General features: G+C 56.6%; 91 protein-coding genes, 1 tRNA gene and 2 pseudogenes (2 of these 94 only partly in view). 48 read left to right on the plus strand and 46 right to left on the minus strand.

Annotated elements, in window-relative coordinates; genetic code table 11:
- The 3 genes in view from mrdA to GFH31_RS07190 are tightly spaced (at most 19 nt apart) and all read left to right on the plus strand, a layout consistent with a single transcriptional unit that may run on beyond the window.
- On the plus strand, window positions 1-277 hold the end of the coding sequence (mrdA, locus tag GFH31_RS07180; protein ID WP_055203058.1) for a penicillin-binding protein 2. It extends 1547 nt beyond the left edge of the window; only the last 277 of its 1824 coding nucleotides appear in the window; its start codon lies beyond the left edge, outside the window; the stop codon is at window positions 275-277.
- A complete protein-coding gene (rodA, locus tag GFH31_RS07185; protein ID WP_118655623.1) occupies window positions 255-1688 on the plus strand; it encodes a rod shape-determining protein RodA in 1434 nt (477 codons plus the stop codon). Before mrdA ends, rodA begins: the two co-directional genes overlap by 23 nt.
- A gap of 19 nt (window positions 1689-1707) precedes the next feature.
- Complete coding sequence (locus tag GFH31_RS07190; protein ID WP_153497710.1) at window positions 1708-4281, plus strand: calcium-translocating P-type ATPase, PMCA-type; 2574 nt, start codon at window positions 1708-1710, stop codon at window positions 4279-4281.
- Between the two features lie 21 nt (window positions 4282-4302).
- Here the strand turns inward: GFH31_RS07190 and GFH31_RS07195 are convergent, their stop codons facing one another.
- Window positions 4303-4464, minus strand: a complete 162-nt coding sequence (locus GFH31_RS07195) for a hypothetical protein (RefSeq protein WP_153497711.1) — start codon at window positions 4462-4464, stop codon at window positions 4303-4305.
- A gap of 229 nt (window positions 4465-4693) precedes the next feature.
- Between GFH31_RS07195 and GFH31_RS07200 the strand changes: the two genes are divergently transcribed.
- From GFH31_RS07200 to GFH31_RS07215, 4 genes are all read left to right on the plus strand, one after another.
- The gene (locus GFH31_RS07200; protein WP_153497712.1) at window positions 4694-5941 is read left to right on the plus strand and encodes a BT_3928 family protein; all 1248 of its coding nucleotides are present in this window, start codon (window positions 4694-4696) and stop codon (window positions 5939-5941) included.
- Window positions 5942-6067: 126 nt separating this feature from the next.
- Complete coding sequence (locus GFH31_RS07205) at window positions 6068-7108, plus strand: efflux RND transporter periplasmic adaptor subunit (RefSeq protein ID WP_153497713.1); 1041 nt, start codon at window positions 6068-6070, stop codon at window positions 7106-7108.
- A 7-nt stretch (window positions 7109-7115) separates the two neighbouring features.
- On the plus strand, window positions 7116-10169 hold the full coding sequence (locus tag GFH31_RS07210) for an efflux RND transporter permease subunit (protein ID WP_118655618.1): 3054 nt from the start codon (window positions 7116-7118) through the stop codon (window positions 10167-10169).
- 13 nt (window positions 10170-10182) lie between these two features.
- Window positions 10183-11460, plus strand: coding sequence for a TolC family protein (locus tag GFH31_RS07215; protein ID WP_101573575.1), 1278 nt, complete (start codon window positions 10183-10185; stop codon window positions 11458-11460).
- 81 nt (window positions 11461-11541) lie between these two features.
- Here GFH31_RS07215 and GFH31_RS13055 read toward each other — a convergent pair whose 3' ends face one another.
- The 4 genes and pseudogenes from GFH31_RS13055 to GFH31_RS07230 all read right to left on the minus strand — a co-directional run bounded on the left by GFH31_RS13055 (window position 11542) and on the right by GFH31_RS07230 (window position 15583).
- Complete coding sequence (locus GFH31_RS13055) at window positions 11542-11853, minus strand: ABC transporter C-terminal domain-containing protein (RefSeq protein ID WP_410488884.1); 312 nt, start codon at window positions 11851-11853, stop codon at window positions 11542-11544.
- Window positions 11847-13428 (minus strand): annotated as a pseudogene (locus GFH31_RS07220) (ABC-F family ATP-binding cassette domain-containing protein); the annotation flags it as partial. The pseudogene GFH31_RS07220 and the gene GFH31_RS13055, both read right to left, overlap by 7 nt.
- Before the next feature lie 163 nt (window positions 13429-13591).
- Complete coding sequence (locus tag GFH31_RS07225; protein WP_101573577.1) at window positions 13592-14293, minus strand: OmpA family protein; 702 nt, start codon at window positions 14291-14293, stop codon at window positions 13592-13594.
- 24 nt (window positions 14294-14317) lie between these two features.
- On the minus strand, window positions 14318-15583 hold the full coding sequence (locus GFH31_RS07230; RefSeq protein ID WP_055203044.1) for an adenylosuccinate synthase: 1266 nt from the start codon (window positions 15581-15583) through the stop codon (window positions 14318-14320).
- A gap of 315 nt (window positions 15584-15898) precedes the next feature.
- Between GFH31_RS07230 and GFH31_RS07235 the strand changes: the two genes are divergently transcribed.
- The 3 genes from GFH31_RS07235 to GFH31_RS07245 all read left to right on the plus strand — a co-directional run bounded on the left by GFH31_RS07235 (window position 15899) and on the right by GFH31_RS07245 (window position 20298).
- Entirely contained in the window at window positions 15899-17899 is a 2001-nt protein-coding gene (locus tag GFH31_RS07235; RefSeq protein ID WP_101573672.1) for a tetratricopeptide repeat protein, read from the plus strand.
- 75 nt (window positions 17900-17974) lie between these two features.
- Entirely contained in the window at window positions 17975-19405 is a 1431-nt protein-coding gene (locus GFH31_RS07240; protein WP_118655616.1) for an MFS transporter, read from the plus strand.
- Complete coding sequence (locus GFH31_RS07245) at window positions 19402-20298, plus strand: ComEC/Rec2 family competence protein (RefSeq protein ID WP_153497715.1); 897 nt, start codon at window positions 19402-19404, stop codon at window positions 20296-20298. The genes GFH31_RS07240 and GFH31_RS07245 overlap by 4 nt, the downstream gene beginning before the upstream one ends.
- A gap of 160 nt (window positions 20299-20458) precedes the next feature.
- On the opposite strand, the gene GFH31_RS07250 is transcribed toward GFH31_RS07245, so the two are convergent.
- Both GFH31_RS07250 and GFH31_RS07255 read right to left on the minus strand, forming a co-directional pair.
- Window positions 20459-22813: an SLBB domain-containing protein gene (locus tag GFH31_RS07250; protein ID WP_228385733.1), complete on the minus strand. Its 2355-nt coding sequence runs from the start codon at window positions 22811-22813 to the stop codon at window positions 20459-20461.
- Between the two features lie 73 nt (window positions 22814-22886).
- A complete protein-coding gene (locus GFH31_RS07255; protein WP_153497716.1) occupies window positions 22887-23990 on the minus strand; it encodes an MraY family glycosyltransferase in 1104 nt (367 codons plus the stop codon).
- 208 nt (window positions 23991-24198) lie between these two features.
- On the opposite strand from GFH31_RS07255, the gene GFH31_RS07260 reads away from it, so the two are divergent.
- The gene (locus tag GFH31_RS07260; protein WP_118457933.1) at window positions 24199-25512 is read left to right on the plus strand and encodes a UDP-glucose dehydrogenase family protein; all 1314 of its coding nucleotides are present in this window, start codon (window positions 24199-24201) and stop codon (window positions 25510-25512) included.
- Between the two features lie 92 nt (window positions 25513-25604).
- On the opposite strand, the gene GFH31_RS07265 is transcribed toward GFH31_RS07260, so the two are convergent.
- Together GFH31_RS07265 and GFH31_RS07270 are read right to left on the minus strand one after the other, a co-directional pair.
- Window positions 25605-26237, minus strand: coding sequence for an outer membrane beta-barrel protein (locus tag GFH31_RS07265; protein WP_101573587.1), 633 nt, complete (start codon window positions 26235-26237; stop codon window positions 25605-25607).
- Window positions 26238-26280: 43 nt separating this feature from the next.
- Window positions 26281-26928 (minus strand): DUF4136 domain-containing protein, encoded by a 648-nt coding sequence (locus GFH31_RS07270; protein WP_101573589.1) that lies wholly within the window; start codon window positions 26926-26928, stop codon window positions 26281-26283.
- A 306-nt stretch (window positions 26929-27234) separates the two neighbouring features.
- Between GFH31_RS07270 and GFH31_RS07275 the strand changes: the two genes are divergently transcribed.
- Window positions 27235-28734, plus strand: a complete 1500-nt coding sequence (locus GFH31_RS07275; protein WP_101573591.1) for a potassium/proton antiporter — start codon at window positions 27235-27237, stop codon at window positions 28732-28734.
- A gap of 11 nt (window positions 28735-28745) precedes the next feature.
- Here GFH31_RS07275 and GFH31_RS07280 read toward each other — a convergent pair whose 3' ends face one another.
- The 9 genes from GFH31_RS07280 to hemW all read right to left on the minus strand — a co-directional run bounded on the left by GFH31_RS07280 (window position 28746) and on the right by hemW (window position 42410).
- Window positions 28746-29228: a dihydrofolate reductase gene (locus GFH31_RS07280; RefSeq protein ID WP_055203025.1), complete on the minus strand. Its 483-nt coding sequence runs from the start codon at window positions 29226-29228 to the stop codon at window positions 28746-28748.
- A complete protein-coding gene (locus GFH31_RS07285; RefSeq protein ID WP_153497717.1) occupies window positions 29225-30019 on the minus strand; it encodes a thymidylate synthase in 795 nt (264 codons plus the stop codon). Before GFH31_RS07285 ends, GFH31_RS07280 begins: the two co-directional genes overlap by 4 nt.
- A 4-nt stretch (window positions 30020-30023) precedes the next feature.
- Window positions 30024-30770: a UDP-2,3-diacylglucosamine diphosphatase gene (locus tag GFH31_RS07290; protein WP_101573593.1), complete on the minus strand. Its 747-nt coding sequence runs from the start codon at window positions 30768-30770 to the stop codon at window positions 30024-30026.
- The gene (locus GFH31_RS07295; protein ID WP_101573595.1) at window positions 30770-31927 is read right to left on the minus strand and encodes a TlpA disulfide reductase family protein; all 1158 of its coding nucleotides are present in this window, start codon (window positions 31925-31927) and stop codon (window positions 30770-30772) included. The genes GFH31_RS07290 and GFH31_RS07295 overlap by 1 nt, the downstream gene beginning before the upstream one ends.
- A gap of 196 nt (window positions 31928-32123) precedes the next feature.
- Complete coding sequence (locus tag GFH31_RS07300; protein ID WP_153497718.1) at window positions 32124-33341, minus strand: glycoside hydrolase family 57 protein; 1218 nt, start codon at window positions 33339-33341, stop codon at window positions 32124-32126.
- Window positions 33342-33366: 25 nt separating this feature from the next.
- Window positions 33367-34656: a glycosyltransferase family 4 protein gene (locus GFH31_RS07305; RefSeq protein WP_316616097.1), complete on the minus strand. Its 1290-nt coding sequence runs from the start codon at window positions 34654-34656 to the stop codon at window positions 33367-33369.
- 190 nt (window positions 34657-34846) lie between these two features.
- Window positions 34847-36781, minus strand: coding sequence for an amylo-alpha-1,6-glucosidase (locus GFH31_RS07310; protein ID WP_055203574.1), 1935 nt, complete (start codon window positions 36779-36781; stop codon window positions 34847-34849).
- A gap of 159 nt (window positions 36782-36940) precedes the next feature.
- A complete protein-coding gene (gene glgP / locus GFH31_RS07315) occupies window positions 36941-41203 on the minus strand; it encodes an alpha-glucan family phosphorylase (RefSeq protein ID WP_118457949.1) in 4263 nt (1420 codons plus the stop codon).
- Between the two features lie 79 nt (window positions 41204-41282).
- Window positions 41283-42410, minus strand: coding sequence for a radical SAM family heme chaperone HemW (gene hemW, locus GFH31_RS07320; RefSeq protein WP_118457951.1), 1128 nt, complete (start codon window positions 42408-42410; stop codon window positions 41283-41285).
- Window positions 42411-42497: 87 nt separating this feature from the next.
- Between hemW and GFH31_RS07325 the strand changes: the two genes are divergently transcribed.
- From GFH31_RS07325 to GFH31_RS07335, 3 genes are all read left to right on the plus strand, one after another.
- Complete coding sequence (locus GFH31_RS07325) at window positions 42498-42914, plus strand: VanZ family protein (protein WP_172970720.1); 417 nt, start codon at window positions 42498-42500, stop codon at window positions 42912-42914.
- Between the two features lie 159 nt (window positions 42915-43073).
- Window positions 43074-44681 (plus strand): phosphoenolpyruvate carboxykinase (ATP), encoded by a 1608-nt coding sequence (gene pckA / locus GFH31_RS07330; protein ID WP_101573597.1) that lies wholly within the window; start codon window positions 43074-43076, stop codon window positions 44679-44681.
- Between the two features lie 159 nt (window positions 44682-44840).
- Window positions 44841-45530, plus strand: coding sequence for a hypothetical protein (locus GFH31_RS07335; protein WP_153497719.1), 690 nt, complete (start codon window positions 44841-44843; stop codon window positions 45528-45530).
- A 91-nt stretch (window positions 45531-45621) separates the two neighbouring features.
- On the opposite strand, the gene GFH31_RS07340 is transcribed toward GFH31_RS07335, so the two are convergent.
- Together GFH31_RS07340 and GFH31_RS07345 are read right to left on the minus strand one after the other, a co-directional pair.
- Complete coding sequence (locus tag GFH31_RS07340) at window positions 45622-46311, minus strand: zinc metallopeptidase (RefSeq protein ID WP_101573601.1); 690 nt, start codon at window positions 46309-46311, stop codon at window positions 45622-45624.
- Window positions 46312-46402: 91 nt separating this feature from the next.
- The gene (locus tag GFH31_RS07345; protein ID WP_118458070.1) at window positions 46403-47182 is read right to left on the minus strand and encodes an SDR family NAD(P)-dependent oxidoreductase; all 780 of its coding nucleotides are present in this window, start codon (window positions 47180-47182) and stop codon (window positions 46403-46405) included.
- Window positions 47183-47314: 132 nt separating this feature from the next.
- Here GFH31_RS07345 and GFH31_RS07350 point away from each other — a divergent pair, with 132 nt between their 5' ends.
- The 5 genes from GFH31_RS07350 to GFH31_RS07370 all read left to right on the plus strand — a co-directional run bounded on the left by GFH31_RS07350 (window position 47315) and on the right by GFH31_RS07370 (window position 50717).
- Window positions 47315-48565, plus strand: coding sequence for an ABC transporter permease (locus GFH31_RS07350; protein WP_153497720.1), 1251 nt, complete (start codon window positions 47315-47317; stop codon window positions 48563-48565).
- A 9-nt stretch (window positions 48566-48574) separates the two neighbouring features.
- Window positions 48575-49306 (plus strand): bifunctional demethylmenaquinone methyltransferase/2-methoxy-6-polyprenyl-1,4-benzoquinol methylase UbiE, encoded by a 732-nt coding sequence (ubiE, locus tag GFH31_RS07355; RefSeq protein WP_101573607.1) that lies wholly within the window; start codon window positions 48575-48577, stop codon window positions 49304-49306.
- Window positions 49307-49320: 14 nt separating this feature from the next.
- Entirely contained in the window at window positions 49321-49815 is a 495-nt protein-coding gene (locus GFH31_RS07360) for a hypothetical protein (protein ID WP_118458072.1), read from the plus strand.
- On the plus strand, window positions 49812-50315 hold the full coding sequence (locus GFH31_RS07365; protein ID WP_101573611.1) for a hypothetical protein: 504 nt from the start codon (window positions 49812-49814) through the stop codon (window positions 50313-50315). Before GFH31_RS07360 ends, GFH31_RS07365 begins: the two co-directional genes overlap by 4 nt.
- A 177-nt stretch (window positions 50316-50492) precedes the next feature.
- Complete coding sequence (locus tag GFH31_RS07370; protein ID WP_172970721.1) at window positions 50493-50717, plus strand: hypothetical protein; 225 nt, start codon at window positions 50493-50495, stop codon at window positions 50715-50717.
- 166 nt (window positions 50718-50883) lie between these two features.
- Here GFH31_RS07370 and GFH31_RS07375 read toward each other — a convergent pair whose 3' ends face one another.
- Window positions 50884-52065, minus strand: coding sequence for an AIR synthase related protein (locus GFH31_RS07375; protein WP_055202994.1), 1182 nt, complete (start codon window positions 52063-52065; stop codon window positions 50884-50886).
- Window positions 52066-52159: 94 nt separating this feature from the next.
- Between GFH31_RS07375 and GFH31_RS07380 the strand changes: the two genes are divergently transcribed.
- The 5 genes from GFH31_RS07380 to recJ all read left to right on the plus strand — a co-directional run bounded on the left by GFH31_RS07380 (window position 52160) and on the right by recJ (window position 59018).
- Window positions 52160-53716, plus strand: a complete 1557-nt coding sequence (locus GFH31_RS07380; protein ID WP_118655608.1) for a hypothetical protein — start codon at window positions 52160-52162, stop codon at window positions 53714-53716.
- 312 nt (window positions 53717-54028) lie between these two features.
- The gene (gene gdhA / locus GFH31_RS07385; protein ID WP_055202990.1) at window positions 54029-55384 is read left to right on the plus strand and encodes an NADP-specific glutamate dehydrogenase; all 1356 of its coding nucleotides are present in this window, start codon (window positions 54029-54031) and stop codon (window positions 55382-55384) included.
- Between the two features lie 208 nt (window positions 55385-55592).
- Window positions 55593-56477 carry a lipoyl synthase gene (gene lipA, locus GFH31_RS07390; protein WP_055202988.1) on the plus strand — a complete coding sequence of 295 codons (885 nt, stop codon included), beginning with the start codon at window positions 55593-55595 and terminating at the stop codon, window positions 56475-56477.
- Window positions 56478-56484: 7 nt separating this feature from the next.
- Window positions 56485-57162, plus strand: a complete 678-nt coding sequence (gene lipB, locus GFH31_RS07395; RefSeq protein ID WP_101573615.1) for a lipoyl(octanoyl) transferase LipB — start codon at window positions 56485-56487, stop codon at window positions 57160-57162.
- Window positions 57163-57251: 89 nt separating this feature from the next.
- Window positions 57252-59018 carry a single-stranded-DNA-specific exonuclease RecJ gene (recJ, locus tag GFH31_RS07400; protein WP_055202984.1) on the plus strand — a complete coding sequence of 589 codons (1767 nt, stop codon included), beginning with the start codon at window positions 57252-57254 and terminating at the stop codon, window positions 59016-59018.
- 80 nt (window positions 59019-59098) lie between these two features.
- Here the strand turns inward: recJ and GFH31_RS07405 are convergent, their stop codons facing one another.
- The 3 genes and pseudogenes from GFH31_RS07405 to GFH31_RS12885 all read right to left on the minus strand — a co-directional run.
- Window positions 59099-59338, minus strand: a complete 240-nt coding sequence (locus GFH31_RS07405; protein WP_153497721.1) for a hypothetical protein — start codon at window positions 59336-59338, stop codon at window positions 59099-59101.
- A 71-nt stretch (window positions 59339-59409) separates the two neighbouring features.
- Window positions 59410-60822 (minus strand): adenosylhomocysteinase, encoded by a 1413-nt coding sequence (ahcY, locus tag GFH31_RS07410; protein WP_055203570.1) that lies wholly within the window; start codon window positions 60820-60822, stop codon window positions 59410-59412.
- 63 nt (window positions 60823-60885) lie between these two features.
- Window positions 60886-61230: pseudogene (locus tag GFH31_RS12885) on the minus strand (riboflavin kinase); the annotation flags it as partial.
- Between the two features lie 248 nt (window positions 61231-61478).
- On the opposite strand from GFH31_RS12885, the gene GFH31_RS12890 reads away from it, so the two are divergent.
- The 5 genes from GFH31_RS12890 (at window position 61479) to GFH31_RS07435 (ending at window position 64760) form a co-directional block, all read left to right on the plus strand.
- A complete protein-coding gene (locus tag GFH31_RS12890) occupies window positions 61479-62096 on the plus strand; it encodes a MerR family transcriptional regulator (RefSeq protein WP_216645964.1) in 618 nt (205 codons plus the stop codon).
- Window positions 62097-62117: 21 nt separating this feature from the next.
- On the plus strand, window positions 62118-62909 hold the full coding sequence (locus tag GFH31_RS07420) for a Nif3-like dinuclear metal center hexameric protein (protein ID WP_118655602.1): 792 nt from the start codon (window positions 62118-62120) through the stop codon (window positions 62907-62909).
- A 16-nt stretch (window positions 62910-62925) separates the two neighbouring features.
- Complete coding sequence (locus tag GFH31_RS07425) at window positions 62926-63702, plus strand: zinc ribbon domain-containing protein (RefSeq protein ID WP_055202976.1); 777 nt, start codon at window positions 62926-62928, stop codon at window positions 63700-63702.
- Between the two features lie 270 nt (window positions 63703-63972).
- The gene (locus tag GFH31_RS07430) at window positions 63973-64557 is read left to right on the plus strand and encodes an RNA polymerase sigma factor (protein ID WP_055202974.1); all 585 of its coding nucleotides are present in this window, start codon (window positions 63973-63975) and stop codon (window positions 64555-64557) included.
- Window positions 64558-64619: 62 nt separating this feature from the next.
- Entirely contained in the window at window positions 64620-64760 is a 141-nt protein-coding gene (locus tag GFH31_RS07435; RefSeq protein ID WP_153497722.1) for a hypothetical protein, read from the plus strand.
- A gap of 71 nt (window positions 64761-64831) precedes the next feature.
- Here the strand turns inward: GFH31_RS07435 and GFH31_RS07440 are convergent, their stop codons facing one another.
- The 4 genes from GFH31_RS07440 to GFH31_RS07455 all read right to left on the minus strand — a co-directional run bounded on the left by GFH31_RS07440 (window position 64832) and on the right by GFH31_RS07455 (window position 69613).
- The gene (locus GFH31_RS07440) at window positions 64832-65962 is read right to left on the minus strand and encodes an enolase C-terminal domain-like protein (RefSeq protein WP_101573623.1); all 1131 of its coding nucleotides are present in this window, start codon (window positions 65960-65962) and stop codon (window positions 64832-64834) included.
- A gap of 19 nt (window positions 65963-65981) precedes the next feature.
- Window positions 65982-67154, minus strand: coding sequence for a C40 family peptidase (locus GFH31_RS07445; protein ID WP_101573625.1), 1173 nt, complete (start codon window positions 67152-67154; stop codon window positions 65982-65984).
- A 1-nt stretch (window position 67155) separates the two neighbouring features.
- Window positions 67156-68571: a transglutaminase domain-containing protein gene (locus GFH31_RS07450; protein ID WP_153497723.1), complete on the minus strand. Its 1416-nt coding sequence runs from the start codon at window positions 68569-68571 to the stop codon at window positions 67156-67158.
- A gap of 118 nt (window positions 68572-68689) precedes the next feature.
- Window positions 68690-69613 carry a ketopantoate reductase family protein gene (locus GFH31_RS07455; RefSeq protein WP_172970722.1) on the minus strand — a complete coding sequence of 308 codons (924 nt, stop codon included), beginning with the start codon at window positions 69611-69613 and terminating at the stop codon, window positions 68690-68692.
- A 145-nt stretch (window positions 69614-69758) separates the two neighbouring features.
- Between GFH31_RS07455 and fabD the strand changes: the two genes are divergently transcribed.
- The 3 genes from fabD to GFH31_RS07470 all read left to right on the plus strand — a co-directional run bounded on the left by fabD (window position 69759) and on the right by GFH31_RS07470 (window position 72735).
- On the plus strand, window positions 69759-70643 hold the full coding sequence (fabD, locus tag GFH31_RS07460) for an ACP S-malonyltransferase (RefSeq protein WP_101573631.1): 885 nt from the start codon (window positions 69759-69761) through the stop codon (window positions 70641-70643).
- A gap of 310 nt (window positions 70644-70953) precedes the next feature.
- Complete coding sequence (locus GFH31_RS07465; RefSeq protein WP_055202962.1) at window positions 70954-72183, plus strand: ROK family transcriptional regulator; 1230 nt, start codon at window positions 70954-70956, stop codon at window positions 72181-72183.
- A 12-nt stretch (window positions 72184-72195) separates the two neighbouring features.
- Window positions 72196-72735: a GNAT family N-acetyltransferase gene (locus tag GFH31_RS07470; RefSeq protein WP_228385734.1), complete on the plus strand. Its 540-nt coding sequence runs from the start codon at window positions 72196-72198 to the stop codon at window positions 72733-72735.
- Here the strand turns inward: GFH31_RS07470 and GFH31_RS07475 are convergent.
- Window positions 72715-73182, minus strand: a complete 468-nt coding sequence (locus GFH31_RS07475; protein WP_153497724.1) for a type I restriction enzyme HsdR N-terminal domain-containing protein — start codon at window positions 73180-73182, stop codon at window positions 72715-72717. The genes GFH31_RS07470 and GFH31_RS07475 overlap by 21 nt on opposite strands.
- A 129-nt stretch (window positions 73183-73311) precedes the next feature.
- Between GFH31_RS07475 and GFH31_RS07480 the strand changes: the two genes are divergently transcribed.
- The 3 genes from GFH31_RS07480 (at window position 73312) to GFH31_RS07490 (ending at window position 79528) form a co-directional block, all read left to right on the plus strand.
- The gene (locus GFH31_RS07480) at window positions 73312-75591 is read left to right on the plus strand and encodes an NADP-dependent malic enzyme (protein WP_101573633.1); all 2280 of its coding nucleotides are present in this window, start codon (window positions 73312-73314) and stop codon (window positions 75589-75591) included.
- 115 nt (window positions 75592-75706) lie between these two features.
- Window positions 75707-77563, plus strand: coding sequence for a glycoside hydrolase family 2 protein (locus GFH31_RS07485; protein WP_153497725.1), 1857 nt, complete (start codon window positions 75707-75709; stop codon window positions 77561-77563).
- A 102-nt stretch (window positions 77564-77665) separates the two neighbouring features.
- On the plus strand, window positions 77666-79528 hold the full coding sequence (locus GFH31_RS07490; RefSeq protein ID WP_055202955.1) for an SLC13 family permease: 1863 nt from the start codon (window positions 77666-77668) through the stop codon (window positions 79526-79528).
- 322 nt (window positions 79529-79850) lie between these two features.
- Here the strand turns inward: GFH31_RS07490 and GFH31_RS07495 are convergent, their stop codons facing one another.
- Window positions 79851-80093, minus strand: a complete 243-nt coding sequence (locus GFH31_RS07495) for a hypothetical protein (RefSeq protein WP_118655592.1) — start codon at window positions 80091-80093, stop codon at window positions 79851-79853.
- 359 nt (window positions 80094-80452) lie between these two features.
- On the opposite strand from GFH31_RS07495, the gene GFH31_RS07500 reads away from it, so the two are divergent.
- Genes GFH31_RS07500 through GFH31_RS07525 form a run of 6 tightly spaced genes read left to right on the plus strand, consistent with a single transcriptional unit; the run spans window position 80453 to window position 87409 of the window.
- Window positions 80453-81127, plus strand: coding sequence for a MarC family protein (locus tag GFH31_RS07500; protein WP_055202951.1), 675 nt, complete (start codon window positions 80453-80455; stop codon window positions 81125-81127).
- Window positions 81128-81165: 38 nt separating this feature from the next.
- Window positions 81166-82455 carry a metal-dependent hydrolase family protein gene (locus GFH31_RS07505; RefSeq protein ID WP_101573639.1) on the plus strand — a complete coding sequence of 430 codons (1290 nt, stop codon included), beginning with the start codon at window positions 81166-81168 and terminating at the stop codon, window positions 82453-82455.
- A 10-nt stretch (window positions 82456-82465) separates the two neighbouring features.
- The gene (locus GFH31_RS07510) at window positions 82466-83941 is read left to right on the plus strand and encodes a TolC family protein (protein ID WP_101573641.1); all 1476 of its coding nucleotides are present in this window, start codon (window positions 82466-82468) and stop codon (window positions 83939-83941) included.
- 10 nt (window positions 83942-83951) lie between these two features.
- Complete coding sequence (locus tag GFH31_RS07515; RefSeq protein WP_101573687.1) at window positions 83952-84944, plus strand: HlyD family secretion protein; 993 nt, start codon at window positions 83952-83954, stop codon at window positions 84942-84944.
- A 7-nt stretch (window positions 84945-84951) separates the two neighbouring features.
- Complete coding sequence (locus GFH31_RS07520; protein ID WP_118655590.1) at window positions 84952-86130, plus strand: ABC transporter permease; 1179 nt, start codon at window positions 84952-84954, stop codon at window positions 86128-86130.
- Entirely contained in the window at window positions 86114-87409 is a 1296-nt protein-coding gene (locus GFH31_RS07525) for an ABC transporter permease (protein ID WP_153497726.1), read from the plus strand. Before GFH31_RS07520 ends, GFH31_RS07525 begins: the two co-directional genes overlap by 17 nt.
- 12 nt (window positions 87410-87421) lie before the next feature.
- Here the strand turns inward: GFH31_RS07525 and GFH31_RS07530 are convergent, their stop codons facing one another.
- From GFH31_RS07530 to yihA, 4 genes are all read right to left on the minus strand, one after another.
- A complete protein-coding gene (locus GFH31_RS07530) occupies window positions 87422-88561 on the minus strand; it encodes an acyltransferase family protein (RefSeq protein ID WP_101573689.1) in 1140 nt (379 codons plus the stop codon).
- Between the two features lie 357 nt (window positions 88562-88918).
- Window positions 88919-89007, minus strand: a tRNA-Ser gene (locus tag GFH31_RS07535).
- 184 nt (window positions 89008-89191) lie between these two features.
- A complete protein-coding gene (locus GFH31_RS07540) occupies window positions 89192-90133 on the minus strand; it encodes a ribose-phosphate diphosphokinase (RefSeq protein WP_055202944.1) in 942 nt (313 codons plus the stop codon).
- A 129-nt stretch (window positions 90134-90262) separates the two neighbouring features.
- Entirely contained in the window at window positions 90263-90871 is a 609-nt protein-coding gene (gene yihA, locus GFH31_RS07545; RefSeq protein WP_101572039.1) for a ribosome biogenesis GTP-binding protein YihA/YsxC, read from the minus strand.
- A gap of 200 nt (window positions 90872-91071) precedes the next feature.
- Between yihA and GFH31_RS07550 the strand changes: the two genes are divergently transcribed.
- Both GFH31_RS07550 and GFH31_RS07555 read left to right on the plus strand, forming a co-directional pair.
- On the plus strand, window positions 91072-91482 hold the full coding sequence (locus GFH31_RS07550) for an OsmC family protein (protein ID WP_055202940.1): 411 nt from the start codon (window positions 91072-91074) through the stop codon (window positions 91480-91482).
- A 64-nt stretch (window positions 91483-91546) separates the two neighbouring features.
- A complete protein-coding gene (locus GFH31_RS07555) occupies window positions 91547-92980 on the plus strand; it encodes a carbon starvation protein A (protein WP_055202937.1) in 1434 nt (477 codons plus the stop codon).
- 106 nt (window positions 92981-93086) lie between these two features.
- Here GFH31_RS07555 and tmk read toward each other — a convergent pair whose 3' ends face one another.
- The 9 genes from tmk to gyrA form a co-directional block, all read right to left on the minus strand.
- The gene (gene tmk, locus GFH31_RS07560; protein WP_055202935.1) at window positions 93087-93773 is read right to left on the minus strand and encodes a dTMP kinase; all 687 of its coding nucleotides are present in this window, start codon (window positions 93771-93773) and stop codon (window positions 93087-93089) included.
- A 36-nt stretch (window positions 93774-93809) separates the two neighbouring features.
- Window positions 93810-95033: an aminotransferase class V-fold PLP-dependent enzyme gene (locus tag GFH31_RS07565; RefSeq protein WP_153497727.1), complete on the minus strand. Its 1224-nt coding sequence runs from the start codon at window positions 95031-95033 to the stop codon at window positions 93810-93812.
- Complete coding sequence (gene sufD / locus GFH31_RS07570) at window positions 95033-96340, minus strand: Fe-S cluster assembly protein SufD (protein WP_153497728.1); 1308 nt, start codon at window positions 96338-96340, stop codon at window positions 95033-95035. Before sufD ends, GFH31_RS07565 begins: the two co-directional genes overlap by 1 nt.
- A 3-nt stretch (window positions 96341-96343) precedes the next feature.
- A complete protein-coding gene (gene sufC, locus GFH31_RS07575; RefSeq protein ID WP_055202929.1) occupies window positions 96344-97093 on the minus strand; it encodes a Fe-S cluster assembly ATPase SufC in 750 nt (249 codons plus the stop codon).
- Window positions 97094-97155: 62 nt separating this feature from the next.
- Window positions 97156-97356 carry an Arc family DNA-binding protein gene (locus GFH31_RS07580; protein ID WP_153497729.1) on the minus strand — a complete coding sequence of 67 codons (201 nt, stop codon included), beginning with the start codon at window positions 97354-97356 and terminating at the stop codon, window positions 97156-97158.
- A gap of 18 nt (window positions 97357-97374) precedes the next feature.
- Window positions 97375-98325 carry an SPFH domain-containing protein gene (locus GFH31_RS07585; protein ID WP_055202925.1) on the minus strand — a complete coding sequence of 317 codons (951 nt, stop codon included), beginning with the start codon at window positions 98323-98325 and terminating at the stop codon, window positions 97375-97377.
- 85 nt (window positions 98326-98410) lie between these two features.
- Complete coding sequence (gene sufB, locus GFH31_RS07590) at window positions 98411-99856, minus strand: Fe-S cluster assembly protein SufB (protein WP_055202923.1); 1446 nt, start codon at window positions 99854-99856, stop codon at window positions 98411-98413.
- A 417-nt stretch (window positions 99857-100273) separates the two neighbouring features.
- Window positions 100274-101587 carry a tetratricopeptide repeat protein gene (locus tag GFH31_RS07595; RefSeq protein ID WP_101572031.1) on the minus strand — a complete coding sequence of 438 codons (1314 nt, stop codon included), beginning with the start codon at window positions 101585-101587 and terminating at the stop codon, window positions 100274-100276.
- Window positions 101588-101605: 18 nt separating this feature from the next.
- Window positions 101606-104152, minus strand: a complete 2547-nt coding sequence (gene gyrA, locus GFH31_RS07600; RefSeq protein WP_153497730.1) for a DNA gyrase subunit A — start codon at window positions 104150-104152, stop codon at window positions 101606-101608.
- 235 nt (window positions 104153-104387) lie between these two features.
- On the opposite strand from gyrA, the gene GFH31_RS07605 reads away from it, so the two are divergent.
- On the plus strand, window positions 104388-105395 hold the full coding sequence (locus tag GFH31_RS07605) for an endonuclease/exonuclease/phosphatase family protein (protein ID WP_118458109.1): 1008 nt from the start codon (window positions 104388-104390) through the stop codon (window positions 105393-105395).
- 141 nt (window positions 105396-105536) lie between these two features.
- On the plus strand, window positions 105537-108272 hold the full coding sequence (gene ppdK / locus GFH31_RS07610) for a pyruvate, phosphate dikinase (RefSeq protein WP_055202913.1): 2736 nt from the start codon (window positions 105537-105539) through the stop codon (window positions 108270-108272).
- A 715-nt stretch (window positions 108273-108987) separates the two neighbouring features.
- Here ppdK and murA read toward each other — a convergent pair.
- The 3 genes from murA to GFH31_RS07625 all read right to left on the minus strand — a co-directional run bounded on the left by murA (window position 108988) and on the right by GFH31_RS07625 (window position 111503).
- A complete protein-coding gene (murA, locus tag GFH31_RS07615) occupies window positions 108988-110295 on the minus strand; it encodes a UDP-N-acetylglucosamine 1-carboxyvinyltransferase (protein WP_101572084.1) in 1308 nt (435 codons plus the stop codon).
- 110 nt (window positions 110296-110405) lie between these two features.
- Window positions 110406-111164 (minus strand): glycosyltransferase family 2 protein, encoded by a 759-nt coding sequence (locus GFH31_RS07620; RefSeq protein WP_118655563.1) that lies wholly within the window; start codon window positions 111162-111164, stop codon window positions 110406-110408.
- A gap of 51 nt (window positions 111165-111215) precedes the next feature.
- A complete protein-coding gene (locus GFH31_RS07625) occupies window positions 111216-111503 on the minus strand; it encodes a hypothetical protein (protein WP_101572023.1) in 288 nt (95 codons plus the stop codon).
- Window positions 111504-111665: 162 nt separating this feature from the next.
- Here GFH31_RS07625 and GFH31_RS07630 point away from each other — a divergent pair, with 162 nt between their 5' ends.
- Both GFH31_RS07630 and trkA read left to right on the plus strand, forming a co-directional pair.
- Window positions 111666-114479 carry a sugar-binding domain-containing protein gene (locus GFH31_RS07630; RefSeq protein WP_153497731.1) on the plus strand — a complete coding sequence of 938 codons (2814 nt, stop codon included), beginning with the start codon at window positions 111666-111668 and terminating at the stop codon, window positions 114477-114479.
- A 12-nt stretch (window positions 114480-114491) separates the two neighbouring features.
- On the plus strand, window positions 114492-115343 hold the 5' portion of the coding sequence (gene trkA / locus GFH31_RS07635) for a Trk system potassium transporter TrkA (protein WP_101572019.1). The gene runs 489 nt beyond the window's last position; only the first 852 of its 1341 coding nucleotides appear in the window; its start codon is at window positions 114492-114494; the stop codon falls past the right edge of the window.

Here is a 115343-nt window from a genome sequence, read left to right on the forward strand (position 1 = left end):
GCCGGGCCTGGATATCTGCGGCAAGACCGGTACGGCTCAGAATCCGCACGGGGCCGACAACAGCACATTCTTTTGCTTCGCCCCGCGAAACAACCCGAAGATAGCCGTCTCGGTCTACATCGAAAACGGGGGATTCGGCGCCACCGTCGCAGCCCCGATCGCCAGCCTGCTGACCGAGCTTTACCTCACCGATACGATCCAGCGCGCGCCGCTGGTGGAATACGTCAAAAACAAACAGATCGCCTACCCGTATTATGAGAGACAACAGCGAAAATAGACTCGCCGTGGGCGGCGTGGACTGGGTGGCGGTGCTGGCATACGTTCTGCTGGTGCTGATGGGCTGGCTGAATATTTACGCCGCCGTCTACGACGACGCGCATGCCAGCATCTTCGACGTCGGCCAGCGTTACGGGATGCAACTGGTCTGGATCGGGGCGTCGGCATTCATCGCGGTGTCGATCTTGCTGATCGACGACAAGTATTACCACGTGCTGGCCTACCCGCTGTATTGGATCATGATCCTGGTACTGGTCGGCGTGCTGCTATTCGGCAAGGAGGTCAACGGCGCGAAAGCGTGGATCATGCTGGGCCCGGTGGCGATCCAGCCGACCGAGTTCGCGAAATTCACCACCGCGCTGGCGCTGGCCCGTTACATGAGTTCCTACACGTTCGACATCCGCAAGCCGGGCGATCTACTGCGCGCGGGCATGATCGTCGGACTGCCGGTGCTGATCGTAATCCTGCAGAACGACACCGGTTCGGCCCTCGTATACGGCTCGTTCCTGTTCATGTTTTACCGCGAAGGGTTCAACGGCTGGGTCTACGTGGCGCTGATCATGATTATCTCGCTGTTCGTCTTTTCGTTCCTGCTCGAACCGGTCACGCTGCTGATCGTGCTGATCCTCGTCTGCGCGATCGGCGAAGGGGTGTCGAACGGCAACTGGAAAAGCAAAGTCACCTACCTGGCCGGACTGGCGCTCGGCTCGATCCTGCTCTACCTGCTGTTCAACGCCGTCCTGCGGATCGGCATGAGCTGGCACACGGCCATTTTGATCGCCGCCGTGCTGTCGGTCGGAGCCGTGGTCGCCTACGCTTACCGGTACAAAATACACAATATACTGACGTTCATCTTGCTCTTCTTCGGATCGCTCGGATTCACCTACACGATCGATTACGCTTTCCAGCACCTACAGATACACCAACAAAAGCGAATCCTCGATCTGCTGGGCCTGGAATCCGACCTGAAAGGCTGGGGCTACAACGTAAACCAGTCGAAAATCGCGATCGGATCGGGCGGTTTCAGCGGCAAAGGCTTTCTCGAAGGGACGCAAACGAAATTCAATTTCGTCCCCGAACAAAGTACCGACTTCATCTTCTGCACGGTCGGCGAAGAGTGGGGATTCCTGGGCAGCGCCGTCATCGTCGTCCTGTTCACCGTCCTGATCCTGCGGATCATTCGGATGGGCGAGCGTCAGATGGAACCCTTCGGCCGGATCTATTGCTACTGCGTGGCGTCGATCTTTCTGTTCCACGTAGCGGTCAATATCGGCATGACGATTGGTATCATGCCGGTAATCGGCATTCCGTTGCCGTTTTTCAGCTATGGCGGCTCGTCGCTGATCGCCTTCACGATCCTGCTCTTCGTAGCGATCAAGCTGGACGCATCCAAACACGAACTGTTAACATAACCCTAATCAGCCATACACCATGTCGAATTCCCTGAAAGGACTCACGCAGGACGAAGTAATCCGAAGCCGCGAACAATACGGCGCCAACCTGCTCACCCCGCCGAAACGCAAATCGCTGTGGCGCCTGTTCATCGAAAAATTCAACGATCCGGTCATCCGCATCCTGCTGGTGGCGGCCGTGCTGTCGCTCGGGATCGGTTTCATACATAATGAATTCGCCGAAGCGATCGGCATTTTCTGCGCGATCTTCCTGGCTACCGGCGTCGCATTCTGGTTCGAATACGACGCGATGAAGAAATTCGACGTGCTGAACAGCACCAACGACGACACGCCAGTGAAAGCCGTCCGCGACGGAGCCGTCGCCGAGATCCCGAAAAAAGAGGTCGTGGTCGGCGACATCGTCCTGCTCGAAAGCGGCGAAGAGGTGCCTGCCGACGGAATTCTGCAGGAAGCCGTGTCGCTGAAGATCAACGAATCGACGCTGACCGGGGAACCGCAGATCGGCAAAACGACCGACCCGGCCCATTTCGACAAAGAATCGACTTATCCGTCCGACCACGTCATGCGCGGAACGACCGTGGTCGAAGGCCATGGCGTCATGCAAGTGACCGCCGTAGGGGACGCCACCGAATTCGGCAAAGTCGCCGAACAAGCCACCGTCGAGAGCAATGAAGAGACCCCGCTGAACCTGCAACTGCAACGCCTGTCGAAGCTGATCGGACGCGTCGGCATCTCGCTGGCGATCGTCACGTTCGCAGCGCTGATCGTCAAAGGTATGCTGACGGGCGACTTGTTGACGGCCGACTGGCTGACCGTCGCAACCGAAGTGTTGCAATACTTCATGGTAGCCGTCACGCTGATCGTCGTGGCCGTGCCGGAAGGATTGCCGATGAGCGTCACGCTGTCGCTCGCGGTCAACATGCGGCGGATGCTCCGTACGAATAACCTCGTCCGGAAAATGCACGCCAGCGAAACGATGGGAGCGATCACGGTGATCTGCACCGACAAGACCGGCACGCTGACCCGCAATGAAATGCGCGTTTACGAAACCAAATTCTCCGAGGACGGGATCGACCCGCTGATCCGCGAAGGAATCGCCGCGAACTCGACCGCCTTCCTGGACGCGAACGGCAAAGTGATCGGCAACCCGACCGAAGGGGCATTGCTGCTGTGGCTCAAAGACCGGGGCGCCGACTACGCCGCGCTGCGCGACGCCGCGGAGACGGTCGATCAAATGACCTTCACCACCGAACGCAAATTCATGGCGACACTGGTCGACTCGGCTTCCGGCAAACGCATTCTCTACATAAAAGGCGCTCCCGAAATCATCCTGGCCAAGTGCGCCGGTTTCGGGGCGAAAGCCGAAGTGGAAAAGCAACTGTCCGCCTACCAGAACATGGCGATGCGGACGCTCGGATTCGCTTACGCCGTATGCGACGGCGTGGATACCTGCGACGAAGCGCTCGAACGCTGCCCGCTGCATTTCATCGGGATCGCCGCCATCTCCGACCCGGTACGCGACGACGTGCCGGCTGCCGTGGCAGAGTGCTTGTCCGCAGGTATCGACGTGAAAATCGTTACCGGCGACACCCCGGCGACGGCCAAAGAGATCGGTCGACAGATCGGCCTGTGGACGGCGGAAGACACCGACCGCAACCACATCACCGGCTCCGAATTCGCCGCGCTGAGCGACGAGGAACTGCTCGAACGGGTACAGTCGTTGAAGATCATGTCGCGCGCGCGGCCGCTGGACAAACAGCGGCTCGTAAGACTGTTGCAACAAAAAGGGGAAGTGGTGGCCGTCACCGGCGATGGCACGAACGACGCGCCGGCGCTGAATTTCGCGCAGGTCGGACTGTCGATGGGTACCGGAACCTCCGTAGCCAAAGAAGCCAGCGACATCACGCTGCTCGACGACTCGTTCAGCAGCATCGCCACGGCCGTGATGTGGGGCCGCTCGCTGTACCGCAACATCCAGCGGTTCGTACTGTTCCAACTGACGATCAACTTCGTGGCGATCATCATCGTACTGTTCGGCTCGATTTTCGGCAGCGAATTGCCGCTGACCGTCACGCAAATGCTGTGGGTCAACCTGATCATGGACACTTTCGCGGCGCTGGCGCTCGCTTCGCTGCCGCCGAGCCGCAGCGTGATGCGCGAAAAACCGCGCAAAAACAGCGACTTCATCATTTCGCGCCCGATGATGCGCTCGATCGTCGGCGTCGGACTGCTTTTCGTCGCCGTACTGCTCGGCATACTGTACTACTTCGGATCGGCAATCACGATCTACGAGCTCTCCGCATTCTTCACGGTATTCGTCATGCTGCAATTCTGGAACATGTTCAACGCGAAGGGATTCGGCACAACCACCCCGATCTGGAAAGCGGTCGGGGGCTGCGCCCCGTTTTTCGGCGTGCTGCTGCTAATCTTGGCCGGTCAATTCATCATCGTAACCTGGGGCGGAAACGTCTTCCGCACGGTTCCGCTCTCCGGCTGCGACTGGCTGACTATCATCGGAGCCACTTCGCTGGTGATGTGGGGCGGCGAGTTGACCCGCGCGCTGAGTTCCCGCCGCAGGCACACAACGAAATAGACCGGGACGCAGAAGGGCAAGCTATCCGACCCCGGCGCACCCGGGAAACAGGCGTGCGAACCACGATTTTCCGGAAGCGATCCGCACCCCATTGCGGTAACAGGCGCCCGCTTCTTCTGCCGGATAATATCCTTCGAACAGGTCGACGATCAGATCGGCTTCGAACAACGTTTCGAAGCCCAATTCAATGGTTTTTTGCACATTGTGGTGCGAACCGACCACGTCGACGATCCACTGCGCGTCGGCAGAAGCGAACGACCCTTTTCAATATCCGATCCACCCTGTTTTCCATACGCTTCCGTTTAGTCCGGCCGGCAATTCCGGCCCTTTCCGCAAAATTAGGAAAAAGGGTATAAAATTGCATATCACCGTTAAAAAACATACATTTGTCAACTAACCAATCACAAACGCCATGAAAAAACATACTTTCCTGACCGGACTGCTGCGATGGATCGTTGCAGGAATATTTATTTTTTCGGGGTTTGTCAAAGCCGTCGATCCGTGGGGCACGGCCATCAAATTCGGAGAATATTTCAACACCTTCGGAATGGGTTGGCTGTCCGGAGCCGAATACACCTTTTCGATCCTGCTGTCCGCCTCGGAAATGCTGCTGGGATTCTGCCTGCTGTTCCGTATCCGGGAAAAGAGCGTCACGACACTGTTGACGATCCTGCTCGGATTCTTCACGCTGCTGACTTTCGTGCTCGCCCTGTGGAACCCGGTGGCCGACTGCGGCTGTTTCGGCGACTTCGTCAAACTGACCAACTGGCAGACCTTTTTCAAAAACGTAATCCTGCTGCTGTTTACCGTCGTCCTGTGGCGCACGGCTTGGAAACAGCCTTTCAGACAGCACAACCGTTACGCCTCGACAGTCGAATGGAGCATGATCTTTTTCTTCGGGCTGCTGTCGTCTGGGATCGGATTGTACAGCCTGCGCCACCTGCCTCCGATCGACTTTTTGCCGTTCCGCATCGGCGTGAACATCCCGTCGCAGCTGGAAGGTTACGGCAACGATACGCAGACAACGCTGATCTACAAGGACCGCACGACCGGACAGCAACGCGAATTCGACCTTGCCGATACGACCTGGTACGACACGCTGCGCTGGGAATACGTCGACACCCGGATCGTAGAAAACAACCGCAAGCGGCGAAGCGAAATCCAGGACTTTTCCGTTTTCAACGCCGACGAGAATTATGCGCCGACGCTGCTGGCTTCGACCCGCGAAGTTTTCCTGATCGCGCTGAACCCGATCGACCGGCCGTTGTCTTCGATATGCAGCCGGCAAATCGAACAAACCGTGCGCTATGCCGTGAAATACAACTACCCGGTCGTATGCGTCACCGCCTCGGCGTTACCCGAAGACGGGAAAATAACTTTCGGCGACAGTCGTATCCCGGTTTACAACATGGACGGCACGACGCTGAAAATGCTGATCCGCGCCCGGGCGGGACTCGTACTACTGAAAGAGGGGACGATCCTCGGCAAATGGAACTGCCGCGACATCCCGAATTTCGAACGGGATTACGACGGCCGGACGCCGCTCGAAACGGTCACCGAACGGCGCGACCGCAACAACCGCATCTGGCCGCTGGGCCTCCTTGCAGCCGCCTTGGCGTTCATTTACGTCGCCTATACGTCACGACGCGTCAAAGAATAATTTTTTTCGAAAGTCGATCCGGAATGTCCGCGGCCCGAAAACCGCGGACATTCTTTTCATAACCGTCCGCCGCCGGACGGCATGGCATGATTTTAGCTGAAGGTCAGCCATATCAGACTATCGCTTATGAATGCCAAACTCATTTTCACCGCCGGCATCCTGGTGTCGCTGCAAAACTGCGGCCATTCCGGGACACAACCCGCGCAACAAGAGATCCGCCCGGTAAAAGTATACGCCACCCAACCGCTCGGCTCGGTCGACAAGGACTTCGCCGGCATGTCCGTAGCCGACGATATTTCGAACCTGGCTTTCCGGATCTCGGGACAAATCCTAAAGATGAACGTCATCACCGGCCAGAGCGTCAAAAAAGGGGATGTAATCGCCGAGATCAACCCGCGCGAGTATTCGCTGCAAATGGAGGCCGACAAAGCCACCTACCTGACCGCCCGGTCGCAAATGGAGCGAAACAAACGGCTGCTCGAGAAGCAGGCGATCTCCCGCCAGGACTACGAAATGGCCGACGCCGCCTACGTCCGTGCGAAATCCGCTTACGAGAATTCTCAAACGACCCTCGCGGATACCCGACTGCGCGCGCCGTTCGCAGGGGCCGTCGAAAAGAAGTACGTAGACAACTACCAGCAGGTGATGGCCGGCGAACCGGTCGTGCGGCTGGTAAACCCGATCACCGAGAGCGTCATGTTCACGATGCCGGAGAGCGGATTGCAGACATTGAAGATCCCCGGCATCCGGTTCTCGGTAAAATTTGACAACTACCCGGGCGTCACGTTCGGCGCGCGGCTGAAAGAATACGTGCAGACCTCGACGCAGGCGACCGGCATCTCCGTCACGTTGACGCTCGAGGGAGAGAACCTGAAAAAATACGACATCGCTCCCGGCATGTCGTGCATGATCAACCTGCGGGTGAACAATCCCGACCGCCCCGGTCTGACGGCCGTACCGCTGACCGCCGTATTCGAACGCAACGACAGCAACTACGTCTGGACGATAGACCGCGAACGCCGCACCCGGCTGAACCGGGTCGAACTCGGCGAGCCGATCGGCAGCGACATGATCGCCGTCGAGAGCGGGTTGCTGCCCGGCGACACGGTCGTCACGGCGGGCATCTACCGGATCAATCCGAACGAAACGGTAAAAATCATCAAATAACCGGACCATGAATCTACCCCGCTACTCGCTCGACAACCGCAAGGTTATCTTTTTTTTCCTGGCCATACTGCTCGTCGGCGGCATTGTCGCTTTCACGCAACTGGGCAAAAAGGAAGACTCGCCATTCGTCATTAAAAGCGCGGCGATCGTCACCCGCTATCCCGGAGCGACGCCCGAAGAGGTCGAACAATTGATCACCGAACCGATCGAACGCGAAATCCAGTCGATGCGCCGCGTCTACAAGATCACGTCCGAGTCGTGGTACGGCATGTCGAAAATCATGATCGAACTGCAACCCTCGACGCCGGCCGGCGAGATGCCGCAGATGTGGGACGAACTGCGCCGCAAAATCATGAACGTGCAGCCCGCGCTGCCCGACGGGGCGTCGAACATCTCGGTCAGCGACGATTTCGGCGACGTCTTCGGCATCTATTACGGACTCTCGGCCGACGAAGGATTTACCTACGAAGAGATGCGCGACTGGGCGCAGCGAATCAAGACCGAACTGGTGACGGTGCCCGGCGTGCAGAAAGTCACGCTGTTCGGCGAACAGAACGGGGTGGTGAACGTCTACCTCAGCATGTCGGCCCTCGGCAACCTGTTCATCACGCCCGACGAAGTAATCCGCATCCTCAGCGGGCAGAACACGCTGGTCGGCAGCGGCGAAAAAATGGCCGGCCAGATGCAGATCAAGATCATCGAAACGGGAACTTATAAGAACCTCGACGACATCCGCAACCAGATTCTGACCTCGACCCAGGGTCTTCAGGTGCGCCTGGGCGACATCGCCCGGATCGAAGCGGGCTATGCCGAACCGCCAGGCACACTGATGCGCGTCAACGGCCGGCGGGCCATCGGGATCGGCGTTTCGACCGACCCGGAAAAAGACGTCGTCAAAACCGGCGCGCTGATCGAACGGAAACTGGCCGAGCTGAACCCGCAGATACCGATCGGCATCACGCTACAGACGCTCTATCCGGAAAACCAGATCGCTCGGGAAGCCAACAATACCTTCATCGTCAACCTGATCGAATCGATTTCGATCGTAATCGTACTGATCATGCTGATCATGGGTCTGCGCGCCGGCATATTGATCGGCAGTTCGCTGATCTTCGCCATCGGCGGCACGCTGCTGATCATGCAGTTTCTCGGCGTCGGCCTGAACCGTACTTCGCTGGCCGGATTCATCATCGCGATGGGAATGCTGGTCGATAACGCGATCGTCGTAACCGACAACGCGCAAAACGCGATCCTGCGCGGCGCGCGACGACGGCAGGCGCTGATCGACGGAGCTACCGGACCGCAATGGGGCCTGCTCGGAGCCACGTTCATTGCGATCTGCTCGTTCCTGCCGCTGTACCTGGCCCCGTCGGCGGTCGCCGAGATCGTCAAACCGCTGTTCGTCGTCGTAGCCATTTCGCTGTTGCTGAGCTGGATGCTCGCGCTGAGCCAAACCCCGCTATTCGGCAGCTACATTCTGAAAGAACAAACGCAGGCGGCTCCGCGAGACCCTTACGACCGGAAATTCTACCGCCTGTTCGACCAGTTGCTCGAACGGCTGATCCGCCGGCGCTGGTGGGTCGCGGGGATCATGGTCGCGCTGTTCGCCGGGTCGCTGCTGGTCATGGGAGCCATGCCGCAAAATTTTTTTCCGAACCTCGACAAGCCCTATTTTCGGGCCGACTGTTTCCTGCCCGACGGCTACAATATCCGGGATATGGAACGGAACATAATGCGGCTCGAAGAGTGGTTGTTACGGCAACCGTCCGTTAAGAACGTCTCGGCGACGATGGGCAGTTCTCCTCCGCGGTACTACCTGGCCAGCACTTCGTTCGGCCCGAAACCCAATTTCGGCAACCTGCTGGTGGAATTGACCGCGAAAGACTCGACGGCGGCGGTGGAGGAGCGTTTCAACGCCTATGCCCGCGCCAATTTCCCCGACCTGCTGGTACGCTCGTCGCTGTTCAAACTGTCGCCTGCGGTCGAAGCGGCCATCGAAATCGGATTCATCGGTCCCGACATCGACACGCTCGCCGCGCTGACCGAACAGACCGAAAGGTTGATGCGCGAGATCCCGGAAGTCACCGACATCCGCAGCAGTTGGGGCAACCCGATCCCGGTCTGGGAACCCGTTTATTCGCAGGAAAAAGGGCCCCGGCTCGGCATCACGCGACTCGCGGCAGCCCAGCAGATGACCATCGCCACCTCGGGCTACCAACTCGGCGAGTACCGTCATAAGGATCAGTTCATGCCGATTCTGCTGGTCGACGACGACCGGGCCGATTTCAACCTGAATAACCTGCGATCGGTGCCGATCTACTCGCCGAAAGGCAATGTCTATCCGCTCGAGCAGGTCGTCGACCGTTTTGATTTCGGATTCCGTTACGGCACGATCAAGCGCTACAACCGCGAACGGGTGATGATGGCCCAGTGCGACCCGGTACGCGGAGCCAATACGAAAGCGGCTTTCGGCAAGGTGCTCGAACAAGTGCGGTCGCGGATCGCGCTGCCCGAAGGCTACGACCTGAAGATCTTCGGCGAAGAACAGGGACAACAGGAGTCGAACGCTGCGCTGGCCGCCAACATGCCGCTCACGTTCATACTGATATTCATCACGCTGCTGCTGCTGTTCCGTACCTACAAAAAACCGGTCGTCATCGTGCTGATGGTGCCGATGATTTTCATTGGCGTCGTCGTCGGCCTGTTGGCTACCGGCAAACAGTTCGACTTTTTCGCGATGCTCGGCCTGTTGGGACTCGTCGGCATGAACATCAAGAACGCCATCGTACTGGTCGACCAGATCGGCGCCGAAACGGCAGTCGGCAAAAGCCCCTACGACGCCGTTCTGTCGGCGACCCGATCGAGAATCGTCCCGGTCATGATGGCCTCCGGCACCACGATCCTCGGTATGCTGCCGCTGCTGTTCGATTCGATGTTCGGCGGCATGGCCGCCACGATCATGGGCGGACTGCTGGTCGCTTCGCTGCTGACTATTCTGGTACTGCCCGTCGCTTACTGCCTGTTTTTCGGAATCCGTAAACCGGCGCCTGCAAACCCTTAAAACAAACCCCGCAATGCGTACGAAATTCATATACCTATTACTGATCGCAGCCGTATCCGGCTCCGCCGCCGCCCAGGACACGCTCTCGCTCGACGACTACCGACTCCGCGTCCTGCAATACAGCTACACGCTGAAACAGGCCGCCGAGCAGACCCGCGCCGCAGAGGCCGCCGTCCGGGGCAGCTACACCGGTTTCCTGCCTCAACTCAGCGCCGACGGCGACTTTTCGATCAACTTCCGAAAACGTTTTCAGAGCGACCGGCTGCTGAAACCCTATTCGTTTTCGTTGCAGCCGGCTCTGGTACAGCAAATTTACGTCGGAGGAAGCGTCCGCGATAGTTACCGACAGGCGCAGGTGAATCAAGATCTGTTCCGGTTGCAGGAACAGCAATCGGAGCTGGACGTCGCCTACCTGGCCGAATACAACTACTGGAATCTGGCTTCGAACAAAGCGCTGCTGGACATCACGACCCGCTACGAAGCGATCGTCCGCGAAATGTTCAACGTAGTGCAGACGCGTTTCGACGACGGCTACGTAGCCCGCAACGACCTGCTGATGATTCAGACCCGATTGCAGGAAGCTGAATTCAGCCGTATACAGATCGAAAACGCCTACCGTATTTCGCTGCACAATTTCAACATCCTGATGGGAGAAAAACCCGACGCGCCCCGCCATGCGGCCGACTCGATCACGCAATCCGTTCCGCCGTTGCAGGAGATAGCCCCGGAAGAGGCCGTCCCGTCGCACCCGTCCTACCTGATCGCCGGCAAACAAATCGACCTACAACGGTACAACGTCAGACTGGCGGCTTCGCGGTTCAACCCGCAGCTCTCGGCCGGCGTGCAGGGCATTTGGAACACCCCGTCGCCGAACTATCACGGACAGACCCGGATCGACGGGCTGGCATTCCTACGGCTGAACATCCCGATTTTCCACTGGAACGAACGGCGTCACACGGTCCATGCGGCCGAAGCGACGCTCCGCTCGTCGCAGTATGCGCAGGCCGCCGTCGCGGACAACCTTTCGGTAGCGATCTCGAACGCATGGACAAACATCACCGAAGCGAATTTGCAGATCGCGACCGCCCGCTCAAACCTCGACGTCGCACGCGAGAACCTGTCGCTGAACACGTTCAGCTACAACGAGGGGGTACTGACCATCCTCGACGTCATATCCGCGCAACTTTCGTGGTTACAAGCTTATACGAACGCCGTAACGGCCCATTTCAACGAAAAGGTCGCCATTTCGGCCTATAAGAAAGCGATCGGCCGCTACGATTTTTCCAGATAATCCGCACGACCGTCGCCACCGCACGACCGCGGCTTACAGTGCGATTTCCAGAAACAAAGCGGCCATCCGTTTACGCCTTCTCTACCCCGCGATCTCGCTCAATTCGAGCCACCGCATACTTTTTTCGTCGATCAGGGCGATCACCTCGCCGATCCGCACCGATTTGGCGGTAAGCTCCCCGACAGATAGGCTGCCGCTGCCGAGCAGTCGCTCCAGCTCGGCCTTTTCTTGCTCCAACTGCGGAATCTCCTGTTCGAGCCGTTCCATCTCTCGGTTTTCCTGATACGTCCGCTTGCGTTTGCCGGACGGCGCGGACGACTGTTTCGGCATTTGCTTTTCCTGTATCTTCTTGTTCTCCTGCGATCCGGCCGCCCGTTCTTCGGACTCTTTCAGCCGTTTCCACTCAAGGTAATCGCTGTAATTCCCCGGAAAATCCTTGATCTGCCCGCCGCCCTGGAAAACCAGCAGGTGATCGGCTACTTTGTCCATGAAATAACGGTCGTGCGAAATTACGATCAAACAACCGCCGTAACCCTGCAAGAACTCTTCGAGCACTTGCAGCGTCATAATATCCAGGTCGTTGGTCGGCTCGTCAAGCACCAGAAAATTCGGATTGCGCATCAGCACCGTGCAGAGGTACAGCCGTCGCCGTTCGCCGCCGCTGAGTTTTTCGACATAATCGTACTGCGTCTGCGCCGTGAACAGGAAATACTGCAAAAATTGCGACGCGCTCAACCGGCGCCCTTCGCCCAGCTCGATATGTTCAGCGATTTCGGTCACCACGTCGATCACCTTCGCGCCATCGTCGAACGACAGCCCGTCCTGCGAATAGTAGCCGAAACGGACCGTCTCGCCGATATCGATCGTCCCGGCATCCGGCTGCACCAGCCCCATCAGCATCTTGATAAAGGTCGATTTTCCGGTGCCGTTGTCGCCGACGATACCCATTTTTTCGTAACGGGCGAAACGGTAGTCGAATCCGTCGAGAATCACCTTGTCGCCGAAACGTTTGGAAAGCCCCCGCACCTCGAAGATCTTTTTCCCGATGTAAGCCGCTTTGACGTCCAGCCGCACATTTCCGCTCTCGCGGCGCTTGCGCAGCCGTTCCTCGAGTTCGCCGAACGACTCGACCCGCGAACGCGCTTTCGTCCCGCGCGCTTGCGGCTGCCGGCGAATCCACTCCAACTCGGTACGGTACAGATTGTTATCGCGCTCGCGTTGCGCATCGGCCGCATCGAGCCGCTGCTGCCGCTTTTCGAGATAAAGGCTGTAATTGCCGTGATACACGTACGCCTGCCGGTCGTCGATCTCAACGATGTCCGAGCAGACCCGGTCGAGGAAATAACGGTCGTGAGTCACCATCAGCAAGCTCAGTCGGGTATGAGCCAGATATTCTTCGAGCCATTCGGTCATCTCAAGGTCGAGGTGGTTCGTCGGTTCGTCGAGGATCAGCAGGTCGGGTTCGGCGATCAGCGCATTGGCCAGAGCGACCCGCTTGACCTGACCGCCGGACAACTGTCCGGTCGGCTGATCAAAATCCTTAATTTTCAACTGCGTGAGGATCTGCTTGACCCGCGATTCGTAGTTCCAGGCATCCTGCGCGTCCATTTCGGCCATCGCCCGGTGCAAAACGTCTTCGTCTGCCGACGCCACCGCCTGTTCGTAGGCGGCAACGGCGCGCAACGCGGGCGAATCGGCCAGGAAACAGGCGTCCAGCACGGTCGTTCCTTCGGGAAACGCGGGATTTTGTTCCAGATAAGCTACTTTCAGATCCCGGCGGAACGTGATCCGCCCCGCCTCGTAATCCTCGCGCCCGGCAATGATGTTGAGCAGAGTCGTTTTGCCCGTCCCGTTCTTCGCAATCAGTCCGATACGCTGCCCTTCGCCGACTCCCAGCGACAAATTTTCGAAAAGCACCCGGTCGCCGAACGATTTGACGAGTCCCTCCACCTGAAGATAACTGACCATAAATTCCCGTTTTTCGTACAAAGATAAAAAGTTACGGCCGATTCGTCCGGTTTTTCATAGTCAGGTCCGGAAAAATGCAACGGAAAAGAAAACCGGAGAGAAACCGTCGCAAAAAAATCCACCCGTTTCGGAGTGGATTTTAAATCGAACGTTTCCGGCAGAACTACTTCGCAACTTCCTGCTGAGCCTGCTGGATCATGTTATCGTTGGCCGTAATCAGGATCTCCACGCGGCGGTTCTGCGCACGCCCTTCCTCGGTCGAGTTGTCGGCGATCGGCGCATCGTAAGCCAGTCCGCGCGTAGTAATCCGGTTCGGATCGATCTTCTGACCTATCAAATAGTTAGATACGGCCTGCGCACGTTCCTCGGACAATTTCTGATTGATCTCGCGGCTGCCCGTATTGTCCGTATGACCGTAGATCGCCACGTCCGTCTCGGGAGATTGGGCCAGCGAAGAAGCGAATTTCTTCAGCGCCGAACGCGAAGCGTCGCCCAGTTCGCTCTTTCCGGTGGCAAACAGGATCTTGTCGTCGAATGTCACCTTGATGGCGGGCACGTTGTTTTCGTCGGTCACGGTTTCGACCTTCGCGCCCTCGATTTTTTCGAGTTCGGCTTTCTGCTTGTCCATCCGCTTACCGATCAACGCGCCGACTCCCGCGCCGACTCCCGCGCCGACCAGCGTACCGATCGCGGCGCCCTTACCGCCTCCGGCCAACGCGCCGATCCCGGCGCCGGCAACGGCTCCGCCGCCGCCGCCGATCGTAGCGCCTTTACCCGTAGAACTCATGTTCTGAAAAGCCGCGCAACCGGTCATCAGCAATGCCGCCGACAACATGGCGGCCATCGAAAATTTTCCTGTTCTCATATCCGTCGCAATTTACTCCGATACTTATCGGATAATAGTCTCCTCACGGTCGGGTCCCACCGATACGATCTTCACCGGCACGCCCGTCTCTTTTTCGATAAATTCGATATATTCCTTCAGTCGGGTGGGGAACTGATCGTAGTTCCGTATCCCGTTGATGTTGCAGTTCCATCCTTCGAACTCCTTGTATACCGGAACGATCTCCCCGTTGACCTCATACGGGAATTCGGTCGTCTCCTTCCCGTCCACCTTATAGGCTACGGCGACTTTCAGTTTTTCGAAATCGTTCAGCACGTCCGACTTCATCATGATCAGCGCGGTCACCCCGTTCATCATCACCGAATAACGCAGCGCCACCATGTCGAGCCATCCGCAGCGGCGCGGACGCCCGGTGGTAGCACCAAATTCCATGCCGATCCGGCGCATCTTCTCGCCGTCCTCGTCGAACAGCTCGGTCGGGAACGGACCGCTGCCGACCCGCGTGCAGTATGCCTTGAAAATCCCGTACACATTGCCGATCCGCGACGGAGCCACCCCGAGACCGGTGCAAACCCCAGCGCAAAGCGTATTGGAAGAGGTCACGAAAGGATAAGTGCCGAAATCGATATCCAGCATCGATCCCTGAGCCCCTTCGGCCAGGATCGCCTTGCCCTCGTCGAGCAACCCGTTGATTACGTGCTCGCCCTCGATAAAACGGAAACGCTTCAGGTTTTCGATCCCTTCGAGCCACTCCTTCTCGTAATCGGTGATATCGAACTGGAAATCGTATTGCCGCAGCAATTCCAGATGTTTCGCTTTCAGTCGCTGGTAACGCTCTTCGAACGCGGGAGAGAGAATATCCCCTACGCGCAACCCGTTGCGTCCGGTTTTGTCCATGTAGGTCGGGCCGATTCCTTTCAGCGTCGAACCGATCTTGGTCTTGCCTTTGGAAGCTTCGGAAGCCGCGTCGATGATCCTGTGGGTCGGTAGGATCAGGTGCGCCTTTTTGGCGATCAGCAGCTTGCTCTGTACGTCGACGCCGTCGGCCTCCAACGTGGCGATCTCGTCGGACAGGATCACCGGGTCGATCACGACGCCGTTGCCGATGATATTGATCGATCCGTCGCGGAAAATCCCGGAAGGAATCGTGTGGAGCACGTATTTTTTGCCTTCGAAATGAAGGGAATGTCCGGCGTTCGGCCCACCCTGGAAACGGGCGATCACCTGATAGTCGGGGGTCAGTACGTCCACCACCTTTCCTTTACCTTCGTCACCCCATTGCAAACCTAAAACAACATCTATTTTTTTCATTGGTACGGTTAGAATAATTTCACAACGCAAAATTGCTTTCAAAGGTACGTAACTTTTTCATAACATAAAAGACGTCCGCAAAATTTAAGCGCTATTTTCGCGCCCGGCAAGAACGCTGGAACGAAGGGCGGTACCGCCCCGGAAACAAAAGCGCGTCAAAAGCGAAATCGGCGAACGCCCGTCCCGCAGCACGGAGCCGCGACGGTTCGATTGCGGACGATACTACTTTCGCCCGTCCGTCCGTTAATTTAACCGGAAAACACTCGGGGGTTTTCGGTAAAATAATTAACTTAGCACCTTAAAACGGGAATGCGAATGCGAAAAATACTGCTGATTCTGTTGTTGCTGGCAGCCGTCGGGCCGCACCGGGAAACAAAAGCGCAACTCAACAAGGCCTACTTTTTCTACGTGGGACAGAACTTCCTGATCGACAGCAAGTATCAGGATGCGATCGAGGTGCTCAATATCCTGTTGCGGGTCGACTCGACCGCCACCGAGGGTTATTTCCTGCGCGGCATCGCCAAATACAACCTCGACGACCTGCTGGGCGCCGAACAGGATTTCACGCTCGCCATCCGCCAGAATCCGGTTTTTACGACCGCCTACCAGTACCGCGCCATCACCCGTTCGCGGCTGGGCAATTACGACGACGCCCTGAAAGATTTCCAGGAAGCCATCGACCTGCGCCCCGACCGTCCCGGCCCCTATTACAGCCGCGGAGTCACCTTCCTGCTGAGCCAACAGTTCGAAAAAGCCATCGCGGATTTCACGACTTTCATCCGCTACGACAACAAGGTCTCGGACGCCTACCTGAACCGCGGCACCAGCTACCTGTACATGAAGGACACCACGCGCGCCCTGGAAGACTACAACCAGGGCATCCGCACCAACTACTACGACCCGAACGGTTACAACCGTCGCGGCTCGCTGTACCTGAGTCAGAAAAAATACGACCTTGCGAAACAGGATTTCGACCGGGCGATCGGCTACGACTCGACTTTTATCCCGGCTTATTTCAACCGGGCGCTGGTCTACTCGAACACCCGGCGGCCGGTCGACGCCATCGAAGATTTCAGCCGGGTGATCGAACTCGACTCGACCAGCGCGCTGACCTATTTCAACCGGGCGATCTTGCGTACGCAGATCGGGGACTACAACAAGGCGCTGGAAGACTACGACCGGGTGGCGCTGTACTCTCCGAACAACGTGCTCGTCTACTATAACCGGGCCGGCCTGTACGCCCAACTGGGCGATTACGACGCGGCCATCCGCGACTATTCGCGCGCCATCGAGCTCTATCCGGACTTCGCCAACGCCTACCTGAATCGCTCGTCGCTACGTTACGCGACCAAAGACCTGAAAGGTTCGCGCAGCGATAAAGAAACCGCCGACCGGAAAATCGCCGAATACCGCTCGAAGCTGAACGACAGCACCTTCTCGATCTACGCCGACACGAGTCGCCAGTTCAACCAACTGCTATCGTTCGAAAATAATTTCACCGACGAAGAATACCAGCAGGTCAATGCCAAAAGCGCCGACATCGCGCTGTTGCCGCTGTTCAAATTCTCGTTGGCACAACCCGACAGCACCCGGAACGCCGAGATTCCGCAGCAGTTCCAGCCCTATTACTCGGAAGAAGCCGAGCGTTTCAAAAAGCAGATCGGCCTGCCGCTGTTGAAATGGGTGAACCGCGACAGCGACGTTCCGCCCGATTCGCTGATCGCGTTCGATGCGGCGAACGGCGATTCGATCCGGACGGGAAGCGACTCATGGCAGATCTATTTCAAACGGGGACTCTCGCAATCGCTGATCAAGCAGTACACCAGCGCCATTTCGAACTATACGGCGGCGATCGACCGCAACCCGTCCAACCCGTTCCTGTACCTGAACCGCAGCACGACGCAAAGCGAGATGATCGACTTCGTCTCGTCGATCGACAACAGCTTCCAGCGGATCGCCATCGAAAGCGACCCGGCCAACCGCCTCAAGACTCAATCGACCCGTACGTACAATTACGACGAGGCGATCGGCGACCTGAACAAGGCGATCAAGCTGTTACCCGATTTCGCCTACTCGTATTACAATCGCGCCAACCTGTACTGTCTGTCGGGACAAATGTCCGAGGCGTTGGAGGATTACACACGGGCCATCGAGCTGAACCCGCAGTTCGGAGAGGCGTACTACAACCGGGGACTGATCCAGATCTACCTGAAAGACACCCACAAAGGATGTCTCGACATGAGCAAGGCCGGGGAACTGGGTATCCAGCAAGCTTATAAAGTATTGAAAATATACGGGCAGCCGGGCAATAAATAGCCCGGCTACGACGACACCGGCAGCGAACGCGCCGCTTCCGGGTCGACGGAAAAAGACTAACAGCAAACCGATCCGATGAAAGAGATCATACGGAAAAAAATGGCCGCGTCGCCCGTCCTGCGCTGGACGGTACTGGGACTGGTATCGTTCACGATGCTGACCGGCTACGTCATCGCCGACGTCATGGCGCCGCTGAAAACCCTGCTCGAACAGCAGCTCGGATGGGACAGCTCCGACTACGGGCTGTTCACGAGCGGTTACGGCTGGCTCAACATCTTCCTGCTGATGCTGATTTTCGGCGGTATGATCCTCGACAAAAAAGGCGTCCGTTACGCCGGCGTCCTGTCGGTCGGGCTGATGATCGGGGGCACCCTGCTGAAATACTGGGCAATCACTGCCGACCTCGGCGGAGCGGTCTCGTCGTTTTCGATCGGAGGGCATTCGCTTTTCTCGGTCAAATCGCAGGTGCTGTACGCGACGCTCGGATTCGCCGTTTTCGGCGTCGGCGTCGAAATGATCGGCATTACGGCCAATAAAGCGGTCGTCAAATGGTTCCGCGGACGGTCGCTCGCGCTGGCCCTCGGCATCAACGTAGCGGCGGGACGGATCGGAACCGCGATCGCGATGTTCGGGTCGCTGCCGCTGGCTCGGATGACGGGCAATCCGGGCGCTCCGCTCGCCGTATGTCTGTTGCTGCTTTGCATCGGTCTGCTGAGCTTCCTGGTTTTCTGCGTGCTGGACCGGCGGGAAGACCGGGAAACGGAAACGCTCCCCGGCACGGAAAAAGAGGAAGAATTCAAACTGTCCGACATCGTCAAAATAGCGAAAATCAAAGCTTTCTGGTACATTACGATCCTTTGCGTGCTGTTTTATTCGGCCGTTTTCCCGTTCCTGAAATACGCCACCGAACTGATGATCCAGAAATTCCACGTATCGCCCGGATTCGCAGGCGCGATACCGGCCCTGCTGCCGTTCGGAAACATCTTGCTCACCCCATTGTTCGGCAGTATTTACGACCGACGGGGACACGGGGCTACGATCATGCTGATCGGCTCGGCGCTGCTGGTCTGCGTATACACTCTGTTCGCAATCCCGGCGCTCACGGCAAACTGGATGGCCGTCGTGCTGGTACTGGTACTCGGAGCCGCCCTTTCGCTGGTGCCGTCGGCCATGTGGCCTTCGGTGACGAAAATCGTCCCGTACCGGATGCTGGGCACCTCCTATTCGATGATTTTCTGGATACAGAACTGGGGCCTGGCCTTCGTCCCGCTGTTGATCGGCGTCGTGCTCAAGAACCATTGCATCGCCGGCACCGTCGTGATCGACGGCGTGGTATCCACGCGCTACGACTACACGCTGCCGATGCTGATCTTCGCCGGATTCGGGGCGCTATCGATCGTCTTCGCGCTGCTGCTGCGCCGTGAAGACGCCCGCAAAGGATACGGACTTGAAAAACCGAACGACGAATTGCAAACGAACTCAACCACTAAAACTCAAATACCATGAAAAGAAGAGATTTTTTACGCGTCACACTGGTCGGAGGCGCCGCAGCGGCGGTAGCGCCGCTCGATTTATGGGGAAAAGGAACCGGCAAATCGGGTTTTACCCTCTGGCAACTTCCTTCTCAGGTAGACACGATCGGAAATTCGTTCGTTTTTCTGACGGACAAAGGGCGCGTCATCGTCATGGACGGCGGAATGAACGACGAAACGCTTTTCCTGCGGGGATTCATCGCCGCACTCGGCAACGAAGTGGAAGCATGGTTCACGTCGCATCCGCACAACGACCACGTCGGCGCGCTGACCAAGATCCTGCAAAAACCCGACGGCATGAAAATCAATAAGGTATACCACTCCCGTTTCTCCGACTCGCTGCTCGCCTGCGAGGCCCCCTATCAACAATATGCGCTGGACTATTACGAAGCGCTGGACAAATCGGGCATCGAGGTGGCGAACCAGACCGAACCGGGGCTGACCGGACAGATCGACGGCCTGAATTTCAAGATCCTGGGAGTGACCAACGAAGAGTTCCGCACGAACCCCTATAACAATTCCAGCATGATCATCCGCGTGTGGGACAAAGCCAAATCGCTCGTATTCCTCGGCGATGCCGGCGTCGAGTGCGGCAACAAAGCGCTGAACGGCCCCTACCGCAAAGACCTCGACTGCGACTACCTGCAAATGGCCCATCACGGGCAGCAGGGTTGCGACGAAAACTTCTACAAAACGATCGATTTCAAAGCCTGCCTCTGGCCCACGCCGACTTGGGTATGGAACAACGACCAGGGGAAAGGTTTCAACACCGGCCCGCTGAAAACGATCGACACCCGCCGCTGGATGGATGAAAAGGGAATCAAAGAGCACCACGTCAGCTGTCTGGGACTGTTCAAACTCGGGTAACCGAACCCAGAAACGGCATTTTTTAAAGTCCCCGGAATCTTATCCTTCAGATTCCGGGGATTTGCCGTCCGGCCAATCCCGGAACCGAAACAACACCAATCAAAAAAGGGAACCGGAATTTTCTAATTCCGGTTCCTTTTCTGAATTTATATCGCAACTTTTACTTGCTCAGGTTGATGATCGAAGCGACCATCGCCGCCAGAGACGCCGTCGAGGACATCATTCCCATCACGTTAGCCAGCCCGTTCCCCTTGCGCTCCTGTTTCATCGGAACGATCACTTGACAGCCGGGCTCCACTTTCGGATAACGCTTGCAGAGGAATCCGCCGCGGGTAGCCGCCACTTTGCCGTTCATGTAGACGACGAAAGGACGCCTGCGCGCCTCCTGCTTGTAACCGCCGGCCTGATAAATATAATCCTTCACTTTCGACCGGTCGTACACGACGGTATTCTGGTACAACACGGCTCCCGACACGCGCACCGTACTATTGAATTTCGGAATAAAGATGCGGTCGCCGTCCTGCAGGATGATATCGTCGTTAGAACCCGGATTCTTAACGGCCGCCATTACGTCGATCCCCACCGGATAATAATCGGGAATCTCGACGGACTGCGTCGATACGGAATCCTTCCCCTTGTTCGTATTGGCAATCGCCATCACGGCTGCGACTTTGGCGCGGTCGTCGGCAGTCAGCCGCCGCTGCACGCTCGCCCCGACGACATAAGCTTCCGGCGTAAAACCACCCGCTTTCTTGATGATATCGGACAGCCGTTCCCCGGCCGAAGCGAGCACATACTCGCCGCCGAAAAGTATTTCGCCGGTAATCGCCACGCTTTGCTGCTCGGAATACCCCGGAGACCGGCGGATATAGATCTCGTCGAACGGCTCGATCAGAAACCGGCTGTCTTCCGGCGCGATCTTCAAATCTTCCGATATCTCGAAAGAATAATTTTCCGCGATTTTAGGCGAATAGGAAGTCGATTGGGGATCCTTGATCCGGCGGGCCACCTCGATCTTGGCCAGCGAGGCCGATTCCCGCAAACCGCCGCAGATCAGGACGACGTCTTCCACGGTCATCCCCTTGCGGAAAGTAAACGTATGCGGGTTGTTGACCTCTCCCTTCACCGTAACCGTATATTCTTCCCGCAAATCGTAGATATTCGGAATGTAAACCCGATCCAGGTTTTGCAGCGCGATGTCCGTCTGTCCGCCGACGATCTCCCGAACGTCGAACGGGATCACCGTATAATTGTTCGCCATATCCACCCGGGTGATCTGTCCCCGCGAGGCGAACTCGCTGCCCTTCAACCCTTCGGCTTTTGCGATCAACTGCGACAATGTCGCGATTTTTTCGGAAAATTCGTACTCGCCCGGACGCCATACGGCTCCTTCGATCGCAACCATGTTCGCATACATCGGCAGCACCTTCCCGATGCTCACGCTATCGCCGTCCAACAGCTCGAACGTCCCGAAATCGGCTTTATCCACCGTCAGAATGGTCAGCATCCGGCCGCTCTTGCGGTGCACCGTCACGTTGTCGCTGTAAGCATCCCCGGTAAAACCACCCCCGAAATCGATCAGCCGGGCCAGCGTCTCGCCGTCTTTCATGTCGTAAATACGCTCCCGCTTGATCTTTCCCCCGATCGTCACGTGGTTGTCATAAGGCGGCACGATGATCATATCGTTGTCTTCCAGCCGGATATTCGTCTCGTATTTCCCGTTGATCAGGTAGTCGTACACATCCAGATCGGCGATTTGCTTGCTGTTCCGGAAAACCTGAATATGCCGGAGCGACCCGATCCCGTTGACCCCGCCGGCCGAATAGATCGCATTGAACAGCGTCGCCAGCGAAGGCAGCGTATAAGTCCCCGGAGTAACGACCTCCCCGGAAATATTGACCTTGATGCTGCGAATCTGCCCCAGCGACACCTTCACCTGTCCGTTCATGATCTCGTGAATCCGGGATTCGACCCTTTTTTGGGCTTCGGCAACCGTCAATCCGGCCAAATTGATCGGGCCGACCCCCTGGATGCTGATACTGCCTTCCGGGGAAATTTTCTCCTGTACGCGCGATTCCGCCTCGCCCCAGACTTCGATGATCACCTCGTCGCCGGGCCCCAGCACGTAACTGGGCGGAGTAGCCATGTTGTAACTCGGCGCGAAAGTCAGGTTCTTCGTCGAAAATATCTCCTGTCCGAAAACGGTATTCCGGATGAGGGAATCGACCGAACGGCGCTGAACGGCAGTCTTATCCTCCGATGCCTGCCGCTGATCGGCGGAAGCTTCCCGTCGCACTTCGTTCCCGCCCGTGTCCGCGGACGTATCCGCTCGGGAAGATTGAGAAGAAGAGGGAGAAGTCGCATGCATCGCCGCATTGATCTGGGCGTCCGAAGCTCCCATCGCTTTCGCCTGCTGCACCATTCCCGGCGTAACGACCACCTGGCCCGACGCGCCCGTTAGCATCAACAAGGCCCCTATGAGTAAAGCATAACCTGATTTACGTGTCGAATTCATATGAAATATTATAATTTTATCAAAAAAACGGTTCGGATTAGTAAAACGCAACTGCCCTGATTCTATTATCCGCTCACTTCCCGGTCGGATTTGTTTTGCGATTGCCCAGTATGTCCAGCAAGCGAATCAACAAAATGCCCAGCACGATATCGATCGCAAAGAGCAAATTGATATTCAAATCTTTCAACAAGATGTTCAACAAAATAAAACCGGCCTGCAAAGCGATAATCACCATCGCGCTGCGGAAATGAGTCAGCCCGATCCGCAGCATTTTATGATGAATATGTCTCTTGTCGGGGTAAAACGGGGAGAGCCCCGCCTTGATCCGCACGCAAAAAACGCGAAGCGTATCGAAGGCCGGGATAAACACCATCCCCAGGAATACGGCCGGAGCCGACCGTATGTGAAACATATCGGTATTGATATTCATGTTGTAGAATTCCAACCCGAAAAAAGCGATCAGGTAGCCCAGCGTCAGCGACCCGGTATCCCCCATGAATATTTTCATCCGCTTTCCCGACACGTTGTAAAAGAAAAAGACGCTCACCACGCCGGCGATCCCCATCGTCATCATGCCGTAAACATACAGTTCGTTCCAGCAGAACCATCCGCCCAGCGTCCCCAGGGCGAGCAGGGCAAGCCCCGAACAAAGGCCGTCGATCCCGTCGATCAGGTTATACGCATTGACCAGCAAAACCACCACCAACACCGTCAGGATACAGCCCGCCCATACCGGGATCTGATACAGTCCGAAAAGACCGCCCAAGTTCTCGATTCCTATCCCGCCGAAAATCAGCAGAATAGCCACCGCGATCTGCATCACGAACTTGCTTTTGTACGACACGCCCGACAGATCGTCCGACAGTCCGGTGAAAAAAATGAACGTGACCCCCGCTATCAGGAACATGATCTCGCGGAAAACATCCGTTTCCAGCGCGGTCGCCGTGATATCGTAACCCAGATAGTACCGCAGTCCCATCATCAGCGAAACCGAGAACAGGAAAGCCGGGAAGAAAGCGACGCCGCCCAAACGGGGAATATTCGTATGATGGAGCTTACGTTCGGAAAACTCATCGAAAAGCTTCTTTTTTTTAGCGATCAGGATGATTTTCGGAATCGTCAAACGTCCGACCAGAGCCGAAATCAGAAACGTAGCTATGACAAACAATTTCAACATTGCGTATTCAGTAGAAACAAAGCCTTGCAAAAATACGAATTATGTTTGACATTCTGCCGGTCTGCATTCCATTTTTATTCGTTTCGGCCGAAAACGTCATTTTTCAACGATAAAACCCTGTTTTTATAAAATAAAACGTTATTTTCACCGCTTGTATTGAGCCGGAGCAGGAATACGGGGAACCCTGCTTTTCAAAAACTGTAAATCAATGAGAATTGCGATTGTCGGCAGCGGGTACGTCGGATTGGTATCGGGCACCTGCTTCGCGGAAATGGGGATCAAAGTCACCTGCATAGATACGAATCCGGAGAAGATCGAACGCCTGCAAAACGGAAAGGTTCCGATCTACGAACCGGAACTGGACACGCTGATCCAAAAAAACATGCGGGCGGGACGCCTGTCGTTCGGAACCGATTTGGGCGCGGTCGTCAACAGCGTCGACGTCGTCTTCATCGCGGTCGGCACGCCGCCGGACGAAGACGGGGGGGCGGATCTGAGCCATGTGCTCGACGTCGCGAAAACGTTCGGGGCGAGCGTTTCGAAGTATACGCTGCTGGTCACCAAAAGCACGGTACCGGTAGGCACCGCCGCGAAGGTCAGGGAAACGGTCGAACGGGAACTGGCGGCACGCGGGATCGAAGTCCCGTTCGACGTGGCTTCCAATCCGGAATTTCTGAAAGAGGGAAATGCCATCAAAGATTTCATGAGTCCCGACCGCGTGATCGTAGGAATCGACAGCGAACGGGCCCGCAAACTGATGACCCGGCTCTACCGGCCTTTCCTGCTGAACAACTTCCGTGTGATCTTCATGGACATCCCGTCCGCAGAAATGACCAAATACGCGGCCAACTGCATGTTGGCTACGCGGATCAGCTTCATCAACGACATCGCCAACCTGTGCGAACTGGTCGGAGCCGACATCCACATGGTTCGCAAAGGGATCGGCAGCGATCCGCGAATCGGCAGCAAATTCCTCTATCCGGGCTGCGGTTATGGGGGGTCCTGCTTCCCGAAAGACGTCAAGGCGCTGATTCATACGGCAGAACAGCGCGGATACCGGATGCAGGTGCTCCACGCGGTCGAAAGCGTCAACCAGCAGCAGAAACGCGTGCTGTTCGACAAGTTGATGCGTTATTTCGGCGGCGATCTGACCGGCAAGCGGATCGCGATGTGGGGCGTCGCCTTCAAACCGCAGACGGACGACATCCGCGAAGCTCCGTCGCTGGTGCTGATCGACCTGATCCTCCGGGCCGGCGGCCGGATCACCGTATACGACCCGGTAGCGATGGACGAATGCCGCCGCGTCGTCGGAGACAAAGTCGCCTATGCGAAGGACATGTACGAAGCGGTCGTCGATGCGGACGCCCTGCTGCTGGTCACCGAATGGAAAGAATTCCGGATACCGTCCTGGCCGGTCATCGAACGGACGATGCGCTGTCCGGCGCTGTTCGACGGCCGCAACATTTACGACAAACACGAATTCGACGGCACGTCGATCGTCTACCACTACATCGGGGGCTGATCCGAGGCGGCCCCGTTTCCCGGCTGCAGTTCCGGACAAAAAAACGGCGGAGTCTGTTCAAGACTCCGCCGGATTCATATTTTTGACGGTCGTCAGAATCCCACGCCGATCCGGAAACCGAAATTATTCAACTGGTCGGTCTTGTATTTCAACACCGTCCCGCTGTTGGTCGCATAGCTATAATAAAGAGCGAAGTGAAACCCGAAGCCGGATGCCCCGAACGGGCGAACGTTCAGACCGATTTCCGGCGACATATAGAATCCCCACGTCTTTTCATAGGCTTCCAATATGTAGAAGTTGGAAGAAATGCGCGCGTAATTGGCGCCGAGTTTCAGGGCTACGTAAGGTTCCAGCACGTTCGTCTGCAAGAAACGATAACGTCCGGTGGCGCCGAACGGCAACTGGAAGACCGAATGCTGCTGATCGGTAGTCACCGTCGAAGTCTCGCCGACCGGAAAAGTCTGCCTCGGAATGTACTCGTTGTTGGTATGGTAAGCGATGAACGCACCCACGCCGAAATTATTCGGGAAATAATAACCGCCCTCGAAGTTCATTCCCCAGCCGCTCGATTTATCGGCGAAGCTGGCTCCGAGCGGCACGTTGTACTGCCAGTCGATATTCAGATAGATGTTGTCGTTGCCCTGAGCACGACCGACGGACGGCAGCAACAACGCCGCAACGGCAACCGCTGCCCATCCCGTTAATTTGCTTTTTATGTTTTTCATGATATTCTGCTGTTTTTAAATTCTACATGGGTTGAAACGGAACTTATTCCCCGACTGCGGCGCTTCTGACCAGATAGGGGGACTGCACGAACGACTGATTGATAGCCCTTACGGTCAGTTCCATGTTGAACGCGTCCGATCCGCTCAGCAATCCGCTCAGGAAGCTGTTCCAGACGACGGTCAGTTTTCGGTCGGCGCTGGGCGACGTACTCAGGTCGACCATCTCGGTCAGCAGCGAACCGACGCTGTAACTGTACACGACCGGATAAGGGTAATACCAGTATCCCCAATCGCCCCAGTAGCCGGGAAGCCAATAACCGGGATATTCGTTCCACCAATAAGGATTGCGGTAATCCACGAAATAGGCGACGCTCTGCACGTAGCTGATCTGCAAACCGACGTCGGCTTCCGATTTATCGTCCGTACGGACATAACCGCAGGCCTGCATGTTATCCTCATAGGCTTTCAGGATATCGGCGGCCTTGCTGCCCGTCCAGTATTCCGGATCTTTCGTATCGCCGATCACCATCACACTGTCGGGCATATAATAACGGGTGAAACGGTTGAAATCCGCCTTGCCGTCGTAATTGGTAAACACCAGAAAATCACTGCTCAGATCTCCCAGATCCGGATCCTCCCGACAAGAGGTCAGTGCAAAAACGGCAATCAAAACGTAAATTAATTTTTTCATACTCTTTGCTATTTAATAAGGTTTTCGAATTCTATAAATACTACAACCGAATCTATTTCAAAATCCGTTCCACACTACTTTCGCCCCGTCTGCCGAAACCGCGCCGACCGGCGGCAAATCTCCTCCCGAACTTCCTGCTTTTGCGCCCGAACGCGATGTTTTTTCATTCCCGAAACCGCTCCCCGATAAATCTTTATTTTGTTCCGAAAAGACTTTCTTAAGGCATAAATCTTGCGATGCACGACAAAAATTCGTATCTTTGAGCAGATGAGACGTTTTCTATAATTATTCTAACTTTCGAGAAAGATGGTGCTGGATGCCGGGAATATCCTGTTGGTGGGAGCGGTTTTATTGTTTGTGAGTATTGTCGCGGGAAAAGCCGGTTACAAGTTCGGCGTGCCGATGTTGCTACTTTTTCTCGGCGTGGGGATGGCATTCGGCAGCGACGGCGTAGGCATCCAGTTCAACAGCCCGACGATCGCCCAGTTCATCGGAATGATCGCACTGAGCGTCATTCTGTTTTCCGGGGGCATGGACACCAAGTTCAAAGAGATCCGCCCGGTTCTCGGACAGGGAATCATCCTCGCTACGTTGGGCGTCATGCTGACCACCGCCATCACCGGAGGAGCCATCTACCTGATTACGGATTATCTTTTCCCGAGTTTTTCGCTGACGCTTTACGAATCGCTGCTGCTGGCCGCCGTAATGTCGTCGACCGATTCGGCCTCGGTATTCTCGATATTGCGATCGAAAGGACTGAAACTCAAAGAGAACATGCGTCCGCTGCTGGAATTCGAAAGCGGCAGCAACGACCCGATGGCCAACATCCTGACGATCCTGTTCATCCAGATCATCCAGGTCGGCGAAATGAGTTTCGGCGAGTCGGTTTCGATCCTGCTGTTGCAGATCTCGATCGGGGCCGTCGCCGGATACGTGCTCGGACGCATCTCGTTGCTGCTGATCAACCGGCTGAACATCGACAACCGCTCCTTTTACCCCGTGTTGCTGCTGGCCTGCGTCTTCTTTATCTTTTCGTTCACGAATCTGATTCAGGGCAACGGCTATTTGGCCGTTTACATCGCCGGGCTGGTCGTCGGCAACAACAAAATGCCGCATCATCGCAGCACAGCGACCTTTTTCGACGTCATCGCCTGGCTTTCGCAGTTGGTCATGTTCCTCACGCTCGGACTGCTCGTCAATCCGAAAGAACTGATCCCGGTAATGGCGATCGGGCTGCTGATCTCGGTCGTAATGATCTTCCTGGCCCGCCCGGCGACCGTATTCCTATGCCTGCTTCCGTTCCGCAAAATGAGTACCCGCGCCAAATCCTACGTGTCGTGGGTCGGTCTGCGCGGCGCCGTACCGATCATTTTCGCCACTTATCCGCTCACGGCGGGTATCGAAAACGCATCGCTGATCTTCAACATCGTATTCTTCATCACGATCGTCTCGCTGGTCGTACAGGGCACGACGGTGAACTTCATGGCTAAAAAACTGAAACTGACGGACGACACGGCTTCCAAAAGCCGGAAATTCAACTTCGAAGAACTGCCGGCGGAGATCAAATCCACCCTGTCCGAAATCGACGTGACCGCCGACATGCTGGTCAAAGGCGACCGGCTGATGGACCTGCCGCTGCCGGACGACGAACTGGTCGTGACCGTCAAGCGCGACGACACCTTCTTTATTCCGAACGGACGCAGCAAGCTTTATCTGAACGACAAGCTGATGATCATTTCGCACAGCAAAAAAAATCCGGACACGGAAGTCCCGGATTCCAATACTCCGTCCGAACCGGCATCCTGAATGCCGGAAACCTAACGGCGGACGTAATCCAAAAAAACGAAAGGATGTTCGAACTTTTCGCCGCGTTCGCGACGTTCCTCGCGTACCGGCGTCCAATCGGCCGGATTCCACGCCGGGAAAAGGGTATCGCCTTCGTAATCGGCCTCCACCCGCGTCAGGTAAAAGCGGTCGGCCAGCGGCAACGCCTGGGCATAAATCTGCGCGCCGCCGATCACGAAAATCTCTTCGGACGGATCGAAACGCCGGATCGCATCCTCCAACGAACCGGCGACGACGCACCCTTCGGCGCGGTAACCGGTCTGCCGGGTCACCACGACGTTGATCCGGTTCGGCAGCGGACGCCCGAGCGATTCGAAAGTCTTGCGTCCCATAATCACCGGATGCCCGGTAGTAATCGCCTTGAACCGGCGTAAATCTTCCGAAATATGCCAGATCAGCCGGTTGCGATCCCCGATCACCCCGTTGCGCGCTACGGCCACGATAATCGAGATCATACGGCGATCGGCGCTTTAATAGACGGCCAGGGATCGTAGCCTTCGAGCGAAAAATCCTCGTAGCGGAAGTCGAAGACCGATTTGACGTCGGGGTTGATCTTCATCACCGGCAACGGTCGCGGCGTGCGCGCCAGTTGCAGGTCGACCTGTTCGGTATGATTCAGGTAGATGTGCGCATCGCCGAGCGTATGCACGAACTCGCCGGGCCGCAGGCCGGTCGCCTGCGCGATCATCATCGTCAACAGCGCATACGAAGCGATATTGAACGGCACGCCGAGAAAAACGTCCGCGCTGCGCTGGTAAAGCTGACAGGAGAGTTTGCCGTCCGCCACGTAGAACTGGAACAGCGCATGGCACGGCGGCAGCGCCATCCTATCGATCTCGGCCACGTTCCACGCGCTGACGATCAGCCGGCGCGAGTCCGGATTGCTGCGGATCTGGTCGACCACCTGCGCGATCTGGTCGATATGGCTGCCGTCCGGCGCGGGCCAACTGCGCCACTGGTATCCGTAAATAGGTCCGAGGTCGCCGTTGGCATCGGCCCATTCGTCCCAAATCGTCACGTTGTTGTCGTGCAGATAGCGGATGTTGGTATCGCCGCCCAGGAACCACAGCAGCTCATGAATAATCGAACGCAAGTGCAGCTTTTTGGTCGTCAGCGCCGGAAACCCCGCTCCGAGGTCGAAACGCATCTGATAGCCGAACGTGCTGATCGTACCGGTACCCGTGCGGTCGCCTTTCACGGTGCCGCAGGTCTTGATATGGCGGAGCAGGTCGAGATATTGTTGCATGTCGTTATGATGTTGTCGGATAGCTGTTCAGCGTAAATCCGTTTTGATCCAGTTTGCCGTAAGTGGGGCGGTCGATCCACTCGCCGAGGAATGCGATCCGGCTGCCGCCCGCGAGCGGAACGATCTCCGCGCAATGAATATGCCCGCAAACGAACAGGTCGATCCCCGGATGTTCTTTCAGGAAATCGGAGGCGAAACGCACGATCGGCTCTTCTGCGCCGCGGAACGCATGCCGGATCGGTTTCGCCTTACGGTTCGAACCGCTCCACCAATGGCCGAAACGCATCGCCGCATTCGGATGGACGAATGTCGAGAAAACCCACTGGATCGCCCGGCTGCGAAACACCCGGCTCAGCAGCCGTCCCCCGCGCCCCCGCTTGCCGAACACATCGCCGTGTCCGATGAAAACCCGTTTCCCGGCCAACGCGAGAATTTCGTAATCGGCTCGGTGCAGTACCACCCCGCACTCGGTCTGCAAGTAGTCGAACGCCCAGAGGTCGTGGTTACCGGGAAAAAAATGGACGGCGACCCCTCGGTCGGTCAGTTCCGACAGTTTTCCCAGCAGCCGCGTGAACCCTTTCGGCACGACGCGCCGATACTCGTACCAGAAATCGAAAACATCGCCCACCAGAAAAATCGCCTCGGCATCCGCAGACACTTCGTCGAGCCAGCGGACGAACAACCGCTCGCGCGTGGCGTGCGTCTGCCCCACCTTGAGGCCCAAATGGATATCCGACGCGAAATAGTACATTACCTGACCAGTTCGGCGACTTTATTTTTCAGTTGATCCCCGAAAAGGTTACGAGCCACGATCGCACCGTCGGAACTGATCAGCACGTTCGACGGCACGGCCTGGACGTTATAGCTCATGGCCGCGATACCGCCCGTGCCGCGCGGATCGAACACGTTGATCCACGGGAGCTTCTGATCCTGCACCACCGTCACCCAGTCGGCTTTCTCGTCGTCCAGCGATACCTGATAGATGGCCAGTCCTCGGTCTTTATAAGTTTTATACAGCTCCCTCATTTCGGCGTTTTGCACCGGATAGCGGGAATCCCGGGTCGACCAGAAACTGACGAGGATTGTTTTTCCGTCCAGCGAAGACAACTTCTGATCCTTGCCGTACACATCCTGCAAGTCGATTTCCGGATAATTCAGCGCGTTCCCCGACTGGTTCTGTATCCGGTCGGCCAGTTCGAGCACCTTTTTCCGCTCTTCGATCTCTTTTTGAAGCACCTTCACGCGCGAAGCATCGGGATAGCGCACCGACGACGAATCCGCGACGATCCGGTAATAGATCAGATCGGTTTTTTCATTGAACAGCCACGGGTCGTCCGGCAACCGTTGGTACAGCGCATAAACGGCAGCCATCGACGAAGGATGGGCCATAATGAAAGCGATGTGCTCGCGCTTGATCCGGTAATACTCCGCCAGGTACTGATCCAGCAGGTTTTTCCGCCGCTTTTCGGTATCCGCCACCACGGGCGTATTCCGGTAAATCTTCGACAACGAATCGAGCGTCGCGACGCCGTTGCCGTACTGCGTATTGAACTGCTTGAGCAACTGCGACTCCTCGGAGCCTTCGACCGTGTAGTTCCGGGCCAGGTCGCACAGCGAGTTGACCTCGATCCGGTCTCCGGGCGTCACGATCAGCGGAATCGCACTGCCGTCGCAAAGCAGGTTGTAAAATACGGGGCCTTTCTCGGGCAGCTTCACCCGAAAACGGAAATCGCCCCCTTGGTCGATAACGGTCGAATCCACGATCCGGCGTCCCTGCGTCGTAACCATTTCCAGCAACACGGTATCGTGAGACAGTCCCGAGAAAGAGCCCTGGACACGCGCTTTGCGATCCTGTCCGCAAGATGCGATCAACACGGTCAGGGTAATGACCGAAAGAATCTTTTTCATACAGTTTCCTCTCGTATTATCAATACGGTCGTCACGGCCGGGCCGAAGCACGAAACCCGTGACTTTTTTAAAGTTACAAAAATAGATTAATTTTCTCACAATATAAAACGATTTTCCCGGCATTTATAGTATCTCCGAAACAAAGCGGGCCGGGTTTCGAAACCCGGCCCGCTTTGCAGAACAGCGTTCCCGCCCGTCAGGCGGGAACCGATTCCTGCATCGTTTCCTTATATTTCCGGTCGACCTCGATCTCGAAATCGCTCAGCACGTTCATGTAATTGATGAACGCTTCGTAAGGCGACTCGTACGGGTTGAAATAGCTGTGAACGTCGCCGTCCGAGAACCATTTCGTCGCCATGTAATAAAAATGATCCGACACCTGCATGAAATTCCACGCATGGTAAAAATCGGGATGATTGATCGCCCGGATCTTATCTTTCAACGCATAAAGTTTTTTGAACGCTTCGTTCTGGAGTTCGTTGCCGAGCCAGGCCGTGATGTCCCGCTCCTCGTCGGCCCACGAAATCGGGTAGGGAGCGTGCAAGATAGCCACCGGCTGGAACTTTTTGGATACCTCGGTCGGCGTGGCGAACTTCAGCGACCCGGTCGCCAGCGCTGCATTCGGCAGGTGTTTCATGAATTCGAAGATCCCGCTGTCGGCCTTCTGATGCTCCCCGAACGTCTCGTAGTCCATAAACAGGTTGATCACCTCGCCTGGAAGTTCCGGATTGTTCAGCCAGCTCACGTATTTCTCGGCCGTCAGCGGCCACTGCGACCATCCCCGGTCGGAAAAACGGAACGCGATATCGTCGCTCAGCTTGAAATTCCGCAGCAGCAGGTGCAACTTCTGGTCAATCGCATTGGCATAGACGTAATTCGGACTTTTCCATCCCAGAACGTGCTTGGCGCCTTCGGCCAACATCGTGCGGAACCCCATCGAAGCGACCACTTCGCCGATATGATCCGAATAGATCAGTTCGGTATTGCGAAAAGCCGTGGGCTTTACGCCGAATTCCTTCTCCATCAACGCACAGTGCTGCTTCACCTGAGCCACGAATTCGTCCCGGTCGGCCAGCGCCGCCAGCGAATGCGAATACGTTTCGGCCAAGAACTCGACGCAGCCCGTACGCGCCAACGCCTGGAAGCTGTCCAGCACTTCGGGCGCATACATCCTGAACTGTTCGACCGCGATCCCGGAAATCGAAAAACTGACTTTGAACTTTTTGCCGTTTTTGCGGATCAGTCCGGCTAACAGCTCGTTCATCGGCAGGTAGCATCCCCGCGCCACTTTCTGCATGATCGCACGATTGGCGTAATCGTCCAGGTACTCGTGGTCCTTACCCATATTGAAAAAACGGTACTTTTTCAGTCTCATCGGCTGATGTACCTGAAAATAGATGCAGATTGTTTTCATAACCTCGTATTTTATAGTCCGTCCCTTATCCGACCAAACTGCGGTAAACATCGAGCACTTCGCCGGCCGCGTTGTCCCATTTCAGATTAATCACTTCGCTTTTCCCCTTTTCGGCCGACATCGCCGCCAGCGACGGATATTTCAACAGGCCGTAAATCGCGTCCGCCATCGCGTCCACATCCCAATAATCGACCTTGATCGCGTAATCGAGCACTTCGGCCACTCCCGACTGTTTCGAAATGATCACCGGGACGTTCGACTTCATCGCTTCCAGCGGCGAAATTCCGAACGGTTCCGACACCGACGGCATCACATACACATCGCTCATACCGAACATCTTTTGCACTTCGTCCCCGCGCAGAAACCCGGTAAAATGGAACCGGTCGGCAATCCCCAGCTTGGCGACGCGCCGGATCACATGGACCAACATATCGCCGCTGCCCGCCATGACGAAACGGACGTTCGGCAACCGTTTGAGCACTTTGGCCGCCGCCTCGACGAAATAGTCGGGACCTTTCTGGTAGGTGATCCTCCCGAGGAACGTCACGATCTTATCCTCCACGTTCCGTTCGCTCTCCCCGGAATCCCGCTTGTCGAAACGCACCGCATTGTGCACGGTCACGACTTTGTCCGCCGGAATTCCGTATTTCTCGATCACGATGTTGCGCGTCAGGTTGCTCACGGCGATCACGCGGTCGGCGGCTTCCATGCCGGCCCGTTCGATGTTATAGACCGACTGGTTGACATGCTCGCCGCTACGATCGAACTCGGTCGCGTGCATGTGTACTACCAGCGGCTTGCCGGACACCCGTTTGGCGGCGATCCCCGCATAGTAGGTCAGCCAGTCGTGCGCATGGATCACATCGAACTCCCCGGCCCTATCCCGAGCGATCTGCGCGGCGACCATCGCATAGCGCGCCACTTCCTCCATCAGGTTCGGCCCGTACTTCCCGGAAAAAGCATAACGCTCTTTCCATACGTCGTGTCGCCCGGGCAACTCCCCGGTTTCGCGGAACTGCCTCGAATAATCGTCGAACTCCTCGGGAGACACATAGGGCACCATATTGGAATCCACATGGATAAACGTCAGCTTCTCCCAAATTTCTTTCTCCCGCGTATCGTCCGCGGACACTTCCACGTCGCTCGCGTTGACGACCCGTACGAAACGGCCGTCCTCGTCCCCGTAAGCCTTCGGCACCACGAAGATCACCCCGACGTCGTGCTTGGCCAGTCCCCGGGTCAATCCGTAGCATGCGGTTCCCAGTCCTCCCGCGATATGCGGCGGAAATTCCCATCCGAACATCAATACTCTCATCTGCTTTATGGTTTTTATTATTTTATATCAATTCAATTCGTTTTCCTCTTTTCCACACCGACCCATAAACAGCGGAGCTTTTTCTGAAATTTTCCGGAAAATCCGGTTTGCCGGCCTCAACCGTTCCTTCAAAAAACAATTCCCTTGCAAACAACCTGCCGTCCGGTTTCCGCACCCCCTTTTCCCGGCTTTATTTTTTAGATTTACACTCCTGTATCATCTGGTCGATCCGCAAAACGGCGCCTACGCTCCACGCCTGCGAAACGGAACCCCTCGGACAGTGCGGAGGATCTCCGTCGTAAATCTCATTGATCGAAGCGATTCCGCTGACACTGATATCTTCTTCGAAATTCTTCAGAATATCCTCCGCTTCGTTCAGGAACTTCTTCCCGTGCATATCGAAGCCGGCCTTCACATAGTGTTCCAGCAACCAGGGCCATACGGTTCCCTGATGGTATGCGCGGTCGCGGGTCGGCTGATCTCCGCCGTAGTGCCCTTTGTAAAGGGGATTGCGCGGCGAAAGCGTCCGCAGCCCCTTGGGCGTCAACAGGTGACGATGCACTTTGTCGATCACGTCGAGCTTCATCGCGTCGCTGAGCATACCGTACGGCAGCGAGCAGGCGATGATCTGGTTCGGCCGGATAAATCGGTTCTGCCCCTGTTCGTCCACATAATCCGCCAGGAACGACTCTTCCGGATACCAGAAAAGCCCGACGAACGACTCCTTGATCCGTTCGGGCATCCGCTCCCAACGGCTCACGAAATCGGTATCCTTATTTTTCCGCGCCAGTTCAAGCGTATAACAAATCGCATTGTACCACAATGCGTTGATCTCTACTTGATAGCCCTCGCGTCCCGTCACCGGGCGGCCGTCCACGACGGCGTCCATCCAGGTCATCGCATAATTCGGATGCGCGGCCCATACCAGTCCGTTCTCGCGCACCTGCACCCACTCGCCTCCGCGCATATACGACTCCAGTATCTCTTTCATCGGCTTGCCGTAGGCCTTCCACAGCTTACGTCCGCCGCCGATATGCTTTTCGAGGCATTGCAACGTCCAGAAAAACCACAACGGAGCGTCCACCGAATTGTAGGCGCTGCCCATATTCGGAAACATGCCGTCCTTCATCTCGCGCACCATCGTATCGATCACCTCGCAACACGACTCGACGCCGCCCTGGGTCAGCGTGATGCCCGGCAGCGCGATGAACGTATCGCGTCCCCACCGGCCGAACCACGGATATCCGGCCACCACTTCGGTCTTATCGCCGTGACGCACGATGAATTGCCTGGCCGAATGCCGCAGACACGACAAGAAATCGATCTTGTTCGACCGACGCGCCAACTCTTCCATGAAATCCTTTTCGAGCGTCGCCGGATCGACCTCCTCGGTCGAACACGAAAAAATAACGCTCTGCCCCTTGACGATATCCGTTTCGAAATAACCGGTCGTCAACAGGTCCTCGTGCCCCGGATAACCGCGATCGATCTCCTCGGCATATTCGAAGTTATAATACCAATCCGGCGCAGCGACGAATTCGCATGGAACGTTCGTCTGCATATGCAACCACGGAAATCCCTCGTAGAGCCGGCTCCGCACGCCGCCGGGAATCGGGTAGCTGTGACCGTCCGCGAACAGGTTGGCCTTACTCAGCCCGTGCCGGTCGCGGAACGCCAGGAAGGGCCGCAGCCTCAACTGCGTATCCGAGCGGGCGTCCAGCAACGTATAACGGATCAGCAACTGCGTCCGCGAATGAATCCACAGCAACTCTTTTTTCAGCACGACCCCGCCCACGCGGTACGTAATCGCCGGCGTCGGCGTATAGGTAAAATCGGTAATATACTTATGCCCCCGGGGTTCGTACACGCCGGGAAAACGGTGGATCGCCAGGTTGAACGTCTGATCGTGCTGAACGACCGTTTCATCCACCGACGACAGCAGCACGTAATTATTCTCGTCGTCATCGTCTTTCGGGCACACCATCAGCCCGTGGTATTTCCGCGTATTGCAGCATACGATCGTCGTACTCATATACCCTCCCGCGCGGTTGGTACTGAGCATCTCGCGCTGAAGCGAATACTCCAGATTCCCCAACTCGTTTTTGTCGAAATGCAAAACTGCCATATCCTCCATTTATTTTCTATATCTACGCGTAAATTTAAGAAAAAATTGCGCGAAATCCAATAAAAATTTGCGGCGCCGAAAAGCCTTTCCGACAGCGAGGGAGCGCTCTTCGCCGACACGCTCCTCATCGAACGCGTCGTTCGGACATCAGGCTGATTATCAACCCCATTTCACCAGAGCGAAATCCATCCGGTGCGGCAGTTTCGCGTTCTTCGGGAACACGCGGATCGCCATATCGAACGAACCGGTCGCCTCGGGGGTGGACTGGATCGAATAATAGGCCTGAGTACCCTCCTCGCGCACGAAATTCAGTTCGCGTTTGGCGACCACCCGCACGTTGCCGTCGATGATCTGGTCGGAAAGAATCATTTCCACGCCGATGTCCTCCGGAGCGAGCCCGTCGATGTCCACGATTACCTCGATGTCGTAACTATGCCCGATCAAGATGGCCTCTTTGCCCATGTCGAGCCGCTTTACGCTGATCACATGCACCTTGTCCCACCGGCTGCTGACCCGCCGTTTCCAGGCCGCGATCTCGCGCGCCTGCGTATAGTCGTGGGCTACCATCTGCTGGTTCCGGTCGTACAGCTTATGGTAAAAACGCTCCTCGTAATCGGTCAGCATCCGATTGGTCGTAAAGTTGGCCGCAATATCCGCCACGCAGATCTTGACCGATTCGATCCAGTCGTTCGGAATGTTCTCCTCGTCGCGGCGGTAGTATTTCGGCACGATCTCCTCCTCGATCGTATTGTAGATCAATTCGGCGTCCATTTCGTCCTGGAAACCCTGGTCGTCGAACGTCCGTTCCATCGGCAGCATCCATCCGCCGCCTTTGCGATATCCCTCGACCCACCAGCCGTCCAACACGCTGAACTGCATCACGCCGTTCATGACGGCCTTTTCGCCGCTGGTGCCGGACGCTTCCAGCGGACGGGTCGGCGTATTGAGCCATACGTCGACACCCTGCACCATCCGGCGGGCCAACTCCATATCGTAATTCTGCAGGAAGATGATCTTCCCGGTAAACTGCGGCATCGCGGCCACTTCGACGATCCGTTTGATCAGGTCCTGGCCGGGTTTGTCGTTCGGATGCGCCTTGCCGGCGAAAATGAACTGCACGGGACACGTCGGATTGTTGACGATGTTGTTCAGCCGATCGAGGTTCGTAAAGAGCAGGTGCGCGCGTTTGTACGTGGCGAAGCGGCGTGCGAAACCGATCGTCAGTACGTCGGGCTTCAGCGCCTCCTGAATCCGGATCATCTGCCGCGGCGAGTCGAACCGGAACTGCTTCGGATCGCTGACGCGTTTTTTGATATGGTCGATCAGCTTGTTTTTCAGCACGAGACGGGCGTCCCACAACTCCCGGTTACTGATATTATGCACTTTCTGCCATGCCGAGATCTTGTAATCCTTTTCGAGGAACCCGTCCCCGAAAAACCGGGCGTACAGCCGGCGCAGGTTCGCGGCGCACCAGGTCGGGAAATGCACTCCGTTGGTCACGTAGCCGATATGCAGCTCGTCCTTGAAGTACCCCGGCCACATGCCGCCGAGGATCTCCTTGCTGACCTCGCCGTGCAGCCAGCTCACCCCGTTGACCTCCTGCGAAAGGTTGCAGGCCAAAAAACTCATCGAGAACTTTTCGTTCGGATCGTTCGGATTCGTCTTGCCGAGGTTGATGAATTGCTCCCACGTGATCTCCAGCCGGTCGGGGTAGTGGGACATGTACTGCCGGATCATCGATTCGGGGAAAGCGTCGTGTCCGGCCGGAACCGGCGTATGCGTCGTGAACAACGACGACGAACGCACCACCTCCAGGGCTTCGCTGAACGACAGCTTTTTATTGTGGATCAGGTTGCGGATCCGTTCGATCCCGGTGAAAGCCGCATGGCCTTCGTTGCAATGGTACACATCCTGCCGAATGCCCAGCGCCCGCAACGCCCGGATACCGCCGATGCCGAGCAGCATCTCCTGCTTGAGCCGGTTTTCCCAGTCGCCGCCGTACAGGTGGAACGTAATCGAACGGTCCTCCTCCTGGTTCAGGTCGTGATCGGTATCGAGCAGATACAGCTCGGTGCGCCCCACGTCGCAGCGCCAGATGCGCGCCGTAATGTCCCGTCCCGGGAAAGCGATCCGGATATCCATCCAGTTCCCCTCCTCGTCGCGCACCGGCGTGATCGGCAGCTTCAGGAAATTCTGGGCCTCGTAGCTGGCTTCCTGAGCGCCGGAAGCCGACAACCGCTGCGTGAAATAACCGTAACGGTACAGCAATCCGACCGCCACCATCGGCACGTTCTTGTCGCTGGCTTCTTTCAGGTAATCTCCGGCCAGAATCCCGAGTCCGCCCGAATAGATTTTCAGCGAACTGTGCAGTCCGTACTCCATGCTGAAATAGGCGATCTTCGGCCCTTCGGCATCGGCTTTCTGCCGCATATAATCCTCGAACTGCGCGTACACCGCATCCATCTTGCCGAGGAATATTTCGTCTTTTTCAAGCGCCAGAATCCGCGAATAGGTCAGCTTGTCGAGAAAGTCGATCGGATTCTTTTCGCATTTGACCCACAGCACGTTGTCGATGTATTCGAACAGCTCGTAAGCGCTCATCGTCCACGACCACCACAGGTTTTTCGAAAGTTCTTCCAACGGACGCAGTCGTTCGGGCAGCTTGCGTTCGACCATCAGACGCGTCCACGACGGGGTATTGCTAACCAACTGTTGTTTGACGAAGTTGATCTGCTCGGTATGCGCGCCGCCCCCGTCGTATGCGGCGCGGTTGTTCCGCGTCGTCGCCCGGTCGTTGGCCTTCCGGTACGCCTCGTAATAAAATTCGATCAGGTTTTTCCACAGCGCGATCTTCGATATCTCAAGGGCCGACACCCGGTACGAATCGTATTGCTGCCGATCCATCGCGCAATAATTTTTCAGCGCGTCCGAGATGGCCGCAACTACTTCCGAATCGTTCGTATCGTTGCGCGCGATCACGTCGACGCCCTTGTGTTCTTTCAGTTTGCCGTCGACCCACAGGCCGAACCCGGTCAGCGACGTAGTGATCGTCGGCACCGAGAAAGCGATGCTTTCCAGCGGAGTATACCCCCACGGCTCGTAATAGGACGGGAATACCGTCACGTCCATGCCGCACAGCAATTCGTAGTAGTGTTTGTTGAAAATCCCGTCGTCTCCGTTCAGATACGAAGGCACGAACACCAACTGTACCGGACACGCCGGGTCCATCAGGCGGGAATTTTTGATCCGGCCGATGATCGGGTCCCACTCCGGAGCCGAAAGATAATGCGTCGTATTGCGCAGCACGTTCGGATCGATCGGGTTGTTCGGATCGTTCAGGTGCGCCTGCAAGTCTTTGCGCGGCCCGTTGTTTCCGGCCGGCACGGTCACGTAGGCCAGCACCGGACGTTGCAACGAATCGTCTTCGGAGAGCTTCAACAGCGAATCGACGAACACGTCCAGTCCCTTGTTCTTGAACTCGTAACGCCCGCTGGTTCCGACGATCAGCGGTTCGCGGTCGTATTTGACGCCGAGACAGGCTTCGGCGACTTCGATCATCGCCTTGCGCGCCGAAGCGCGTTTCTCGAGCAACTCGGCCTCTTCCCAGACAATGTCGTCCTCGAAGCCGTTCGGCGTAACGACGTCGACCTCTTTGCCGAGCAGATAGCGGCACTCGCGCGCCGTCAGGTCGCTGACCGTCGCGAAACAGTCGAAATTGGCGGCCGACGTCTTTTCCAGCGAATGTTTGGCAACCACGTTGAACCGCCGCGCCAGTTCGTCGGCGTTCAACCGCGTCATATCGCCGTACAGCGGCAGTCCGTTGCCGGCGATACAACGCCCCATGACCGTCGCATGGGTGGTAAATACCGTGGCGACGTAAGGGGAATGTTTCTGTAGGTACAATCCGCCGCTGGCCGTCATCCATTCGTGGAAATGAGCCACCACCCGGTCGGTCGCCGAACAGAAATAATTCACGTAGCTCTCGATCACCTTGCCGGCCGCCGCACCGAACAGCACGGGCTCGATATAATCCCACTGCCCGCTGATCGAATCGACCCGGTAACTCTCCCACAGGAATTTCAACACATCGTCCTTGCTCGAGAAAAACTGGCTGAAATCGACCAGGATCGTCAACGGCTTCCCTTTGACTTTCCACCGGCCGGTCTTGACCCGTATGTTATGATTGGCGAACAGCACTTGTTTCCACTCCTTGAGCAGCGCCGGGTCCTCCTCGAATTCGAGGTTGACATCCTCGCGGTGCACGTCGGGTCCGATCAGGATGTAATGGTCTCCCAGCTGTTTCGAAATTGTCAACGCTTTGGTTGCGATCACGGTATGGATGCCGCCGACCTTGTTGCACACCTCCCAACTCACCTCGAACAGATAGTCGGGCATCTTCTTAACTTCTTCGTTGTTTGACATTTTCATCTATTTTTAGATATACTTGATTTTCAATTTAACGTTCCTAACAAAGATACGTTTTGTTTCCGGAATCCCGGCGTCATTCCACATAAAAAAGATCGGATATCACCGTATCCGAAATCAGATAGTGTTCAAACGGAATGCGATACGCGGAGCCCGTGCGTACCAGCGTCCCTTCGGCCAGAAATTTAACGGCCAGCCGCGTGAAATATTGCAATTTCCGTGCCCCGAATCGGCGTTCCAGCACGTCGGCGTCGAGCCCCGACGCCGTCCTCAGCGACGTCATCACGAACTCGTTGTAGGCGGCATGTTCCGACAGCGTTTCGCTTTCGAAATGCTCCTGCCGCGGTTCGCGCTCCAAGTAGAGCCGCACGTCCGCCGCATTCCACTGCCGGAGCGCCCCGTCGAACGAATGCGCCGACGGCCCGACGCCGAGGTAACGGGTGCCGTTCCAGTAATTGCCGTTGTGCTGCGATCGGAATCCCGTCCGGGCGAAATTCGAAATCTCGTAATGTTCGAACCCGGCTCCGGTCAGCATCTCGTGCAACAAGCGGTACTGCGCTACGCTCCGTTCCGGATCGATTTCGCGCAACGCGCCGCGGCGCAGGCGTTTGCCGAAAACGGTTCCCGGCTCGACCGAAAGGTGATAGGCCGAAATATGCTGTACGCCGAGCCGGATCGCCTGTCCGAGGTTTTGTTCCCACTCCGCGAGGCTCATCTGCGGGATGCCGTAAATCAGGTCCACCGTCAGGTTTTCGAAGCCGGCCCGCTGCGCCTCCCCGACGGCCCGCACGGCCGATGCCGCATCGTGGCGCCGGTGCATCCACCGCAAATCGCGGTCGATGAACGACTGAATTCCGATGCTGAGCCGATTCACGCCCTCGACTCGCAGCGCGGTCAGCCAATCCGCCGTCAGGTCGTCCGGATTGGCTTCGACGGTTACCTCCTGCAGCCCGGATACGTCGTAAACGTCCCGAATACGGCCGATCAACGCCCCCAGTTCCGACGGCGTGCAGAGCGACGGCGTGCCGCCGCCGACGTAAACCGTCCGCACCGGTTCGCCCTGCAGAAAACCGGCACGACAGGCCAACTCGTCCGCAACGGCAGCGAGCACGGCCTCTTTTTTGGCAAGCAACGTGCAGGAATAAAAATCGCAGTAATGGCATTTACTTTTGCAAAACGGGATATGAATGTAAATGCCGGCCATAAAATCTGGGGTATTAAAACGATCCGTACGGTTATTATGCATACCTTTGCGGGCGGTTTCCGCACGGATTCCGATGATTACAAAAATATGGAAAAAAAGAGACATATAAAGGTCGCCGGGGTCCTTTTTTTCGTCTGGACGGCGGTAATTCTCTACGGGTCGCTGAGTCCGGGCGACGATTTGCCCCCGATGGGATGGTTGGCCCGGATCCCCCATTTCGACAAGATCGTCCACTTCTGTTTCTATCTCGGACAGGTGCTTCTGTTGCTGCTGTGGCTGCAACCGTCGCGCGGAAACCGGATCTGGGTCGCCTTGTGCGCCATTATTTTTTCCGGAACCATCGAACTGCTGCAAGGGGAGTACTTCGACCGGAGCGCCGACTGGCTGGACTTCGCGGCCAATTCGGCCGGAGCGCTGGCGGGGATTCCGCTCGCCCGGCTGGCCGAACGACTGATTTTTAAAAAAGATTCCGGGAACGAAACGCCCCCGAACAACGACAATTAACTGCTTAACAGAAATTTATCGGAGCGAACCGATAATAATTTTTTTTAATATTTTAATTGTTATTTTGGTAACAATACGTATCTTTGCCGCTGATTACCGGATAAAACCGGACTGAACGATACTTCCGAAAGAGGAGCATTAACTAAATAAATTAAAATTATGTCAAAGATTGATTTGAGCAAGTACGGGATCACGGGCGTTACCGAGATCGTACACAATCCCTCTTACGATCAACTGTTCGCAGAGGAGACCAAACCGGGTCTGCAAGGTTTCGAAAAAGGACAGGTAACCGATATGGGAGCCGTAAACGTGATGACCGGCGTTTACACCGGCCGCTCTCCGAAAGATAAATTTTTCGTGAAAGACGCCGTAACCGAGAACACGATTTGGTGGACTTCCGACGAATACAAGAACGACAACAAGCCGATCAGTGAAAAGAGCTGGAAAGTGCTGAAAGACATCGCCACCGACGAGCTTTCGAAAAAACGCCTGTTCGTCGTCGACACGTTCTGCGGAGCCAACGAAAACAGCCGCCTGAAGATCCGCTTCATCATGGAAGTGGCCTGGCAAGCTCATTTCGTGACCAATATGTTCATTCGCCCGACCGCCGAAGAGTTGGCCGACTACGGCGAACCCGACTTCGTCGTACTGAACGCGTCGAAAGCCAAAGTGGAAAACTACAAGGAACTGGGGCTGAACTCCGAAACGGCGGTCGTATTCAACCTGACCGAAAAGATGCAGGTCATCATCAACACCTGGTACGGCGGCGAAATGAAAAAAGGCATGTTCTCTTACATGAACTACCTGCTGCCGCTCAAAGGCATGGCTTCGATGCACTGCTCGGCCAACACCGACCTGAAGGGCGGCAACACCGCAATCTTCTTCGGGCTGTCCGGCACCGGCAAAACCACCCTTTCGACCGACCCGAAACGTCTGCTGATCGGCGACGACGAGCACGGCTGGGACAACGACGGCGTCTTCAACTTCGAGGGCGGCTGCTACGCGAAAGTGATCAACCTCGACAAGGATAGCGAACCGGACATCTGGAACGCCATCAAGCGCGACGCGCTGCTCGAAAACGTAACGGTGCGTGCGGACGGTTCGATCGATTTCGCCGACAAATCGGTAACCGAAAACACCCGCGTTTCGTATCCGATCTACCACATCGAGAACATCGTTAAACCGGTTTCGAAAGGCCCGGCTGCAGAAAAGGTGATCTTCCTGTCGGCCGACGCTTTCGGCGTGCTGCCTCCGGTTTCGATCCTGACCCCGGAACAGACCAAATACTACTTCCTGTCCGGCTTCACCGCCAAACTGGCCGGAACCGAACGCGGCATCACCGAACCGACTCCGACCTTCTCGGCCTGCTTCGGCGCAGCCTTCCTGTCGCTGCATCCGACCAAATACGGCGAGGAACTGGTGAAAAAAATGCAGGCTTCCGGCGCAAAGGCCTATCTGGTTAACACCGGATGGAACGGAACCGGCAAGCGTATTTCGATCAAGGACACCCGCGGAATCATCGACGCGATCCTCGACGGTTCGATAGACAAGGCTCCGACCAAAAAGATGCCGTACTTCGACTTCGAAATTCCGACCGCGCTGCCGGGCGTAGACCCGAAGATCCTCGATCCGCGCGACACCTATGCGGAAGCCGCGCAGTGGGATGCCAAAGCCAAAGACCTGGCCGAACGTTTCATCAAGAACTTCAAGAAATTCGAAGGCAACGAAGCCGGCAAGAAACTGGTTGCCGCCGGCCCGAAACTTTAAGACGAGAATCCTTTATAACCGAAAAAATCCCGGCGTTTTTGCGCCGGGATTTTTTTCTTCGGCCCGCATCCGATCTCCGCGCCAAAATCATTACCCTTAGTCGTTAGACAAACCTGCGTCCGGCCCCGAAACCGCCGGAACATGAAACGAACCCAACCGATGAATCTGTTTGAAACCGAAACGTGGAGAGCGTTTTTCCCGAACTTTATCGCCGTAGTGGCCAGTATCGTCCTGACTTTCGGGACGGACAGGGCCATCCAGGAGTACAACCACCGTCAGGACATCCGGGAAGTCATCGCGGTGCTGAAAGCGGATGCACGCGAATCGTTCGAGTATTACCGGGAAACCGCCGACAACTGCCGCCGCATCTGCGCTTCCACCGACCGCATCGTACGGGCCGGCGACCGCTACGACACGTTGCCGCCCGAAATGCTCGGAAAATTCCTGACGCTGTTGCTCGAAAAAAACGTATTCACCTCCACGTCGGCCTCGGAAGACATCCTGAAACAATCGGGGACGATGCAGTACATGGAGCCCGAACTGCTGTCGGTCATCGACGATATCCGGCTGGCCGAGAATTCGATCAACGACGCCATTGCGGGATGCGTATCGGATATGGAAACGATACGCACGGGCCTGTACATGGATTCCCGCCGCTTTCCCGAAGCGCTCCGGGATACGCTCCCGTCGGGAGAAGGGACCGTGGCGGCCGTAAGGTTCGTGATGGAGTATCCGCCTTGCCACAACTACACGGTCAAAAATCCGTTCGGCGACCTGGCCCGGTCGATCGAAAAGAGTTGCGCCGACCTGGAAGATGTGCTGAACCGGATCACGGAGGCAGGATACTGACGATCGCGCGGCGCATCCCGCCATCGGGACAAAAATTTAAGGGACGGTTTTTCGAAAAACCGTCCCTTATCGATTCATGCGATCGAAAATCTTACTGCCTTCGGGCGATCCCGATATAGTAGATCAGCGTCACGACCGCCGACAGAGCCGCGACCAAATAGGTGCGCGCCGCCCATGCCAACGCCTCTTTCGCCTGCGCGGCCTGTTCGCCCTTCAACGTGTAGCTGCCGGTCAGCCATTCCATCGCGCGAGCCGAAGCATTGTACTCGACCGGCAGGGTGATGAGACTGAAAACGGCCGATACGGCGATCATACCGATCCCGATCCAAAACAGCGCCGGATAGGTATTCAGCAGCAACATTCCGGCAATAATCACCCACATCGCCCACTGCGACGAAAAACTAACCACCGGCACCAGCGCCGAACGCATTTTCAGCGGAGCGTACTCGCGGGCGTGCTGCACGGCATGGCCGCACTCGTGGGCGGCTACCGCCGCCGCGGCCACACTGTTGCTGCTATAAACCGACTCGCTGAGATTGACGGTCTTCGTGGCCGGATTGTAGTGATCGGTCAGGTGCCCCGGCGTCGAAACCACCTTCACGTCGTAAATCCCGTTGTCGTGCAGCATCCGTTCGGCCACGTCCTTACCGGTCAGACCGCCGGGAAACATCACTTTGGAATACTTTTTAAAAACCGATTGGAGCTTCGCCTGCACGATAAAACCGACGATCGCAATAACGATCAGCAACACCCATTCCGCATTGATTGGTCCTAAATACATTTTTCAACTTTTTTCTTTGTGCACGCTGCAAGACGTGCGGTTTCAACTTATGATCTGTTTTTAAGAATAAAACGTTTTTGCTCGCGCTTTATTACGTTGTTTCGGATTCCTGTTTCCGGAAAGTCATATAGGCATTGGCCTGCTGCGACGGCATTACCTCGATGTCGTTGATATTGACGTGCGGCGGCAGCGAAACGACCCATGCGACGATCCCGGCAATGTCGTCGCCGGTCAGCGGTTCGACGCCGCGGTACACCTCCGCGGCCCGTTTCTTATCCCCGTGGAAACGCACCGTCGAAAATTCGGTATCGACCATACCGGGACGGATCTCGGTCACTTTGATCCCGTGACTCAGGAAATCCATCCGCATCCCCTGTGAAAGCGCGTGCACGGCATGTTTCGAAGCACAGTAAACGGCTCCGTTCTCATAAGCCTGCGTTCCGGCGATCGAACCGAGGTTTACGATATGCCCTCCCTTGCCGCGCCGGATCATCCACCCCGACACGACGCGGGTCACGTACAGCAACCCTTTGACGTTCGTGTCGATCATCCGTTCCCAGTCGTGCGGGTCGCCCTCGTCGAGGTGCTCGAAACCGGACGCCAGTCCCGCATTGTTGACCAGCAGGTCCACTTCCCGGAAACGGTCGGGCAACGCGCTCAGCGCGCCTTCGGTCTGAAAACGGTCCCGGATGTCGAATCCCAGCACATGCACTTTCACGCCGTACTCTCTTTCCAATTCGTCGTTGAGTTTCTGCAAACGGTCGGTGCGCCTCCCGGTGATTACGAGGTCGTACCCCAGCCGCGCCAGTGCGCGGGCGGTGGCAGTCCCTATTCCCGAGGAAGCGCCGGTAACCAAAGCTGTCTTTTCCATAACGGCATTTTATTAATACGGTAGCGTTTTTTCGCCCGTTCTGCGCGCAGGCGCAAAAACCGACTTCCCGATTATATGCAAAAATACGAAATTTTACGTTACTTTGTAGCTTTTAAACTATTTTACGGCGATATGGGCAGACTGAACCTCGAATATTTCCTGGCGCGGCGAATCGCGACGCAAACCGGCGGGCGCAAAAACAACGTAATGGTGCGCATCGCCACGCTGAGCGTCGCGATCGGCATCGCCGTAATGATCATATCGCTCAGCGTGATTTTCGGATTCAAGCGCGAGATCGCCGCGAAACTGAGCGGATTCGGTTCCCATGTTCAGATCGTCAACCTCGACGGGAACGTTTCGTACGAAACGGTTCCCATTTCGAAAAACCAGCCGTTCCTGTCGCAAATCCGCAGCGTGCGGAATTTTTCGGGAATACATCCCTATGCCGTCACGATCGGCATTCCGCGCGGAGAACGCGCGATGCAGGGCGTCGTACTGAAGGGAGTGGACAGCACGTACGACTGGTCGTTTTTCCGACAAAACCTCGTGGAGGGCGAACTGCCCGACGTGCAAAGCGGCGTCCGCACCAAGGATATCGCGGTCTCCCGTTCGCTGGCGGACCTGCTCGAAGTTTCGGTCGGGGATCCGCTGGAAATGCTGTTCATCCAGGATCCGCCGCGGCGCGACCTCTTCCGGGTCGCGGGCATTTACGACACGCAGTTCAGCGAAATAGACCACATGATGGTGCTGACCGACCTACGCAACGTCCAGCGACTCAACGGATGGGATTCGACGCAGATCACCGGGTTCGAAATCGCCACGTCCGATTTCGGACGGCTGGAGCCTTTTACGGACGACGTCTACCAAGTCGTTTTCGACAACCTGACGGGAGACGAACACGACTCGTTGCGCGTCATCAACATCCGGGAGCGTTTCCCGATGATCTTCGACTGGCTCGACGCGCACAACGTCAACGCCGGAGTCATCATTACGGTGATGCTGCTCGTGGCGCTGTTCAACATGATCGCCGCCCTGCTGATCATCCTGCTCGAACGCACGTCGATGATCGGCACGCTGAAAGCGCTCGGCATGGGGAACCGCGCCCTGCAGAAGATGTTCGTGATCCGCTCGTCGTTCGTCATTATAAAAGGAATGTTTTGGGGCAACGTGGTCGGCATCGGCCTGTGTCTCTTACAGCACTGCACCGGATGGATTTCGCTGAGCCAGGAGGGATATTTCCTGACCACCGTACCGATTTTCATCGACTGGGGGTGGCTGGCGCTGCTGAATGCCGCGACCTTCCTGTTCATTGTAGCGCTGCTGGCTTTGCCGACGATGATAATTTCACTAATTTTGCCGGAGAAAACGATCCGCTTCGAATAGTGCCGAACGATGAAACCCTATAACCAGACGGAAAGCAAAAAAGAACAGGTGCGAACGATGTTCGACGGGATCGCCCGCCGGTACGACCTGCTGAACCACTTGTTGTCGCTCGGCATCGACCGGGGATGGCGCCGCCGGGTGGTGCGAATGGTGCGCCTGCACCGGCCCGCCGAAATCCTGGATATGGCGACCGGCACGGGCGACCTGGCCATCATGCTGGCCGAAGCGTGTCCCGCAGCGCAGATCACCGGCATCGACCTCTCCGAACGGATGCTGGCCATCGGCCGCGAAAAGGTGGAACGGAAAGGACTCTCCGGCCGCATCCGGCTGTCGCAGGGAGACGCCGAGACGCCCCGATACGGCGAAGGAAGGTTCGACGCCGCCACCGTAGCGTTCGGCGTCCGCAACTTCGAAGACTTGCCGGGCGGAATGACCGGCCTGTACCGGGCCCTGAAGCCCGGCGGAAGGCTTTACGTGCTGGAATTCGGTATGCCGCAGAACCGGATCTTCAGAGCCTGTTACGGATTCTACTTTCTCCGGGTGCTGCCCCGGATCGGCGGAATGATCTCGAAAGACGGCGCGGCCTACGCCTACTTGCCCGAATCGGTTGGCGAATTTCCCTACGGGAAACGCTTCACCGAAATTCTCCGCGACGCGGGCTTCCGCAACGCGCGTTTCAAAAACCTGTTCGGCGGCGTAGCGCAGATTTACAGCGCCGAAAAGCCCGTTTCATCGACGTAAAAACAATCAAGCCCATGAAAAAACTGATTATCCTGCTGCTGATACTGCCGATCGTTTCGTGCGTACGGGTCGAAGATCTCTCCTACGACGGAATCGAATCCGTACAAGTCCAGTCCGTAGGCACTTCCCAGACGGCCATCGACCTGTTCGTACGCGCGTCGAACGGATCGGGAACGAACCTCACGGTCGCGCGCGCCGAACTGACGCTGAAAAAGGGCGACCGAACGCTGGTTCAGGCCCGGGTGGACGAAAAGGTAAAACTGCCTCGCAAATTCGACGGTACGGTGCGCGTTCCGGTCAACGTGCGTTTCGAAGGCGGTATGCTCGGCGCGATCGGCGTAATGAGCACGCTGTCGCGGGGCGTCCAAGGAACGACCGTCTCCGGCGTCGTCGTAGCCCGGGCCGGCCTGATGCGCAAAAAATACGTAATCGAGGATATGGAGACCGAACGCTTTCTCAGGCAGTTCGGGATCAAGCTTTCCGACATCCTGCAAAATATCGATCTATGAAAAAGTTCATGACGATCCTGCTGCCGCTCGCCGCTGCCGCAGCCACGGTCGCAGCCCAGGGACTGGGCGGGTTTAAAAACCAACTGGCCGCACCGGACGGTTCCTACGGCAGCCGCATACAGATTACCGAGCACGGCACGGCCGCTTCGGCCGTCAGTTCGATGCAGACGAACCAGTCCGGCGTCAAAATACGCGGATATCGGGTACGCATCTTTTCGGACAACAGCCAGAACGCGCGTTCGGCGGGGCAGAATGCGCTCAGCCGCTTTCGGGAGTTATATCCGGGCATACCGGCCGACATGACTTACGACACTCCTTATTTCAAGGTCACCGTCGGCAACTGCCTGACTGCGGAAGAAGCGACCATCCTGTGGGGAAAGATCAAAGACGCTTTCGACCGCGCATTCGTCGCCCGCGAAGAGATTCCGTTGTCGTCTTTCAAGGAGAGCCAGTCGCTTCTCCCCGACAGTTCCGCCGGGAATGCCGCCGCAAAAGAGTAATATTCGGGGCTTTCGATCCCGGCGCCGCTTCGGTTATACGAAAAATATCCGACAAAACCAAATTTTTTACCGGGAAAATTCATTTTTCGGCAAAAATTTCACTGGATAACTGTTCCAATAACCAATCATTTTTATACCTTTGCGCCTGAATAATTCAACCAATTAATTCTTGTCACTATGAAAACTTTTACTAAATCTGTAATGATGCTCGCAGTTGTTGCTGCCTGCGTTTCTTTCGCTTCTTGCGGTAACGCCGGCGCTGAAAAAGCCAAAGCCGACTCGATCGCCGCTGCCAAGGCTGCCGATTCGATCGCTGCCGCCGAAGCTGCTGCTGCCGCCGCTGCCGCTGCTGCTGCCGATACGACCGCTGCCGCTGCCGACACGGCTGCTGCCGCTCAATAATCGCGGGCGTTTTCGGACGCTTACAGATAAAAAGTAAAGGATCTTCCAGGAAGACCCTTTATTTTTTTGCCCCAAAAAAGAAACCGGCGGTTTCCGACCGAAAAGCAAGCCGGCTTCCCCCGATCGGGGGAAGCCGGCTTGCCGTTTTCTTCAAACGGATCCCGTCCTATTTATAATAATCGAACGTCCCGTTCTGATGCGTAATCGTCACCGAAGCCTTATCGGCCGCTTCGACACGACCGACGACCTGCGCATCGACCCCGAAGCTTTTCGAAATCCGGATCAGGTCGTCCGCCACGGCTTCGCTGTCGACGTAAAGCTCCATCCGGTGTCCCATGTTGAACACGCTGTACATTTCGCGCCACGGCGTCTGCGATTCCCGCTGGATAATCCGGAACAGCAACGGCGTTTCGAACAGATTATCCTTGACCACGTGCAACTTGTCGATAAAATGCAGAATTTTGGTTTGTCCGCCGCCGCTGCAATGGATCATGCCGCGAATATCGCCGCGGTGCTCCTGCAACATTGCCCGGACAACCGGAGCGTATGTCCGCGTCGGCGACAGCACCAGTTTGCCGACCGTCAGCGGACATCCCTTTACGGTATCGGTCAAACGGTATTTACCGGTATAAACCAAATCTTTGGGAACCTCCGGATCGAACGTTTCCGGATACTTCTCGCCGACGATCTTCGCAAAAACGTCGTGCCGGGCCGAAGTCAATCCGTTGCTGCCCATCCCTCCGTTGTATTCGTCCTCGTAGGTCGCCTGTCCCGACGAACTGAGTCCGACGATATAACAGCCGCTGCGGATATTCGCATTGTCGATCACGTCGCTGCGCCGGGTACGCGCCGTTACGGTGCTGTCGACGATAATCGTCCGCACCAAGTCGCCCACGTCGGCCGTTTCGCCCCCGGTCGAATAGATCCCGACCCCCAGTTCGCGCAAGTGTTGCAAAAACTCTTCGGTGCCGTTGATCACCGCGGCGATCACCTCGCCGGGGATCAGGTGCTTGTTCCGCCCGATGGTCGACGACAGCAGAATGTTGTCGGTCACGCCGACGCACAGCAGGTCGTCGGTATTCATGACGACCGCGTCCTGCGCGATGCCTTTCCACACCGACAAGTCGCCGGTTTCCCGCCAGTAAGCGTAAGCCAACGCCGATTTGGTGCCGGCTCCGTCGGCATGCATGACGAGACACGACCCGTCGTCGCCCGACAGAAAATCCGGAATGATTTTACAAAACGCCTTGGGGTAAAGCCCCTTGTCGATGCTTTTGATCGCAGCGTGCACGTCCTCTTTCGACGACGAAACCCCGCGTCCCGCGTAACGTGATGATGATTCAGACATAATTTCAGTTCGAATAATGCGTTACAAAGATAGCCATTAAATTTCGGTTTGTCTGTATTTTTTCGTAATTTTGCTTGTTACAAATCCGAAAAAGATGAACATCGTAACTGGAAAACAAGAGTCCGTATACGACCTGATCCGGAGCATGAGCAAGGCGGAGAAGCGCAACTTCAAACTCTACGCCACCCGCCTGTCCGGCAACCAGGAAGCGAAGTTCATTTCGCTTTTCGACTGCATGGACGCGTTGGACGAATACGACGAAACGAAAATCCTCCAGCGCTGCCCGATCAAGAAGGAACAGCTGCCGAACATGAAGGCGCACCTCTACAAACAGATCCTGGTCAGCATCCGGCTGCTCGACGCGCAACGCACGGTTCCGATCCAGCTTCGCGAACAGATCGACTTCGCCCGCATCCTGTACGACAAGGGATTGTTCCGGCAAAGCACCAAGATCCTCGAAAAGGCGAAAGAACAGGCGCTGTTCTACGAACAGTACACACAGGCTATCGAAATCATCGAGTTTCAGAAAAGGCTCGGGACGCTGAGCGTCTCCCGCGGACTGGTCGCCAAAAGCGAAACGGTCAGCCGGCAAGTCGCCGAATTGTGCACGCGGATCAAAAACATCAACGAACTGTCGAACAGCGGGTCGCAGCTCTACGGGCTCTACCTGCAACTGGGATACGCCCGTACGCAGAAAGACCTCGACATGATCGTCCAGGTCTACGGCCCGACGCTGGCGAAATACGACGACGAACGGCAGCTTTCGTTCACCGAAAAAGTATACCTGTACCAGGCGCAGGTCTGGTACAACTACATCCGGCACGATATGCTGACGTGCTACAAATACGTCTGTCGCTGGATACTGCTGTTCGACAGCGCGCCGCACATGAAAGAGCTGATGTACGATCTCTACCTGCGGGGATACTCCCGGCTGCTTGACGGACTCTATCTGCTGCGCAGCTACCGGCGGTTCATCCAGAAATTGGACGACTTCGAAGACGAAGCCGACTCGATCGCCGCCATCAACGACAACGCCCGGATGATCTGGCAGCAGATCATTTACGTCAACCGCATCAACAAGCATTTCTGGGAAGGCACATTCGCGGAAGGCATCCGGATGATCCCGGAAGTGGAGCGGTATATCCGCGACTACGGGACCGAGTTGGATATCCACCACCGGATGGTGCTTTGCTACAAAATCGCCTGCCTCTATTTCGGACACGGCGACTACCGCAAGTGCATGGACTACCTCGGAAGGATCATCAGCACGCGCGATCCGCGCATCCACCGCGATCTGCAATGCTACGCCCGCATCCTGAACCTGATCGCCTCTTACGAAGCGGGCATCGACTACAACCTGGACTACCAGGTGCGCTCGGTGTGCCTGTTCCTGGTCAAGATGAACGACATGCACCAGGTGCAACAGGAGATCATGGCCTTCCTCAAACGGCTCAACTCGATGTACGCCACCAACCTGAAAGAAGAGCTGCGCCAACTGTACGAACGGCTCAAACCGCTCGAGCACCACCCGTTCGAACGCCGGACGTTTTATTACCTCGACATTTTGTCGTGGCTCGAGAGCAAACAAAAGGGGAGTTCGGTCGCCGAGATCATTCGCAGGCGGTTTCTCGAAGAGAACGGCGGGAAATAGCCGGCACGAAAAATGCGGACGGCGTAAAATCCCGTCGCAGCGCGCATGTTAAATTGTAATTTAAAAAAAATAATTTTTTTTTATCCGCTGACAATTTTCGGCCAGATTTCGCAAAAGGCTTATCATTTGAAATCAATACCGGAAATTTAAAAAACATTTAGTAACGAATCGAACCGTTATATTTTTAACACCGGTACGATCCGCCGGCCGAATGCCCGATCGTCGTTTGCCGTTCTGATATTATTCACCTATTTTTACGGTCGCAAACACCGACAGTGCGAAAAAACAAATCTCTATAAAATTCCGAATCCTATGGAAAAACACGTTCAAAAGTATGTCGACGATTTCATGGCCGATATCATCGCCAGAAATCCGGGTGAAAAAGAGTTTCACCAGGCCGTACACGAGGTCGTAGAATCGCTGGCCCCGTACATCCTCGAAAATCCCGTGCTCCAGAAAATGAAAGTCCTGGAACGCATCGCCGAACCCGAACGAATCGTGATGTTCCGCGTTCCGTGGCTCAACGACAAGGGGGAGATCGAGATCAACAAAGGCTACCGCGTCGAAATGAACAGCGCGATCGGCCCCTATAAAGGCGGCATCCGTTTCCACTCGTCGGTAAACCTGAGCATTCTGAAGTTCCTCGCCTTCGAGCAAACCTTCAAAAACAGCCTGACGACGCTGCCGATGGGCGGCGGCAAGGGCGGCTCGGACTTCAACCCGAAAGGCAAGTCCGATAACGAAGTAATGCGCTTTTGCCAGTCGTTCATGACCGAACTGCAACGTCACATCGGAGCAAACACGGACGTGCCGGCCGGCGACATCGGCGTGGGCGGACGCGAAATCGGCTTCATGTTCGGCCAGTACAAGCGGCTGCGCAACGAATTTACCGGCACGCTGACCGGCAAGGGCCTCGGCTGGGGCGGCAGTCCGCTGCGTCCGGAAGCCACCGGGTACGGCACCTGCTACTTCGCCCAGGAGATGCTGGCTACGCGGGGCGAAAGCTTCAAAGGCAAGACCGTAGCGATTTCCGGATCGGGCAACGTGGCGCAGTACGCCTGCGAAAAGGCGACCCAGCTCGGCGCCAAGGTCGTAACGCTTTCCGATTCGTCGGGATACATCTACGACCCGAAAGGCATCGATGCCGATAAGCTGGCCTATGTAATGGAACTGAAAAACATTTTCCGAGGCCGCATCAAAGAGTACGCTGAAAAATATCCGGAAGCCACCTACTACGAAGGACAGCGTCCGTGGAGCGTAAAATGCGACATCGCGATGCCGTGCGCCACGCAGAACGAACTGAACGGCGACGAGGCCCAAACGCTGATCGCAAACGGCTGTTTCTGCGTTGCCGAAGGCGCCAACATGCCCTCTACGCCCGAAGCGATCAAGGCCTTCCTGGACAACAAACTGCTGTACTCGCCGGGCAAGGCGTCGAACGCCGGCGGCGTAGCCACTTCCGGCCTCGAAATGACGCAGAACTCGATGCGTCTGTCATGGTCTCCGCAGGAAGTCGACCAGAAACTGCACTCGATCATGAAAGACATCCACGCCGCTTGCGTGAAATACGGCACCGGCCCCGACGGATACGTCAACTACGTCAACGGCGCCAACATCGCCGGCTTCATGAAAGTGGCCAACGCCATGCTGGCCCAGGGCTGCGTATAAGATCCTTTACTTTCCTGATATTAAAAACGTTCCCGGAAATCCGGGAACGTTTTTTCGTTTCGCGCGGCAGGAAGCGCCGGCAGCAAAAACAAACGATAAAAAATCATCCCGAATCCGACGTTCCGTCGCAATTTATTATCCCGAAACAGGCTCGATTTTGAAAAAAAACGTTACATTTGTAGCAATTGGAAAGTAAATAAAATTAAAAATGCCTGATTGTCATGATGAGGTAACGCGACATAAAAAACCGGACTGGCTGAAAATCAAGCTCCATAACAGTAGTAATTTCGGCGAAGTGGCTCGCATCGTACAGGAACATGGGCTGCATACGATATGCAGCAGCGGACGATGCCCCAACCAAGCCGAATGCTGGAGCCGCAGAACAGCGACTTTCATGATCCTGGGTGAAATCTGTACCCGTTCGTGCAAGTTCTGTGCGACAGCCACCGGAAAACCGTTACCGCCCGACCCGGATGAGCCGCAGAAACTCGCCCGTTCCGTTCGATTGATGGGATTGAAACATTGTGTCGTCACTTCCGTAACGCGTGACGATCTGCCCGACGGCGGAGCCGAAATATGGGCGGAAACGGTACGGGCCGTTCGCCGCGAAAATCCGGATACTTCGATCGAATTGCTGATTCCCGACTTCGATGCGCGGGAAGATCTGATCGACACGGTGATCGCCGCCAAACCGGATATTATCGGACACAACGTCGAAACCGTCGCCCGGCTGACTCCGCAGGTGCGCTCGCGCGCCCGTTACGAAGTCAGTCTCAAAACTTTGTCGCATATCGCGCGGTCGGGCTGCCGAACCAAAAGCGGCCTGATGGTCGGTCTCGGCGAAACCGACGACGAAGTGCTCGCCGCGATCGACGACCTAGTCGCCAACGGCGTCCGGATTATGACGATCGGCCAATACCTGCGGCCCACGCTGAAACACCTGCCGGTCGCAGATTACGTAACTCCTGAAAAATTCGCAACTTACAAGGAAGAAGCGCTGCGACGCGGTATGCTTTACGTCGAAAGCGGCCCGATGGTGCGTTCGTCCTACATGGCCGAGAAGGCGATGCAATGTTGCGGAAGCAAAAAATAAACGAAACATGGAAACCGTTACCAGCAAATACGTCGGACGGACGGAATACTCCGCAGCCTGGGAAGAGCAGAAACGCTTCTTCAACGCCCTGCTGGACGCCAAACGAAACGGTGGCGGACAAGCGGAGCAGGTACTGCTCTTCGTCGAACACCCGCACGTCTATACGCTCGGCAAAAGCGGACACGCGTCGAACCTGCTGGTCGACGACGGTTTCCTGAAACGGATCGGGGCCACTTATTTCCAGACCGACCGCGGCGGGGACATCACCTACCACGGTCTCGGACAGTTGGTCGGCTATCCGATTCTCGATCTCGAACGGCTCGGCACGAACCTGAAGGATTATATTTGGACGATCGAGGAGAGCGTGATCCGGACGATCGCCGAATACGGTATCGCCGGCGGACGACTCGCCGGCGCGACCGGCGTATGGATCGAAGGAGATTCCCCGCGCGCGCGAAAAATCTGCGCGATCGGAGTCAAAGCGTCCCGTTACGTAACGATGCATGGCTTCGCGCTGAACGTAACGACCGACCTGCGCTATTTTTCGTACATCAATCCGTGCGGATTCGTCGACAAAGGAGTCACGTCGATCGAAAAGGAGACCGGGATGCGGCCGACGCTGGAAGAGGTCGCCCGCAAATTCGCCGCGCATTTCGGACAATTGCTCCGCTGCGAGGTACGGTGACGGCACGCGGGAAGGGCCGGGGCCCGTCGCCCGGGAAACAGGGACGGATTAAAATTTGATTAATAAGCAATTAATAAATAAAAAACGTTATGTCAGCAGAAAAAAGATGGGTACTCAAGCCCCAAGGGGATGCTGCGAAGGTGGCCGCGCTGGCCGCCGCGCTCGACATCCCGCCGGTGCTTGCCAACCTACTTGTTCAGCGTGGCATCGAAACCGAAGAGGAAGCATGGCAATTCTTTAACCCGAAACTGGAGAACCTGCACGATCCGTTCCTGATGAAGGATATGGACCGCGCCGTCGAACGGATCGACGAAGCCGTCAAACGAAACGAGCCGATCATGGTCTACGGCGATTACGACGTAGACGGAACGACCGCCGTCGCGCTGGTCTATTCGTTCCTGCGCCGGTTGGGACTCTCGTCGCTGCTGTTCTACATTCCCGACCGCTACACCGAAGGCTACGGCATTTCGGTCAAAGCGATCGATTACGCGCAGCGCAAGGGCGTGGGGCTGATCATCGCGCTCGACTGCGGGATCAAAGCGACGGAAAAGGTCGCCTATGCCAAGACCAAAGGAATCGACTTTATCATCTGCGACCATCACCTGCCGGGGGACACCATTCCCGAAGCGGTGGCGGTGCTCGACTCCAAGCGGCCCGACTGCAACTATCCGTTCAAGGAACTGTCGGGATGCGGCGTAGGGTTCAAAATGCTACAGGGGTATTGTCAGTTCAAAGGATTGCCTTTCTCGGAAGTGGAATGCCTGCTCGACCTGGTAGTCGTCAGCATCGCCTCGGACATCGTGCCGCTGGTAGGCGAAAACCGGATTCTGGCCTATTACGGCCTCAAACGCCTGAACGAAAAGCCCGGCAAGGGCCTTTCGTCGATCATTAAAATCTGCGGCCTCGACAAGCATGTCATCACCATCGACGACATCGTATTCAAGATCGGGCCGCGTATCAACGCGGCGGGCCGCATGGAAGTCGATTCCGACGACGAGAACGCCGCTCCGTCGGGCGGACACTCGGCCGTATACCTGATGGTGGCGCGCGACGAAGAGGTCGCCTCCGAATACGGGGCCTTCATCGACACCTGCAATCAGGACCGCAAGAACATCGACCGTTCGATCACACAGGAAGCCCACGAGATCATCGAAAGCCGGCCGGAACTGAAAAACCGCAAAAGCACGGTGATCTATAATCCGAAATGGATGAAGGGGATCGTCGGCATCGTGGCCTCCCGGCTGATCGAGACTTACTATCGGCCGACCGTCGTACTGACGATGAGCAACGGGTACGTCACCGGTTCGGCGCGCAGCGTGCCGGGTTTCGACCTGTACCAGGCCGTCGAATCGTGCGCCGACCTGTTGGAAAATTTCGGAGGACATATCTATGCGGCAGGCCTGACGATGCGGCCCGAAAACGTGGAAGAGTTCACGCGGCGGTTCAACGATTATGTCGAGGAGCACATCGATCCCGAAATGCTGATCCCGCAGGTGGAGATCGACTCGGAATTGCTGTTCAGCGACATCACGCACAAATTCCGGACGACGTTGAACCGTTTCCAACCGTTCGGCCCGGAAAACAACGCGCCGGTATTCGTAACGCGCGGCGTCAGCAACCGCGGCGACGCCCGGTTGGTCGGGGCGGAGCAGGAACACCTGAAAATGGACCTGATCCAGGGACAGAAACCGAACACATCGATCCCGGCCATCGCGTTCCAGCAACCGACCCATTACGAGCATGTGCGTTCGGGCAAATGCATCGACGTCTGCTATTCGGTCGTCGAGAACCACTACCGGGGCACCGTGTCGGCCCAACTGCGAATCAAAGACATCAAAAAAACGCCCGTAAAATAATTTTCCGAGGAAAAACGCAAGAGACTGTCCCGCAATGCGGCGATAGTCTCTTTTTATTGCAAACGGGCATCGTTTCTCCGTTATTTCCGCACCCTGACCCAGACCTCCCGCACTTCGATCTGATCGTCGAGCACTCCCGATATCCGCATCGTATCCCGCTCTACGCCGATTTGATAGACGGCCTGTTTCCCGATAAAACGGACCATCCCCGGCAAGCCGTAATCGATCGTTTCGGTATAGGTATCCCCGTCGAGCCGGTAGGTTCCGCCAACCCCGTTGAAGACCGTTCCCTCGGCTAAAAAAATATTCCTATAATCCAAACACATATACAAAAAAGCGACTCCCCGTCCGAGAAGTCGCTTCCGATAGAGCGATGAAATACCGTTTTATCCTAATACCGGTAGAAATCGGCCTTGTAAGGACCTTCGACCGGCACGCCGATATAATCGGCCTGTTTCTGCGTCAGTTTGGTCAGGTGCACGCCGAGGCTCTCCAGATGCAGCCGAGCCACCTCTTCGTCGAGGTGCTTTGGCAGGCGGTAAACGTTCACCTCCATCTTTTCGGTCCACAGCTCGATCTGCGCCAGCGTCTGGTTCGTAAACGAATTGCTCATCACGAACGACGGATGGCCGGTCGCGCAACCCAGATTGACCAAACGCCCTTCGGCCAGCACGAAAATGGCGTGTCCGTCGGGGAACGTATATTTGTCGACCTGCGGTTTGATCTCGGTGCGCGCGATCCCCGGGTAGGCGTTCAACTTATCCATCTGGATTTCGTTGTCGAAATGCCCGATGTTGCAGACGATTGCCTGATCGCGCATTTTTTCCATGTGTTCGACCCGCAGGATATCGCAGTTGCCGGTCGTCGTGACGTAAATATTGCCTTCGGGCAGGGCGTCTTCGACCGTCTTCACCTCGAATCCTTCCATCGCGGCCTGCAACGCGCAGATCGGGTCGATCTCGGTCACGATCACCCGTGCTCCGTAAGAACGCATACTCGCGGCGCAGCCTTTGCCCACGTCGCCGTAACCGCATACGACCACCACCTTGCCGGCGATCATCACGTCGGTCGCCCGTTTGATCCCGTCGGCCAGCGATTCGCGGCAACCGTACAGGTTGTCGAACTTGCTTTTGGTCACCGAATCGTTCACGTTGATGGCCGGAAACAGCAGCTCGCCGCGGGCCTGCATCTGATACAGCCGGTGCACGCCGGTCGTAGTCTCCTCGGAAACCCCTTTCAACGCCTCCACCGTGCGGTGCCATTTGCCGTTGTCCTCGGCCAACAATTTTTTCAGAACGTCGAGAATCACCGCCTCTTCATGGTTGGACGGAGCGTAATCGAGCGTTTTCGGATCGTTCTCGGCCGCATATCCCTTATGAACCAGCAGCGTAGCGTCGCCGCCGTCGTCAACGATCAGATTCGGACCTTTGCCGCCGGGAAAACTCAACGCCATCGCCGTACACCACCAGTATTCTTCGAGCGTTTCGCCCTTCCAGGCGAACACCGGCACGCCGGCCTCGGCGATTGCGGCGGCGGCATGGTCCTGCGTCGAAAAAATGTTGCAACTGGCCCACCGCACGTCGGCTCCCAACTCGACCAGCGTCTCGATCAGCACGGCCGTCTGGATCGTCATGTGCAGCGACCCCATCACGCGGGCCCCCTGCAACGGTTTCTGCGCACTGTACTTCCGGCGGACGGCCATCAGTCCGGGCATCTCTTTCTCGGCGATCTCGATCTCCTTGCGTCCCCAGCCGGCCAACGCGATGTCGGCCACTTTGTAAGGCAAATTCAAATCCAACAACATATTCCGTATTTTTTTATGATTATCGTTCTTCTTCCCGTTCTTTTCGAAAAACCGGACGATCTGCGCCCGGTCAGCTTCGATCTGCCGCCGAAGCTCTTCGACAGACCCGAATTTCCGTTCGCTGCGAACAAATTCCAACAGGTCGACCGTAACGGTGCGACCGTACAGATCGCCGTCGAACCCGAGCACATGCGCTTCGAGCACCCGATCCAAACCGCTGCCCACCGTCGGCTTACGCCCGAGATTCACCATCGCGGGCCATACCTTCCCGTCCACCGTGAAATGCGCGGCATACACGCCGTTACGCGCCGGCACCGACTCGCCTACGGCAAGATTGGCCGTCGGGAAACCGAGCCGGCGGCCGAGCCGGTTTCCGCCGACCACTTCGCCCGTAATCTGAAAATCCATCCTGAAAAATAAACTCCGCACGCCGCGCACCCCGGACGAAAGCTCCGCCGGAAACGGCAAACAGGCTGCGGATTCTGTTTTATTGCTTACATTTGTGCCTGCAAATGTAGAAAGAATAATCAAGATTTGCGAACGGAATGTCACGCATCCGCTTTCCGCCGGACGGGAAATTCGGAAAAGGCATTGACAAAAAGGTTTGTTTTTTGTACCTTGCTTGGGCTACGAAAGGGTACGCATATTTTGACACGATGGAGCGCAAAAACCGCAAAATATACTACACGATGGGGGAGGTGTCGGAGATGTTCGACGTCAATCCGTCGCTGATCCGTTTCTGGGAACAGAAATTCGACATCCTCAAACCCGACAAGAACAAAAAGGGCAACCGATTGTTCACGCCGAAAGACGTCGAAAACCTGAAATTGATCTATCACCTGGTCAAAGAGAACGGGATGACGCTCGCCGGAGCGGCCAAACGGTTGCGGGACAACCGCGAAGGCGTGGAGCGCAACCTCGAGATCATCGAAAAACTACAGGGTATGCGCGCCCTGCTGCTGGAAGTCCGCGAAGAGCTGAAATCGGGCGGCGACGAAATCTTCATCGACACCTCGGTGCCGGAGACCGCGCCACCGTCGCTGCAAGCCGATGCCGCAGCCGTGCCGGACGCGCCGCCCGCCGCCGAGGAATCCGTCGAAGGACCGGCCGTACCGCGGTTTTTGCAGCGCGAGATCCCGATCCCGCCGCAGCCGGCGACCGCCGCGCCGCGTTTCGACCTGCCGGAAGAGGCCGCCCGCACGGAAGAACCGACCGCAACGCCCGAACCGGAACAGCCCCGACGTCCGGTAATCGTCGAACAATCGCTGTTTTAACCATCCGATAAAACGAACGACATGAAAATACGCGACGTAGCAACCGTCATCGAAGAGTTCGCTCCGCTGCAACTGCAGGAAACCTACGACAACAGCGGGCTGAACATCGGATTCCCGGACGCCGAACTGACGGGCGTTCTGATCTGCGTGGACGTCACCGAAACGGTCGTCGACGAAGCGATCGGGCACAGGGCCAACCTGATCGTGTCGCATCACCCGCTGCTGTTCCACCCGTTACGCCGGATCGTCGGGGCCGACGCTTCGCAACGGATCGCCGCGCGCTGCCTGATCGCCGGCATCTCGCTCTATGCCGCGCACACCAATCTGGACAGCGCCGACGGGGGTATGAGTTTCCGGCTCGGGCAATTGCTCGGACTGCAAAATATGCGGACGCTGAAACCGAATCCGGAAACAGTTCCCGAATCGGGGTTCGGCATCGTCGGGGAACTGCCCGGCAGAGCGCGCCCGACGCTGGAGTTTCTGCGAGAGACCAAACGACTGTTAAACTGCGGCGCGATCCGTTACAGCGCCCTGTGCCGCGAAACCGTCTCACGCATAGCGCTGTGCACCGGAGCCGGAGCTTCGATGATCGAAGACGCCGTCGCTGCGGGCGCGGATCTCTACCTGTCGTCGGACTTCAAATACAACGATTTCTACACTCCGGACGGACGGATCGTCGCGGCAGACGTAGGACATTTCGAAAGCGAATATTGCGCAATAGCGCTTTTGCATGATATTATTACAAAAAAAATAGCTACTTTTGCAGTTCGCAAGAGTGAACATTCGATAAACCCGGTAAATTATTTAGTTTAAGAAATTTCTTACAGATATGGCGACATCCAGCAGAAAAAACAACGAATCGAACGACTATTCCGTAGAGGAAAAGATCATCGCGTTGTACGAGCTCCAGAAAATCGACTCGAAAATCGACGAAATCAACAAGATCAAGGGTGAGTTGCCGCTTGAAGTGCAGGATCTCGAAGACGAAATAGCCGGTCTCGAAACCCGCATTGCCAACATCACGTCCGAGATCGACGGACTGACGGCTTCGACCAAACAGCGCAAGGAAGAGATCGAGCAGGCCAAAACGCTGATCGCCAAATACGAACACCAGCAGGACAACGTCCGCAACAATAGGGAGTTCGATTCCCTGTCCAAGGAGATCGAATACCAGAAGCTGGAGATCGAACTGTGTGAGAAAAAAATCAAGGAATACAGTGCGGACAGCAAGGTCAAGAAAAAAATGATCGAAGACGCTCAGGCGATCGTAGCAGACCGCAAAATCGACCTCGCCGCCAAGAAAGCGGAGCTGGAAAGCATCGACCAGGAGACGGCCAAAGAGATCGAAAGCCTCGCCGTGCAGTCGGAAACCGCCGCCGTGAAAATCGACAGCCGGCTGCTGGCCGCTTACAAACGCATCCGCGAAAACGTGCACAACGGATTGGCAGTCGTTACCGTGAAACGCGACGCCTGCGGCGGCTGTTACAACCGCATCCCGCCCCAGCGCCAGTTGGACATCCGGATGAATAAGAAAATCATCGTTTGCGAATATTGCGGCCGGATTCTGGTATCCAACTTGTTGGACGAAAACAACGCCGAAGAATAGGCCAAAACGCTCCGGGATTTTCCCGATCCGTCTTATCCCGAATCTGCAAATTCCGTATTTCCGGAAATTTTGCAGATTTTTTGATTCCCGCAAATTTCCAGCAGGCTGTTTATCAAATTATGGCACAGCTTTTGTAAAAAGGATCGAAATCATGTTGAGTAGAAAAATTTGCGAATTCAAAAAATTTATGTATATTGCGACGCTAAAGTCTAATTATTTAAAAGAATTGCCTATCGAGAATATCTACTCTAAACTAATAACGAGTAGTATATGAATCTGAAGAAGTTAAGTGACAACGATTTGCTTAATGTCTATCTGTCAGGCAATGAGAATGCTGTAACTGTACTTGTCAACCGGCACCGGCGACGGGTCTTCGATTACATCAACATGATGGTCAAGGACCGGGACCTGGCCGACGATATTTTCCAGGAAACTCTTATCAAAGTAATCCGTTTCGTGAACGACGGACGATACACCGAAAACGGAAAATTTCTTTCGTGGGTACTGCGTATCGCGCACAATCAGGTGATCGACCATTTCCGACAGAAAAAACAGCAAAACCACATCTCCGAAGGCGAAGCCGGATACGACCTGCTGAACAACCGGAAACTCTCCGATTCGACGGTCGAAGACCGGATGATCTCCGATCAGATCGCCGAGGATGTTCGCAAACTGGTGGATTTCCTGCCGGCCGAACAAAAAGAAGTCGTCCTGATGCGCTACTACATGGGACTTAGTTTCAAGGAGATAGCCGACGAAACCAACGTCAGCATCAACACGGCGCTCGGACGGATGCGCTATGCGCTGATCAACATGCGCAAAATGATCGACGAAAAGCAGTTAATCTTGAGTTAAAGGCAATAATCGCCGGAGTCGGGCGTTATATAGGTACAAACGATCAAAATCAAATTGTGCCTATGGACGAAAGTTACAATGAGTACGGTTTTAATGCCGAAAGGCTGGCTGATGAAGAACTTTTCTCCAAAGAAGTAGTGGGGGAAGACAATGATCTGATTTTAGTCGACTGCCTGCTGAGAGAGGCGTTAAACAAAAAGTAAAAACCAAGGGCGCTCAATTCGGCGCCCTTTATTTTATTTATTATATTCCTTACTCGTACTCTTCAAAAAATCTAAACCGGAACGACCCCGATTCCAGGACGGTCGGGCAGCGTCACCTGCCCATCGACGATCCGGGCCCCGTCGAATCGGTCGTTCGAAATCAGCAGATTGCCGTCCAGGTCGGCCCAGTCCATCATCGGCGCCAGTTGGGCCGCCGCCGTTATAGCGCAGGAAGTCTCGGTCATACATCCGATCATCAGTTTCATTCCCAACGCCTTGGCCAACACCGCCATTTTATAGGCTTCACGCAGGCCGGTACTCTTCATCAGCTTGATGTTGATCCCGTCGTACACCCCCTCGGCACGCCGGACGTCCGGCAGCCGTTGTAAAAACTCGTCGGCCATAATCGGCAGCGGGCTTCGCTCCCGAATCCATGCCGTCTCGTCGATCATCTCTTTCGGCAGCGGCTGTTCGACGAACAGCGTATTGCGTTCGCTGAGCCACTCGATCATCTCCAACGCCTTCTCCTTATCCTTCCAACCCTGGTTGGCATCGACGCACAGCGGCTTATCGGTCACCGAACGGATGATTTCGACCAGCTCCTTGTCGTTGTCGAGCCCCATCTTCACCTTAATGACGTTATAGGGCGACGTCTCCTCCACTTTCTTGCGTACGACGTCCGCCGTATCGATCCCGATCGTGAACGACGTGTCGGGAGCTTTCTCCGGCGAGAGTCCCCATATCTTATACCACGGCTGACCGAGCAGCTTTCCGGTCAGATCGTGCAGCGCGATATCGACCGACGCTTTCGCCGCCCGGTTGTCGGGAGCCGCCGAATCGACGTATTCGAGAATTTCGTCCATTCGGAACGGATCGGCGAACTGGCCGAGATCGAGCGATCCGAGGAATTTGCAGACCGATTCCTGCGTCTCGCCGAGGTAAGGCGGCATCGACGCTTCGCCGTAGCCGATCACGCCGTCGTACTCGAGCTGCACCTGTACGTCGGGCGTATGCGTACGCGTATTGACCGCCACGGTAAACGGGTGGATCAACTTCAGATCGTACGGCTCGAACGTCAAATTCAGCTTCCCGCTACGCCCTTTTTTCGGTTTCCCCGCACAAGCGCCCAGCAGCGGCGAAGCGGCCACCCCGGCCGTAACGAGCCCCATCGCCGTGGTCTTCAAAAAGTCTCTTCTGTTCATGGTTATCGGATTGATAGGATTATCGGTTGAAATACCACGGATGGCCGGCCACCCGCGCGATACCGGGCGTTCCGATCCGGCCGACGATCCGGCTGATCGACAGGCACGGATACCCGACGAAGTCCTCCGCTTGCGGGTCGATGCTGTTGACCTTGACGCGCCCCGAAGCATGGATGAATTTTCCGTCGCCGAGATACATCGCCACATGCGTCACGCGGCCGGTCTGCGCGTTGCCGAAAAACAGCAAGTCGCCCTTGCGGCAATCCCGCCACGCTTCGGGCGCGATCTTCTCCCCGGTCAGGGCTTGCTGCGAAGCGTCCCGCGCCAGGATTACGCCATTGGCGAAATAGGCCGTCTTGACCATTCCGGAACAGTCGACCCCTTTGACCGAAGTTCCTCCCCACAGATAAGGCACTCCCATCATGCTGCGCGCCGTGCGTTCCAGGCCGTCCGGCCGCAACTCCCGGGCCGCCCATTCGGTAAAATCCTGCGTTTCGCTGCGTTTCACATAACCGGAGCGTCCGTCCGGCAGCCGGACGGCAATGAACTTCCGGTTCGTCTTACCCGCCGGATCGACCTCCAGCACCGTTCCGAGCACGAGATCGGAAACCCGGGAACCCTCCTCGTCCGGCCCAGCGTAGACGAATCCGATGTATCCGGTGTAGATAAACCGCTGTGACATCCGCCAGGACTCCATCTCACCGGGTGTTTTCAGTGCGATCGCATCGTCGTCCACCCACGAAATATAACCGTCCGGAGTCTGCACCCGATACCAGCCGCCCTGCACGTCGAGCACCCGCAACGGCGTTCCGAGGATCGCCTGGGTCGCAAACTCGGCGGCATGAGCCGGAGCGGTGCGCAGGTTGACCGACGACAGCGTGACGAGCGCCTGCGTCCGGTCGCCGAGCGCACGGGACGGTAGCAGCGTCGTATAATCCTCAAAGGCGACCCCGCCCCGCCTCAACCGCTCGCGGAGCGCACGAACGGCTTCCGGATCGTCGCACTTGCCCTTTAATATATACAGCGTATCGTTGACCTGTTCAGCCTCGATCTCGAAGACCGCCACCCGTTTGTCCGGAGCGTACCGCGCGCGCACCTGTTCCACCAGATCGCCGGCGGATTGCGCTTTCGCGCCCCAAACGGCCAGTGTCAGCGCCGCCGTCCATAAAACCTTTTTCGTTATCCTCTTCATTCTATTCGTATGTAACGTCCATGTGATAATCCCACTCGTCGAAATAGAGATTGCGCTCCGAAGTTTCCGCTTCGCCGCGTTGAAAATCCACCGGCTCGCTACGCATATGCCGTTTCGGAGGATCGAACGGATACCCGTAATCGCTGTTCACGACCAGCCGGTAGCTGTCCATGCCCGTTTTATAGAAATCGCGGACGGCCGGATCGGCGCTCGCAGCCAGTTTGCCGAACGATATATCGAGGGGCACCCACCCGACGCCTTCGTAATAAACCGATCCCCAGTCGTGCAGACCGACATGTCCCGGATGCAGCATCCAACCGCTTTCCCACCGCGCCGGAATCCCGACGCTGCGCAACATCGCGATCAGAAGCAGGCTCACCTGTCCGCAGTCGCCGTGTCCGGCATCGAGCACGTACTCGGGAATATTCGGGATCACGCCGTACTCGATCGCCCCCGCCCACGGAATGTCGTCGATCCAATCGTAAATCCGCGAAACGATCCGCACCGGATCGGTCTCGCCGCCGGCCAACTCGCGGGCCTTCCGTTCGATCCGTTCGCTGAAAACGAGGTGCGGCGGACGCTGGGCCGTATATTTGCGATAAACTTCCGAAAGGGTATCGTACGGTTCGACCTGCTTCGACAGCTCCTCCGGATCGAAATACTGCGCACGCGTCGTCACCCGGAACGCGAGCCTGAAAACGGTCGCGCTGTCGCGACGGGCCGGCTGTTCGAAACAAATGCTACGCTGCGGAGTTCCCTTCGGAGCCACGACATACCGCTCAGGCCATGCCGAAATCAGTTCGACACCGGTCTGGCGCGGCAAACCTTCCTGCGGATAGGGCAGCCAGCAACGGATCGTATCGCCCTCCGGCACGGCATCCGGTTCCACGACAAGCGTATAGCGAATCGTCATCGTCACCGGATTCGTACACATTCCCAGCGAATCGGTCGCCGCAATCACCCGCGCGGCGTGCCTTTCCCGAAAACCGATCTCCGACGAGTCGATCCGCCGCAATCCTTCCAGTTCCGGGGCCAGCAGAATCAGGTTGCCTACCGAACGGCTGAAGTAACGCTTCCGGCCGTCGATCCGCCGCATCTCCAACCTCCCGGACTTTTCCCATCGACGGATCTGCTCCGGAGATACCGTATCGGACACCCGCTGCCGGATCCGGGAGAGAATCTGTCCTTCGTTATAACAAAATTCGATACGCAAACGCCGCATGACCTCCCGCAGCGAGTCGATCGCGCGCAGCTCCTGTTCCGACGCGCCGGGTTCCGCCTCTTCCAGCAACGAGTCCAGCTGCGAAAACCGACCTTCTCCGATCAGATTCGACGCATCTTTCCGCCAATCGGATCGTCCGGCGCAGGAAACCAACGCTCCCAACAGCACCGGACAAAAAAACTTGAACAGATTCATTCCGAAACAGTCTATATTTTCACAAAACTACGCATTTTACCGGCCAATGGCAACAAAAAACCGCCCGGAAATCGCAACCGGGCGGCCGGAGAGGTATGCGGATCACGATCAAAATACGTTAACGTTGCAGCAATCCGGCATACATCCGGTCGTAAGTCGGCGTCGGAACGTCGAGCCGTTTCCCTTCGCGCACGATGTAGCCGGTCAACGACTCCAGTTCGGTGCTGCGGTGCGCCCGGAAATCGCGCTGCATCGAGGTCGTCGTATCGGTCGGAATCCGTTCCATCTGATCGACCACCTGGGCGGCGATCCCGTCGGACAGGACGATTCCTTTGGCCTTCGCCACCGCCTGAAATTCATCGAGCAGCGCCGTGAACTGCGCCCGGTAGTCCGGGTTGCCAAGCACGCCGCCGTAAGGCTCGTCGGTATAGGAAGTCGCCGTGGCCACGGTCGAGATGAACGCAAACTTGTCCCAGACTCGCCGGGTAATATCCGGAACCAACCGGGCGCGGACTTCCGCGCCGGTAAAAATCCGCTCCAGTTCTTCGAGTCGTTCGTCCGGCCCCTGCGCGGAACCGAACAGGTAACGGTAACCGTTGGTATGTTCGGCGATACGGCCCGGCTCGACGATAAACGCAACCACATACACGCACCCGTCCCACACGGCATGTCCGGGCAGCATTCGTTTGATCTTCTCGGCGCTATCCACGCCGTTCAGAAACGGCAGGATCACCGTCCGCGGCCCGATGGCCGGGCGGATCTGCCCGACGGCCCCTTCGATATCATAGGCCTTCGTGCACAGCAGGATGTAATCCATTTCGCCAATCTCGGCGGCCGAATCGGTCGCCGCTTTCGGGCGGGCCGTAAAATTTCCCTGCTGTGACTCGACGATCAATCCCCTGCTTCGGATATTTTCGAGGGCTTGTCCGCGCGAAATAAAATAGATGTCCACTTCCGGGTCGTCCCGGTAACGGCGGGCGAGCAGACCGCCGAGAAATCCGCCGACGCCGCCCGTCCCTACGATGGCTATTTTCGTTTTCATAATCAGTCCGAACGATTTGATTTTCCGCAAAGGTAGCAAAAACCGGAGCATTTCGTTGCGAAATACGCCCCCCGTCGAGAACAGTTGCCGGGTTTCGGCAAAATTACTTATCTTTGTTCTCTGTTAACCAACTAAACGAAAAAATATGCACGCATACGTATTCCCGGGTCAAGGCGCCCAATTCGTCGGAATGGGCAAAGACCTGTACGACAACGTTCCCCTTGCAAAAGAACTGTTCGAAAAAGCCAACGAAATTCTCGGCTTCCCGATCACCGATATCATGTTCGCCGGAACCGACGAACAGCTCAAGCAGACGAAAGTAACCCAGCCGGCAATCTTCCTGCACTCGGTCATCCTGGCCAAATCGCTCGGCGCGGACTTCAAACCCGAAATGACGGCCGGACACTCGCTGGGCGAATTCAGCGCGCTGGTAGCCGCCGGAGCCCTGAGTTTCGAAGACGGCCTGAGCCTGGTTTCGAAACGTGCGATGGCGATGCAGAAAGCCTGCGAACAGAATCCGTCGACGATGGCCGCCATCATCGGCCTGCCCGACGCCACGGTCGAAGAGATATGCAGCGCGATCGACGGCGTAGTCGTTCCGGCCAACTACAACTGTCCGGGACAGTTGGTAATATCGGGCAGCAACGAAGCGATCGACGCCGCCTGCGCCAAACTGACCGAGGCGGGCGCCAAACGCGCGCTGAAGCTGAACGTCGGCGGAGCGTTCCACTCGCCGCTGATGGAACCGGCCCGCGTGGAGCTCGAAGCCGCCATCAAAGCCGCTCCATTCGCCGAACCGGTCTGCCCGGTCTACCAGAACGTCGACGCCAAACCGTACACCGATCCGGCTAAAATCCAAGCCAACCTGATCGCCCAACTGACCTCTCCGGTGCGCTGGACGCAGATCGTGCAAAACATGATCGCCGACGGAGCCACGCAGTTCACCGAACTCGGCCCCGGCAGCGTATTGCAGGGCCTGATCAAGAAAGTGGACCGCGCCGCCGTTTGCGAATCGAAGCAAACATTGTAATGTCGACCGAAAAAAACGGCTGATACTCATACGATTTTCCCGAACCGCACGTTTTACTAGTGCGGTTTTTTTATGAAATAAGAGGGCGTAAGATTTTAATATTTCGGCTAATTCGGTCGGATATATGAAAAATTTTGCGTTATTTTGCACTCAAAGAAAACCAACGCCACCATTCTAAATTTAGGAAACCGCCGTTTCCCAATTAGATAAGAATGAGTGGCTATCAGCGGACTTCGAGGCCGGCGGACCGGAACTTTCGGAATCCCGACAAAGAAAAACCTAACATCAAACCATAACAGAATTTAACCCCATGAGTTCATTACAGGAATTTTTCAATCAGCCGGAAAACGGCAAGGCCAAAGGAATCGTTCAAAAAAACAACATTCTCAAACGCAATATCATCGCCCGCATGGCGATCGAAGGAGAATGTACGCTGGCGGATCTGGCCAGGGAGCTGCATGTCAGCATCCCGACAGTCACCAAACTGGTCGAGGAACTCCTTTCCGAAAACATCATCGCCGACCGCGGCAAGATCGAAACCAGCGGCGGACGCCGGCCGAACATTTTCGGTCTGACTCATTCGGCCATCTATTTCGCCGGCATCGAAGTGAGTCGCGATCAGATCGTCATGGTGATTACCGACCTGCACAACAACATCATCCAACTGGAACACGAGCAAGATTTTATCCTCGACGACACGGAAGAATGCCTCGACAAAATCGGATCTTCGATCGACCGGTTCATAAACGACAGCAAAATAGACCGTTCGAAGTTGCTCGGCATCGGAATCTGCATTGCCGGGCGCGTGAATCCGAAAACCGGACGCAGCTACAAATATTTCACCTCGCGCGAAGAGTCGCTGAGCGAGATCATGGAAAAACGGCTCGGACACCGGGTGCTGATCGAAAACGACACCCGCGCCCGCTGCTACGGCGAATATACGAAAGGATGCACGGGTTCCGAAAAGAACATCGTTTACCTGAACCTCGCCCGCGGCGTCGCCATCGGAGTCATCATCGACGGCAACCTGTACTACGGGAAATCGGGCTTTGCCGGCGAATTCGGCCATACGCCCTATTTCGATAACGAGATCATCTGCGACTGCGGTAAAAAAGGGTGTTTGGAGACGGAAGTTTCCGGAATCGCCATCGAAAACAAGATGATCCAGCAGATCAAGAACGGACGCACCACGATCCTGATGGATAAATACCAGAAACAACATAAGATCCACATCAACGACATCATTCAGGCAGCCAAAAACGACGACACGCTGTCAATCGAACTGATCGAGGAAGCCGGCGAAAAAATCGGCAAAAGCATCGCTTTTCTGATCAATATTTTCAACCCGGAACAGGTGATCATCGGAGGCAACCTGGCCAACGCCGGCGACTACCTGATGCTGCCGCTGAAATCGGCCGTCAACAAATATTCGCTGCGGCTGGTTTACAACGACACGCTGTTCCGCACGACCAACCTCGACGACAATATCGGTTCGCTCGGCGCGGCAATGCTGATCCGCAACAAGGTGATTTCACTGTAAACGCGGCGTGCCATGACCAATCCGATGGAGAGCGAACTGATCCGACTGCGGGCGCTCGAGCCGGAAGATGTCAACATCCTGTACAAATGGGAGAACGACACCGAAATCTGGAAAGTGAGCAACACGGTCGCCCCGTTTTCGAAACACATGCTGCGACAGTTTATCGAAAACCAGCAACGCGATATCTACGAAACCCGCCAGTTGCGGCTGATCATCGAATCGAAAGCCGACGGGAAACCCGTCGGCGCCATCGACTTGTTCGACCTCGACCCGTACAACTGCCGGGCGGGGGTCGGCATTCTGATCTACGACCAGCGCGACCAGAGGCAGGGTTACGCCTCTCATGCGGTGTCGATCGTGATCCGATACGGCTTTCAAGTGCTGAACCTCAACCAACTGTACTGCGACATTCCGTCGCAGAACATCCAAAGCCTCGCGCTATTCAAAAGCAAGGGATTTTCGGTGATCGGACTTAAAAAAGAGTGGACGAAAACCACGTCGGACTGGCAGGACGAGTACATGCTACAACTGCTAAACCCGAAAAAATGGTGACAGGTCGGGGAATTCGGCAGTAGGGCAGTAGCGCCCCGATTCCGCATCGCGCCGGCAGCAAACATGCCGCAGCCCGTTCGTAACCAATATGAAAGGAGCCTCCAGCACGCTGTTGTAACGTACCGCCTGGGCGAGCACCCGCTCGTCGAGCGGGACGTGCGGAGCTTTGCATTCCGCGACCAGACAGATCCGGCCGTCCCGACCGGTCACCGTCACATCGGCCCGTTGCCGCGTACCCGCGAGTTCCACCGGACGTTCCTGAGATACGCACGCCGCAAACGCCCCCTTCTCCTCCACCAAAAAACGAATCAAGTGCTGCCGCACCCACTCCTCGGGAGTCAGCACGAGCCACCGTTTGCGGACGCCGTCCCATATCTGCGGCGGCGCGGCATCCATCCGGAGCCTGAAAACGTAATGGGGAAAATTAAGTTGAAAAAGTCGTTCCATCTATCGATAAAAATTCGTACCTTGTATTCGATTTTTCGAAAAAAAGTCGTCCGGCTCATATTTTCCGGCTTACAAATATAAACAAAGATTTTTCAGAGCACCGAAATCATCTGAATAAACACTTGCGATATGGGAAACAATGCTAAAAGTAAAAAGGAAGAGGCGCTTCTCTACCACTCGGAGGGGCGTCCGGGGAAGATCGAGGTAATCCCAACGAAACCTTACAGCACACAGAAAGACTTGTCGCTGGCCTACTCCCCGGGAGTGGCGGAGCCTTGCCTGGCGATCGAGGACAATCCGGACGACGCGTACAAATATACAGCGAAAGGCAACTTGGTAGCGGTAATCTCGAACGGCACCGCCGTGCTCGGGCTGGGCGATATCGGGGCGATGGCCGGTAAACCGGTCATGGAAGGCAAAGGGCTGCTCTTTAAAACCTTTGCGGATATCGACGTATTCGACATCGAAGTCGATACGAAAGACACCGACCAGTTCATCGAAACCGTCAAAAACATTTCGGTCACGTTCGGCGGGATCAACCTGGAAGACATCAAGGCGCCCGAATGTTTCGAGATCGAAGAACGCCTGAAAGAGGAGCTGTCGATCCCGGTGATGCACGACGACCAGCACGGCACCGCGATCATTTCGTCGGCGGCGCTGCTCAACGCGCTCGAAATCGCAGGCAAGAAGATCGAAAAAGTACAGGTAGTGGTCAACGGGGCCGGCGCGGCCGCCGTATCCTGCGCGAAACTCTACATCGCGCTGGGCGTAAAGCCCGAGAATGTGATCATGTGCGACAGCAAAGGGGTCATTTCGGTACGCCGCCAGAACCTGAACGCGGCGAAAGCCAAATTCGCCACTACGCGCGAGGTCGATACGCTCGAAGAAGCCCTTGTCGGAGCCGACGTATTCCTCGGCTTATCGGTAGCCGACGTGCTGACGCAAGAAATGGTACGCAGCATGGCCGACAACCCGATCGTATTCGCGCTGGCCAATCCGAATCCGGAAATCTCATATGACAACGCGATGGCCGCCCGCGAAGACATCATCTTCGCAACCGGACGCTCGGACTATCCGAACCAGGTCAATAACGTACTCGGATTCCCGTACATTTTCCGCGGAGCGCTCGACGTGCGCGCCACCAAGATCAACGAGGAGATGAAGATCGCCGCCGTGCGGGCGCTGGCCGCATTGACCAAGGAGCCGGTGCCCGACATCGTAGCGGCCGCCTACAACGACAACAATATTTCGTTCGGACGCGAATACCTGATCCCCAAGGCCCTCGACCCGCGGCTGATCTCCACCATCTCGGTCGCCGTGGCCAAAGCGGCTATCGAATCGGGCGTCGCGCGCAAAACGATCACCGACTGGAAAGCGTACGCTACCGAACTGGACAGCCGTATGGGGCGCGACGACAAGCTGATGCGCGCCATCCGCTCGAAAGTAGGCACCGCCGCGCCGCGCCGGATCGTCTTCAGCGAAGGCGACCGCCTGACTACGATCAAGGCCGCCGTTCACCTGGCCAACGAAAACCTTGCTATCCCGCTGCTGGTCGGCGACCGTGCGAAGATCAATACGCTGCTGAAAGACAACCACCTGACGCTCGACCCGAAATGCATCGTCGACTTCCGCAGCGACCGCGAAGAAGCGCGCCGCAGTCGCTACGCAGCGCTGCTGTATAACAAGGTAAGCCGCAAGGGCGTCCGGATGCACGAGGCGATCGAATACATGATGCGCCGCGACTGGTTCACGCTGATGATGGTCGCTTCGGGCGACGCCGATACGTCGATCCTCGGCTATACGCACCGCTACACCGAAGCGCTGAACCCGGTACGCCAGATCTTTACGACGAACAGCAACACGACGCTCGCGGCGATGGAGATCGTTACGACCAAGCGCGGACCGATGTTCTTCGCCGACACGGCCGTCAACCCGAGTCCGACCGTCGAAGACCTGGTCAACATCGTACTGATGGCTGCCCAGACCGTCCGCAATTTCGGTATCGAACCGGTGATGGCAATGCTGTCGCACTCGAATTTCGGAACCGACACCGAACCGCTCGCGGCCAAAATCTCGAAAGCCGTGGAAATCCTGCACTTCCAGTATCCGGAATTGCTGGTCGACGGCGAGATGAAAGCCGACATCGCGTTGAACAAGAAAGCCCGCAACGAAATCTACCCGTTCAACAAGCTGGGCGACCGCGAGATCAACGTGTTGATCTTCCCGAACCTGTCGTCCGCGAACATTTCGTACAAGATGATGGAGATCCTCGGCGGCGCCGAAATCAACGGTCCGATCCTGATGGGACTGAACCAGTCGTGCGTACACCTGATCCCGGAAGTGGCCAGCACCCGATCAATCCGCAACCTGAGCGTCATCGCCGCTGCGGAAACGATCCAGCCGAAATAGCCGGAAAACGCTCGTTTTTAAAAATAGCCGCCGATCATTTTTACCCGGCGGCTATTTTTGTATATTTGCATGTCGGGGTGGCTGCATCTCGATCTTGATTTTATCCGGAAATATTATGAAATACAGCCTCATTATCTCCTTCTCGCTGCTGTGCCTGCTTCGCGCCGGCGGACTGCAGGCGCAAACCGAACTGCAGGACCCGACCCGCACCTCTTCCCGCAGCGAAATGCCGGGCATTCAAATCGGCAGTTACAACAGCCGCGAACTGGCGCTGACCGAAAACGATAAGGAATCGCTCTACATGCAGCGGCTGAACGGAAAATGGCAGGTAAAAACCTATCGTTCGGAAACGGAAATAGACACGACGCTCACCGCGCCGGCGGCGGACGTTTCGGCATGGGAAAGCGTCACGATTCCCGAAAAAGAGGGCAACGGAGCATGGGCGGCCGTCTACCGTACCGAGTTCACGATGCCTTTCAAATGGATCGACCGTGAAATATTCGTCCGGCTCGACGCCGTCAGCCGCGCTTATTACGTCTATGCGAACGGGCATCTGGCCGGTTATCACGCGGATTCGAAAACGCCGGCCTATTTCGATATTACGCCTTACGTCGCGGACGGGAAAAACACGCTGGCCGTGATCGCCTACGCCCATCCGGTTTCGACAACGCTTGAGAATCAGATCAAAACGCCGGGCACCTGCATCGAAGGCGACGTCTCGGTCATCGCGCAGCCCAAAGTCCGCATCCGCGACTTCGTGGCCGACACCCGTTTCGCAACGGACGGCAACGGACTGTTCAGTTTCGGGGCGATCGTAAAATCGCACCTGCTGAATCCCAAAGAGGTGATCGTTTATTACGAACTGATCGCGCCGGACGACAGCACGGTGATCGCGCACGGCAAGCGGGACGCCCGTTTCCACCTGCGGGCCGAAGACACCGTCCGCTTTTTCGCCAACCTACCGGACATCCAGTCGTGGAGCCACGAAAGTCCGAAGCTCTATACCGTCGCACTGAAATTGCAGCACGAAGGCCGCTTTACCGAATATACGAAGGTAAAAATCGGATTCCGCGACGTTTCGTTCGACGAAAAAGGGCTGAAGATCAACGGACGTCCGGTCGAGCTCCGCGCCGTCGATTACGATTGTCCCCCGGATGCGAATGCCTGGCGCAGGGACTTCGCCGCATTCAAAAAGAGGGGCATCAACTGCGTCCGGGTCAAAAATTACCCGCAAAACGACCGGTTTTACGAACTGGCCGACAGCTACGGCCTGTATATCTGCAACCGGGCGAACATCGACGCCCGTCTGAGCGGCAGCTCGCTCGAAACGGGCGGCACGCCGGCCAACGATCCGCTGTGGGAAAACGCCTATGCCGACCGCGTAATGAATATGTACTACACATCGCAGAACCATCCGTCGGTGCTGCTGTTCTCGCTCGGCGAACAGGGAGGGCGCGGTTACAACATGTACGAAGCCTACCGCCGGCTGAAAGCGGTCGAAAAGAAACGCCCGGTGATTTACGAAGGAGCCGGCGCGGAGTGGAACAGCGACCTGGTGGTCGGCAAACCCGGCGGACGCAACGCGTCGGACGACCGTTACACGGTCTTTTTCGCTTCGCCCGAGTCTTTCAACGAAAAACAGTCGCCGCTGGGCGCGACCGCGATCGCGGCCGGAACGGCTCCGGGCAAAGTGGAGATCCGCAACGGCTGTACGATCGCCGACCTGAAAAACTTCCGGGTCGGCTATACGATCGTCGCCGGCACGAAACGAATCGTCAAGGAAGGCGTCTGCAAAGCCGACATCCCGGCCGGGGAAACCGCCCTGGTGGATATTCCGCTCGACGGCGTCAAACCGGGCAAATATACGCTGACCGTCTACGTCGCACATAAAGACAATACGCCACTGGCGCCGGACGGAGAGCGCATCCTCGAACAAACCCTGCCGTTGGAAATTCCGAAAACGGCAAAATGACAAGCAATTCCATCCTGCGGTAAAACGGCAGCGGCATGGTAGTTGAACGGTGGATTCCGTTCCTTCACGTCGGGAGTCATCCTGCATGAAACAACTGAAATTATGTATATCACGCTCGCAATCCTGGTACTGTCGGCCGTCTTTTTTATGAACGGCCGGGTACGTTCCGACCTGGTGGCACTGTGCGCGCTGCTGGGCCTGCTCGTTTTCCAAATACTGACCCCCGAAGAGGCGCTGGCCGGATTCGCCAACCCGATCGTCATCATGATGATCGGGCTGTTCGTCGTAGGCGGCGCGATTTTCCAGACCGGACTGGCCAAAATGGTCAGCAGCCGCATCCTGGGATTGGCCGGCAACAGCGAACTGAAACTGTTCATCCTTGTCATGCTGGTCACTGCGGCCATCGGCGCCTTTATAAGCAATACGGGAACCGTCGCGCTGATGCTCCCGATCGTGGTGAGTCTCGCAGCCAATGCGAACATGAACGTCAGCCGCGTACTGATGCCGCTGGCATTCGCAAGCAGCATGGGCGGTATGCTGACGCTGATCGGGACCGCCCCGAACCTCGTTATCCAGAACGTACTGACCGACGCGGGCTACCAGCCGCTGACCTTCTTTTCGTTCACTCCGGTCGGCCTGGTATGTATCCTGACCGGAATCATCGTGCTGATCCCGCTGAGCAGGTGGTTCCTCGGCCCGAAAAAAGAGAAAAAACAGCAACGGCAGACCGGAAAATCGCTCGGCGAACTGGTCCGCGAATACCAACTCGCCGACAGCTTGTTCCGGGTCAGGGTATCCGCCGGCTCTCCGGCCGGAGGACAAACGGTGCGGGAACTGGGCATCCAACAGCAATACGACCTCAACCTGGTCGAAATCCGCCGAATCCAATCGCCCCAATCGCATTTCCTGAAATCGGTCAGCCAGCAGTTGGCCGACCCCGATACGACGCTCCGCGACGGGGATATCCTCTACTTGATGGGGCTTTTTGAAAACGTGCAACGATTCGCCGCCGACTGCCGGCTCGAACTGATGGACACCCATACGACCGAACAACGCACCGAAGGCAAACCAGGCACGCTCGATTTCTACGACATCGGGATCGCCGAGATCCTGCTACCGCCGACCTCCCGGCTGGTCAATACGCCGGTCGGCGAATCCGGATTGCGCGAACAGTACGACGTCAACGTACTGGGCATCCGCCGCAAGAACGAATACCTGCTCTCCGGCCTGAAAGACACGAAAATGCACTCCGGGGATATCCTGCTCGTACAGGGCGCGTGGCACGACATTTCGCGTCTGGACGGCGAACCGTCGGAATGGGTCGTCCTGGGGCAGCCGCTGGCCGAAGCGTCCCGGGTAACGCTGGATTACAAAGCGCCGCTGGCCGCGGCGATCATGGTGCTGATGATCGCCTGCATGATGTTCGACTTCATCCCGATCGCCCCGGTCACGGCCGTGATGATCGCCGCCGTGCTGATGGTGCTGACCGGCTGCCTGCGCAACGTGGAAGCCGCTTACAAAACGATCAACTGGGAAAGCATCGTACTGATCGCGGCGATGCTGCCGATGTCCGTCGCGCTGGAAAAAACGGGAGCGTCGGAGCTGCTCTCGCGACAGCTCGCCCAGGGATTGGGCAGCTACGGGCCGGTCGTTCTGCTCGCAGGCGTCTATTTCACCACCTCGTTGATGACGATGTTCATCAGCAACACGGCCACGGCCGTGCTGCTCGCGCCGGTCGCTCTCCACGCCGCCGTAGAGATCGGGGCGAGCCCCTATCCGTTCCTGTTCGCGGTCGCGGTGGGAGCGAGCATGTGTTTCGCCTCGCCGTTCTCTACGCCGCCCAATGCGCTGGTCATGCAGGCCGGACAATATGCGTTCAAAGATTACATCAAAGTCGGCCTACCGTTGCAGGTCATTATGGGGATCATAATGATCCTAATACTCCCGCTGCTGTTCCCGTTCTGACCGAAATCATAAAAAGCGACCGTCCCTTTTACCGGGACGGTCGTTCGATTTTCCACTCTGACAAAAAAGCACGATTCCGCATAAATCCGGTCGGCCCGTTTCGCGCCGCCGGGCGACAGCCCGTTAGATCGGCCCCATAGCGATCGTTTCGCCGCTTTCGTGCCATTTGTCGACTTCGAATCCGTTGCCGCGGAAGGGCGGCGACAGGATCCCGCCGATATTCACGTGCAGCGTCAACATATTGCCGGCAGTCAGCGGCCCGGACAGTCGCGACGTATAAAGTCTTTTCCTCCCCGTTGTCGAGAATCATGCGGATCACGATTTAAGGCGCATCGCCAGACGGAAACACCTCTACGGAATTATAAGCGCTCATGCGGTCCGGCGCAAAGCGCAGCGGAATCAGCACCGTCTTCGTCGAATTGGAAGGTTCGACGGTATACAGGTCGAGGCTTTCGGCGATGGAACCCATCAGCGCGCTCATCGTATCGATAGCGGCGGCAAACGGAACATTATCCTTCGGACGCAGCATAATGCCGATTCCGGCAACCTCGCGCTCCTGCTCCACATCGATGCTGCCGGTTCCGATCTCCTCCTCGGTTGCAAAAACGAAATTGTTAACGCGGTGGTAAACCGTATCGCCGGAGTATTGCCTGAGCGAAAAAAACTGCCGCGACAGATCGGCGCTCAGCGACAGCCGGGAAACACGGACGACCGGACAACCGACCGCCGTATCGACCGGATTTTGGAATAGTTATTGATAACGGATAACAAACGAAATAGCAGGCGCTCCGGGCCGCGCCGTTCCGAACGCGGCCCGGAACCGCCTGCCGGCATCGGAATGTAAAATGGCTCGACGCCCGGAAAAACTTTGCAGCCAACCGGGCGGACACGATCGTCAAACACAATAAAACACGGCATATCAAGATGTTAAAAGAAAGCTTCGTCTTCATGTTCATCTCCTCGTTCATGGCGTTGTTTCCGGTGGCGAATCCCGTGGGCACCGGATTCATCATCAACGGGTTCTTGTCGGGACTGGACCGTTCGGAGAGAAGATCCATCGTCCGGAGGATTGCCGTCAACTACCTGCTGATCGGGATCGGCAGCCTGGCGATCGGGCACTTCGTACTGTCCCTGTTCGGACTGTCGCTGCCTATCGTTCAACTGGGAGGAGGTCTTTTGATCTGTAAAACGGCCCTGCAATGGCTCGGCGATTCGGATGCTTCGACAGGCAGCGCGCCGGACAAGCCCGTCGACCCGATCAGCGTACGCAACCTGGAATCCCGGGTATTTTACCCGATCACCTTTCCGATCAGCATCGGACCCGGCAGCATATCCGTCATTTTCACCCTGATGGCGTCGGTCAATATCAAGGACGGCCTGGGAAAGATCATCATAAACTATGCGGTCATCGCGTTCGTCATCTTCCTGATGTGTCTGATCCTGTACGTCATCCTGTCGCAGGGACAGAAAATCACGAAGAAAGTAGGGGTCACGGGCACGATGATAATCAATAAAATGGTCGCATTCTTCACGTTCTGCGTCGGCATCCAGATCATCGCGGAAGGCGTCGAGAAAATATTCCACCTCAGCCTGTCGTAAACCAACCGGAAAACAACAAACGCTTAAACATAAAAACCATGAATTCGAGCATCCTGATAAACAACGTCGAGATCTTCGACGGAACGAACGAGGCCACCGTCCGAGGAAATGTTCTGGTCAAGAACGGCCTGATCGAAAAAATAACGCAGGAGTCCGTCCCGGTCGACCCGGGCGGCGACACCATCGTGCTGGACGGAAAAGGACGGTTTCTGATGCCCGGGCTGATCGACGCGCACTGGCACGCCTACCTGTGCTGCAACACGATGATGGGACTGCTGACCGAAGACGTCTCCTTTTCGCACCTGACGGCAGGACAGGAGGCCGGGGCGACCCTGCTACGGGGTTTCACGACCATCCGGGATGCGGGAGGCCCCGTTTTCGGACTCAAACGGGCCATCGACACCGGCGTCCTGCAGGGCCCGAGAATCTATCCCAGCGGCGCCATGATCTCCCAGACGTCGGGACACGGCGACTTCCGGATGATCTACGAACACGGTCATACGGGCTGCGGCTGCGAAATGGCCCACGTCGAGGAGATCGGGGCCTCGCGCATTGTCGACGGTCCCGATGCCGTCACGGCGGCGACGCGCGAAAACCTGAGGCAAGGAGCCTCTCAGATCAAACTGATGACCGGCGGCGGCGCGGCATCGCTCTACGATCCGCTGGACGTAACCGAATTTTTCGAAGAGGAGATCCGCGCGGCGGTGAGGGCGGCCGAAGACTGGGGCACGTACGTAATGGTGCACGTTTACAATCCCCGGGGCATAGCGAGGGCCATCAAAGCCGGGGTCAGAAGCATCGAGCACGGCCACCTGATCGACGAACCTACGATGAAACTGCTGGCCGACAGCGGCGCTTGGCTCAGTATGCAGGCCTTCACCGTCGAAGACAATACGTATCCTTCGCCCGTTCAACAAGCCAAACACCTGCAGATCTGCAACGGGACGGACCGCGCATACGAACTCGCCAAAAAGTACAATGTGAAACTGGCCTGGGGAACGGATCTGCTGTTCAATCCGGCCCATACGAAAAACCAGAATCACGGGATCGTAAAATTACAAAAATGGTTTTCCAACTTCGAAATCCTGAAAATGGTCACTTCCGACAACGCCCGCCTGCTGGCGATGTCCGGAGCCCGAAACCCGTATCCGGGCAAACTCGGCGTCGTCGAAGAGGGCGCGCTGGCCGACCTGCTGCTGGTCGAAGGAAATCCTCTACAGAACGTCGACCTGCTCGGAGATCCCGGGAACAACTTCAGCGTCATCATCAAAAACGGCGTCGTCTATAAAAACAAACTACAAGACGGCCCGGCATCCGGCAACCGTTAAAACTCGATATATGATCAGACAACCTGTACTATACGCCATCCTACTCGTTTTTCCCCTTTTCGGCGCATCCGCTCAGGAACCGGGTCTTCCGGTCAGCTTCGAGCAGGCCGTCGAAATGGTGAACCGGGACAACAAGAGCATCCGGATCGCCGAGCAGGGACTGGACTGGGCCAAAAGCGAACGCCAGCGGCTGAACTCTTTCTGGTATCCGAGAATTTCGGCCAGCGGAGCCTACGTGCACATGGCGAACGACATCGAAGTCAAGGAATCGCTGTCGGCGTTCACCGATCCGGTCAAGGATTTCATCCACTCGATCGACCCCGGCGAACAGATCATCACTTCGCTGCTGAACAACCTCGGCAGCCACTCGTTCAGCGTCCCGCTGGCCCCCCGGAACGTCTCTACGATCGACGCGACAGTCGCGCTTCCGATCTTTACGGGCGGCAAGCGCATCTACGCCGGCAGAATCGGGAAATCCATGGTCGGCGCAGCCGAGGTGAACCGGAAGCAAGTAAGCGCCGATCAACAAGTACTGCTGGTCGAAACTTATTTCGGCGTGCGGCTGGGACAAAAAATCGTCGAAGTCCGCCAGCAGACCTACGACGCCCTCGAACAGCATTTCCAAAATGCCCTGAAGCTCGAGGCCACCGGTATGCTGACCAAAACCGAACGCCTGCTTTTCCAGGTAAACAGGGATGAAGCCAAACGCGAACTGGAAACGGCGGTAAAGGATCTGAGCGTAGCGCAGAACGCGTTCAAAACGCTCGTCCAGATCGAAACGGACGAAAACATCCTGCCGGTTTCGCCGCTGTTCATCAACGAATCCCTGCCTGCGCTCGACTATTTCAAAAGCCTGGTAGGTCGGGACAACTACATCGTCCAGGGCCTGGGCATCCAGCAGGATATCCAGCAAAACCAGATAAAAATAGCGAACTCAGCCTACATGCCCGCGATCGAACTATTCGGGAAACAGACCCTCTATTCGTCCGGCATCCGGAAAAACCTGGTGCCCCGGTCGCTGATCGGGGTGGGGTTTACCTGGAACCTTTTCGACGGCCTGGGTCGCGAGAAGCAGATCCGCCAGGCGAAGATCAACCACCGCATTCTGACCGTCGAGAAAGAGAAAGCCGCCGACGACCTGACACTGGCGGTCGATAAATTCTACAACCAGACGCAAACCGCACTGGACAACGTTACCGCCCTGCAAACTACCGTCGAGATGAGCCGGGAGATCGTCCGGGCCCGGCACAAGTCTTTCCAAGAAGGCATGGCCACCCCCACCGAAGTCATCGACGCGGAACTGCTGCTGTCGAAAGTGAGGGTCGCGATCCTGATGGCCTACTACCAGTTCGACACGGGGCTCATCAACCTGCTGGCCGTCTGCGGGATGCCGGAGTCGTTCGATCAGTACAGCAGGAACGGAAAAGACGAAACGTCCCTGACGGACCGGCGAACCGACGCTGTAAACGGAACGATAAACAATTAACCATATCATGATGAACAAGAGTAAAAAATACATAGCGATCGCCTTCGTCGTCGTTTTAATCGTCGTCGTGATCGTATCCACGGTCGGCATTCTGTCGCTGAAGAACAAACCCGAGATCCTGCAAGGGCAGGCGGAAGCTACGGAGATCCGGATCTCCGGCAAACTCCCCGGACGCATCGACAAGTTCCTGGTCGAAGAGGGACAGGACGTCCTCAAAGGGGATACCCTGGTGGTAATCAACAGTCCGGAAATCGTGGCGAAATACGACCAGGTCGATGCGATCAAGAACGCGGCGGTCTACGAAAATCAGAAAATCGAAGAAGGCACCCGCAAGCAGATCGTCGAATCGGCCTACCAGCTCTGGATGAAAAGTAAATCCGACCTCGAACTGGCGACGACCACCTACAACCGCATTTCGTCCCTCTACCGGGACAGCGTGGTCACTTCCCAGCGGAAAGACGAAACGGAAGCGATCTACAAAGCGGCCTTGGCCGGCGAACGCGCCGCCTTCCAGCAATACCAGATGGCTCTGGACGGCGCCCGCAAGCAGGATCGGGAGAGTTCCCAGTCTATGGTCGACGCCGCCCGGAGCACGGTGCAGGAAGTGGCCGCGCTGCTACAGGACGCCCGGCTCACGGCCCCCGAATCCGGCCAGATCGCCGTGATCTACCCCAAGCGGGGCGAACTCGTCGGCCCCGGCACGCCCATCATGTCGCTGGTCGTCCTCGAAGACGCCCACGTGGTGCTGAACGTACGGGAAGACCTGATGCCGCATTTCCGGATGAAAGGAAAATTCAAGGGAGACGTGCCCGCGCTGGCCCGGAAAGGGATCGAATTCGAGATATACTACATCAGCCCGCTGGGCAGCTATTCGACCTGGAAATCGACCAAACAGGTCGGCAGCTACGACATGAGGACGTTCGAGATCAAAGCCCGGCCGACCGCGCCGCTGACGGATCTCCGGCCCGGAATGTCGGTTCTGGTAAACCTCAACGCACAGTAGCCGCACGATGGACCGCACTCAGGGAGCATTTTACCGGGTCGTCCGACGCGAGTTGGACCGGATGGTATCCCGAAGGCTTTACTTCGGGGTCTGCATCGCGCTGCCCCTGTTCTGCATCTTGTTTATGACCACGATCTTCGGCAGCGGACAAATGGAAAACATCCCGATCGGTATCGTCGACCTCGACCAGACAGCCACCTCGCGGCAAATTTCGCGTACCATCGCGACAGTTCCGACTTCCCGCGTAACGGCCCGCTACGCAGACGCCAAGGCGGCGCGCGACGCCGTGCAAAAAAAGGAGATATACGCCTACGTAGTGATCCCGCACAACTTCGAATCGGATCTGCTGGGAGGTCGAAACGTCGCGCTGCCCTATTACTACCATTTCGCCTTGCTGAGCGTGGGGATCGAACTCCACAGCGCCTTCGAAACGGTACTGGCGAACCTATCCGTCGCGCCGGTCGCCGCGGCGGGAATCGGGCAGGGCGCGTCGGAACGCCGGATCGAAAGCTTTATCCTGCCCGTCAACCTGCAGGCCCATCCGCTTTTCAATCCGTCGCTGGACTACTCGATCTACCTGACGAACCCTTTTTTCTTCGTTTTGTTCCAGATCGTCATCCTACTGGTGACCATGTACGTTCTGGGCAGCGAAATAAAATTCAAAACGGCCGCCGACTGGCTCGAAACGGCGGATGCGAATATCTTCACCGCCGTCACGGGCAAACTGCTGCCCTACACGGCGATCTTTATCGCGATGGGCATACTGGGCAACTTCGTCATGTTCGGCATCGCGGGCCTCCCGTTGGGCACGGGTTTTCTGCCCGTCAATCTGGCGACCGCCCTGTTCATCGTGGCGACGCAGGCGTTCGGCGTCTTCATATTCTCGCTTTTCCCGGCGCTGAGCATCATCATCAGCATAGCCTCGATGGTCGGATCGCTCGGCGCGACGCTGTCCGGAGTAACGTTCCCGGTACCGTACATGTACGCCCCCATCTACTACCTGTCGTTCCTGTTTCCCGTCAGGCATTTCGTCGAAATCAACCAGAACATCCTGTACGGGGATTACGGTTTCGCCTATACCTGGCAGAACGCGAGCTGCCTGTTCGTCTTCATGTTGGCGGCGCTGCTGATGCTGCCGCACCTGAAAAGAGCCATACTGAGTCGTAAATATGAAAACATCGAATAAAATAAAAGGGGGCCTGACGGTCATCGCGACCTACGTGACCAGGGAGTTCAAAACCATCGCGACAAGCTATTCGATCCTGTTGGTCATGATCGGGGGGATATTCATTTACGGCCTGCTTTACAACTACATGTACGCGCCCAACCTGATCCGCGACGCGCCGGTCGCCGTCGTCGACCGTTCGGGAACCCCGTTGAGCCGGGAGTACGCGCGCCTGCTGAACGCCTCTCCGCAGGTCGAAATATACAGCTACGCGCCGGACATGCCGAGCGCGAAAATCATGATGGAGACGAACCGGGTCGTCGGGATCATCTTCATTCCGGAAGACTTCGAAAGCAGGGTAGGCCGCGGCGAGCAGGCCGTTTTCCTGGCCTACGGCAACACCAGCGCATTCCTGAACTTCGCCTCCGTCGAAGAAGCGGCCGCAGGCGCGATGGAAGAACTGGACTCCAGGCACCGTCCCGACATGGTCGTATTCGTGCCGCCCGCAGCCCTCTACGCGATGTCGCAGACCCAGTCGATCGACATCGTCGGAACGCCGCTCTACAACCCGACCGAAGGTTACGGCAGCTACCTGATCCCGGCCGTACTGATCGTCATCCTCTTCCAGACCCTGATGATGGTCATCGGAATGATCTCGGGTAAGGAGCGCTACACCGGTTCCATCCTGTACTATTCGCGGCACGGACTCGGCTTTGGCCGGATGGCCGGCGTCGTGCTGAGCAAGACCTTTACATACTGCATCCTCTACGCCGTATTCGCCTACTTTTTAATCGGCCTGCTGCCGGAGATATACAGCATTCCCGATATCGGGAACCGCCGGGATATCGTCATGCTGCTGATCCCGTTCTTGCTGGCGACCTGTTTTTTCGGGCTGACCGGATCGCTTTTCTTTGCAGACTCCGAGAGTCCGATCCTGATGATTACCTTCTTCTCGGTCGGCCTGATCTTTCTGTCCGGCATGTCGTACCCGCTGGAACTGATGCCGTGGTACTGGCAGGCCGCCCATTTCGTGATTCCGGCCTCCCCCGGCGTTCTGGCGTTCATCAAACTGAACTCCATGGGAGCGGGTATGGCCGATATCGAACGCGAATACGTGACGCTGTGGATTCAGTGCATCGTGTATTTCATTTCGGCCTGCCTGGCGTTCCGGTACAACATCCGCAAAGCGATACGCAACCGGCCGGCCGGCGCGCGCGCTGCTTCTCGGAACGACGTCCCTACGCCGGCTCCGGCAAAAGGCATCGCGGAACCGGCGTCCGTCGAAAATACGGTCGAATAAAATTCGGACGGTTTACCGTTTCTTCGACTTCAAAAAACGGTTGGCCAAATACCTACGGACAGGCTCATCGTACAATTTCAAACAAATATATGCCAGCAGGATGCTTCCGACGACTACGGCCAGGGCTCCGGGCAGCGACTCGCCGAACGTAAGCTCTTCGTTCTTGACCCATCCGTAATAAAGGTAAATAAACGGATAATGCACCATATACAAAGGATAGGATATATCTCCCAGGAACTTACAAACCCGGTTCGTATATCGGTCGGTAATTTTGCCGGAGGCTCCCCAGTAAACGATCAGCGGGAAAAACAGGGCGAAACAAACCGTATCGTACAAACCGTTCATCCACAGGCGATCGGCTCCGCCCAGGCGCGGAACGGCCAGCAGAATAATCACGAGCAGGCTGCACTTCCAAAAGGCCCCCCTGACACGGGCCGGCCTGAAAACGCGGGACAGAAGCAACCCGGCGGAGAAAGCGTACAGCAAACGAAAAAATCCTCCCGTAAACTCCGTCCCGGTCAACGAAAACCCGGCGCAAATATCGCCGTAAGGCCCGAAGATGCTAAAAGCGGCCAGGCCGCATCCGGCCGCGACGACCAATACCGCAAGGGCCTTCGTAGAAAATTTACGGATAATCAAAGCATACAAAATATTGCCGATATATTCGAAAAACAGCGACCAGCTCGGCCCGTTCAGCGGATACATCTCCCCCAGGCCCCGGATTTCGGTGCCGGGCGTAGCCGGGATCAACAGCGCATTGACGAACGTGGCCAGCAACAGGGCCGCGACCGTCACCTTCGTAACGTCCCACACCGGACATCCCTGGAAATAAAACATGACCGCCCCGATCACAGCCCCCATGACGACCATCGGGTGAAGGCGTATGACCCTGCGTTTGATGAAATCCTTCACGGTCATCGTTTTCCAGCGGTCGTCGTAAGCATAGCCAATGACAAAACCGGACAGAATAAAGAAGAAATCGACAGCCAGATAACCGTGGTTGATCTTTTGATCCAGATGACTCGTCGCATAGGCTTCGAATATATGAAACCATACGACCATAATGGCGGCCACGCCGCGCAATCCGTCGAGGATCATGTAATGCGGTTTCGTGTCTCCGAAAGCCGCGGAAGATATCGGTGTTTTCGACATGAATGAATTGTATTCGGATTTCGTATTTATTTCTTTTGTAAATCTCGATGCTTTCCGGTTTTCGCGTCCGTTTACCTTCCGGCCGCACGGGGCTTTCTTTTTCCCGGGCACTCCCCATGTATGCTTCAAATATACAACAAAATAGCCTTACACATAGCTCCGACCGTCTTTTTTTGTTAAAATAGCTTTGGCCGGTCCAATCCGGCTCTTTTCCCGAAAGCAAACTTCGCATCGGCCCGGCAGTCGTTTTAACGGCGTTCTTTCCCTTCCTCCGGATGTTCCCGGCGACAAGCTTACGGGCAATAAAAAACCTACGAATCAATGACTCGTAGGTTTACTTTCATACAACAAATTCAGCGGAGAGGACGGGATTCGAACCCGTGGAGCCAGTTGCCCAGCTCGGCAGTTTAGCAAACTACTGGTTTCAGCCACTCACCCACCTCTCCGTGGCCATAGCCTGAAATAATTACCGTGCAAAAGTATGGTTTACTTTTCAAAAACGCAAATCTTTTTTCGACGCGCGGAAAAATAAATCCCTAAAGTTCCGGACGGTCCCCGGCAGACCGGCTTTTTCGGAACGACTGCCCGTGCGTCACCGCACCCGACTCGCCGGACAAATCGCCCTCCGATCTAAAAAATAAATTTCGAACTGATCTCCCGATAATCGTGCACCCGTTCGATGACGTCGGCAAAAATGTCGGCCACGGTCAGCACGGTAAATTTCGAGGTATCTTCGTCTTTTTTCAGCGGAATCGTATCCGTTACGATCACTTCCGACAGTGCGCTGTTATTGATTCGGTCGTAGGCCGGCCCCGACAGTACCGGATGCGTCACGGCGGCGCGGACGCTCGAAGCGCCGAGCTCCATGAACATATCGGCCGCTTTGGTAATCGTGCCCGCCGTATCGATCATGTCGTCCATGATGATGATATTCCGGTCTTTGACCTCGCCGATCGCCGTAATTTTCCCTACGACGTTGGCCTTTTCGCGCTGCTTGTGGCAAATGATCATCGGCGCGTTCAAGTGCTGCGAATAAGCGTTCGCCCGTTTGGCCCCCCCCATGTCCGGCGCGGCGATCGACAGGTTTTCGATATTCAGATTTTTAATGTAGGGAACGAATATGCCGCTCGCATAGAGATGATCGACCGGGATATCGAAAAATCCCTGAATCTGGTCGGCATGCAGGTCCATGGTCATGATCCGGTCGACGCCGGCGGCGCGCAACAGATTGGCAACCAATTTGGCTCCGATCGAAACCCGCGGACGGTCCTTGCGATCCTGCCGCGCCCAACCGAAATAGGGCATCACGGCGATCACCCGGTGCGCCGACGCCCGGTGCGCCGCATCGATCATCAGCAACAGTTCCATCAGATTGTCTGCAGGCGGGAAGGTCGACTGCACGATAAAAACGGTGCATCCCCGGATGCTTTCGTCAAACGCGGGCTGGAATTCGCCGTCGCTGAACTCCAAAACCTGGGAATCGCCCAGATCGACCCCGAAATTCGCAGCGATCTTCTCGGCCACGTAACGGGAACCACGGCATGAAAAAATTTTAAGCTTGTGAATTGCCATTATCTGAAGAATTTCATTTGCGCGCAAAGGTACGCCAATTTCGTGGAAAAAGGGGGATTAATTTTAACTTTTTATTCATAAAATATCGGAATCCGGCGCAAAAAGGCTGGGCGACAAATCCGAACGGTTTCATTCCGTATCCCCGACCGTCTCCAAACAATGTCCGATAAAATCGAGTACATCGTCCCGCCCGGTCTTTTTTTCGGAAGAGGTACGGAACACCGGCGGCAGCTCTTCCCATGTTTCCAGCATTTTCCGGCGGAATTTCGCCATATTGGACGACGTGCGGTCATCGGACTGTTTGTCGCATTTGGTGAATATCAACCCGAACGGCACGCCGTGTTCGCCGAGCATCCGGATAAAATCGAGGTCGATCTTCTGCGGATCGAGCCGGGAATCGATCAGCACGAACAGGAAAACCATCGCCTCCCGTTTCTGCACGTAATCGGTAATCAGCTTCGAGAACTCCCCGCGCTGGTTTTTCGAAACGCGCGCATAGCCGTATCCGGGCAAATCGACCAGATACCACTTCGCATTGATTTTAAAATGATTGATCAACCGGGTTTTACCGGGAGTCGAGGAAACTTTGGCCAATCCCGGACGATCGGTCAGCATGTTGATCAGCGACGATTTGCCGACGTTCGAGCGGCCGATCAGCGCAAATTCCGGCAAACCGTCCGTCGGACATTGGCTCAACTTCTGGCTGCTGACAGTAAAAACGGCGGAAGAGATGTGCATACGGACTGATTTTTTACAAAGGTAACGAAAAATCCGGGTTTCGCACGCCCTGCCCGCCGGAGGCGGAACACCGCTGCGGATTATTTTTTATCTTTGCACGTGACACGCCGGACCGTTCCCCGGATAAACGGGACGGAGCGGGATATCCGTCCCGGTGCCGGCTATCGTAAAAACGACGAATCATTCAAAAACGCAAAATTATGGCAACTGTAGAAACGATCTATCTGGGCGGTCTCCGTACCGAAGCCACCCATGTCCAGTCCGGAACGAAAATCCTGACCGACGCTCCGACCGACAACCACGGCAAAGGAGAAGCCTTCTCGCCGACCGATCTGGTAGCCACCGCGCTCGGAAGCTGTATGATGACCATCATGGGCATCGCCGCGCAGACGCACGGTATCGACATCGACGGCACGAAACTGCACATCACCAAAATCATGAGCGCATCGCCGCGGCGGATCGGCGAAATCGTCGTCGAAGTGCATTTCCCAAAACCGATCGCCGATCCGAAACAGCGCGAGATTCTCGAACGGGCCGCGGCTACCTGCCCGGTCGCCCAGTCGCTGCACCCGGACTGCAAACAGACCGTCAGCTACCGTTACGGCGAATAACCGCCGATCGACCGGTGCGCGGCGCCGGTTCGTCCGGCCCCGCGCTTTCTAAAAACATTATGCTATGTTCACTTTTACCATTGCATTGCTCGCCCTGATCGCAGGCTATTTTTTCTACGGCAAATTCGTCGAAAAAATATTCGGGGTCGATCCGGCGCGTAAAACGCCGGCCTATACGAAACAGGACGGCGTAGACTACATCCCGATGCCGACGTGGAAGATTTTCATGATCCAGTTCCTGAACATCGCCGGATTGGGGCCGATTTTCGGCGCGATCATGGGAGCCAAATTCGGGACAGCGTCTTACCTATGGATCGTGCTGGGCAGCATCTTCGCCGGCGCCGTACACGATTTTCTGGCAGGCATGATCTCGCTGCGCAACGGCGGGGAGAGCCTGCCGGAAACCATCGGCCGCTACCTGGGAGTCAACTTCAAACAATTCATGCGCGGCTTTACGGTGCTGCTGATGGTGCTGGTCGGCGCCGTATTCGTTGCGGGGCCGGCCGGGCTGCTGGCCAAGCTGACCCCGGAGAGCCTCGACCTGTCGTTCTGGGCGACGGTCGTATTCGTTTATTATGTGCTGGCTACGCTGCTGCCGATCGACAAGATCATCGGCAAGATCTACCCGATATTTGCCATTGCATTGATATTCATGGCAGCAGGCATTCTTTTTATGATCTTCTGGCATCATCCCGCCCTGCCGGAACTGACCGACGGCATCGCCAATACGCATCCGGACGGCCTGCCGATCTTCCCGATGATGTTCATTTCGATCGCCTGCGGAGCGATTTCGGGATTCCACGCCACGCAGTCGCCGCTGATGGCTCGCTGCATGACCAATGAAAAATACGGCCGGCCGGTATTCTACGGCGCCATGATCACCGAGGGGATCGTCGCCCTGATCTGGGCCGCTGCCGCAACCTACTTTTTCCACACCGAAGAGGGCAGCGCGCTGTTCGCCGCCGGATCGGGGAACGACAACGCCGCCGTCATCGTCGACTCGATCACCAAAGAGTGGCTGGGCGTCGTGGGCGGCTTCCTGGCCATATTGGGCGTCATCGCCGCACCGATCACCTCGGGGGATACGGCTTTCCGCTCGGCCCGGCTGATCGTCGCCGACTTCCTGCGCGTCGACCAGAAACCGATCCTGAAACGGCTGATGATCTCCGTTCCGCTGTTCGTCGCGGGTTACATCATCCTGCACGCCAATTTCTCCGTACTGTGGCGCTACTTTGCCTGGTGCAACCAGACGCTGGCCGTCTTCACGCTATGGGCGCTGACGGTCTATCTGACCCAGAAACGCAAACCGTACGTTATCACGCTGATCCCCGCGCTGTTTATGACGGCCGTTTGCTCGACCTATATCCTGATCGCACGGGAGGGACTGCACCTGCCGCAAGAACTGGCCTACTGGCTCGGCGGAGCCGTTACCCTGTTCATATTCGTCCTGTTCCTCGTGTGGCGCAACAAATACCTGCGGCGGAATCCGACGATTTGACCGGTACGGATTCATCAATCAAACGAAAAGGGATTTTCATGCGGAAAATCCCTTTTCGTTTGATCCCTGCCGCGGCCGTACCGCCGGCGCGAAAACGGTTCGCAAGCTAATTTCCGAAAACCCCGGCCAATGCTGCCCGGATCCGCTCGAAAATCTGCGGCGGCGGCAGCATCGTCCCGTCGTCGCCGGCGCAGTCCACCACCCGGAACCGGTCGTCGCGCTCCGCCTGACCGAGATACACCTCGCGCACCCGTTGCTGCAACGTCAGCGACGCCTCGTGAATATCCTTTTTTCCGTGCAGGTAACCGCGGTCGTCCCCTTCGCGCACCTCTTCGAGTTTACGCCGGGTAAATCCGAACGGAACGTCCAGAAACAGCGAAACGTCCGGCTGCGGAATTTTATGATAATCATACTCCAGATCGACGATCCAGTCCCGCAACCGCTCGCGGGACGCCGCATCTCCGATTTTGGCGCACTGGTACGCCACGTTCGAATAGACGTAACGGTCGAGGATCACGAATTTCCCCTCGTCGAGCCACCGCCGGATCACCGGCGCGGCGTCGGCGCGGTCGCCCGCGTACAACAATGCGACCACATACGGATCGACGGCGTCCACTGCTCCCAATTCGCCGCGCAGAAAGCGGGCGATCAACTCGCCGTAAATCGGCGCGTCGAAACGCGGGAAATGCAAGTATTCGTAACGCAGGCCGCGCGAAGCGAGCAACTGCTGCAACAGGTCGATCTGGGTCGATTTTCCGGCTCCGTCGAGCCCTTCGAGAACAATCAGCGACATATTTATTGATTCGGTTTCTATCGTTTACCGCCGGGGCTACGCCCGCAGCATATCCAGCGCACGGATCAGTCCGTCCGCGAAAACATCCACTTCTTCGATCGTATTGTACATCGCCAGCGACGCGCGTATCATCGACGTGATGCCGTAGTGCGTCATCACCGGTTCGGCGCAATGCGTTCCGGTGCGTACGGCCACGCCCAGCTTATCGAGAATCATCCCCGCATCGTACGGATGCACTCCTTCGGCGCCGAACGACACGATGCTGCATTTCCCGGGCTGCGTCCCGTAAATCCGCACGCCGGGGATTGCCGAAAGACGCTGCGTTGCATAATCTTTCAGCGCCGTTTCATGGCGGTGCGCCGCCTGCAGGTCGATCCCGTTCAGGTAACGGATCGCCTCGGCCAGTCCGATCGCTCCGATATAGTTCGTGGTTCCGGCTTCGAATTTCAGCGGCAGTTCGGCATAGGTCGTCCCGGAAAACGACACGGTCCCGACCATATCGCCGCCGCCCATAAACGGCGGCATTTCGTCCAGCAGACGCTCTTTCCCGTACAAGACGCCTATTCCGGTCGGCCCGTATAATTTATGCCCCGAAAACGCGTAAAAATCACAATCCAATGCCGCGACGTCGACTCCGCCGTGAACAATTCCCTGACATCCGTCGACCAGCACCGGCACGCCGCGGTCATGCGCCATAGCGATTACGGCAGACAGGTCGGGGCACGTTCCGAGTACGTTGGAAGCCTGCGTGACGCAGACGATCCGCGTGCGGTCGTCGATCAGTCCGGGCAGTTTCTCGATTTCGAGCCGGCCGTCGTCCGCGAACGGCACCACGCGCAGTTCCGCTCCTTTCCTCCCGCAGATCAACTGCCACGGAACGATGTTCGCATGATGCTCCATCTCGGTCGTGACAACATTGTCGCCGGGTCCGATATAACGCTCCCCGAAGCTATACGCCACCGTATTGATCGCCGCCGTAGCTCCAGCCGTAAACACGACCTCGCGCGTCGAACCGGCCCCGATAAACGCCGCGATGTCCCGCCGCGCGGCCTCGTATTCGTCCGTACAGGTTTCGCTCATAAAGTGCAGGCCCCTGTGTACGTTGGCGTTCATCTCGCGGTGCAGGTAATCGACCTTATCGATCACCGCATACGGCTTCTGGGCCGTAGCGCCGTTATCGAAATAGACCAGCGGCTTACCGTAAACCCGGCGGGAAAGCACCGGAAAATCGGCGCGTACTTTCTGAACATCGAATTCCATTACATCCGTTCGATTTTATCCGCGGCCAGCCGTTCGATCCGCTCGGTCAGACCTTCGACCGGCGTCCGCTCGACCACCTGATTAATGAAACCGGCCATTTGCAGCCGCCGCGCCGTCTGCTCGGGAATCCCGCGCTGGCGCATGTAATAAACAGCCTCTTCGCTCAACTGCCCGACGGTGGCCCCGTGGCTGCATTTGACGTCGTCGGCATAAATTTCCAGTTGCGGTTTCGCATAAATATGCGCTCCGTCGCCGAGCAGCAGGTTGTTGCTTTGCTGGTAAGCCTGCGTTTTCTGGGCGTCCTGCGCCACGTAAATACGGCCGCTGAATACGCCGGTTCCGCCGTCCGAAGCAATCCCCTTGAACACTTCGTAACTGGTGCAATCGCGCGAAATATGCCGGATATCGGTCGTAAAGTCGATATGCTGTCCCGCGCCGCTCAGCATCAACCCGTCGGTATGGTTCTCGGCTCCGCGCCCTTTCAGCGCGACATGCTGATCGCCCCGGATCAGCCGACCCTCCAGTCCCACCGATAGCGTATGCACGCGACTCGACGCCTGCTGCTCGGTGAAGCTGCCGGACACGATCGACGAACGGCCGTTCATCCGGAACAGTTCGACGATATCGGCACGGGCGTCCTCGGCGGCAAAGACCTCGCGCACCTGGCAGTCGAAATAGGTCTCATCGCTCGCCGAACGGTTTTCGATCACCACCTGCGCCCGGCTTCCGGATTCGAAAACGAACAGGTTGCGGGCAAATCCGGCCAACGACTCGCCCTCGCTGTAATACGAGAACGAAATCACGAACGGACGCTCCGCCCGAACTCCCTGCGGCACGTATACGAACGCGCCGTCCTGCGCGAACACGGTATTGAGCGCCGACACGGCGTCGCCCTGCGACTCGGCAAGTTGGTTATAATAACGCTCCACCAGTTCCGGATAAGCTTTCGCGGCCGCAGCCAGCGACCCGAAAATTACCCCGTTTTCGGATCGTGTCAGCGGTTGTTCCGACGTACAGAACCCGTTCAGCAACGAAAGCCGTTCGCCTTCGGCTTCCGGCATCGCCAAAGCCGCCGACGGATAGGACGGAGTGAAATAACGTTCGTATTCCTGCTGAAAAAGATTCCGCAAATCGGTGTAATGGTAACGGTCGCCGTACCCCGAACCGCGCGGCGGAATACCCAGCAGGTTGAACGTCTCAAGCGCTCCCGCGCGCGGACGGTTCAACGGCGCGGGCAATCCCTCGCCGATGATGTCGGCACCCGCCAGGTACAGCTCCACCAGTTGTTTCTCCAATGAGCTTTCCATCGCTTATTTATATTCGTTGATCAGCCAATCGTAACCCTGCTCTTCCAGTTTCAGCGCCAATTCGCGGCCGGCCGAATGGATGATCCGACCGTTGTAGAGCACATGCACCACGTCGGGAACGATGTAATCGAGCAACCGCTGGTAGTGCGTAATGACTACCGTCGCATTGTCGGGCCGCTTGAGCTTGGCCACTCCGGTAGCCACGATCCGCAGCGCGTCGATGTCGAGCCCGCTGTCCGTTTCGTCGAGGATCGCCAGCTTCGGTTCGAGCATCGCCATCTGGAAAATCTCGTTTTTCTTCTTTTCTCCGCCCGAGAAACCTTCGTTGACGGCGCGGCTGGTCAGCTTGCTGTCGATCTCGACCACCTTGGCCTTCTCGCGCATCATCCTCAGGAATTCGGCCGACGATAGCGGCTCCAACCCCTGGTATTTGCGCTTCTCGTTGACCGCATACTTCAAAAAATTGGCCATGCTGACGCCGGGAATTTCGACCGGGTACTGGAATCCGAGAAACAGTCCCGCCCGGGCCCGGTCTTCGACGCTCATATCCAGCAGGTTCATTCCGTCGAACGACACCTCGCCTTCGGTCACTTCGAACCGTTCGTTCCCGGCCAGCACCGAAGCCAGCGTACTTTTGCCCGAGCCGTTCGGCCCCATGATCGCATGCACTTCGCCGGCCCGCACCGACAGGTCGATTCCTCTGAGTATCTCCTTGCCGTCTACTACGGCGTGCAGATTCTTAACCTCCAACATATAAAGTATCTTTTAAGCGGTAGTCCGCACTCCGTATCCCCGGAGCGCGAATGTCCGATCCGTTAATCTCCTCTTTCGTCCGGCGGCGAAATGGCCCCGCCTTCGTTCTGCATCCGGCGGCTTTTTTTCAACGCCTGGTCGATGATGTAGAGCAACTGTCCGTTCACGCTGCGAAACTCGTCGGCGGCCCACTTCTCGATCGCTTCCATCCGCCGGGAATCGATCCGCAGTATGAACGTTTTTTGTTTTATCTCTTTAGCCATCCGCCTTGTCTCTCTTCGCTACTGGTGCAGCGTTCCGGTATTCACGACCGGCTGCGCCTGTTCGTCGGCACAGAGCACCACCAGCAAATTACTTACCATCGCCGCTTTCTTATCTTCGTCGAGATCGACCACCTTTTCGGCGGCCAGCCTATCGAGCGCCATCTGCACCATCGTCACCGCTCCCTCCACGATCTTTTCGCGGGCCGAAATGATCGCGGCAGCCTGTTGCCGGCGCAGCATCACCGCGGCGATCTCCGGCGCATAGGCCAGGTAATTGATTCGCGCTTCGACCACTTCGATCCCGGAGATCGCCAGCCGCGAATTGAGTTCGTGCTCCAACCGATCGTTGATCTCCTCGCCGCCGGAACGCAGCGTCACTTCGTCGGACGACTCGTTGTTATCGTAGGCGTACTCCCCGGCCAGACTCCTCAGCGCCGCATCGCTCTGCACGCTGACGAAATTCTGGTAAGCGGCCATCCGCGACGCCAGCGTCTCGCGCTGCTGCACGGCGACCACGCCGCCTTTCACCGGAACCGCCCTGACGCCGGACGTTTCCTGGCTGTCGATCTCGAACATCGCTTTATAAGTATCCTTCACCCTCCATACCAGCACGAGCCCGATCATCACCGGATTGCCGGCCTTGTCATTCACCTTGATCGGCTCGATGTCGAGGTTGCGGGCCCGGTACGTCATTTTTTTCTTCGCGTAGAAAGGATTCACCCACCAAAAACCGTTGTCGTTCAACGTCCCTTTGTAGACCCCGAAAAAAAGCATTACGCGCGCCTCGTTCGGCTCGATCATCATAAATCCCGGAAGACACAGCACGAACAGTAACAAACACAATCCGCCCCATACGGGCATCGCCTGCGTCAAGAGCCAGACGCCGCCCACGAGCAGCAATAACATGACTGCCAGCATCGAAAAACCGGACATCCGGAACCCGGCAAATTTCTTTTCATTCTTTTCCATAACCGCCCTTTTTAAAAGTAATATCAAAATGATATCACAATAATATGGAAAACGATTTACAAATCCAAATTTTCACCCGCGAAAATCATCCGACACTGCCTTCGAGGCTGATCGACAGCAATTTCTGCGCTTCGACGGCAAACTCCATCGGCAGCTTATTCAGCACTTCGCGGGCATACCCGTTGACGATCAGGCCGACGGCGTCTTCGGTCGACAGTCCGCGCTGGTTACAGTAGAACAACTGGTCTTCGCCGATCTTCGACGTCGTCGCCTCGTGCTCCACGACCGCGCTGCGGTTGTTCACCTCTACGTACGGGAACGTATGCGCCCCGCAACGGTCGCCGATCAGCAGCGAATCGCACTGCGAAAAGTTACGCGCGCCTTCGGCCTTCGGCGAGACCCTGACCAATCCCCGATAGCTATTCTGACTGCGGCCGGCCGAGATCCCCTTGCTGACGATCCGGCTGCGGGTATTCCGCCCGAGATGAATCATCTTGGTTCCGGTGTCGGCCTGCTGGAAATTGTTCGTCACCGCCACCGAATAGAATTCGCCGACCGAATTGTCGCCGGCCAGAATACAACTCGGATATTTCCACGTCAACGCCGAACCGGTTTCGATCTGCGTCCACGACAGCCGGGCGTTCTCGCCGCGGCACATGCCGCGTTTGGTCACGAAATTATAGATTCCGCCATTGCCGTCCTTATCGCCCGGATACCAGTTCTGCACGGTCGAATACTTAACCTCGGCGTCCTTCATCACAACGATTTCGACGACGGCGGCATGCAATTGGTTTTCGTCGCGCTGCGGCGCGGTACACCCCTCCATATAGCTGACGTAAGCTCCTTCGTCGGCCACGATCAGCGTCCGTTCGAACTGGCCGGTTCCGGCCGCGTTGATCCGGAAATAAGTGCTCAGCTCCATCGGGCAGCGCACTCCTTTGGGAACGTAACAAAACGAACCGTCCGAGAAAACGGCCGTATTCAGCGCGGCGAAAAAATTATCGGTATAGGGAACCACGCTGCACATGTACTTACGCACCAGCTCGGGATAGTCCCGCAGCGCTTCCGAGAACGAACAGAAAATGATTCCTTTTTCGGCCAGCGTTTCGCGGAACGTCGTTTTGACCGACACGGAGTCCATCACCGCGTCGACCGCCACGCCCGCCATCAGCATCTGTTCTTCGAGCGGCACGCCAAGCTTATCGAACGTCGCCTTCAGCTCCGGATCGACTTCGTCCATACTGGACAGTTTCGGTTTCTGCTTCGGCGCGGCATAATAAATAATATCCTGAAAATCGATCTCGGGCAGATCCAGATGCGGCCAGCGCGGCATCGTCATCGTCAACCAGTGCCGGTAAGCCTTCAGCCGGAATTCGGTCATCCACTCCGGCTCGCCTTTTTTGGCCGAGATCATCCGGACGACCTCCTCGCTCAATCCTTTGGGAATGGTTTCGGTATCGATGTCGGTCACAAAACCGTACTTATACTCACCGTTGGTGACTTCGTTCAGTATATCGTCTTTCTCTTCCATCCGACTTAATTTTAAGAATCAATCCGGGAAACAATCCATAATTTCCGCAAAGGTAAACCACAAGAAGCTATCCTGCAAAATTATGTCTTCCTGCGAAATGCCCATGCAGAATTTAAGCCAAAAAACGCGAGCCGCCCCGTTCCCCGGAACAAAACGGTCTCTCTCCTCCGTACCCGACGCCGACCCGGTATGTTCCGCTTTCTCCGAAAAAACCGTCCTTCGCACCGCCAATCCTTCTTCAGGATACAATAGTACTCAATTTTTTACACTTTTGCAGACAAAATCATCCCCGATCCGACTGTTCCCGGCGATTCTCCGGCAACGTCCGTTGCGCACGCATAAAAAGGCCCGGCGGAACTCCGTCCGCCGGGCCGAAACCGGAAAGCCTTCCCGGCCCTTATCGGCCATGCTCAGCAACTATTGCTGCGGCATACTTTTGAACAGTTCGTCGTATTTCTTGAAGTTCTCCATCATCGCGGGAGAAGTATCGCGCAGGCGGAAATAAACGCTCTTCAGCAATTCGACGGTCGTAGGATCGTCCGGCTTGGCCACATGCGCTTTTTCGAGCGGAGCAAGTATATCCACATAAGCCTGATCGACCTCCTTCATCGCCGCATCGCGTTCTTCGCGGCTGGTGAACGATTTTTTGTTGAATTCCTCGGTTTTCAGGTCGGCCTGACGGATCAGCATCAGCGAATAGTTGAAATTATTCGTGAATTCGTCCGGAGCCAATTCGAGCGCCTTGCCGAAAGCCTTCAACGCTTCCGGCGTATTGCCCAGTTTGTCGTAAATAGTACCCAAGCCTGCCCACAACTCGGCATTGTTCGGATCGTTGGCAATACCCTGCTGGATATAAGGAATAATGGTATTGGGATCTTCGCCCGTCTCCGAATACAGCACGATCAGCTGTTCGAGGATCTGGTTGTTTTTAGGATATTTGCCAAGGCCGGTAACCAATGCCTCTTTCGCTTTTTCGAAATCCTTCTGCGCCCGGTAGCAGTGATACAAATAATAGTAAGCCTCCCCGTTGCTTTCGTAACCGTTGGCGATCGCATCGTTCAAGTATTTGACCCCCTTGTCGAATTTGCCGGTGAGCGTATACAGGTAGCCGGCATTGAAACAGCAGACCGTATCGATTTTGTTCAACGGAGCCTGATTCTGCACATCGTAAGCCGCGGCGAACGCATCGGCCGTCGGGTCGAATTCACGCATGACATACAGGTTGTCGGCATCCTGCTTATAAGCGTCCGCAATCTTTTTGAATCCCTCGGCAACCTTTGCCTCCGCATCCTTCGGTTCCAGCTCGTAAGCCTTCTTATAGGCAGCCGCAGCCTTTTCGAGCGCATTGTCGACGATCGTTTTTTTCATTTTCCAGAAATAAACGGCCCCGTCTTTCAGGTAAAGATCGAAATAGGGATACGACCATTTCACATACTCGGTTCCGGCTACATTCTCGGTTCCTTCCTCAGGCTTCGGGAAAAGAACCTGCGCGGTCAGTTGATCCAGTCCCCGATACAGTCCGGTAGCCGCAACCGTCCCGGCTTCCAGGTAAGCATTTCCCAGATCGATCCAGGAACTGGCCCGCGCGCCCCGTTTCGGAGTCTGGCTGTCGAGCTCCAGCTTTTCCACTTTCTTAATAATGGCGGCCTCGTCGAACTTGGCCTCCTGTGCCTGCGCGGTACCCGTAATTCCCAGCGCGGCAACTGCAACGAACAAAAACAGACGTTTCATGATTCAGCTTTTTAATAATTATTCAATATTGTTTTCAGAGGCGTCCGCCGTCGGTTGAGCACCGTTCCCGCCGGACTCTTCTGCGACTCCTGCCTCGGAATCGTTGTCCTCCTCGCTCTTGGGTACCGGAACAACGGAAGCGATCGCATCGTTATTGCGCAGGTTGATCACTTTCACACCCTGGGTGGCGCGGCCGGCCAAACGGATATCCCCGACCGGGATACGGATCGTCAGCCCCGATTTATTAATGATCATCAGATCGTTCTCGTCGGTCACCGACTTGATGGCGATCAGCTTGCCGGTTTTCTCGGTAATCTGCAGCGTCTTGACCCCTTTCCCGCCGCGGTTCGTAATACGGTAGTCGTCCAGGTCGGTGCGTTTGCCGTAACCGTTTTCGGAAACGACCAGAATATCCTCCTTGACATCCTTTTCGACACAAATCATGCCGACCACCTCGTCGTCGTCGTCGATGGTAATCCCCTTGACGCCGGCGCCGGTACGACCGATCGGACGGACGACCTCTTCGTTGAAACGAATCGCTTTGCCGTTCTTCGCAGCGATAATCACTTCGCTGTGCCCGCTGGTCAGCACGGCTTCGAGCAACTGGTCGCCCTCTTTGATCGTGATGGCGTTCACGCCGTTCTGCCGTGGACGCGAATAGGCTTCGAGCAGCGTTTTTTTCACGATACCGGCTTTGGTACACATGATGATATAGTTGCTGTTCACATACTCCTTATCGTCCAGGCGACGGACGTTGATGTAGGCGCGCACCTTGTCGTCCGGCTCGATTTGGATCACGTTCTGGATCGCGCGGCCTTTCGAAGCCCTCGCCCCTTCCGGAATCGCATAAACTTTCAGCCAGTAGCAACGTCCTTTTTCGGTGAAGAACAACATCGTGTTGTGCATCGTGGTCACATAGATGTGCTCGATAAAGTCTTCGTCGCGCGTCGCGCTGCCTTTTACGCCGACGCCGCCGCGGTTCTGCGTGCGGTACTCGGTCAGCGGCGTCCGTTTGATATAGCCCATATGCGAAATGGTAATCACCATTTCGTCGTCGGCGTAAAAATCTTCCGGATTGAACTCCTCGGCGCTCAGCACGATCTCCGTGCGACGCTCGTCGCCGTATTTTTCCTTGATCTCGATCATCTCGTCGCGGATGATCCGCATCTGCAACGCTACGCTTTCGAGCACCTCTTTATAGTAGGCGATCCGCTTGCAAAGCTCGTCGTACTCCTGTTTCAGCTTATCGCGTTCGAGACCGGTCAACGCCCTCAGACGCATGTCGATGATCGCAGTGGCCTGCACTTCCGACAGCTCGAACCGGTTTATCAATGCGATCTTGGCTTCGTCCGGGCTTTGCGAACTGCGGATGATATGGATCACCTCGTCGATATGATCGACGGCGATCAGCAAACCTTCCAGAATGTGGGCCCGTTTTTCGGCCTGCGCCAGGTCGTAACGCGTACGGCGCACCACCACATCGTGCCGGTGCTCGACAAAATAGCGGATCAAATCGCGCAGGTTCAGCAACATCGGCCGTCCGTCGACCAGCGCGATGTTGTTGACCGGGAACGACGTCTGCAGAGCCGTGTACTTGAACAGGTTGTTCAGCACGACGCTGGCGACCGCATCGTGTTTGAGGATCATCACGATACGCATCCCGTTCCGGTCGCTCTCGTCGTTGATGTAGGCGATTCCCTCGATTTTCTTTTCGTTGATCAGGTCGGCGATCTTGCGGATCATCTCGGCCTTGTTCACCATGTAGGGAATTTCGGTCACTACGATGCACTCGCGGCCGGTAGCCGTATGCTCGATCTCGGTCTTCGCCCGCATCATCACGCGGCCGCGGCCGGTTTCATAAGCCTCCTTCACGCCCTCGTAACCGTAGATAATCCCTCCGGTCGGAAAATCGGGAGCCTTGATATGCTTAATCAGGTCGGCCACTTCGATATTCGGATCGTCGATATAAGCGCAAATCGCGTCGATCGTGTCGGACAGGTTGTGCGGCGGCATGTTGGTCGCCATCCCGACGGCGATCCCCGACGCGCCGTTGACCAGCAGCAACGGGATCTTGGTCGGCAGCACGGTCGGCTCCGGAATCGTCTCGTCGAAATTCGGACGAAACTCGACGGTATCCTTTTCGATATCGGCCATCACCTCGTCGGCGATCTTTTTCATCCGGGCCTCCGTATAACGCATGGCAGCCGGACCGTCGCCGTCGACCGAACCGAAGTTCCCCTGCCCGTCCACCAGCATATAGCGCATGCTCCACTCCTGTGCCATACGCACCATCGCTTCGTAGACCGACGAGTCGCCGTGCGGGTGGAACTTACCGAGCACGTCGCCGACGATTCTCGCCGACTTACGGTGCGGTTTGTCCGAATAGAGATTCAGTTCGTTACTCATGTCGTACAGAATCCGGCGGTGAACGGGTTTCATGCCGTCCCTCACATCCGGAAGCGCACGGGACACGATGACCGACATCGAATAATCGATGTAGGCCGATTTCATCTCCTCTTCGATATTGATTTTGATGATTCTTTCGCTTGTTCCTTCTTCTGCCATGATTTGAGCTTATAGTCCTTTGTTGTGAAGCGATGAGTCGCCTTCGTTTTAGGTCGCTAATTTACGCATTTTTTGGACAAACGCAAAATACGCCCCTAAAAACGCGTTTAACGGGGATTTTTGCCGCGCCTTTTATTGCTTATAACGTAAAAACCCGGGCAAAAGTTCGTCAAACGCGCTAAAAAAGGGCAAAAAACGGATATATTATCCTAAATTTGCATGAAACCCGTATCCCATGAGACCGATCCGCCTGCTGTCCGTCCTGCTGTGCGCCGCCGCATTTTGCTGCGGGACGGCGGCCGGAACGGAACCCGACCGCATCCGGATCGCCTGCTATAACGTCGAATCGCTATTCGACACGGTACCCGATCCGTCGGCTGGCGACGCGGAGTTCACCCCGCACAGTCCCCGACGCTGGAACACCGAGCGGTATCGCATGAAGATCAACCATATATCGCGCGTGATCGACGACCTCGACGCCGACCTGCTGGCGCTCGCGGAGGTCGAAAACGAAGCGGTCGTACGCGACCTGATGTACGCCATGCGGTCGGACTACAATTACATCCACCGCAACAGCGGCGATCCGCGCGGCATGGACGTGGTGTTGCTGTATCGGGGCAGCCGCTTTTTTCCGACGCGCGTCCGGCAGGTTTTCGGCCGAGGGCTGACGCGCAGCCTGCTTACGGTAGACGGGGAATTGCTCGGCGAATCGGTTACGCTGATCCTCTGCCACCTGCCCTCGCAGATGAACGCCGCGCGCTACCGCGCCGAGGCGTTCCGCTCGCTGCGCCGGACGGTCGATTCGCTGCTGACCGGCTCGCCGCAACGGAAATTGGTCGTTCTGGGCGATTTCAACGCCGAACCCGACGCTCGCGAATCCCGTAAAATCCTGCACGTCCGACCCGAAACCGCTCTCCGAAACGCTCCGGCCGACCCGTCCGCGCTCTACACGCCGTTCGTCGGCCTGCGCCGGCAAGGCTACGGCACGCTGGTTTACCGCGACCGCCGGCAGTTGTTCGACTACATTCTGGTCAGCGGGGCTTTCGCTTCCGGAAACGGCCTGCGCTACGGAGGCCGTTGCGGCATTTTCGTCCGGGACTACCTGATCCACCGGTCGGGCCCATGGAAAGGCTATCCGATCCGGACTTTCCAAGCCGGCCGGTACACCGGAGGATACAGCGACCATCTGCCGGTATTTCTGGACTTTGAAAACAAAAAACCCGAATCGCCGGAAGTCCGATAAATTTTTGCAGATATTAAATTAAATCATTACTTTTGCACACCTATTTACCGGCTCGCCGCTTTTTTACCGAAAGCGGTCGTATTTATTTAAAAAATTCAATAACTACAAATAAATTCAAAACGGATTAAACGTAAAAAGAAGATGCCAAACGTAAAAAGAGTTTACACCTTCGGCAACAAGAAGGCCGAGGGTAACGGAAAGATGAGAGAATTGCTCGGAGGAAAAGGAGCTAACCTCGCGGAAATGAACCTGGTCGGTATTCCGGTTCCTCCGGGATTTACCATCACCACCGAGGTCTGCACCGAGTACTATCAGCACGGTAAGGAAGAAGTGATCAAGATGATCAAGCCCGAAGTCGAAGCCGCCATGAAACAGGTCGAGAAGAACATGGGCATGGAGTTTGGCAGCAGCACGAATCCGCTTTTGCTGTCGGTACGTTCGGGCGCGCGCGCTTCGATGCCGGGTATGATGGACACGATCCTGAACCTCGGCTTGAACGACGAAGCCGTCGAAGGCATCGCCAAGAAGACCGGCAACGCGCGTTTCGCATGGGACTCGTACCGCCGTTTCGTACAGATGTACGGCGACGTGGTGATGGACATGAAACCGCAGAGCAAAGAGGACGTCGATCCGTTCGAAGAGATCATCGATGCGATCAAGGAGGAAAAGAAAGTAAAGAACGATACCGAACTGACGACCGACGACCTGAAAGAACTGGTAAAACGTTTCAAGGCCGCCATCCTGAAGAATACCGGCAAAGAGTTCCCGACCAATCCGTGGGAACAGCTCTGGGGCGCCATCTGCGCCGTATTCAGCAGTTGGATGAACGAGCGTGCGATCCTGTACCGCAAGCTGAACAACATCCCGGCCGAATGGGGCACCGCCGTAACCGTACAGGCGATGGTATTCGGTAACATGGGCGAAACGTCGGCTACCGGCGTGGCCTTTACGCGCGACGCCGCTACCGGCGAAGACATTTTCAACGGCGAATACCTGGTCAACGCACAGGGCGAAGACGTGGTAGCCGGCATCCGCACGCCGCAGGAGATCACCCTCGAAGGTTCGCGCCGCTGGGCCGAACTGCAGGGCATTTCGGAAAGCGAACGCGCGCTGAAATATCCGTCGCTCGAAGAGGTGATGCCCGCCGCGTTCAAAGAGCTGAACGAAATCCAGCAGCACCTCGAAAACTATTTCCGCGACATGCAGGATCTGGAATTCACGATCCAAAACGGCAAATTGTGGATGCTGCAAACGCGTAACGGCAAGCGTACCGGCGCAGCCATGGTTCGTATCGCGATGGAAATGCTCAAAGAGGGTCTGATCGACGCTCCGACCGCCGTTCTGCGCGTGGAACCGGCCAAGCTGGACGAACTGCTGCACCCGGTATTCGACAAGAAAGCGCTGAAACAGGCCAACATCATCGCAAAGGGGCTGCCCGCCTCCCCGGGCGCCGCTTCGGGGCAGATCGTATTCTTCGCCGACGACGCCGAAAAATGGGCCGAACAAGGTAAAGAGACGATCCTCGTCCGCATCGAAACCTCTCCGGAAGACCTGAAGGGCATGAACTCCGCAAACGGCATTCTGACCGCGCGCGGCGGTATGACTTCGCACGCGGCCGTCGTTGCGCGCGGCATGGGCAAGTGCTGCGTTTCGGGCGCCGGCGACCTGCAGATCGACTACAAGGCCCGCACGATTACCGTAGGCAACAAAAAATACAAAGAAGGCGACTGGATTTCGCTGGACGGATCGACGGGCATCATCTACGAAGGCAAAGTGAGCACGATCGACGCCGAAGTGAGCGGCGATTTCGCCAAACTGATGGAACTGGCCGACGAATACGCACGCCTGAAGGTGCGCGCGAACGCCGACACGCCGCGCGACGCGCAGACCGCGTTCAAATTCGGAGCTCAGGGTATCGGCCTGTGCCGTACCGAGCACATGTTCTTCGAAGGCGACCGCATCAAGGCCGTACGCGAAATGATCCTGGCCGACGACGAAGCCGGACGCCGCAAGGCGCTGGCCAAGCTGCTGCCGATCCAGCGCGGCGACTTCGAAGGTCTGTTCGAAGCGATGAACGGGCTGCCCGTAACGGTTCGCCTGCTCGATCCGCCTTTGCACGAGTTCGTTCCTCACTTCGAAAAAGAGATGAAGGAACTGGCCGACGACCTGAAAGTTCCGTTCGAAACGATTAAGAACAAGGTCGAATCGCTGGCCGAATCGAACCCGATGCTCGGACACCGCGGTTGCCGTCTGGGAAATACTTATCCCGAAATTACCGAAATGCAGGCTCGCGCCATCATCGAAGCTGCGCTGAACACCCGCAAGAACAAGGGTATCGACGTACACGTGGAGATCATGGTTCCGCTGGTAGGCAACGTGAAAGAGCTGAAATACCAGAAAGACGTTATCAAGGCTACCGCCGAATCGGTATTCGCCGAACGCAACGACCGGATCGACTACATGATCGGTACGATGATCGAGATCCCGCGCGCAGCCGTTACGGCCAACGAGATCGCCGAAGAGGCCGAATTTTTCTCGTTCGGCACGAACGACCTGACGCAGATGACGCTCGGGTTCTCGCGCGACGACGTAGCGAAATTCCTGCCCGTTTACATCGAAAAAGGCATCCTGAAGCACGACCCGTTCCAGGTGCTCGACCAGGACGGCGTCGGCCAACTGGTGCGCGAAGCCGTATTCAAAGGCCGCGGCGTAAAACCGAAACTCAAGTGCGGTATCTGCGGCGAGCACGGCGGCGAACCGAGCTCGGTGGAATTCTGCCATTATGCCGGCCTGAACTACGTTTCGTGTTCTCCGTTCCGCGTGCCCATCGCACGTCTGGCAGCGGCTCACGCAGCGCTGAAACAAGGCGATAAATAATCGAAACGCTCCGGATCTTCCGGAACCCGGAAAGGGGCGGCGTCATTGACGCCGCCCCCTTTGTTTTTACGGCGAAAACGGAAACGATCCCGGAAAAGACGAAATATCAGGCCGGGTACCAACCCCTAATTTTCCGGCGCGCGCCGGAAAAGGACATAAAAATACCGGCGGCCGATACGAACCTCCGCGTGCCGGAAGTCAGGTTCGTATAAAAACACCCGTTCTTTCGAGGTAAGTTCAAAGAGAAAGGGAATCCCGTCGTTAAAAAAAGCCCGGTCCGACTTTCCGACAACACCCTCGCCATGACATTAATCGAAAAACCGAACCGGACCTTTTTCGTCTCAAAACTTCGTTTAATTCACTTTCATAAACACCCCTAATCAAGGGATATGAGCCGGATTACGCAATCCCAGTATGAAATCCGGTCCATATCCCCAAATAAATTATTCGATAAATTCTTATATAATAAAGAATATTATTATTTTATTACGTCAAAAGTATAGTTCCAAAAAGACGGAATCAATAGCATTCCATTCCTTTTTTATACCTTTATCCGGCAGGAAACGAAACAAACGAAAGATTTTGAAAAACAGAAAAAAGTGTCCGCCGACGCCGGAACGAACGTCCGGACAGGAAAATCAGGCGCCGGGGACGGCAGAACGCCCCCTGAAACCGCAGCGCAACGGGACGCTCGCTCCCGGCGCGGCGCGCGGTATTATCCGATCCGGCGGATGCAGGCGCCGAGAGCGTTCAGCCGCCCGTCGATATTCTGATACCCCCGGTCGATTTGCTCGACGTTCTGGATAATGCTACGTCCGTCGGCCGACATCGCGGCGATCAACAGCGCGACCCCGGCCCGGATATCGGGCGAAGTCATCGTCGTGGCGCGCAGCCGGATTTTATGGTCGTGCCCGATGACCGTCGCACGGTGCGGGTCGCACAGGATAATCTGCGCGCCCATATCGATCAGCTTATCGACGAAAAACAGCCGGCTTTCGAACATTTTCTGGTGGATCAGCACCGATCCCTTGGCCTGCGTAGCCACCACCAGGAAGACCGACAGCAGGTCGGGCGTCAAGCCCGGCCACGGCGCATCGGCGATGTTCATGATCGAACCGTCGATAAAACTCTCTATCTCGTAATGCTCGTGCCGGGGAATGTAGATATCGTCGCCGCGCTGCTCGAACTCGATTCCCATCCGCGCGAACTGCGCCGGAATGATCCCGAGGTTTTCGAACGAAACGTCTTTGATCGTGATCCGGCTGCGGGTCATCGCGGCCATGCCGATAAAGCTGCCCACCTCGATCATATCGGGCAGCAGCGTATGCGCGGTCCCGTGCAAACTTTCGACCCCGTCGATCACCAGCAGATTCGACGCGATCCCCGAAATCAGCGCCCCCATGCGGTTCAGCATCCGGCACAATTGCTGCACGTACGGCTCGCAGGCCGCATTGTAGATCGTCGTCCGGCCCTTCGCCAGCACGGCCGCCATGACGATGTTGGCGGTACCGGTCACCGAAGCCTCGTCGAGCAGCATGTAACATCCCTTCAGGTTTTTGCCCGAAACGGAAAAAAAGTTCGTGCCGGTATCGAAATCGAATTCGGCCCCGAGCTTCTGAAAACCGATGAAATGCGTGTCCAGCCGCCGACGTCCGATTTTGTCGCCGCCCGGCTTCGGGATGTAACCGACTCCGTAGCGCGCCAGCAGCGGCCCGATAATCATCACCGAACCGCGCAACCGGGCCGCCCGGTCGCGGTAGTCGTCGCTCTGCAGGTAATCGAAATCGATCTCCTTCGCCTCGAACGAGTAAGAGCCCTCGCCGAGCCGGTGGACGATCACCCCCATCTTTTCGAACAATTCGATCAGTTGCAGCACGTCGACGATGGCGGGAATGTTATGGATAATGACCTTCTCCGGCGTCAGCAACGTGGCGCACAATACCTGCAACGCCTCGTTCTTGGCCCCCTGCGGACGGATCTCGCCTTCGAGCGGCGTTCCTCCCTTCACTTCAAATGTTGCCATAAACAGTTTTCCGTATAACGATTGTCCCTGCATACGGGACGAATTTCAGTCAAATGTAACAATAAGCCGCAAATATTCCAAAAACGGCCGGCGCACCGCAAGCGCCCCTCTTAATCCTCGGAAGACTGACGCTCCCAGATTTTGGCGATCGTCGCGAACTTGTAACAAGCGTTCAGCACGGCATAGGTAAAACCAGCCTTCCCGTCGCGGAAACCGCCCTTGACGACATAGAACCGCAGGAACCGCCAGGAACACTTCGAGAAAGCCTTCCAGACCGAAAAACGCTGGTCGGCGCGGCGCAACAGCTCCTTATCGGAGTAGAGGTCGATCTTGGCGATCCGCGACGAGACGCTTTCGTTGGCCAAGTGCTCGACCGCCAATTCCCGCCGACGGCTCGGAATGGCGAATATCCCGCCGTCGATCACCGGACGGGCATGGATCGTTTCCGGCCAGTAGGTCTTCGACTTGCGGATCAGCCGGATGATGTAATCGGGATAGTCCCCGTGCATGAAACGCCCGAGAAAATAGTTTTTACGCGCCATTTTCAGCGCGGCGTAGCCCCGCTGCTCGGCCGTTTCGGCGAACCGGTACAGGTATTCCCGCAGCGCGTCCGGAACCACTTCGTCCGAATCGAGCACGAGCACCCACTCGTTTTCGGCCTGCGCAATCGCATAATTGCGAGCCGGCTCGACGATGCCCGTGCGCTCGTGGTAAACGATCCGGCAGCCGTATTTCTCGGCAATGGCGATCGTGCCGTCGGTGCTGTGCATATCGCACAGTACGATTTCGTCGAACTTTTCGACCGAGCGCAGGCACTGGTTCAGAAAGCGGTCCGAATTGAACGTATTGATAACCACGGAAATCTTCATAGCATTCGGTTTTTTAGCAGTTTTTTTCGAAAACGGGACGCGGACGGCCGATCATTTTCCGGGCTTTTTGTCCGGAACTCCCTTACAGTCCGCCGCCGTGCAAGAAGCGCAGCCCGTCCCGGCGCACCCGTCGTCCGACGCGCACTCCCCGCGCAGGTTCTCCTCTTCGGCCCGCATCTGCTGCGCGGCGCACCGGATCCCCCGTTTTTTCATGTGTCGGTTCTCGCCAATCTCGGAATCCATATAGTGTCCCTTGAAAATAATCGTCAGCGACAACCCGATTACGAAAAAGGCGACCGCACCCGCGGCGATCAAGAAAATCAACAATCCGGACGACATAACTCTGTTTTTTGATTACTCCGATTCAAATCTTTACAAAGTTCGTACAAACGCCGCTAAAAACCAACAATATTTCGTCCGCCGGATAGAAAAAAGAGATTTTGTCCGGAAAGTTATATCTTTGTATATCGTAATCATTTGATAAACTCAACGTCGGAAACTATGAACAACCCGATCCGAATACTGCTGACGGCCGCGCTGTGCTTATTGACCGTCCATACGAGCTTCGCCCAGCAGGCCATACAGTCGCTCGCCGGAACATGGCGTTTCGCGCTCGATCCCGAAAACCGGGGAACCGACGGTTGCTGGTTCAATACGCGGTTGGCCGAATCCGTAACGCTTCCCGGCTCGTGCGAACAGAACGGTTTCGGCGTCAGAGCCGTTGAGCCGACCGTCGGGAAGCTGACCCGCGTCGTACGATACGAAGGGAAAGCGTGGTATCAGCGAGATTTCGACGTTCCGCAGAAGTGGGCCGGCAAACGAATCGAACTGTTGCTCGAACGCTGCCACTGGGAGTCGAACGTCTGGATCGACGGCAAGTCTGTCGGCACGCAAAACAGCCTGTCGGCGCCGCACCTGTACGACCTGGGCGCACTGTCGCCCGGCCGGCACACGCTGACCGTCTGCATCGACAACACGTATAAAATCCCGATCGGAACCTGGGCGCACGCGATCACCGAAGACACGCAGGGGAACTGGAACGGGATCGTCGGCCGCATCGAACTGCGGGCCACCGACCCGGTTTGGATTCGCGACGTGCAGGTTTTCGAAGACCATTTGCAGGTCAAATTAGGGAACAATACCGGGAAACCGGTATCCGCGACCGTGCAAGGTTCCTCCTGCTCCATTCCGGCCGGCGGAACCTCGGTAAAGCTGCCGTTCGCGCCGAACGCAAAAGCGTGGGACGAATTTTCGCCGGCGTTGCACGAACTGGATGTCGTGCTGAAAGCCGGGAAATACGGCGACCGCAAAACCGTTACGTACGGATTGCGGAAACTCGGCACGAAAAACAAACAGTTCACGGTCAACGGCAGGCCGACGCTGATGCGCGGCCCGGTCGACGAATGCGTCTACCCGCTGACCGGTTATCCGCCGATGGACAAAGCGGCATGGATGCGGGTGCTGTCGATCTGTAAATCATACGGGTTCAATTACATGCGTTTCCACTCGTGGTGTCCGCCGGAAGCGGCGTTCGCTGCAGCCGACGAATTGGGCTTCTTTTTCCAGGTCGAAATCCCGCTGTGGACGATGGACGCCCCGCATTTCGGACAGCATCCCGAACGCGACCGGTTCATCGTCGACGAACTGGATCGCATTCTGGAAGCCTATGGCAATCACCCGTCCTTCGCGCTGATGGCAATGGGTAACGAATCGGCCGGAACGCTCGGCGAACTGGTGCAGAAAGGACGTTCCGCCGATCCGCGGCGGCTCTACCGCTGTGAAAACGGCGACACGGAACAGGACGGCGATTTCTTCGAAACCGGACAACGCGGCATCGCAGGCCCGCGTACCGACTGGGACCGCTGGTCTGCCGGGGGATGGATCGCGGGCGGCGAGAACGACGGCGTGAACCGTACGACCGGCGCTCCCGTTCCGACGCTATCGCACGAAGTGGGCCAATGGGCCATGTACCCCGATTTCGACGAGATCGACAAATATACCGGCACGCTGCGCGCATACAATTACGAAGGATATCGCCGTTCGCTGGCCGAACGCGGAATGCTCGACCAGAACAAGGATTTCGCCCGGGCCAGCGGCCTGTTCAGCGTGCTGCTCTACAAGGACGAAATCGAAGCCAGCCTTCGCACCTATCCGCACGGAGGATTTCAGATTCTCGAAGCCCGCGACTACCCGGGGCAGGGCACGGCCATCGTCGGATGGCTCGACGCGTTCTGGGATTCCAAAGGACTGATCGAACCGAAAGAGTTCCGCCGTTTTTGCGGCCCGACGGTAGCTCTGCTGCAAATGCCGAAACGGGTTTACACCTGCGACGAAACGTTCAAGGCCGTTGCCGAAATCTCAAATTACGGCCCGAAAAACCTACCTATCAAACCGGAATGGACGCTCGCCGACGAGAGCGGCCGGACGATAGCCGGCGGCTCGTTGCCGGCGACCGTCGCCGAGACGGGAAAAGTCTCCGGACTCGGAGAAATCTCCGCCCCGCTGCGAACGGTCGCTGAGGCGGCACGCCTGACGCTGACGCTGAAAGCCGGCGGCACGTCGAACAGTTGGAACATATGGGTCTATCCGGCCCGGCAGCCGGAAACGCCGGCCGGAGTACGGATCGCCTACGAATACGATCGGACGACCCGCGACGCGCTGGCGCGCGGCGAACGCGTACTGCTGTTTTCCGACCCGACCAAAGGACTTTACAAAATCGACCGAGTGATGCTCGGGCCGGATGAAATCCGCCTGTTCGAAGTAAAACCGGGGCAGAATGCACTGGAGGGAACCTTCATGCCGGCATTCTGGAATATGCGGCTGTTCAATCAGGTAGGAACGCTCGGCATCCTTTGCGATCCGGCGCATCCGGCGTTCGACGGATTCCCGACCGAGGCGCACAGCGACTGGCAGTGGGCCGACCTGCTCGGACGGTTCTCGGCCGCCGAATCGTTCCGGACGGCCGGAGCTCCGCCGTCCTATTGCGACGAACGCGAAAAAACATGGGGCGACGTGCGCAATCGGTCGAAGGCGATCGTGCTGAACGGCACGCCGGACGATTACCGCCCGATCGTACAGGTGATCGACAACTACGAACGCAACTACAAACTGGGTTCGATTTTTGAAACACGCGTAGGACCGGGCAAACTGCTCGTCTGCGCGATGGATCTGGATACCGACGCGGCGAACCGGCCGGCGGCCCGGCAGTTGAAAAGCAGCCTGCTGAATTACGCGGCCGGCGACCGGTTCGACCCGCAGTTCGAACTGCCGGAGGAACTGCTGGAACGGGTACTCACTTTCGAAGACGAAAAATAAAACGAACGGAATATGAAAATCGTAATCGCCGGAGTCGGCGAAGTGGGCAGCCACCTGGCCAAAATGCTGGGCAGCGAATACCACGAAATAACGGTCGTCGACAACGACCCGAAACGACTCGAGTCGATCGCCGGAATGGTAGACGTCATCGTCGTCGAAGGGGATTGCACGACTTTTGCGACCCTGAAAAAAGCGGCCGTCCGCAAAGCCGACCTGTATATCGCCGTACTGCCCGAAGAGACTTCGAACGTCGTGTCGGCGATGCTGGCCAAACAGCTCGGCGCCCGTAAAACGATCGCGCGGATCGACAACAACGAATACCTCGAACCGAACAACAAGGAGATGTTCATCAACATGGGCATCGACTACCTTTTCTATCCGGAGAAAGCCGCGGCGCAGGAGGTCATCAACCTGCTGGGGCATACCAGCACGACCGAATACGTCGACTTCTCGGGCGGCAAACTCTCGCTGGTAGTCTTCAAGATCGACGCCGCGTCGCCGCTGATCGACAAGTCGCTGATCGAGATCACCGGCGACCGCGACAGCCTGCCTTACCGCACGGTCGCCATTTCGCGCGACGGCGAAACGATCATCCCGCGCGGCAACGACCGGTTCCAGGAGGGCGACAACATCTATGTGATCGCGAACCAGAGCGCGGAAAAAGAGGTCGTCGCTTTCTCGGGCAAGACCGACATCGACATCAAGAACATGATGATCCTCGGCGGCAGCAAAATCGGGGTGCAAGTAGCCTCCGAACTGCAGGACGAAGTGAACATCAAACTGGTCGACTACACGCCCGAAAAAGCCTACAGACTGGCCGAACAGCTCGAAAGGACGCTAATCATCAACGAGGACGGACGCAAT

Origin of the sequence: Alistipes sp. dk3624, from assembly GCF_009557455.1 — a bacterium.
Lineage (GTDB): Bacteria > Bacteroidota > Bacteroidia > Bacteroidales > Rikenellaceae > Alistipes_A > Alistipes_A hominis.

What these genes read in the sequence shown, in the direction of transcription:
- sufC (WP_055202929.1), bottom strand. Translation starts at nt 97,093, where the DNA reads ATGTTGGAGGTTAAGAATCTGCACGCCGTAGTAGACGGCAAGGAGATA.
- GFH31_RS07265 (WP_101573587.1), bottom strand. Translation starts at nt 26,237, where the DNA reads ATGAAAAACATAAAAAGCAAATTAACGGGATGGGCAGCGGTTGCCGTT.
- lipB (WP_101573615.1), top strand. Translation starts at nt 56,485, where the DNA reads ATGGAAACCGTTACCAGCAAATACGTCGGACGGACGGAATACTCCGCA.
- glgP (WP_118457949.1), bottom strand. Translation starts at nt 41,203, where the DNA reads ATGTCAAACAACGAAGAAGTTAAGAAGATGCCCGACTATCTGTTCGAG.
- GFH31_RS07555 (WP_055202937.1), top strand. Translation starts at nt 91,547, where the DNA reads ATGTTCACTTTTACCATTGCATTGCTCGCCCTGATCGCAGGCTATTTT.
- GFH31_RS07365 (WP_101573611.1), top strand. Translation starts at nt 49,812, where the DNA reads ATGAAAAAGTTCATGACGATCCTGCTGCCGCTCGCCGCTGCCGCAGCC.
- GFH31_RS07520 (WP_118655590.1), top strand. Translation starts at nt 84,952, where the DNA reads ATGGACCGCACTCAGGGAGCATTTTACCGGGTCGTCCGACGCGAGTTG.
- GFH31_RS07375 (WP_055202994.1), bottom strand. Translation starts at nt 52,065, where the DNA reads ATGTCTGAATCATCATCACGTTACGCGGGACGCGGGGTTTCGTCGTCG.
- GFH31_RS07510 (WP_101573641.1), top strand. Translation starts at nt 82,466, where the DNA reads ATGATCAGACAACCTGTACTATACGCCATCCTACTCGTTTTTCCCCTT.
- GFH31_RS07465 (WP_055202962.1), top strand. Translation starts at nt 70,954, where the DNA reads ATGAGTTCATTACAGGAATTTTTCAATCAGCCGGAAAACGGCAAGGCC.
- GFH31_RS07445 (WP_101573625.1), bottom strand. Translation starts at nt 67,154, where the DNA reads ATGAAGAGGATAACGAAAAAGGTTTTATGGACGGCGGCGCTGACACTG.
- GFH31_RS07625 (WP_101572023.1), bottom strand. Translation starts at nt 111,503, where the DNA reads ATGTCGTCCGGATTGTTGATTTTCTTGATCGCCGCGGGTGCGGTCGCC.
- GFH31_RS07215 (WP_101573575.1), top strand. Translation starts at nt 10,183, where the DNA reads ATGCGTACGAAATTCATATACCTATTACTGATCGCAGCCGTATCCGGC.
- sufB (WP_055202923.1), bottom strand. Translation starts at nt 99,856, where the DNA reads ATGGAAGAGAAAGACGATATACTGAACGAAGTCACCAACGGTGAGTAT.
- GFH31_RS07225 (WP_101573577.1), bottom strand. Translation starts at nt 14,293, where the DNA reads ATGAGAACAGGAAAATTTTCGATGGCCGCCATGTTGTCGGCGGCATTG.
- GFH31_RS07340 (WP_101573601.1), bottom strand. Translation starts at nt 46,311, where the DNA reads ATGTATTTAGGACCAATCAATGCGGAATGGGTGTTGCTGATCGTTATT.
- GFH31_RS07260 (WP_118457933.1), top strand. Translation starts at nt 24,199, where the DNA reads ATGAGAATTGCGATTGTCGGCAGCGGGTACGTCGGATTGGTATCGGGC.
- GFH31_RS07500 (WP_055202951.1), top strand. Translation starts at nt 80,453, where the DNA reads ATGTTAAAAGAAAGCTTCGTCTTCATGTTCATCTCCTCGTTCATGGCG.
- fabD (WP_101573631.1), top strand. Translation starts at nt 69,759, where the DNA reads ATGCACGCATACGTATTCCCGGGTCAAGGCGCCCAATTCGTCGGAATG.
- GFH31_RS07280 (WP_055203025.1), bottom strand. Translation starts at nt 29,228, where the DNA reads ATGATCTCGATTATCGTGGCCGTAGCGCGCAACGGGGTGATCGGGGAT.
- GFH31_RS07275 (WP_101573591.1), top strand. Translation starts at nt 27,235, where the DNA reads ATGGTGCTGGATGCCGGGAATATCCTGTTGGTGGGAGCGGTTTTATTG.
- GFH31_RS07530 (WP_101573689.1), bottom strand. Translation starts at nt 88,561, where the DNA reads ATGTCGAAAACACCGATATCTTCCGCGGCTTTCGGAGACACGAAACCG.
- GFH31_RS07550 (WP_055202940.1), top strand. Translation starts at nt 91,072, where the DNA reads ATGGCAACTGTAGAAACGATCTATCTGGGCGGTCTCCGTACCGAAGCC.
- rodA (WP_118655623.1), top strand. Translation starts at nt 255, where the DNA reads ATGAGAGACAACAGCGAAAATAGACTCGCCGTGGGCGGCGTGGACTGG.
- GFH31_RS07620 (WP_118655563.1), bottom strand. Translation starts at nt 111,164, where the DNA reads ATGAAGATTTCCGTGGTTATCAATACGTTCAATTCGGACCGCTTTCTG.
- GFH31_RS07380 (WP_118655608.1), top strand. Translation starts at nt 52,160, where the DNA reads ATGAACATCGTAACTGGAAAACAAGAGTCCGTATACGACCTGATCCGG.
- GFH31_RS07230 (WP_055203044.1), bottom strand. Translation starts at nt 15,583, where the DNA reads ATGAAAAAAATAGATGTTGTTTTAGGTTTGCAATGGGGTGACGAAGGT.
- GFH31_RS07485 (WP_153497725.1), top strand. Translation starts at nt 75,707, where the DNA reads ATGAAATACAGCCTCATTATCTCCTTCTCGCTGCTGTGCCTGCTTCGC.
- GFH31_RS07430 (WP_055202974.1), top strand. Translation starts at nt 63,973, where the DNA reads ATGAATCTGAAGAAGTTAAGTGACAACGATTTGCTTAATGTCTATCTG.
- GFH31_RS07630 (WP_153497731.1), top strand. Translation starts at nt 111,666, where the DNA reads ATGAACAACCCGATCCGAATACTGCTGACGGCCGCGCTGTGCTTATTG.
- GFH31_RS07440 (WP_101573623.1), bottom strand. Translation starts at nt 65,962, where the DNA reads ATGAACAGAAGAGACTTTTTGAAGACCACGGCGATGGGGCTCGTTACG.
- GFH31_RS07240 (WP_118655616.1), top strand. Translation starts at nt 17,975, where the DNA reads ATGAAAGAGATCATACGGAAAAAAATGGCCGCGTCGCCCGTCCTGCGC.
- GFH31_RS07490 (WP_055202955.1), top strand. Translation starts at nt 77,666, where the DNA reads ATGTATATCACGCTCGCAATCCTGGTACTGTCGGCCGTCTTTTTTATG.
- GFH31_RS07565 (WP_153497727.1), bottom strand. Translation starts at nt 95,033, where the DNA reads ATGGAATTCGATGTTCAGAAAGTACGCGCCGATTTTCCGGTGCTTTCC.
- tmk (WP_055202935.1), bottom strand. Translation starts at nt 93,773, where the DNA reads ATGTCGCTGATTGTTCTCGAAGGGCTCGACGGAGCCGGAAAATCGACC.
- GFH31_RS07470 (WP_228385734.1), top strand. Translation starts at nt 72,196, where the DNA reads ATGACCAATCCGATGGAGAGCGAACTGATCCGACTGCGGGCGCTCGAG.
- GFH31_RS07210 (WP_118655618.1), top strand. Translation starts at nt 7,116, where the DNA reads ATGAATCTACCCCGCTACTCGCTCGACAACCGCAAGGTTATCTTTTTT.
- GFH31_RS07205 (WP_153497713.1), top strand. Translation starts at nt 6,068, where the DNA reads ATGAATGCCAAACTCATTTTCACCGCCGGCATCCTGGTGTCGCTGCAA.
- GFH31_RS07295 (WP_101573595.1), bottom strand. Translation starts at nt 31,927, where the DNA reads ATGAAAAAGATTCTTTCGGTCATTACCCTGACCGTGTTGATCGCATCT.
- GFH31_RS07270 (WP_101573589.1), bottom strand. Translation starts at nt 26,928, where the DNA reads ATGAAAAAATTAATTTACGTTTTGATTGCCGTTTTTGCACTGACCTCT.
- GFH31_RS07235 (WP_101573672.1), top strand. Translation starts at nt 15,899, where the DNA reads ATGCGAAAAATACTGCTGATTCTGTTGTTGCTGGCAGCCGTCGGGCCG.
- GFH31_RS07335 (WP_153497719.1), top strand. Translation starts at nt 44,841, where the DNA reads ATGAATCTGTTTGAAACCGAAACGTGGAGAGCGTTTTTCCCGAACTTT.
- pckA (WP_101573597.1), top strand. Translation starts at nt 43,074, where the DNA reads ATGTCAAAGATTGATTTGAGCAAGTACGGGATCACGGGCGTTACCGAG.
- hemW (WP_118457951.1), bottom strand. Translation starts at nt 42,410, where the DNA reads ATGGCCGGCATTTACATTCATATCCCGTTTTGCAAAAGTAAATGCCAT.
- gdhA (WP_055202990.1), top strand. Translation starts at nt 54,029, where the DNA reads ATGGAAAAACACGTTCAAAAGTATGTCGACGATTTCATGGCCGATATC.
- GFH31_RS07290 (WP_101573593.1), bottom strand. Translation starts at nt 30,770, where the DNA reads ATGTACTATTTCGCGTCGGATATCCATTTGGGCCTCAAGGTGGGGCAG.
- GFH31_RS07360 (WP_118458072.1), top strand. Translation starts at nt 49,321, where the DNA reads ATGAAAAAACTGATTATCCTGCTGCTGATACTGCCGATCGTTTCGTGC.
- GFH31_RS07300 (WP_153497718.1), bottom strand. Translation starts at nt 33,341, where the DNA reads ATGAAAACAATCTGCATCTATTTTCAGGTACATCAGCCGATGAGACTG.
- gyrA (WP_153497730.1), bottom strand. Translation starts at nt 104,152, where the DNA reads ATGGCAGAAGAAGGAACAAGCGAAAGAATCATCAAAATCAATATCGAA.
- GFH31_RS07435 (WP_153497722.1), top strand. Translation starts at nt 64,620, where the DNA reads ATGGACGAAAGTTACAATGAGTACGGTTTTAATGCCGAAAGGCTGGCT.
- GFH31_RS07245 (WP_153497715.1), top strand. Translation starts at nt 19,402, where the DNA reads ATGAAAAGAAGAGATTTTTTACGCGTCACACTGGTCGGAGGCGCCGCA.
- GFH31_RS07190 (WP_153497710.1), top strand. Translation starts at nt 1,708, where the DNA reads ATGTCGAATTCCCTGAAAGGACTCACGCAGGACGAAGTAATCCGAAGC.
- GFH31_RS07255 (WP_153497716.1), bottom strand. Translation starts at nt 23,990, where the DNA reads ATGTTGAAATTGTTTGTCATAGCTACGTTTCTGATTTCGGCTCTGGTC.
- GFH31_RS07540 (WP_055202944.1), bottom strand. Translation starts at nt 90,133, where the DNA reads ATGGCAATTCACAAGCTTAAAATTTTTTCATGCCGTGGTTCCCGTTAC.
- GFH31_RS07425 (WP_055202976.1), top strand. Translation starts at nt 62,926, where the DNA reads ATGGCGACATCCAGCAGAAAAAACAACGAATCGAACGACTATTCCGTA.
- murA (WP_101572084.1), bottom strand. Translation starts at nt 110,295, where the DNA reads ATGGCAACATTTGAAGTGAAGGGAGGAACGCCGCTCGAAGGCGAGATC.
- GFH31_RS07200 (WP_153497712.1), top strand. Translation starts at nt 4,694, where the DNA reads ATGAAAAAACATACTTTCCTGACCGGACTGCTGCGATGGATCGTTGCA.
- recJ (WP_055202984.1), top strand. Translation starts at nt 57,252, where the DNA reads ATGTCAGCAGAAAAAAGATGGGTACTCAAGCCCCAAGGGGATGCTGCG.
- GFH31_RS07310 (WP_055203574.1), bottom strand. Translation starts at nt 36,781, where the DNA reads ATGGCAGTTTTGCATTTCGACAAAAACGAGTTGGGGAATCTGGAGTAT.
- GFH31_RS07250 (WP_228385733.1), bottom strand. Translation starts at nt 22,813, where the DNA reads ATGAATTCGACACGTAAATCAGGTTATGCTTTACTCATAGGGGCCTTG.
- GFH31_RS07455 (WP_172970722.1), bottom strand. Translation starts at nt 69,613, where the DNA reads ATGAAAACGAAAATAGCCATCGTAGGGACGGGCGGCGTCGGCGGATTT.
- GFH31_RS07505 (WP_101573639.1), top strand. Translation starts at nt 81,166, where the DNA reads ATGAATTCGAGCATCCTGATAAACAACGTCGAGATCTTCGACGGAACG.
- GFH31_RS07370 (WP_172970721.1), top strand. Translation starts at nt 50,493, where the DNA reads ATGAAAACTTTTACTAAATCTGTAATGATGCTCGCAGTTGTTGCTGCC.
- GFH31_RS07580 (WP_153497729.1), bottom strand. Translation starts at nt 97,356, where the DNA reads ATGGCTAAAGAGATAAAACAAAAAACGTTCATACTGCGGATCGATTCC.
- GFH31_RS07345 (WP_118458070.1), bottom strand. Translation starts at nt 47,182, where the DNA reads ATGGAAAAGACAGCTTTGGTTACCGGCGCTTCCTCGGGAATAGGGACT.
- GFH31_RS07305 (WP_316616097.1), bottom strand. Translation starts at nt 34,656, where the DNA reads ATGAGAGTATTGATGTTCGGATGGGAATTTCCGCCGCATATCGCGGGA.
- GFH31_RS07350 (WP_153497720.1), top strand. Translation starts at nt 47,315, where the DNA reads ATGGGCAGACTGAACCTCGAATATTTCCTGGCGCGGCGAATCGCGACG.
- GFH31_RS12890 (WP_216645964.1), top strand. Translation starts at nt 61,479, where the DNA reads ATGGAGCGCAAAAACCGCAAAATATACTACACGATGGGGGAGGTGTCG.
- GFH31_RS07480 (WP_101573633.1), top strand. Translation starts at nt 73,312, where the DNA reads ATGGGAAACAATGCTAAAAGTAAAAAGGAAGAGGCGCTTCTCTACCAC.
- ubiE (WP_101573607.1), top strand. Translation starts at nt 48,575, where the DNA reads ATGAAACCCTATAACCAGACGGAAAGCAAAAAAGAACAGGTGCGAACG.
- ahcY (WP_055203570.1), bottom strand. Translation starts at nt 60,822, where the DNA reads ATGTTGTTGGATTTGAATTTGCCTTACAAAGTGGCCGACATCGCGTTG.
- GFH31_RS07450 (WP_153497723.1), bottom strand. Translation starts at nt 68,571, where the DNA reads ATGAATCTGTTCAAGTTTTTTTGTCCGGTGCTGTTGGGAGCGTTGGTT.
- GFH31_RS07325 (WP_172970720.1), top strand. Translation starts at nt 42,498, where the DNA reads ATGGAAAAAAAGAGACATATAAAGGTCGCCGGGGTCCTTTTTTTCGTC.
- GFH31_RS07525 (WP_153497726.1), top strand. Translation starts at nt 86,114, where the DNA reads ATGAAAACATCGAATAAAATAAAAGGGGGCCTGACGGTCATCGCGACC.
- sufD (WP_153497728.1), bottom strand. Translation starts at nt 96,340, where the DNA reads ATGGAAAGCTCATTGGAGAAACAACTGGTGGAGCTGTACCTGGCGGGT.
- GFH31_RS07515 (WP_101573687.1), top strand. Translation starts at nt 83,952, where the DNA reads ATGAACAAGAGTAAAAAATACATAGCGATCGCCTTCGTCGTCGTTTTA.
- GFH31_RS07595 (WP_101572031.1), bottom strand. Translation starts at nt 101,587, where the DNA reads ATGAAACGTCTGTTTTTGTTCGTTGCAGTTGCCGCGCTGGGAATTACG.
- GFH31_RS07585 (WP_055202925.1), bottom strand. Translation starts at nt 98,325, where the DNA reads ATGGAAAAGAATGAAAAGAAATTTGCCGGGTTCCGGATGTCCGGTTTT.
- GFH31_RS07420 (WP_118655602.1), top strand. Translation starts at nt 62,118, where the DNA reads ATGAAAATACGCGACGTAGCAACCGTCATCGAAGAGTTCGCTCCGCTG.
- GFH31_RS07475 (WP_153497724.1), bottom strand. Translation starts at nt 73,182, where the DNA reads ATGGAACGACTTTTTCAACTTAATTTTCCCCATTACGTTTTCAGGCTC.
- lipA (WP_055202988.1), top strand. Translation starts at nt 55,593, where the DNA reads ATGCCTGATTGTCATGATGAGGTAACGCGACATAAAAAACCGGACTGG.
- yihA (WP_101572039.1), bottom strand. Translation starts at nt 90,871, where the DNA reads ATGCACATCTCTTCCGCCGTTTTTACTGTCAGCAGCCAGAAGTTGAGC.
- GFH31_RS07605 (WP_118458109.1), top strand. Translation starts at nt 104,388, where the DNA reads ATGAGACCGATCCGCCTGCTGTCCGTCCTGCTGTGCGCCGCCGCATTT.
- GFH31_RS07285 (WP_153497717.1), bottom strand. Translation starts at nt 30,019, where the DNA reads ATGCAACAATATCTCGACCTGCTCCGCCATATCAAGACCTGCGGCACC.
- ppdK (WP_055202913.1), top strand. Translation starts at nt 105,537, where the DNA reads ATGCCAAACGTAAAAAGAGTTTACACCTTCGGCAACAAGAAGGCCGAG.